This window comes from Janthinobacterium sp. BJB304 (assembly GCF_002735765.1).
GTDB lineage: Bacteria > Pseudomonadota > Gammaproteobacteria > Burkholderiales > Burkholderiaceae_D > Janthinobacterium.
The window spans coordinates 1-103,693 of sequence record NZ_PDZN01000024.1; the positions used below are offsets into that span (position 1 = coordinate 1).

Annotated in this window: 89 protein-coding genes and 1 rRNA gene; 62 read left to right on the plus strand and 28 right to left on the minus strand. The window is 62.8% G+C overall.

All coding sequences use genetic code 11. The features are described 5' to 3' along the window. Positions 1 to 112, plus strand: a 5S ribosomal RNA gene (rrf, locus tag CSQ95_RS23660). Between the two features lie 230 nt (positions 113 to 342). Here rrf and CSQ95_RS23665 read toward each other — a convergent pair. Beyond that, on the minus strand, positions 343 to 915 hold the full coding sequence (locus CSQ95_RS23665) for an acyloxyacyl hydrolase (protein WP_227742064.1): 573 nt from the start codon (positions 913 to 915) through the stop codon (positions 343 to 345). 106 nt (positions 916 to 1,021) lie between these two features. Between CSQ95_RS23665 and CSQ95_RS23670 the strand changes: the two genes are divergently transcribed. Continuing rightward, positions 1,022 to 1,906: an NAD(P)-dependent oxidoreductase gene (locus tag CSQ95_RS23670; protein ID WP_257218199.1), complete on the plus strand. Its 885-nt coding sequence runs from the start codon at positions 1,022 to 1,024 to the stop codon at positions 1,904 to 1,906. 1 nt (position 1,907) lies between these two features. Here the strand turns inward: CSQ95_RS23670 and CSQ95_RS23675 are convergent, their stop codons facing one another. Continuing rightward, on the minus strand, positions 1,908 to 3,101 hold the full coding sequence (locus CSQ95_RS23675; protein WP_099411282.1) for a M20 aminoacylase family protein: 1,194 nt from the start codon (positions 3,099 to 3,101) through the stop codon (positions 1,908 to 1,910). Between the two features lie 206 nt (positions 3,102 to 3,307). Here CSQ95_RS23675 and CSQ95_RS23680 point away from each other — a divergent pair, with 206 nt between their 5' ends. The 4 genes from CSQ95_RS23680 (at position 3,308) to CSQ95_RS23695 (ending at position 10,130) form a co-directional block, all read left to right on the plus strand. After that, positions 3,308 to 5,383 carry a molybdopterin-dependent oxidoreductase gene (locus CSQ95_RS23680; protein WP_099411283.1) on the plus strand — a complete coding sequence of 692 codons (2,076 nt, stop codon included), beginning with the start codon at positions 3,308 to 3,310 and terminating at the stop codon, positions 5,381 to 5,383. A 1-nt stretch (position 5,384) separates the two neighbouring features. Further along, the gene (locus CSQ95_RS23685; RefSeq protein WP_099411284.1) at positions 5,385 to 6,434 is read left to right on the plus strand and encodes an aminopeptidase; all 1,050 of its coding nucleotides are present in this window, start codon (positions 5,385 to 5,387) and stop codon (positions 6,432 to 6,434) included. A gap of 276 nt (positions 6,435 to 6,710) precedes the next feature. Further along, a complete protein-coding gene (locus CSQ95_RS23690; protein ID WP_099411285.1) occupies positions 6,711 to 8,393 on the plus strand; it encodes a long-chain fatty acid--CoA ligase in 1,683 nt (560 codons plus the stop codon). 54 nt (positions 8,394 to 8,447) lie between these two features. Next, entirely contained in the window at positions 8,448 to 10,130 is a 1,683-nt protein-coding gene (locus tag CSQ95_RS23695; protein WP_070311537.1) for a long-chain-fatty-acid--CoA ligase, read from the plus strand. Here the strand turns inward: CSQ95_RS23695 and CSQ95_RS23700 are convergent. Beyond that, the gene (locus tag CSQ95_RS23700) at positions 10,127 to 11,299 is read right to left on the minus strand and encodes an acyltransferase family protein (protein ID WP_099411286.1); all 1,173 of its coding nucleotides are present in this window, start codon (positions 11,297 to 11,299) and stop codon (positions 10,127 to 10,129) included. The genes CSQ95_RS23695 and CSQ95_RS23700 overlap by 4 nt on opposite strands. Positions 11,300 to 11,454: 155 nt before the next feature. Here CSQ95_RS23700 and CSQ95_RS23705 point away from each other — a divergent pair, with 155 nt between their 5' ends. Then, positions 11,455 to 12,321, plus strand: a complete 867-nt coding sequence (locus CSQ95_RS23705; RefSeq protein WP_099411287.1) for a LytTR family DNA-binding domain-containing protein — start codon at positions 11,455 to 11,457, stop codon at positions 12,319 to 12,321. On the opposite strand, the gene CSQ95_RS23710 is transcribed toward CSQ95_RS23705, so the two are convergent. Next, a complete protein-coding gene (locus tag CSQ95_RS23710) occupies positions 12,318 to 13,910 on the minus strand; it encodes an alkaline phosphatase (RefSeq protein ID WP_099411288.1) in 1,593 nt (530 codons plus the stop codon). The genes CSQ95_RS23705 and CSQ95_RS23710 overlap by 4 nt on opposite strands. 21 nt (positions 13,911 to 13,931) lie before the next feature. Further along, the gene (locus tag CSQ95_RS23715) at positions 13,932 to 14,297 is read right to left on the minus strand and encodes an acyl-CoA thioesterase (RefSeq protein ID WP_226939493.1); all 366 of its coding nucleotides are present in this window, start codon (positions 14,295 to 14,297) and stop codon (positions 13,932 to 13,934) included. Positions 14,298 to 14,433: 136 nt separating this feature from the next. Here CSQ95_RS23715 and CSQ95_RS23720 point away from each other — a divergent pair, with 136 nt between their 5' ends. From CSQ95_RS23720 to CSQ95_RS23770, 12 genes are all read left to right on the plus strand, one after another. Continuing rightward, the gene (locus CSQ95_RS23720; protein WP_099411324.1) at positions 14,434 to 16,284 is read left to right on the plus strand and encodes an ABC transporter ATP-binding protein/permease; all 1,851 of its coding nucleotides are present in this window, start codon (positions 14,434 to 14,436) and stop codon (positions 16,282 to 16,284) included. 195 nt (positions 16,285 to 16,479) lie between these two features. Continuing rightward, entirely contained in the window at positions 16,480 to 17,436 is a 957-nt protein-coding gene (locus CSQ95_RS23725) for an amino acid ABC transporter substrate-binding protein (RefSeq protein WP_070220709.1), read from the plus strand. 98 nt (positions 17,437 to 17,534) lie between these two features. Then, a complete protein-coding gene (locus CSQ95_RS23730) occupies positions 17,535 to 18,284 on the plus strand; it encodes an amino acid ABC transporter permease (protein ID WP_099411325.1) in 750 nt (249 codons plus the stop codon). 1 nt (position 18,285) lies between these two features. Next, positions 18,286 to 18,978 carry an amino acid ABC transporter permease gene (locus CSQ95_RS23735; RefSeq protein ID WP_070220707.1) on the plus strand — a complete coding sequence of 231 codons (693 nt, stop codon included), beginning with the start codon at positions 18,286 to 18,288 and terminating at the stop codon, positions 18,976 to 18,978. Between the two features lie 19 nt (positions 18,979 to 18,997). Further along, entirely contained in the window at positions 18,998 to 19,723 is a 726-nt protein-coding gene (locus CSQ95_RS23740) for an amino acid ABC transporter ATP-binding protein (RefSeq protein ID WP_070220705.1), read from the plus strand. A 28-nt stretch (positions 19,724 to 19,751) separates the two neighbouring features. Then, entirely contained in the window at positions 19,752 to 21,209 is a 1,458-nt protein-coding gene (locus CSQ95_RS23745; protein WP_099411289.1) for an amidohydrolase family protein, read from the plus strand. 149 nt (positions 21,210 to 21,358) lie between these two features. Continuing rightward, complete coding sequence (gene pyrC, locus CSQ95_RS23750) at positions 21,359 to 22,411, plus strand: dihydroorotase (protein ID WP_099411290.1); 1,053 nt, start codon at positions 21,359 to 21,361, stop codon at positions 22,409 to 22,411. 6 nt (positions 22,412 to 22,417) lie between these two features. Further along, a complete protein-coding gene (locus CSQ95_RS23755; RefSeq protein WP_099411291.1) occupies positions 22,418 to 23,233 on the plus strand; it encodes a DUF3025 domain-containing protein in 816 nt (271 codons plus the stop codon). Positions 23,234 to 23,236: 3 nt separating this feature from the next. After that, positions 23,237 to 24,241, plus strand: a complete 1,005-nt coding sequence (locus CSQ95_RS23760) for a Gfo/Idh/MocA family protein (protein ID WP_099411292.1) — start codon at positions 23,237 to 23,239, stop codon at positions 24,239 to 24,241. Continuing rightward, positions 24,238 to 25,452, plus strand: coding sequence for an MFS transporter (locus tag CSQ95_RS23765; RefSeq protein ID WP_099411293.1), 1,215 nt, complete (start codon positions 24,238 to 24,240; stop codon positions 25,450 to 25,452). The genes CSQ95_RS23760 and CSQ95_RS23765 overlap by 4 nt, the downstream gene beginning before the upstream one ends. Continuing rightward, positions 25,452 to 25,577 (plus strand): hypothetical protein, encoded by a 126-nt coding sequence (locus tag CSQ95_RS30160; RefSeq protein WP_256267217.1) that lies wholly within the window; start codon positions 25,452 to 25,454, stop codon positions 25,575 to 25,577. The genes CSQ95_RS23765 and CSQ95_RS30160 overlap by 1 nt, the downstream gene beginning before the upstream one ends. A gap of 166 nt (positions 25,578 to 25,743) precedes the next feature. After that, positions 25,744 to 26,235 carry a transposase gene (locus CSQ95_RS23770; RefSeq protein ID WP_099411294.1) on the plus strand — a complete coding sequence of 164 codons (492 nt, stop codon included), beginning with the start codon at positions 25,744 to 25,746 and terminating at the stop codon, positions 26,233 to 26,235. Between the two features lie 109 nt (positions 26,236 to 26,344). Here the strand turns inward: CSQ95_RS23770 and recG are convergent, their stop codons facing one another. Then, positions 26,345 to 28,447 (minus strand): ATP-dependent DNA helicase RecG, encoded by a 2,103-nt coding sequence (recG, locus tag CSQ95_RS23775; protein WP_099411295.1) that lies wholly within the window; start codon positions 28,445 to 28,447, stop codon positions 26,345 to 26,347. Positions 28,448 to 28,624: 177 nt separating this feature from the next. On the opposite strand from recG, the gene queA reads away from it, so the two are divergent. From queA to CSQ95_RS29745, 9 genes are all read left to right on the plus strand, one after another. Then, positions 28,625 to 29,680 (plus strand): tRNA preQ1(34) S-adenosylmethionine ribosyltransferase-isomerase QueA, encoded by a 1,056-nt coding sequence (gene queA, locus CSQ95_RS23780; RefSeq protein WP_070220691.1) that lies wholly within the window; start codon positions 28,625 to 28,627, stop codon positions 29,678 to 29,680. A 2-nt stretch (positions 29,681 to 29,682) separates the two neighbouring features. Next, positions 29,683 to 30,822, plus strand: coding sequence for a tRNA guanosine(34) transglycosylase Tgt (gene tgt / locus CSQ95_RS23785; protein WP_034745502.1), 1,140 nt, complete (start codon positions 29,683 to 29,685; stop codon positions 30,820 to 30,822). A 196-nt stretch (positions 30,823 to 31,018) separates the two neighbouring features. Further along, positions 31,019 to 31,351, plus strand: a complete 333-nt coding sequence (gene yajC / locus CSQ95_RS23790; protein ID WP_046684538.1) for a preprotein translocase subunit YajC — start codon at positions 31,019 to 31,021, stop codon at positions 31,349 to 31,351. A gap of 96 nt (positions 31,352 to 31,447) precedes the next feature. Continuing rightward, the gene (secD, locus tag CSQ95_RS23795; protein ID WP_070290808.1) at positions 31,448 to 33,313 is read left to right on the plus strand and encodes a protein translocase subunit SecD; all 1,866 of its coding nucleotides are present in this window, start codon (positions 31,448 to 31,450) and stop codon (positions 33,311 to 33,313) included. 90 nt (positions 33,314 to 33,403) lie between these two features. Then, positions 33,404 to 34,426, plus strand: coding sequence for a protein translocase subunit SecF (secF, locus tag CSQ95_RS23800; RefSeq protein WP_070311526.1), 1,023 nt, complete (start codon positions 33,404 to 33,406; stop codon positions 34,424 to 34,426). A gap of 73 nt (positions 34,427 to 34,499) precedes the next feature. Then, on the plus strand, positions 34,500 to 35,249 hold the full coding sequence (locus tag CSQ95_RS23805) for a hypothetical protein (protein ID WP_143450059.1): 750 nt from the start codon (positions 34,500 to 34,502) through the stop codon (positions 35,247 to 35,249). Then, positions 35,246 to 35,947, plus strand: a complete 702-nt coding sequence (locus CSQ95_RS23810; RefSeq protein WP_180279145.1) for a YafY family protein — start codon at positions 35,246 to 35,248, stop codon at positions 35,945 to 35,947. The genes CSQ95_RS23805 and CSQ95_RS23810 overlap by 4 nt, the downstream gene beginning before the upstream one ends. A gap of 90 nt (positions 35,948 to 36,037) precedes the next feature. Further along, complete coding sequence (locus CSQ95_RS23815; protein ID WP_099411297.1) at positions 36,038 to 36,664, plus strand: glutathione S-transferase family protein; 627 nt, start codon at positions 36,038 to 36,040, stop codon at positions 36,662 to 36,664. 216 nt (positions 36,665 to 36,880) lie between these two features. After that, a complete protein-coding gene (locus tag CSQ95_RS29745; RefSeq protein ID WP_162995790.1) occupies positions 36,881 to 37,045 on the plus strand; it encodes a hypothetical protein in 165 nt (54 codons plus the stop codon). Here CSQ95_RS29745 and CSQ95_RS23820 read toward each other — a convergent pair. The 3 genes from CSQ95_RS23820 to CSQ95_RS23830 all read right to left on the minus strand — a co-directional run bounded on the left by CSQ95_RS23820 (position 37,042) and on the right by CSQ95_RS23830 (position 38,926). Continuing rightward, the gene (locus tag CSQ95_RS23820; protein ID WP_070220681.1) at positions 37,042 to 37,890 is read right to left on the minus strand and encodes an HDOD domain-containing protein; all 849 of its coding nucleotides are present in this window, start codon (positions 37,888 to 37,890) and stop codon (positions 37,042 to 37,044) included. The two genes, CSQ95_RS29745 and CSQ95_RS23820, sit on opposite strands and share 4 nt — an antisense overlap. A 271-nt stretch (positions 37,891 to 38,161) precedes the next feature. Beyond that, on the minus strand, positions 38,162 to 38,446 hold the full coding sequence (locus CSQ95_RS23825; protein WP_070290811.1) for a hypothetical protein: 285 nt from the start codon (positions 38,444 to 38,446) through the stop codon (positions 38,162 to 38,164). A gap of 45 nt (positions 38,447 to 38,491) precedes the next feature. Next, positions 38,492 to 38,926: a MarR family winged helix-turn-helix transcriptional regulator gene (locus tag CSQ95_RS23830; protein WP_070220677.1), complete on the minus strand. Its 435-nt coding sequence runs from the start codon at positions 38,924 to 38,926 to the stop codon at positions 38,492 to 38,494. 129 nt (positions 38,927 to 39,055) lie between these two features. Between CSQ95_RS23830 and CSQ95_RS23835 the strand changes: the two genes are divergently transcribed. The 10 genes from CSQ95_RS23835 to CSQ95_RS23880 all read left to right on the plus strand — a co-directional run bounded on the left by CSQ95_RS23835 (position 39,056) and on the right by CSQ95_RS23880 (position 54,046). Further along, the gene (locus CSQ95_RS23835) at positions 39,056 to 40,000 is read left to right on the plus strand and encodes a GlxA family transcriptional regulator (RefSeq protein ID WP_099411298.1); all 945 of its coding nucleotides are present in this window, start codon (positions 39,056 to 39,058) and stop codon (positions 39,998 to 40,000) included. A 141-nt stretch (positions 40,001 to 40,141) separates the two neighbouring features. Continuing rightward, the gene (gene astC / locus CSQ95_RS23840; RefSeq protein ID WP_070220673.1) at positions 40,142 to 41,383 is read left to right on the plus strand and encodes an acetylornithine/succinylornithine family transaminase; all 1,242 of its coding nucleotides are present in this window, start codon (positions 40,142 to 40,144) and stop codon (positions 41,381 to 41,383) included. A 95-nt stretch (positions 41,384 to 41,478) separates the two neighbouring features. After that, positions 41,479 to 42,510 (plus strand): arginine N-succinyltransferase, encoded by a 1,032-nt coding sequence (locus CSQ95_RS23845; RefSeq protein WP_070220671.1) that lies wholly within the window; start codon positions 41,479 to 41,481, stop codon positions 42,508 to 42,510. A 13-nt stretch (positions 42,511 to 42,523) separates the two neighbouring features. Further along, positions 42,524 to 43,576 carry an arginine N-succinyltransferase gene (gene astA / locus CSQ95_RS23850; protein ID WP_099411299.1) on the plus strand — a complete coding sequence of 351 codons (1,053 nt, stop codon included), beginning with the start codon at positions 42,524 to 42,526 and terminating at the stop codon, positions 43,574 to 43,576. Continuing rightward, on the plus strand, positions 43,569 to 45,050 hold the full coding sequence (gene astD, locus CSQ95_RS23855; RefSeq protein WP_099411300.1) for a succinylglutamate-semialdehyde dehydrogenase: 1,482 nt from the start codon (positions 43,569 to 43,571) through the stop codon (positions 45,048 to 45,050). Before astA ends, astD begins: the two co-directional genes overlap by 8 nt. Before the next feature lie 9 nt (positions 45,051 to 45,059). Then, a complete protein-coding gene (astB, locus tag CSQ95_RS23860) occupies positions 45,060 to 46,400 on the plus strand; it encodes an N-succinylarginine dihydrolase (RefSeq protein WP_099411301.1) in 1,341 nt (446 codons plus the stop codon). 154 nt (positions 46,401 to 46,554) lie between these two features. Beyond that, positions 46,555 to 51,282 carry an NAD-glutamate dehydrogenase domain-containing protein gene (locus CSQ95_RS23865; protein WP_099411302.1) on the plus strand — a complete coding sequence of 1,576 codons (4,728 nt, stop codon included), beginning with the start codon at positions 46,555 to 46,557 and terminating at the stop codon, positions 51,280 to 51,282. Then, positions 51,282 to 52,313, plus strand: a complete 1,032-nt coding sequence (locus CSQ95_RS23870; protein WP_099411303.1) for a succinylglutamate desuccinylase — start codon at positions 51,282 to 51,284, stop codon at positions 52,311 to 52,313. Before CSQ95_RS23865 ends, CSQ95_RS23870 begins: the two co-directional genes overlap by 1 nt. A gap of 145 nt (positions 52,314 to 52,458) precedes the next feature. Continuing rightward, entirely contained in the window at positions 52,459 to 53,427 is a 969-nt protein-coding gene (locus CSQ95_RS23875) for a DUF2167 domain-containing protein (RefSeq protein ID WP_099411327.1), read from the plus strand. A gap of 109 nt (positions 53,428 to 53,536) precedes the next feature. Further along, complete coding sequence (locus CSQ95_RS23880) at positions 53,537 to 54,046, plus strand: DUF1993 family protein (RefSeq protein ID WP_046684523.1); 510 nt, start codon at positions 53,537 to 53,539, stop codon at positions 54,044 to 54,046. Between the two features lie 6 nt (positions 54,047 to 54,052). On the opposite strand, the gene CSQ95_RS23885 is transcribed toward CSQ95_RS23880, so the two are convergent. Next, on the minus strand, positions 54,053 to 54,598 hold the full coding sequence (locus tag CSQ95_RS23885) for a glycine zipper 2TM domain-containing protein (RefSeq protein ID WP_099411304.1): 546 nt from the start codon (positions 54,596 to 54,598) through the stop codon (positions 54,053 to 54,055). Between the two features lie 161 nt (positions 54,599 to 54,759). Between CSQ95_RS23885 and CSQ95_RS23890 the strand changes: the two genes are divergently transcribed. The 6 genes from CSQ95_RS23890 (at position 54,760) to CSQ95_RS23915 (ending at position 63,822) form a co-directional block, all read left to right on the plus strand. Then, positions 54,760 to 55,872, plus strand: a complete 1,113-nt coding sequence (locus tag CSQ95_RS23890) for an NADH:flavin oxidoreductase/NADH oxidase (RefSeq protein ID WP_099411305.1) — start codon at positions 54,760 to 54,762, stop codon at positions 55,870 to 55,872. A gap of 154 nt (positions 55,873 to 56,026) precedes the next feature. Next, positions 56,027 to 57,610, plus strand: coding sequence for an ATP-binding cassette domain-containing protein (locus tag CSQ95_RS23895; RefSeq protein ID WP_099411306.1), 1,584 nt, complete (start codon positions 56,027 to 56,029; stop codon positions 57,608 to 57,610). Between the two features lie 254 nt (positions 57,611 to 57,864). Next, positions 57,865 to 58,323 (plus strand): RidA family protein, encoded by a 459-nt coding sequence (locus CSQ95_RS23900; RefSeq protein WP_099411307.1) that lies wholly within the window; start codon positions 57,865 to 57,867, stop codon positions 58,321 to 58,323. Between the two features lie 129 nt (positions 58,324 to 58,452). Beyond that, positions 58,453 to 59,883 carry an amino acid permease gene (locus CSQ95_RS23905; protein WP_070220650.1) on the plus strand — a complete coding sequence of 477 codons (1,431 nt, stop codon included), beginning with the start codon at positions 58,453 to 58,455 and terminating at the stop codon, positions 59,881 to 59,883. A gap of 449 nt (positions 59,884 to 60,332) precedes the next feature. Then, complete coding sequence (locus CSQ95_RS23910; protein WP_099411308.1) at positions 60,333 to 61,805, plus strand: amino acid permease; 1,473 nt, start codon at positions 60,333 to 60,335, stop codon at positions 61,803 to 61,805. 67 nt (positions 61,806 to 61,872) lie between these two features. Further along, on the plus strand, positions 61,873 to 63,822 hold the full coding sequence (locus CSQ95_RS23915; protein ID WP_257218197.1) for a S9 family peptidase: 1,950 nt from the start codon (positions 61,873 to 61,875) through the stop codon (positions 63,820 to 63,822). A 127-nt stretch (positions 63,823 to 63,949) separates the two neighbouring features. Here CSQ95_RS23915 and CSQ95_RS23920 read toward each other — a convergent pair whose 3' ends face one another. Continuing rightward, positions 63,950 to 66,103 (minus strand): FUSC family membrane protein, encoded by a 2,154-nt coding sequence (locus CSQ95_RS23920; protein ID WP_099411309.1) that lies wholly within the window; start codon positions 66,101 to 66,103, stop codon positions 63,950 to 63,952. A 90-nt stretch (positions 66,104 to 66,193) separates the two neighbouring features. Beyond that, entirely contained in the window at positions 66,194 to 67,882 is a 1,689-nt protein-coding gene (locus CSQ95_RS23925; RefSeq protein ID WP_099411310.1) for a M14 family zinc carboxypeptidase, read from the minus strand. Between the two features lie 149 nt (positions 67,883 to 68,031). Between CSQ95_RS23925 and CSQ95_RS23930 the strand changes: the two genes are divergently transcribed. Further along, positions 68,032 to 68,601 (plus strand): hypothetical protein, encoded by a 570-nt coding sequence (locus CSQ95_RS23930; protein WP_099411311.1) that lies wholly within the window; start codon positions 68,032 to 68,034, stop codon positions 68,599 to 68,601. Positions 68,602 to 68,681: 80 nt separating this feature from the next. On the opposite strand, the gene CSQ95_RS23935 is transcribed toward CSQ95_RS23930, so the two are convergent. From CSQ95_RS23935 to purB, 6 genes are all read right to left on the minus strand, one after another. Next, positions 68,682 to 70,835 carry a S46 family peptidase gene (locus CSQ95_RS23935; protein WP_099411312.1) on the minus strand — a complete coding sequence of 718 codons (2,154 nt, stop codon included), beginning with the start codon at positions 70,833 to 70,835 and terminating at the stop codon, positions 68,682 to 68,684. Between the two features lie 306 nt (positions 70,836 to 71,141). Beyond that, positions 71,142 to 71,411 (minus strand): GlsB/YeaQ/YmgE family stress response membrane protein, encoded by a 270-nt coding sequence (locus CSQ95_RS23940; protein WP_034778894.1) that lies wholly within the window; start codon positions 71,409 to 71,411, stop codon positions 71,142 to 71,144. A gap of 164 nt (positions 71,412 to 71,575) precedes the next feature. Next, positions 71,576 to 72,151 carry a YceI family protein gene (locus CSQ95_RS23945; protein ID WP_099411313.1) on the minus strand — a complete coding sequence of 192 codons (576 nt, stop codon included), beginning with the start codon at positions 72,149 to 72,151 and terminating at the stop codon, positions 71,576 to 71,578. Between the two features lie 139 nt (positions 72,152 to 72,290). Next, complete coding sequence (locus CSQ95_RS23950; RefSeq protein WP_070290826.1) at positions 72,291 to 72,845, minus strand: YceI family protein; 555 nt, start codon at positions 72,843 to 72,845, stop codon at positions 72,291 to 72,293. A 44-nt stretch (positions 72,846 to 72,889) separates the two neighbouring features. Beyond that, positions 72,890 to 73,414 carry a cytochrome b gene (locus CSQ95_RS23955; protein WP_070220633.1) on the minus strand — a complete coding sequence of 175 codons (525 nt, stop codon included), beginning with the start codon at positions 73,412 to 73,414 and terminating at the stop codon, positions 72,890 to 72,892. A 185-nt stretch (positions 73,415 to 73,599) separates the two neighbouring features. Continuing rightward, positions 73,600 to 74,979 (minus strand): adenylosuccinate lyase, encoded by a 1,380-nt coding sequence (gene purB / locus CSQ95_RS23960; protein ID WP_070220631.1) that lies wholly within the window; start codon positions 74,977 to 74,979, stop codon positions 73,600 to 73,602. A 277-nt stretch (positions 74,980 to 75,256) separates the two neighbouring features. Here purB and CSQ95_RS23965 point away from each other — a divergent pair, with 277 nt between their 5' ends. From CSQ95_RS23965 to CSQ95_RS23985, 5 genes are all read left to right on the plus strand, one after another. Continuing rightward, positions 75,257 to 75,871: a glutathione S-transferase N-terminal domain-containing protein gene (locus tag CSQ95_RS23965; protein ID WP_070220623.1), complete on the plus strand. Its 615-nt coding sequence runs from the start codon at positions 75,257 to 75,259 to the stop codon at positions 75,869 to 75,871. 7 nt (positions 75,872 to 75,878) lie between these two features. Further along, the gene (locus tag CSQ95_RS23970; protein ID WP_070311506.1) at positions 75,879 to 76,907 is read left to right on the plus strand and encodes a LacI family DNA-binding transcriptional regulator; all 1,029 of its coding nucleotides are present in this window, start codon (positions 75,879 to 75,881) and stop codon (positions 76,905 to 76,907) included. A gap of 309 nt (positions 76,908 to 77,216) precedes the next feature. After that, complete coding sequence (locus tag CSQ95_RS23975) at positions 77,217 to 79,511, plus strand: TonB-dependent siderophore receptor (protein WP_099411314.1); 2,295 nt, start codon at positions 77,217 to 77,219, stop codon at positions 79,509 to 79,511. 15 nt (positions 79,512 to 79,526) lie between these two features. Beyond that, positions 79,527 to 81,401: an alpha-amylase family glycosyl hydrolase gene (locus CSQ95_RS23980; RefSeq protein ID WP_257218198.1), complete on the plus strand. Its 1,875-nt coding sequence runs from the start codon at positions 79,527 to 79,529 to the stop codon at positions 81,399 to 81,401. Beyond that, positions 81,398 to 82,726, plus strand: coding sequence for an MFS transporter (locus tag CSQ95_RS23985; protein WP_070311504.1), 1,329 nt, complete (start codon positions 81,398 to 81,400; stop codon positions 82,724 to 82,726). Before CSQ95_RS23980 ends, CSQ95_RS23985 begins: the two co-directional genes overlap by 4 nt. Before the next feature lie 55 nt (positions 82,727 to 82,781). Here CSQ95_RS23985 and bfr read toward each other — a convergent pair whose 3' ends face one another. Then, positions 82,782 to 83,258, minus strand: coding sequence for a bacterioferritin (bfr, locus tag CSQ95_RS23990; protein WP_034745609.1), 477 nt, complete (start codon positions 83,256 to 83,258; stop codon positions 82,782 to 82,784). A 422-nt stretch (positions 83,259 to 83,680) separates the two neighbouring features. Between bfr and CSQ95_RS23995 the strand changes: the two genes are divergently transcribed. Next, a complete protein-coding gene (locus CSQ95_RS23995; protein ID WP_099411315.1) occupies positions 83,681 to 84,361 on the plus strand; it encodes a Fe2+-dependent dioxygenase in 681 nt (226 codons plus the stop codon). Positions 84,362 to 84,581: 220 nt separating this feature from the next. Here the strand turns inward: CSQ95_RS23995 and CSQ95_RS24000 are convergent, their stop codons facing one another. Continuing rightward, the gene (locus tag CSQ95_RS24000; protein WP_070220769.1) at positions 84,582 to 85,283 is read right to left on the minus strand and encodes an energy transducer TonB; all 702 of its coding nucleotides are present in this window, start codon (positions 85,281 to 85,283) and stop codon (positions 84,582 to 84,584) included. A gap of 17 nt (positions 85,284 to 85,300) precedes the next feature. Then, entirely contained in the window at positions 85,301 to 85,516 is a 216-nt protein-coding gene (locus CSQ95_RS24005) for a bacterioferritin-associated ferredoxin (protein ID WP_034745611.1), read from the minus strand. Positions 85,517 to 85,921: 405 nt separating this feature from the next. On the opposite strand from CSQ95_RS24005, the gene CSQ95_RS24010 reads away from it, so the two are divergent. The 4 genes from CSQ95_RS24010 (at position 85,922) to CSQ95_RS29750 (ending at position 88,626) form a co-directional block, all read left to right on the plus strand. Continuing rightward, positions 85,922 to 86,206 carry a FeoA family protein gene (locus CSQ95_RS24010; protein ID WP_070220616.1) on the plus strand — a complete coding sequence of 95 codons (285 nt, stop codon included), beginning with the start codon at positions 85,922 to 85,924 and terminating at the stop codon, positions 86,204 to 86,206. A gap of 2 nt (positions 86,207 to 86,208) precedes the next feature. Further along, a complete protein-coding gene (locus tag CSQ95_RS24015; protein ID WP_099411316.1) occupies positions 86,209 to 88,110 on the plus strand; it encodes a ferrous iron transporter B in 1,902 nt (633 codons plus the stop codon). Positions 88,111 to 88,118: 8 nt separating this feature from the next. After that, complete coding sequence (locus CSQ95_RS24020) at positions 88,119 to 88,400, plus strand: hypothetical protein (protein WP_070220612.1); 282 nt, start codon at positions 88,119 to 88,121, stop codon at positions 88,398 to 88,400. A 64-nt stretch (positions 88,401 to 88,464) separates the two neighbouring features. After that, complete coding sequence (locus tag CSQ95_RS29750; RefSeq protein WP_180279146.1) at positions 88,465 to 88,626, plus strand: hypothetical protein; 162 nt, start codon at positions 88,465 to 88,467, stop codon at positions 88,624 to 88,626. A gap of 35 nt (positions 88,627 to 88,661) precedes the next feature. Here the strand turns inward: CSQ95_RS29750 and CSQ95_RS24025 are convergent, their stop codons facing one another. Next, positions 88,662 to 89,582, minus strand: coding sequence for an AraC family transcriptional regulator (locus tag CSQ95_RS24025; protein ID WP_099411317.1), 921 nt, complete (start codon positions 89,580 to 89,582; stop codon positions 88,662 to 88,664). 128 nt (positions 89,583 to 89,710) lie between these two features. On the opposite strand from CSQ95_RS24025, the gene CSQ95_RS24030 reads away from it, so the two are divergent. Beyond that, positions 89,711 to 90,700 carry an oxidoreductase gene (locus CSQ95_RS24030; RefSeq protein ID WP_099411318.1) on the plus strand — a complete coding sequence of 330 codons (990 nt, stop codon included), beginning with the start codon at positions 89,711 to 89,713 and terminating at the stop codon, positions 90,698 to 90,700. Positions 90,701 to 90,746: 46 nt separating this feature from the next. On the opposite strand, the gene nagZ is transcribed toward CSQ95_RS24030, so the two are convergent. From nagZ to CSQ95_RS24050, 4 genes are all read right to left on the minus strand, one after another. After that, positions 90,747 to 92,288 (minus strand): beta-N-acetylhexosaminidase, encoded by a 1,542-nt coding sequence (gene nagZ / locus CSQ95_RS24035; protein ID WP_099411319.1) that lies wholly within the window; start codon positions 92,286 to 92,288, stop codon positions 90,747 to 90,749. A 181-nt stretch (positions 92,289 to 92,469) separates the two neighbouring features. Next, positions 92,470 to 94,080, minus strand: a complete 1,611-nt coding sequence (locus CSQ95_RS24040; RefSeq protein WP_070311502.1) for an FMN-binding glutamate synthase family protein — start codon at positions 94,078 to 94,080, stop codon at positions 92,470 to 92,472. A gap of 104 nt (positions 94,081 to 94,184) precedes the next feature. Then, a complete protein-coding gene (locus CSQ95_RS24045; protein ID WP_070311501.1) occupies positions 94,185 to 95,198 on the minus strand; it encodes a M48 family metallopeptidase in 1,014 nt (337 codons plus the stop codon). A gap of 1 nt (position 95,199) precedes the next feature. Continuing rightward, positions 95,200 to 96,252 (minus strand): YjgN family protein, encoded by a 1,053-nt coding sequence (locus CSQ95_RS24050; RefSeq protein WP_070311500.1) that lies wholly within the window; start codon positions 96,250 to 96,252, stop codon positions 95,200 to 95,202. Positions 96,253 to 96,419: 167 nt separating this feature from the next. On the opposite strand from CSQ95_RS24050, the gene CSQ95_RS24055 reads away from it, so the two are divergent. The 3 genes from CSQ95_RS24055 (at position 96,420) to CSQ95_RS24065 (ending at position 98,532) form a co-directional block, all read left to right on the plus strand. Beyond that, positions 96,420 to 97,091, plus strand: coding sequence for a glutathione S-transferase (locus tag CSQ95_RS24055; protein WP_099411330.1), 672 nt, complete (start codon positions 96,420 to 96,422; stop codon positions 97,089 to 97,091). 216 nt (positions 97,092 to 97,307) lie between these two features. Beyond that, a complete protein-coding gene (locus CSQ95_RS24060; protein ID WP_070220600.1) occupies positions 97,308 to 98,081 on the plus strand; it encodes a 5'-3' exonuclease in 774 nt (257 codons plus the stop codon). A gap of 40 nt (positions 98,082 to 98,121) precedes the next feature. Beyond that, the gene (locus CSQ95_RS24065; RefSeq protein ID WP_070220767.1) at positions 98,122 to 98,532 is read left to right on the plus strand and encodes a response regulator; all 411 of its coding nucleotides are present in this window, start codon (positions 98,122 to 98,124) and stop codon (positions 98,530 to 98,532) included. On the opposite strand, the gene mnmA is transcribed toward CSQ95_RS24065, so the two are convergent. Further along, on the minus strand, positions 98,529 to 99,650 hold the full coding sequence (gene mnmA / locus CSQ95_RS24070; protein ID WP_099411320.1) for a tRNA 2-thiouridine(34) synthase MnmA: 1,122 nt from the start codon (positions 99,648 to 99,650) through the stop codon (positions 98,529 to 98,531). The genes CSQ95_RS24065 and mnmA overlap by 4 nt on opposite strands. Before the next feature lie 42 nt (positions 99,651 to 99,692). After that, positions 99,693 to 100,172, minus strand: coding sequence for an NUDIX hydrolase (locus CSQ95_RS24075; RefSeq protein ID WP_010401817.1), 480 nt, complete (start codon positions 100,170 to 100,172; stop codon positions 99,693 to 99,695). Between the two features lie 411 nt (positions 100,173 to 100,583). Between CSQ95_RS24075 and CSQ95_RS24080 the strand changes: the two genes are divergently transcribed. The 3 genes from CSQ95_RS24080 to CSQ95_RS24090 are packed head-to-tail and all read left to right on the plus strand — an operon-like array spanning position 100,584 to position 103,498. After that, complete coding sequence (locus tag CSQ95_RS24080) at positions 100,584 to 101,696, plus strand: Re/Si-specific NAD(P)(+) transhydrogenase subunit alpha (protein ID WP_099411321.1); 1,113 nt, start codon at positions 100,584 to 100,586, stop codon at positions 101,694 to 101,696. A 24-nt stretch (positions 101,697 to 101,720) separates the two neighbouring features. After that, entirely contained in the window at positions 101,721 to 102,035 is a 315-nt protein-coding gene (locus CSQ95_RS24085; RefSeq protein WP_034745644.1) for an NAD(P) transhydrogenase subunit alpha, read from the plus strand. A gap of 8 nt (positions 102,036 to 102,043) precedes the next feature. Continuing rightward, on the plus strand, positions 102,044 to 103,498 hold the full coding sequence (locus CSQ95_RS24090; RefSeq protein ID WP_099411322.1) for an NAD(P)(+) transhydrogenase (Re/Si-specific) subunit beta: 1,455 nt from the start codon (positions 102,044 to 102,046) through the stop codon (positions 103,496 to 103,498). The last annotated feature ends 195 nt before the right edge of the window (positions 103,499 to 103,693 follow it).

Below are 103,693 nucleotides of genomic sequence, written 5' to 3' on the forward strand. Positions count from 1 at the left end.
CTGATGACCATAGCAAGTTGGTCCCACCCCTTCCCATCCCGAACAGGACCGTGAAACAACTTTGCGCCGATGATAGTGCTGCAACCAGTGTGAAAGTAGGTTATCGTCAGGCTTGTTATTCGCAGTAAGAGAAAAACCCGTCAAGCAATTGGCGGGTTTTTTTTCGTCTGGTGGTTTTAGCGTTAGCCCCAAGCGAAGGCTGGGGTCAGACCCCCATCGGCGATAGTACAAGCCCCTGAGTTTGCGGCATGGAGGGTCTGACCCCGGCTGTTCATCAGCTGCCAATGCAACAGACGAAAAAAAGGCAGCGCTGCGCGCTGCCTTTGTCATTTATCAAACCAATTAAAAGTGATAAGCGACTTTGACGTTCATGTAATTGACGCCGCTGTTCGGTTTCTTGTAGCCGCCGTTCGAGAAATGCTGGATTTTCGCAGCGACTTCCCATTTGTTATTGAAGACATACCCGATGCCGATATGGTCGCCGAACTGGAAGTGGGTCGACAGGCGGTTATCGTCGTTATCGTACAGCTTGGACAGCATGTGCACGCCAATGCCGCCTTCCGCGTAGAAGCCCAGCTTATTCGTGTTTTCAAAGCGGAAGACAGGGGTAAAGCCCAGGTCCCACAGTTTTTGATGCTGGCCAGGAACGTTGCGATAGCTCTTGCCATCCCAACCGCCGATGCTGGCATCCCAGTAACCGCTCAGCTGCGTGCCATTCGATACAAACCAGGCCTTATCCCAGTTCGAGGTCACGCCAGCACGCAACATCTGTACTTTGACGCCCTTGGCATATTCGCCGTAGACGGAGTCGATCAGTTTGTCGTCGGCGGCAAAGCCGGCGTTGGCCGCCATCAGCGCGGTGACGGCGGCGATGGATTTGAGGAGATTCTTCTTGAAGAACATAGAGGCTTTCATCGTAAAATTGGCCGTTAGGCTTGTCTTGTTTGTACAGGCACCTTGCTTTGCATGCCGCTCTCGCCACTTGTTGATCTCAGGGGTTCAATTGACATTCTCTACAAAAATCGCATTTCTTGGTATCGGTCTGATGGGGGATCCGATGGTCCGGTGCCTGCTACGCGCTGGATATTCTGTCACAATTTGGAATCGCACGCACAGCAAGGCCGAAGTCCTGCGTGCGGCAGGGGCGCAGCCGGCCGTTTCCGTGGCTGAGGCGGTCAATGGCGCGGACGTGGTCATCTCGATGCTGGAAGCCGGTCCCATCGTGGCGCAGGTGCTGCAAGAAGCGCTGCCGGCCCTGGCAACTGGCGCGATCTGGATCGACATGAGTTCCACCAGACAATCAGAAGCCCAGCAATTCCATACCACTCTGCACGCCGCTGGCCATGGCTTCATCGATGCGCCCGTGTCGGGCGGCGTCGGCGGAGCGCAGGCGGGTACCCTGGCCATCATGGCCGGCGCCAGTGCCAGCGATTACGCGCGGGTTGAATCGATTCTGGCGGCCATGGGGCGCCCGACTCTGGTGGGGCCGGCCGGCAGCGGCCAGGTTGCCAAGCTGTGCAATCAGCTGATCGTCGGCGCGACATTGACTATCGTGGCGGAAGCCTTGCTGCTGGCCCAGGCGGCCGGCGCCGATGCGAGCGCCGTACGCGCCGCTATTCGTGGCGGTTTTGCCGAGAGCAAGATTTTGGAGGTGCATGGCCAGCGCATGCTGGAGCGCAACTTTGTTGCCGGTGGCCAGGTGAAGAGCCAGATCAAGGATATGCATAACATCCTCGCGGCGGCCGAGGCGGCCCACGTCACCTTGCCGGTGACGCAACTGGTGACGCAGCGCTATGAAACCCTCGCCACCAGCCACCCGACGGCAGACCATGCGGCGGCCTTGCTGGCCCTGGAAGCGTTGAATCCGGGCCAGCGTTTGGGCACTGGTCAGGATAAGCTGAGCTGAATCAAGCGACGGGCAGGCTCGCTTCGGCCAGCTTGACCCAGAAACTGGCGCCGATCGGCAGCAGATTGTCGTTGAAGTCGTAGCTGCCGTTGTGCAAGACGCACGGGCCCAGGCCGTGGCCGCCATCGCGGTGCTCGCCATCGCCATTGCCGATAAAGATGTAACAGCCGGCCTTTTCCTGCAGGAAAAACGCGAAATCTTCCGCGCCCATCGTCGGTTCGACATTCGCGTTGACCTTGTCCGCGCCCACCACGCTTTTCATCACGTCGACGGCAAACGCCGTTTCCTTCGCATGGTTGACCAGCGGCGGATAGTTGCGCTTGAAGTGGAAATCGACTTCCGCGCCAAATGCGGCGGCCGTGTGCACGGCGATGTCGCGCATGCGCTCTTCGATCAGGTCCAGCACGGGCGTGGTAAAGGTGCGCACGGTGCCGACCAGGCTCGCGTCATCGGGAATCACGTTGGTGGCGCTGCCCGCATGGATTTGCGTGATCGACAGCACGGCCGTGTCGAGCGGACTCTTGTTGCGCGTGATGACGGTTTGCCAGCTCTGGGCGATTTGCACGGCCACCATCACGGGGTCGATGCCCTTGTGGGGCTGGGCCGCATGCGCACCCTTGCCTTTGACGGTGACGTGGAATTCATTGCTCGACGCCATCATCGGGCCTTCTACCACGCTCAGGGTGCCCGTTTCCGCGCCTGGCCAGTTGTGCATGCCGTAGATGGCATCCATGGGAAAGCGGGTAAACAAGCCGTCTGCTATCATTTCGCGCGCGCCGGCACCGCCTTCTTCCGCCGGCTGGAAGACGAGGTAGACGGTGCCGTCGAAGTTGCGGTGTTGCGCCAGGTAATGGGCCGCCCCCAGCAGCATGGCCGTGTGGCCGTCGTGGCCGCAGGCGTGCATCTTGCCCGGGTGGCGCGAGGCATGCTCGAAGGTATTCATTTCCTGCATGGGCAAGGCATCCATATCGGCGCGCAGGCCGATGGCGCGTGTCGAGGTACCATTTTTGATGATGCCGACCACGCCAGTGCGGCCTAGGCCGCGCACCACGGGAATGCCCCATTCCGTCAGTTTGGCGGCGACCACGTCCGAGGTGCGCTGTTCTTCGTAGCACAGCTCGGGGTGCGCATGCAGGTCGCGGCGGATACCTTGCAGTTCGGATTGAAACGCCAAGATCGGATCAACTAGTTTCATGGGACTCTCCTGTGGATGCTGGCACGCAGCAATGTATGGCGCGCCGGACCGCGCTTGTTTGATCAAAAACAGACGCGGCTAATAATGCATTGTAGCCCTTGTTTGCGGGGTAAATCCAGCGCACGGACCAGCTTGCCCTGACGCCAACAGCAAGCGCGCGGAATGGTTTACAGTATCGCCTTCCCCCAACGTTTTTGGATTACCCGATGACCACCACCCAAGTGCGCGCCGCCTGCCCGCTCGATTGCCCCGATACCTGCGCCTTGCTGGTCACCGTGACCGATGGGGTGGCCACCGCCGTCAAGGGCGATCCCGACCACCCGACCACGGCTGGCGTGCTGTGCACCAAGGTGTCGCGCTTCACGGAGCGCACCTACCATGCGGACCGGCTGCTGCATCCGCTGCGCCGCGTGGGCAAGAAGGGCGAGGGCAAGTTCGAGCGCATCAGCTGGGAAGAAGCATTGCAGACCATCGCCGCCCGCCTGAAACCGATCGCCGCGCGCGATCCGCAGGCGATCTTGCCGTACAGCTACTGCGGCACCATGGGCCTGGTGCAGGGCGAATCGATGTCTTCGCGCTTCTTCAACCAGCTGGGCGCTTCCCTGCTGGACCGCACCATCTGCGCGTCGGCCGGCGCCACGGGCTACCGCTACACGGTGGGCGCCAGCATCGGCACGGACCTGGAGCAGTTCCAGAACGCGAAATTGATCATCATCTGGGGCGGCAATCCCATCGCCTCGAACCTGCACTTCTGGATGCGCGCGCAAGAGGCCAAGCGCAACGGCGCCACCCTGATCGCCATCGACCCTTACCGTTCGCTGACGGCAGAAAAATGCCATCAGCATATCGCCTTGCTGCCGGGCACCGATGCGGCCCTGGCGCTGGGTTTGATGCATGTCTTGATTGTGGAAGATTTGCTCGATCATGACTACATCGAACGCTACACTGTGGGCTACGCTGCCTTGAAACAGCGCGCTTTGGCGTGGCCGCCTGAACGCGCGGCCGAGGTGTGCGGCATCACGGCCACGGAAGTGGTGGAACTGGCGCGCCTGTACGGCCACGCTTGCCGTTCCGGCGAGGGCGCCGCCATCCGTGCCAACTATGGCGTGCAGCGCGTGCATGGCGGTGGCATGGCCGTGCGCAATATCGCCTGCCTGCCGGCTCTGACGGGCGCCTGGCGCCATCCGGCCGGCGGCATGCAGCTGTCGAGCTCGGGTTCCTTCCCCGTCAACCGCAAGGCCTTGCAGCGCCCCGACTTATTGAAAGGCACGCCGCGCACCATCAACATGAGCACCATCGGCGACGATTTATTGAAAGAAAGTTCCGCCGAGTTCGGCCCGCAAGTCGAGGCAGTGATCGTTTACAACTCGAATCCCCTGGCCGTGGCGCCCGATTCCTCGAAAGTGGCGCAGGGTTTTGCCCGCGAGGATTTGTTTACGGTCGTGCTCGAGCACTTCCAGACCGATACCGTCGATTACGCCGACATCGTGCTGCCCGCCACCACGCAGCTGGAACACGTCGATGCGCATTCCACCTACGGCCATTTGTACATGATGGCGAACAATGCGGCCGTGGCGCCGCTGGGCGAAGCGAAGGCGAATACGGAAATCTTCCGCCTGCTGGCGCGACACATGGGCTTTGATGATCCATGTTTCCAGGAATGCGACGATGCGCTGGCGGCCAAGGCCTTCGATGCGACGGATGCCCGTGCCGTGCATTTCGACTGGGAATCGCTGAAACGCACGGGCTGGCAAAAGCTGGCCATGCCCGAGGCGCCCTTTGCCGAGGGTGGTTTCCCCACGCCATCGGGCAAGTGCGAGTTGTATTCCAGCGCCATGGCGCAGGCGGGACTCGATCCCTTGCCCACGTATATCGCACCGCACGAATCGCCAGCCAGCAATCCCGCGCTGGCGGCGCGTTTCCCGCTGGCCATGATTTCGCCGCCGGCGCGCAACTTCCTCAACTCCACTTTTGTGAACGTGAAAAGCCTGCGCGCGGCCGAGGGCGAGCCGCACCTTGACATCCACCCGGACGACTGTACCGCGCGAGGCATCGCGGCCGGCGACATGGTGCGCATCTTCAATGACCGCGGCAGCTTTGTCGCCAAGGCCAGGGTCACGGACAAGGCGAGGAAAGGCCTGGTGGTGGGTTTGTCCGTGTGGTGGAAGAAACTCGCCAGCGACGGCAAGAACGCCAATGAAGTGACCAGCCAGCGCCTGACGGACATGGGCCGCGCGCCCACCTTTTATGACACGCTGGTCGAAGTGGAAAAGGTTGCCTGACATGGCGCGCTGGCCGGCCCGGCTGCTTGTCGGCATGCTGTGCCTGCCGCTGGGCGGCTGCACGCAGCTGCGCTACTACACGCAGGCGGCGCAGGGACAATATGCGCTGTGGTCCGGCGCGCGCCCCATAGGTGACTGGCTCGATGACCCGGCCACCGAACCGCGCCTGAAAGTGCGCCTGGCCAAGGCGCAGCAGATCCGCCGCTTTGCCGTCAGCGAACTGGATTTGCCGGACAATGGCAGCTACAAGAATTACGCGGCCCTGCGGCGCCCATTCGTGCTGTGGAACGTGGTGGCCACGCCGGAACTGTCGCTGCAGCCGCTGCAATGGTGTTTTCCCATCGCCGGCTGCGTGAGTTACCGCGGCTATTACAGCAAGGATGAGGCGCTCGCGTATGCCGACGAGCTGCGCGCCCAGCATTACGACGTGCAGGTGGGCGGCGTGCCCGCGTATTCCACCCTGGGCTGGTTCGACGATCCCCTGCTGTCGACCTTTATCAACTACAACGATGCGGAACTGGCGCGCCTGATTTTCCATGAACTGGCGCACCAGGTGGTGTACGTGCCCGGCGATTCGGCCTTCAACGAATCGTTTGCCAGCGCCGTGGAAGAGGCGGGCGTGCAGCGCTGGCTGGCGCGCGAGGGCAATGACGCGATGCGCGCGGCCTACGCTCAGTACGCGGCGCGGCGCCAGGATTTTCTGGCCTTGCTGCTGACATACCGGGGGAAGCTGGACGCCGTGTATGCGAGCGACGCCAGCGATGCGGACAAGCGCGCGCGCAAGGCGCAGGTGTTTGCAGCATTGCAAGACGCGTATCAGGTGCTCAAGCAAAACTGGGGCGGTTTTGCCGGTTACGACCGCTGGTTCGAGCAGCCCTTGAGCAATGCGCACCTGGCATCGGTGTCTACCTACAATGAATTTTTGCCTGCCTTTAAAAAATTGCTGGAAGAAAAAAAGAACTTTCGTGCTTTTTATGCTGCAGTGCACACAATGGCCCAGATCAAGAAGCCTGAGCGCAGGCATGCGCTGGAACAATTGTCCAGCCCCTGACCCGTAAAGATTGTCCAGTACGCCGAGGCAAGCGATTCGGTAACAGCGTATTTATCATGCTGCAACGCAGCATAAAAAGGCCTTAGAGTTGCTGCTCGAATACTGTTGAAAGCGCTTGCATGGAAGCGCGGCGCCCGATAGCATCGCATTAGTAGCATAGAGCAATTGCTCGTCAGAATGCTCAAACTGACTGCAGGACGACAGAATCCGCAGCGATGATCCGCGTCGGCAAGATGCGCCGGCTCCCCCACGATTATTCGAGACAAGAGGCACAGGATGGAAAAAATTTGGCTGAAGTCGTATCCTCCCGGCGTCCCCGCCGACATCGATCCTGATCAATATCGTTCGCTGGTGCATTTGCTGGAAGAAGCGTTTCAAAAATATGCGGATCGCAATGCCTATGTCTGCATGGACAAATTTCTCACCTATGCCGAACTCGATACCTATTCGCGCCAGCTGGGGGCCTTTCTGCAAAGCCGTGGGCTGAAGAAGGGGGCCAGGGTGGCCCTGATGATGCCGAACGTGCTCCAGTATCCGGTCGCGATCGCGGCCGTGCTGCGCGCCGGCTACACGGTGGTCAACGTCAACCCTTTATATACGCCGCGCGAACTTGAGCACCAGCTCAACGATTCGGGCAGCGAAGCGATCATCGTGCTGGAAAATTTTGCCCATACGGTCGAGCAAGTATTGAGCAAGACGGCCGTCAAGCACATCGTCGTCGCCAGCATGGGCGAAATGCTCGGCGGCTTGAAGGGCATGATCGTCAATTTTGTCGTGCGCAACGTCAAGAAGATGGTGCCCGCGTATTCCTTGCCGAACGCCATGCGTTTCAAGCAGGCGCTGGCGCTGGGCAGCCGCATGAAGCTCACGCCCGTCGAGCTGAGCATCAACGATCCCGCTTTCCTGCAATATACGGGCGGCACGACGGGCGTGTCGAAAGGCGCGACCTTGAGCCACCGCAATGTGATCGCCAATGTGCTGCAAAGCGAAGCGTGGTCGGGCGCGGCGCTCGACCAGAACAGCAAGGAACAGATGATCGTCGTCTGCGCCCTGCCGCTGTACCATATCTTTGCCCTGACGGCTTGCGCCATGTGGGGCACGCGCGTGGGCGCCCTGAATATCCTGATCCCGAATCCGCGCGATATCCCGGGCCTGATCAAGGAACTGGGAAAATACAAGTTCAACCTGCTGCCTGCGGTCAATACGCTGTATAACGCGCTGGTCAACCATCCCGATTTTGCCAAGCTCGATTTCTCGGGCTTGAAGATCGCCAATGGCGGCGGCATGGCGGTGCAGCAAGCCGTCAACGACAAGTGGCTGCAGGTGACGGGCGTGTCCATCATCGAAGGCTATGGCTTGTCGGAAACCTCGCCTGTCGCTACCTGCAACCGCGCTGACAGCACGGCGTTCTCCGGCACCATCGGCTTGCCGATTCCGTCGACCGATATCGCCATCCTCGACGATGACGGCAAGGAAGTGCCGCTGGGCCAGACGGGCGAGATCGCCATCCGTGGCCCGCAAGTGATGAGCGGCTACTGGAACCGTCCCGATGAAACGGCCAAGGTCATGACACCGGACGGCTATTTTAAATCGGGCGACGTGGGCATCATGGACGAGCGCGGCTACGTGAAGATCGTGGACCGCAAGAAAGACATGATTCTCGTCTCCGGCTTCAATGTGTATCCGAACGAAGTCGAAGCCGTCATCGCGGCCCATCCGGGCGTGCTCGAATGCGCGTGCGTGGGCGTGCCCGATGAACACTCGGGCGAAGCCGTGAAAGTATTTGTCGTGCGCAAGGACCCGAACCTGACCCAGGCCGTGCTGGCCGCGTATTGCAAGGAGCAGTTCACGGGCTACAAGCGGCCGAAATACATCGAATTCCGCGATGAACTGCCGAAGACCAACGTCGGCAAGATTTTGCGTCGCGCCTTGCGCGATGAATCGAAGATAGCAGCATAAACAGTGTGGATGCGCCAGGAGGCGCATCCCTTTTACAGATAAAGATGAGGCGAGATGGACAAGATTTGGTTGAAGTCGTACCCGGACAGCGTGCCCGCAGAGATTGATTGCACGCAATACCGTTCCGTCACGCATTTGCTGGAAGAGTCGTTCCAGAAATATGCGGACCGCAATGCCTTCGTGTGCATGGATAAATTCCTGACCTACCGCGAGCTCGACCAGTTGTCACTGCAGATGGGCGCCTGGCTGCAAAGCAAGGGGCTGCAACGGGGCGCGCGCGTGGCGATCATGCTGCCGAACGTGCTGCAATATCCGGTCGCCATGGCGGCGATCCTGCGCGCCGGCTACACGGTGGTGAACGTCAATCCGCTGTACACGCCGCGCGAACTGCAGCACCAGCTGGTCGATTCGGGCAGCGAAGCGATCATCGTGCTGGAAAACTTCGCCACGACGGTCGAACAGGTGTTGCCGCATACCCAAGTCAAGCACGTGATCGTGGCCACCATGGGCGACTTGCTGGGCGGCTTGAAGGGCACCATCGTCAACTTCGTCGTGCGCAAGATCAAGAAAATGGTGCCTGCGTTCTCCTTGCCGAACGCCATCAGTTTCAACAAGATGCTGGCCGAGGGTGCACGCTTGAGCCTGACGCCGGTGCAGCAGGGGCATGACGATATCGTCTTCCTGCAATACACGGGCGGCACGACGGGCGTCTCAAAAGGCGCGATGCTGTTGCACCGTAACGTGATTGCCAACGTACTGCAAAACGAGGCGTGGATGGCGCCCGTGATGACGCCTGAAATGCGCGCCACTTCGATGGGATTCATGTGCGCCTTGCCCCTGTATCACATCTACTCGCTGACGGTCAGCGCCCTGATGGGCATGCGCCTGGGTGGCATGTGCGTGCTGATTCCCAACCCGCGCGACATCCCTGGTTTCGTCAAGGAATTGAGCAAGCACAAGATCGTCGTCTTCCCGGCCGTCAATACCTTGTACAACGCGCTGCTGAACAATGCGGACTTCGCCAAGCTCGATTTCTCCAGCTACAAAGTGTGCAACGGCGGCGGCATGGCCTTGCAACGCAACGTGGCCGAACGCTGGCTGAAACTGACGGGCTGCCCGCTGATCGAAGGCTATGGCATGTCGGAAACATCACCCGTGGTGACGGGCAACCGCGTCGATATCACGGAATTCACGGGCACCATCGGCTTGCCTTTCCCGTCGACGGAAGTGGCGATTCTGAATGATGACGGCGTGGAAGTGCCGCTGGGTGAGCCGGGCGAAATCGCCGTGCGCGGCCCGCAAGTGATGGCGGGATATTGGCAGCGTCCGGACGAGACGGCCAAGTCGATGACGGCCGACGGCTACTTCAAGACGGGCGACGTGGGCGTCATGGACGAGCGCGGCTATGTAAAAATCGTAGACCGCAAGAAAGACATGATCATCGTCTCCGGCTTCAATGTGTATCCGAACGAGGTGGAAGACGTGGTCGCGTCCTGTCCGGGCGTGCTCGAATGCGCATGCATCGGCGTGCCGGACGCCAACGCGGGCGAAGCCGTGAAAGTGTTTGTCGTGCGCAAGGACCCGAACCTGACGGTGGAGCAGATCCGCGAGCATTGCAAACATGAATTGACGGCTTACAAGAAACCGAAATACATCGAGTTCCGCGATGAATTGCCGAAGACGAATGTCGGCAAGATCTTGCGCCGTCAATTGCGCGACGAAAAGAAAGTAGCTTAATTCGCCGCCAAGGCCGTGTCCGCCGCTACGGCTTGCCGTGGCCTGGCGGGCAGGCCGAAGCAGGGGCGCAGCCAGTGCACTTTGCTGATCAGCAGCGACGTCCCCAACCAGCAAGTCGCCACCGTGCCAGCCAGTATCAGCAGCGGTTCCAGCACGGGACTCAGCTTCAGCGGCACCAGCCAGTAAGCCAGCAGGATAATCGCGCTCTGGTGCAGTAGGTACCAGGGAAACACAGCCTGGCGCGCCCACGGCAGCCAGGCAAAAGGTTTATTCAGCAAGGTGTGCGACCAGCCCAGGATGGCGCAGATGGCCAGCCACATGTATAGATTACGCATGGGCCAGGAGCCGAACGAGGCCCAGGTCAGCAGGTTTTCCGAATATATCTGGTCGAAAAACATATACACGGCAAACGCGCCCAGGCCCAGCCACAGCGTATGCCAGCGCAAGCGCGCCAGTTCCGCCCACAATCCCTTGTCATTGCCCAGCCACCAGCCATACAGGAACAGCGTGAAATACATGGCGTGCGCATACCAGTCGCGCACCAGCGCATGGGTTTCCGGATAGCGCATTTTGAGGAAGACCATTGCCGCCAAGGGTGGCAGGGCAGGCAGGACCAGCAGACGCCAGCCGTGCAAGCGCTGGAACCGGGGGCGCAGCGCCGTCAGCAGCGGCTGCAGCGCCACCAGTACGATGATGTACAGCAGCAAGTACACGAGATACCACAGGTGGTTCCAGGTAAAGCCATATTGCCAGCCATCGAAGGCGCCTGCCGGCCAGGCATGGCCGCCAAAGTAATGCAGCAGGAACTGCCCATATCCAGGCTCGACCAGGCCCTTGCTGACCCCTTCGCAATACGGCTGGATGGGAATGATGACGGCCATGCCGAACAGCAGCGGCAGCAGCAGCCGCTTGGTCCTGCGCCACAGGAAGGCGCCGCGCGAGGCCTGCGTCATCATGGCGCACGAGACGCCGGAGATGAGGAAGACGATTTCCATGCGCCAGCGGTTGAGGAAGATCAGCGGCATGTTCAAGGCATCGGTGGCGTAGCTGCTGTGCATGTGAAAGTGCCATCCATCCATGTACAGCAGGGCAGTGTGATAGACAATCAGCAGGCTGAAGACGAGAAAGCGCAAGGCGTCGATATCGTGACGGCGGGAGGCTATGGTCATGATCGTGGGCGAGTGGTGAAGGAAACCACAGCATAGGCAGCGACGGGGCAGCGTGCCAGCGAAATGGGACCAGCGGACGGCTGGCTGGGACGAATGGATCGCCTGGGACGGGTGTGGGACCTTACAATCATGTAACTCATTCAAGCCCCCAAACCATGCACATCGCTTCCACTGACCTGTTGCAACGTTATCAACGCTGGCGCCGCGTGGCCGAGCCGGGATTCTGGATCGTGCTGTATCTGCTGCAGGCCAGCGTCAACAGCTGGCTGGTCTGGCTGGACCTGCAGCGCGCCGGCGTCAATACGCCATTCTGGGAAGTGGCCGTGTGGGAGTGGAGCAGCAATCTGGTGCTGCTGGCGCTGGTGCCCGTGGTCGTGCTGGCGGGACAGTACCGGCCGCTGCAGCTGGTGTTCCAGCGCCAGAACCTGCGCTGGCACCTGGCCGCGTCGGTCGCCTACAGCCTGGTGCATGTGGCGGCCATGGTGGCCTTGCGCAAGCTGGCGTACTGGAGCGCCGGCAGCGCTTACGATTTCGGTCATTGGTGGCGCGAGTTGCCGTATGAATACCTGAAAGATGTGCGTGCTTACTTCCTCGTCCTGCTGGCCGTGGGCTTTTACCAGTTGCTGCTGATGCGCTGGCAAGGCGAGGCGACCTTGCTGGGCGAGCCCGATGAAGGGCCCGCCGTGGAACCGGTGCAGCAGCCGGAGCGGTTTCTGGTGCGCAAGCTGGGCAAGGATTTTCTGTTGCCGGCTCTTGAGATCGAATGGATACAGGCTTGGGGCAACTATGTGAACCTGCATGTGCGCGGGCACGATTATCCGCTGCGTTCGACCATGGCCGCCATCGAGCGCCGCCTGGACGGCAAGCGCTTTGTGCGCGTGCACCGCAGCTATATCGTCAACCTCGATTTCGTGCAGACCATCATACCGCTGGAATCGGGCGACGCGCGCGCCGTGCTGTCCACGGGCGGCGAAGTGCCCGTCAGCCGGCGTTACCGCGACGCCTTGAAAAGCGTAGCTTAGCTGCGTTGCAGGCCCGCCTTGCCGTCCTGCACGGTGAAGCTGGCCAGTGTCGCGATGCCGGATGTGCTGTCGCGTACATTTTCCAGGCCCTGGAACAGAGCCGTGCTTTTTTCTGGCGTGATCTCCAGCAACATATAGCCGCGCTTGTCGCTGCGTCCGTAGCGGATGTGCGGGTTCATCGCCACGTACTGGTCGGTGCGCGCCTGCGGGCGGGAACTCGACGTGATCGAGGTGCCGCAAAACTCGGTCGCCAGCACGGGATTATCCTTGCCGGTGGGCCGCATGGCGTTGCGGCTCAGTTCCGTCGCATAAAAGGTGTGCACGTCGCCCGACAACACCAGCGGATTGCTGGCCTTGCTGCTGCGCAATGCGTCGAGCAGATGCTGGCGCGCCATGGGATAGCCGTCCCAGCCATCGGTCCAGACGCGCTCTTCGCCGGGCCGCACGATGGGTACCTGACTCGATTGCGCCATCAGGGTTTGCTGAGCCAGGATATTCCAGCGCGCCGGGGAATCATCGAGACCGGCTTGCAGCCAGCGCTGCTGTTCCTCGCCCAGCATGGTGCGGTCGGGCTTGAGCAAGTCGGGACAGTTGCGCGTGGTGACGGAATTGGAGCCGCCACGGCCCGGTTTGGCGCAGGCGTGGTAGGCGCGGTATTGCCGGTCGTCCAGCACGTGGAAGCGCGCCAACCGGCCCCAGTCGTAGCGCTGGTAGATGCGCATGTCGACAAAGCCGCGCCGCCCCAGCGGCAGCAGGCGCAGCGGCATGTGCTCATAAAACGCCTGGTAGGCGGCCGCGCGGCGCTGCAGGAAGGTGGGCGTGAGCAACTCGTCGCGGTCGTTGCCGTAGTCGTTGGCCACTTCATGGTCGTCCCAGGTGACGATCCACGGCGCGGCCAGGTGCGCGCCCTGCAAGTCGCGGTCGCTCTTGTATTGCGCGTAGCGGGCGCGGTACTCGTCCAAGGTAAAACTTTCGTGCGTGCGCACGGCCCGGCTCGGGTGCTGCAGCTGGTACGGCCCCCACTCATAAATGTAATCGCCGAGGAAGGCCACCAGGTCGGGCGCCGCCGCCGCGATGTGCCGGTGCGCCGCATACGCGCCGAATTCCCAGTGCTGGCATGAGGCGACGGCCAGTTTCAGCGAGGCAGGCATGGAGCCGGGCTCGGGCGCCGTGCGCGTGCGGCCCACGGGGCTGACGGCGTCACCCAGCATGAAGCGGTACCAGTACCAGCGTCCGGGCGCCAGACCGCCCGCGTCGACGTGCACGCTGTGCGCGAGGGCGGGCGTGGCGGTCGCTTGCCCCTTGGCGGCGATGCGCCGGAAAGCCTCGTCTTCGGCCACTTCCCAGCGCACGTTCAGGGCGATGGCGGGCGTGGCGGCTGCGTGCAGCGGGTCGTAGCAGATGCGGGTCCACAGCACGACGGCGTCGGGCAAGGGCGAGCCGGAAGCGACGCCGAGCGCAAACGGATAGCCGGTGCCATTGAGGCGCGTGGCGGCGCTGGCGCTGGAACCGGACAGCACGCTGCCGGTCGCGGCCAGTGCCGTGATGCGCGCAGCGCTCAGCAAGAAGATGCGGCGCTGGCTATCCATGGTGTGGAATGATTACGACAATCAAGACGCCAATAAGGTCTCGATGGGCGGCACCTTGCGCGGCTTGCGGTCGGAGTCCGTCGCCACGTAGATCAGGGTTGCTTCCGTGACTTTCACGATGCAGGCCTGCAGGCGGTTGCGCTCGGCATACACCTCGACATTGACGGTGATCGACGTATTGCCCACCTTGACGATGTCGGCGTAGAAGGACAGCAGATCGCCGACGAAGACGGGGTTTTTGAAGACAAAGGAATTGACGGCGATGGTGGCGACACGGCCGTTGGCGCGCCGCGTGGCCGGCAGGGAGCCGGCGATATCGACTTGCGCCATGATCCAGCCGCCGAACACGTCGCCGTACACATTGGCGTCGGACGGCGCGGGCATCATGCGCAGTTCGGGCATTTTTCCGGCGGGCAGGCCGGAGGCGAGGCAGTTGTCGGGACGGTCTGGGGAGGTGCTCATCTTTTATTCTCATGAAAGGCTACAATTGCTGCGATTGAACCATAAAAAGCCGACCTTCGCCATGCGCCGTTCCCAGACTCCCCCTCCGCCCCGCTCGCCAGCTTCCGCCAGCCACAGCGATTTCGCCACCATCAAGACCTTGCTGCCCTACCTGTGGGTCTACAAATGGCGAGTATTGCTGGCGCTGCTATGCCTGGTGGGCGCCAAGCTCGCCAACGTGGGCGTGCCCCTGATCCTGAAAAAACTCGTCGATGCCATGACGATCACGGCCGCGCATCCGCAAGCGCTGCTGGTGCTGCCCGTGGGCTTGCTGGTGGCGTACGGCTTGCTGCGCCTGTCAACCACCTTGTTTACGGAATTGCGCGAATTTCTGTTCGCCCGGGTCACGCAGCGCGCCGTGCGCACCATCGCCCTGCAAGTGTTCCGCCACCTGCATGCGCTGTCCCTGCGTTTCCATTTGAACCGCCAGACGGGCGGCATGACGCGCGATATCGAACGGGGTACGCGCAGCGTCGGCTCGCTCATTTCCTACACCCTGTTCAACATCCTGCCGACCCTGGTGGAAATCACCCTCGTGCTCGGCTATCTGATCTTGCATTACGATATCTGGTTCACCGTGATCACGGCGGTGGCGCTCGTGTCGTACATCGCGTTCACCGTCTTGGTGACGAACTGGCGCACGCATTTCCGTCGCACCATGAACGACCTCGACTCGAAGGCGAATACCAAGGCCATCGATTCGTTGATCAACTATGAAACCGTAAAATATTTCGGCAACGAGGATTACGAAGCGAAGCGCTATGACGAAGGCTTGCAGCGCTACGAATCGGCCGCCGTGAAATCGCAGACCTCGCTATCCCTGCTGAACACAGGCCAGTCCTTGATCATCGCCACGGCCGTCACCTTGATTTTGTGGCGCGCCACCGTGGGCGTGATCGCCGGCACGATGACCCTGGGCGACCTGGTGCTGGTGAATGCCTTCATGATCCAGCTGTACATTCCCCTCAATTTCCTCGGCGTCATTTACCGCGAAATCAAGCAAAGCCTGGCCGACATGGAGCGATTGTTTTCCCTGCTGAACGAGAACCGCGAAATCGCCGATACGCCGGACGCCAAACCGCTCGTCACGCGGGGTGCGGCCGTGCGTTTCGAGCACGTGAATTTCAGCTATGAAGCCAAGCGGCAAATCCTGTTCGACGTGGATTTCCAGATCCCCGCCGGCACGACGACGGCCGTGGTGGGCCACAGCGGCTCGGGCAAGTCGACCTTGTCGCGTTTGCTGTTCCGCTTCTATGAAGTCGATGGCGGCGGCATCACCATCGATGGCCAGGACTTGCGCAATATCACGCAGGATTCCCTGCGCGCGGCCATCGGCATCGTGCCGCAGGATACGGTGCTGTTCAACGACACCATCGAATACAACATCGCCTACGGCAAGCCGGGCGCCAGCAAGGAAGCCATCGTGGCGGCAGCCAAAGCCGCATCGATCCATGATTTTATTGAAAGCTTGCCAGATGGTTACAGCTCCATGGTGGGCGAGCGGGGCTTAAAACTGTCGGGCGGCGAAAAGCAGCGCGTGGCGATTGCCCGCACCTTGCTGAAAGACCCGGCCATTCTGATCTTCGATGAAGCCACTTCGGCACTCGACTCCAAGGCCGAACAGGCGATCCAGTCGCAGCTGAAGGAGATTGCCAAAAACCGCACCACTTTGGTCATTGCGCACCGTCTGTCGACGGTGGCCGACGCCCAGCAAATCCTCGTGCTCGACCATGGCCGCATCGTCGAGCGGGGCACGCATCCGCAATTGCTGGCGCTTGACGGCCTGTATGCGCAGATGTGGCAACGCCAGCAGGCGAATAGGGACGATGAGGCGGAAGAGGACGAGTTGGCGGGGTTGGCGCCAGCAAAATAAATCGGGAATGGGAAATCAGTAGGAAAAATGCTACAGCCGCGCCGATTCAGGCGCGCGTATAGCGCCTATTTGAGGGCAATCGCAGAAAACGGCTGGTCCGGCGCTGAAAATGAAATAAAATTAATTCCATTGGTGGCGTCTGCACCACAGTTGTTTCGTTCGGAATCGATTCCGTTTGTCCGCCCAGGAGAATTTATGAAATTGACCAAAATCATCGCCACGCTGCTCAGCGTCGGTGTCATCAGCAGCATGTCGCCAGTCCAGGCTCAGGAATTGACCGGCACCTTGGCCAAGATCAAGAAAGCCGGTTCCGTCACCCTCGGCGTGCGCGACGGCTCCGTGCCCTTCTCCTATCTCGATGACAAGCAGCAATACCAGGGTTATTCGATCGACCTGTGCATGAAAGTCGTCACGGCCCTGCAGAAACACCTGGGCATGAGCGAACTGAAAGTGGTGATGAGCCCCGTCACTTCGGCCAACCGCATCCCGCTGATGGCCAACGGCACCATCGACCTCGAATGCGGCTCGACGACGAACAATCTGGAGCGCCAGCAGCAGGTGGCGTTCGCCCCCACCATGTTCGTCATCGGCAACCGCGTGCTGTCGAAAAAATCCTCGAACATCAAGACCCTGGAAGACTTGCGCGGCAAGACCCTGGTCGCCACGGCCGGCACGTCGACCATCAAGCAGATGACGATTTTGAACAAGGAAAAGAACCTGGGCATGACGATTGCCGTCGGCAAGGATCATCCCGAGTCGTTCCTGATGCTGGAAACGGGCCGCGCGGTGGCCGAAGCCAACGACGACATCTTGCTGGCGTCGCAGGTGGCCAACTCGAAGAACCCGAACGACTACGAAATCACCAAGGAAGCGCTGTCCGTCGAACCGTACGGCATCATGCTGCGCAAGGGCGATCCGGCCTTCAAGAAAGTGGTCGACGATGCGCTGATCCGCTTGTACAAGAGCGACGACATCAACCGCATTTATGCGAAATGGTTTACCTCGCCTATCCCGCCGAAAAACATCAACCTGAAATTCCCGATGCCGCCGCAACTGAAGGCCGTGTTTGCCAATCCGACCGACTCCGGTGACCCGGCCGCTTATGCGGCCGTACCCGAAGCGCAGAAAACTTCGGACAAACGGAAAAAGTAAAGATTGCGTAACAAACCGGGAGGCGCAAGCCTCCCGATTTATTTGCGGGACGGGTGGCCGGCTGGCCGCTGTCCTCGGGCTGCATGCGAAGGATGATCATGAATTACAACTGGAATTGGCGCATTTTCTGGGAGATTTCTCCCGATGGCGTGGGCACGTATATGGACACCTTGTGGTCCGGCCTGGTCTGGACCCTGGCCACGGCCGGTGCGGCATGGATCATGGCATTGATATTGGGCCTGGTGGTCGGCACCATTCGCACCCTGCCGAATAAATGGCTGGTGGGCGTAGCCAATGCCTACGTTGAATTGTTCCGCAACGTGCCGCTGCTGGTGCAGATGTTCCTCTGGTATTTCGTCATGCCGGAATTGCTGCCGCCCGACCTGGGCGCCTGGGTCAAGTCGCTGCCGAATGCACCATTCGTCACGGCCGTGCTGTGCCTGGGATTTTTTACTTCGTCGCGCGTGGCCGTGCAGGTGACGACGGGCATCGAGGCGCTGCCGCGCGGGCAGAAACTGGCCGGCACGGCGCTGGGCCTGACCCTGCCGCAAACCTACCGCTTCATTTTGCTGCCGATGGCCGCGCGCGTCATCCTGCCGCCGCTGACCAGCGAATTTTTGAACATCATCAAGAACAGTTCCGTGGCGCTGACCATCGGCCTGATCGAGCTGACGGCCAGCGCGCGCGCCATCCAGGAGTTTTCCTTCCAGGTGTTCGAGGCGTTTTCGGCCGCCACCATCATCTACATCGTCGTCAACCTGCTGGTCGTGGTGCTGATGCACCTGATCGAGAAAAAGGTCGCCATCCCCGGCTTCATCGTCGCCGGCGCCAAGACGGGAGGACACTGATATGTTCGGTAATTTCGATTTCGATGTCATCTCTCGCTCGTGGGTCTATCTGTTCCAGACCGGCATGGTGTTTACCCTGAAACTGACGGCGCTGGCCATGGTGGGCGGCATCGTGCTGGGCACCTTGCTGGCGCTGATGCGCTTGTCCAGCAACCGCATCATCTCTGGCGTGGCGTCGAGCTACGTCAACCTGATACGCTCGATCCCGCTGGTGCTGGTGATCTTCTGGTTCTACTTCCTGGTGCCGTATATCGCCGCCTGGATCATCGGCGCCAACGAGCCCGTGAAAGTGGGCGCGTTTTCTTCCGCGCTGATCACCTTCATCATGTTCGAAGCGGCCTACTATTGCGAGATCATGCGCAGCGGCATACAGTCGATTCCCCGCGGCCAGGTGTGGGCGGGACAGGCGCTGGGCATGAACTACCGGCAAACCATGGGCAGCATCGTGCTGCCGCAAGCGTTCCGCAACATGATCCCCGTGCTGCTGACGCAAACCATCGTGCTGTTCCAGGACGTGTCGCTCGTGTACGTGCTGTCGATTCCCGATTTCGTCGGCGCCGCCTCGAAAATCGCGCAGCGCGACGGCCGCCTGGTGGAAATGTACGTGTTTGTCGCCGTCGTGTATTTCGTGCTGTGCTATGCCTTGTCGTTCCTGGTAAAACGCCTGCAGAAACGCGTCGCCATCATTCGCTAACCGTAAAAGAAAGAACAAGATGATTGAACTCAATAACGTCAGCAAATGGTATGGCCAGTTCCAGGTACTGACCGACTGCACCACCAACGTCGCCAAGGGTGACGTGATGGTCATTTGCGGCCCGTCGGGCTCCGGCAAGTCGACCCTGATCAAGACCGTCAACGGCCTGGAACCGATCCAGCAGGGGCGGATCATCGTCGACGGCATCACCGTCAACGATCCGAAAACGAATTTGTCGAAACTGCGCGCGCGCATCGGCATGGTGTTCCAGAATTTCGAGCTGTTCCCGCATCTGTCGATCCGCGAAAACCTCACCATCGGCCAGATCAAGGTGCTGGGCCGCAGCGCCGACGAAGCCAATGCCAAGGGCTTGAAATACCTGGACCGCGTGGGCCTGCTGTCGCAGCAGGACAAGTTCCCCGGCCAGCTGTCGGGCGGCCAGCAGCAGCGCGTGGCCATCGCCCGCGCACTGTCGATGGACCCGATCGCCATGCTGTTTGACGAGCCGACATCGGCGCTCGATCCGGAGATGATCAACGAAGTGCTCGACGTGATGGTGGGCCTGGCGCAGGAAGGCATGACGATGATGGTTGTCACGCACGAAATGGGTTTTGCCCGGCGCGTGGCGAACCGCATCGTCTTCATGGACCAGGGCAAGATCATCGAGGATTGCAGCAAGGATGACTTCTTCAACACGACGCGCTCGGACCGCGCGCGCGATTTCCTCGCCAAGATCATCCATTAATTTTCCATCACCTTGAAGTTGAGTACGCATGCCTGACATGAAACACATCGCCGGCGCCATGCTGGCGCTGGGCTTGCTGGCCCATGCCCACGCGGCCGACAAGATCGCCGTCGACATCGCCCTGCGCGACGCCACCCTGATCGACGTTGCCGCCGGTAGCAGCGTCAACGGCAAGACCGTGCTGCTCAAGGGCGACAGCATCGTCGCCGTCGTCGATGACGCGCAGCTGCGCAGCTACGCGCCGAAGCGGACCATCCGCCTGCCCGGCAAATATCTGATGCCGGGTCTGTGGGACACGCACGTGCATTTCGGCGGCGGCCCGGAACTGATCGACGAGAACAAGCAGCTGCTGCCTTTGTACCTGGCACACGGCATCACCACGGTGCGCGACTGTTCGGGCGACTTGCCCGACACGGTGCTGGCATGGCGCCGGCAGATCAACGCGGGCCAGCTGGAAGGTCCGACGATCTTTACCTCTGGCGCCAAGCTCGAAGGCCTCAAGCCGCTGTGGAAGGGCACCATTGAAGTGGGCACGCCGCAGGAAGTGACGCGCGCGCTGGACGGCCTGCAGGCGCAGCAAGTGGACTTCGTGAAGATCACGGAAAACACCCTCAAGCCGGAGCTGTACCTGGAAGCCTTGCGCCAGGCGCGCGAACGGGGCATGCGCACTTCGGGCCATATCCCCGTGCAGCTCACGTTGGAGCAGATGGCCGATGCGGGCCTGGGCACGATCGAACATCAATCCTACCTGCTGCGCGCCACCACGCCGCGCGAACAGGAGCTGACGGATAAGGTGGCCGCCGGCACGATGACGGGCAAGGAGGCCATGCGCGAAAGCCTGCAAAGCTACGACGAGCCGACGGCGCGCAAGGCCTTCAGCTACCTGGCCGCGCGCGGCACGGCCATCGTGCCGACCCTGTGGGGTTCGCGCGTAACGGCGTATCTGGACCGCGAAGACCACACGCACGATCCTGCCCTGCAGTACATCGGCAAGGGCTTGCGCGCCACCTACGACTGGCGCGTGCAGCGCGCCGCCAAGGATGGCCCGGATGCGATCGCCCAGCGCCACGCGCAGTTCGAGCAATCGGCCAAGCTGCTGCCCATTTTGCAGCAGCAGGGCGTGAGCATCATCGCCGGCACCGATGCGGGCTTCTTGAATTCCTTCGACTATCCGGGCCAGGCCCTGCACGATGAAATCGGCCTGTATGTGCAGTACGGCCTGACGCCGCAGCAAGCCTTGCAGTCGGCCGTCATCAACGGTCCCCGCTTCCTGGGCAAGCTGGAGCGCTACGGCAGCGTGGCGGCCGGCAAGGCGGCCGACCTGCTGGTGCTCGACGCGAACCCGCTGCAGGACATCGGCGCCACGCGCCAGATCCGCCTGGTGGTCAGCCGTGGCCAGGTATACGACCGCGTCAAGCTGGACCAGATGCTGGCCGAGATCCGCGCCTGGGTGGCGAAGCAGGAGACTGCATCGGCCAAGTCCTGATGCTCTTCATTCTTTTAGTTAAAACGGCCGGGTGATACCGGCCGTTTTGCCGTTTCCCCGCCAGCATGCGCGGGCTCTCCCTGCCGGCGGGACGGTCCTGCGGCTGGTAAAATGGCGCTATCCGCAATGACCGCCTGAGAGCAGCCGCCATGTCCACACTCGATCACACCCCAGATTCCATCACCATCACCCGTCCAGACGACTGGCATTTGCACCTGCGCGACGGCGCCGTCATGGCCAGCGTGCTGCCGCACAGCGCGCGCCAGTTCGGCCGCGCCATCGTCATGCCGAACCTCAAACCCCCGGTTACCACCACGGCCGATGCCAGCGCCTACCGCGAGCGCATCCTGGCCGCCGTGCCGGAAGGCGTGAACTTCGATCCGCTGATGGTGCTGTACCTGACGAACAACACCTCGCCCGACGAAATCCGCCGCGCGCAGGACAGCGGCATCGTGCAAGCCGTGAAACTGTATCCGGCCGGCGCCACCACGAATTCCGACCTGGGCGTGACGGATTTGAAGAATTGCTACAAGGTGCTCGAAGTGATGCAGGAAGTGGGCATGCCCTTCCTCGTGCACGGCGAAGTGACGGATCCGGAAATCGACATTTTCGACCGCGAAGCCGTCTTCATCGAGCGCGTGATGCGCCCGCTGCGCAGCGCCTTCCCGGCACTGTCCGTCGTGTTCGAACACATCACCACCAAGGATGCGGCGCAGTACGTGGCCGAAGCGGAAGGCCCGATCGCCGCCACCATCACCGCGCACCATCTGCTGTACAACCGCAACGAGATTTTCAAGGGCGGCATCCGCCCCCATTACTACTGCCTGCCCATCCTCAAGCGCGAAGAGCACCGTTTGGCGCTGATGACGGCCGCCGCCAGCGGCGACGAGCGCTTCTTCCTCGGCACCGATTCGGCGCCGCACGCGCAAGGCGCCAAGGAAATGGCTTGCGGCTGCGCCGGTTGCTACACGGCCCTGCACGCGATGGAAATGTATGCGGAAGCGTTCGAACGGGCCGGCGCGCTCGACAAGCTGGAAGCGTTCTCCAGCTTCCACGGCCCGGCCTTCTACGGCGTGCCGCGCAACACGGACACCATCACCCTGCGTCGCGAAAGCTGGACCTTGCCGGCCTCGCTGCCGCTGGGCGATAGCCATGTGATTCCGCTTAACGCGGGCGAACAGATCAACTGGAAAATGGTCTAAGCGTTCATGCTGTCATCGATAGACTGGACCCGCCCCTGGTTTGCCACGGTGCTGCCGGCGCGACGGCAGCTGGACCTGCAGCGCGACACGGTGATCGCGGCGCTGAACGGACGGGCACGGGCGCTGGACTTGCGCAATCCGTCCGGCTTGCCGCTGGCCTTCGTGCCGCAAGCGGACCTGCCCGAAGGCGTGGCCTACGAGGAGTTCATCGGCGCCACGGGCGGCGTGCCCACGCGTGACAATCTGCACGACTTTTTCAATGCGCTCGTGTGGCTCACTTTCCCGCGCATCAAGCGGCAGTTGAATGCGCTGCAGGCGGCGCAGATCGCCCTGTCCGGCGTGGGAAAATCGCGCGGTCCCGCGCGCGACGGCGCGACGATTTTCGATGAAAATTCCGCCTTGCTGGTGCTGCGCGACAGCGATGCCGGACGCGCGCTCGAAACGGCACTGCGCGGACATGACTGGCGCAGCGCATTTATCGCGCAGCGCGCGAAGTTTGGCGCGGGCGGCGACGCCGAAGTCTGGCTGTTCGGCCACGCGCTGATGGAAAAACTGGTGGCGCCGCGCAAGGCCATTACGGCGCACACGCGCGTGATCTTTGCCGGCGACGCCTATTTCACGCTGGACGATGTCGCACGCCGCGCCTGGCTCGACGAGCGGGTGGCGCAAGACCTGGCGCAGCAAGGCCTCACGACGGCCGACTTCACGCCGCTGCCGGTGCTTGGTTTGCCTGGCTGGTGCGAAGGCCAGGACGACGATTTTTACAATGACGCGGCGGTGTTCCGCCCGAAGCGCAAGGCAGCAGGCGCAGAAAGAGAGTAGAGCATGGAGCATACCGTCCGCTGGGGCATCCTCGGCACCGGCAAGATCGCCCGCGCGATGGCCAATGGCTTGCGCGACGCGCCTGGAGCGCAGCTGGCGGCCGTCGCCTCGCGCAGCGTCGCCGGCGCGCAAGCCTTCGGCGCCGAATTCGGCATCGAACGCTGCCACGGCTCCTACCAGGCGCTGGCGGACGATCCTGGCGTGGACGTGATTTACATCGCCACGCCGCACACCCTGCATGCGGAAAATGCCCTGATGTGCCTCGCCGCCGGCAAGCACGTCGTGTGCGAAAAGCCGTTCACGATGAACGCGCGCGAGGCGCAGGCCGTGGTCGATATGGCGCGCGAGAAAAAGCTGTTTTTGATGGAAGCCATGTGGAGCCGTTTCCTGCCCGCCGTGCAGGAAGCCAAACGCATCGTCGCCAGCGGCGAAATCGGCGTGCTGCGGCAGGTGCAGGCCGATATTGGCTTCGTCGCCCATTTCCCGCCCGAGCACCGCATCTTCAATCCCGAACTCGGCGGCGGCGCGCTGCTCGACGTGGGCATCTATCCGCTGTCGATGGCGGCCTTCTTCCTCGGCCCGGTATCGCAGGTGCAGGCGCTGGCCGAGATGGGCGCCACCGGTGTCGACGAACAGGTGGTGTTTTCCTTGCTGCACGCGGGCGGCGGCACCTCGTCCTGCGCCTGCAGCCTGCGCGCGCAGACGCCGACGGAAATGACGATTTCCGGCAGCCTGGGCCGCATCCGCGTGCCCAGCCGTTTTTACAAGCCCGACCACCTGATCGTCGAAGCGATGGATGGCGCACGCCGCGTCGTCGCCGCACCGCACCTGGGCAATGGCTACGCGCACGAGGCCATCGAAGCGATGCGCTGCATCCGCGCCGGCCTGCTGGAAAGCCCCGTCATGCCGCACGCCGACAGCGTGGCGCTGATGCACAACCTCGACACCATGCGCGGCCAGATCGGCCTCGTCTACCAAGCCGACCAGGCGAGAACAGGAACCCCATGACATCGCCCGCATCGCGTCCCAGCCTGAAAACCGTCCTCATCGCCAGCGGCGTCGTGCTGACCCTGGCGATGGGTGTGCGCCACGGCCTGGGCTTCTGGATGCAGCCGATCTCGCAAGCGAACGGCTGGACGCGCGAAACGTATTCGCTGGCGCTGGCCATGCAAAACCTGATGTGGGGCGTCTTCGGTCCGTTCGCCGGCATGGCGGCCGACCGTTTCGGCACCATGCGCGTCGTCATCGTCGGCGCCATCAGCTACATGGCCGGCCTCGTGTGGATGGCGCTCGTGACGCAGCCCACCCTGTTCATCGTCGGTTCCGGCATCTTCATCGGCCTGGCGCTGGCCTGCACGGCCTTTGGCGCCATCAGCGGCATCATCGGCCGCAGCGCGCCGCCCGAGCAGCGCTCGTGGGCCTTCGGCATTTCGTCGGCGGCCGGCTCGTTCGGCCAGTTCCTGATGATGCCGGTCGAGCAGCAGCTGATCTCCGCCGTGGGCTGGCAAAACGCCTTTTATGTGCTGGCCGCGCTGGTGCTGCTGGCCATGATCCCGATGGCGTTCTACCTGCGCGAGCCGCCCGTCTCGCACGCCAGCGGCCCGCAGCAAAGCATCGGTGCCGCCTTCAGCGAAGCCATCGCCAGCCGTTCGTTCTGGCTGCTGCTGGCCGGCTATTTTGTCTGCGGTTTCCAGTTGGTCTTCATCGGCGTGCACTTGCCGGCCTACCTGAAGGACCAGGGCCTGATGAACCCGAACATCGCCGTCACGGCGCTGGCCCTGATCGGCCTGTTCAACATCGTCGGCTCCTACTACGCGGGCAAACTCGGTGGCAAGATCGCCAAGCGCTACCTGCTGTCTGCCATCTACGTGACGCGTGCCGTGGTCATCACCGTGTTCCTGCTGGCGCCATTGTCGGCATGGTCCGTGTACCTGTTCGCCGCCGGCATGGGCGTGCTGTGGCTGTCGACCGTGCCGCTGACGAACGGCATCATCGCCGGCATCTTCGGCGTCAAGCATTTGTCGATGCTGGCCGGGATGGTGTTCTTCTCGCACCAGGTGGGCAGTTTCCTCGGCGCGTGGCTGGGCGGCTACCTGTACGAGCACCAGGGCAGTTACCACATCGTGTGGATGATCACCATTGGCCTTGGTCTGCTGGCCGCGCTGATCAACCTGCCCATCGACGAGCGCGCCGTCAAGCGCGTGGCGGTGGCCGCGTAATGGCCAGCTGGCGCACATGGCTATGGCGCCTGGCCGGCGCTGCGCTGCTGGGTCTCGTCTTCCTGGCCTATCTGCGCCCCGACTTCATGCTCGACCTGGCGAACCGCTTCTGGATGTGCATGTAGGCTGCGCGGGCGCAAGGCCGATTGCGAAAAGCGGGATTACGCTGGAAGTCGGATTACACTGAAAGTCGGATTACGCTACGCTAATCCGACCTACCCGACCTATTGCGGTGTCTTTTCGCGTAGGTCGGATTAGGCCGCAGGCCGTAATCCGACAACACCCGAAACCATGCGATATCGACGCGCATTCCAGCCTGGCGGCAGCTTTTTCTTCACAGTGGTGACGGCACACCGCCGGCCCGTCTTTACTTCGGAAATTGCCGTGGCTTTGCTCAGGGACGCTTTCCGCGCCGTGCGCCAGAAGCGGCCATTCGCTATCGACGCCATCGTCATCTTGCCCGATCACTTGCATTGCATCTGGACTTTGCCTGAAGACGATGCCGACTTCATGACGCGCTGGCGATTGATCAAGACGTGGTTCAGCAAGCATGCAGGATTGAAAGACGTTTGGCAGCATCGCTACTGGGAGCATGTGCTGCGCGACGAGCGCGACTTTATAAAGCATGTCGATTACATCCATTACAACCCCGTCAAGCATGGCTTGGCGAGTAAAGTCATCGATTGGCCGTATTCGAGTTTTCACCGGTATGTAAAGCACGGCTTGTGTGCAGAGGATTGGGGCGGGGATGTCGTAGACATGACAGGTGTTGGGCGGGAGTGACATTAGTCAACAATGTTGTCGGATTACGCTACGCTAATCCGACCTACCGTTTGCGTCATGAGTAGGTCGGATTAGCGCAAAGCGCGTAATCCGACATGCAATGTAAGACCTACACCTTCAAAAATTCCTCTTTCCCACCCAGCCAGCGCGCCAGGTGCGCTTCCACGGTGGCGGCGGCCGCCGCGGTGGTGGCGTGCAGCAGGTCGTGCGCCACGTCGCGGGCCTGGTCGACCAGCCATTGGTCCGTTTCCAGGTCGGCGAAGCGCAGCATGGCCTGGCCGGACTGGCGCGCGCCGAGGAATTCCCCGGGACCGCGGATTTCCAGGTCGCGGCGGGCAATTTCAAAACCGTCCGTCGTTTCGCGCATGGTCATCAAACGCTGGCGCGCCACGCCGCCCAGCGGTCCCTGGTACAGCAGCAGGCAGACGCTGGCCGCCGAGCCGCGGCCCACGCGGCCGCGCAGCTGGTGCAGCTGCGACAGGCCGAAGCGCTCGGCGTGCTCGATCACCATCAGCGAGGCGTTCGGCACGTCGACGCCCACCTCGATGACGGTGGTGGCCACCAGCACGTGGATATGGCCGGCGATGAAAGCGTCCATCACTTCCTGTTTTTCCGCCGGTTTCAGGCGGCCGTGCACGAGGCCCACCTGCAGCGCGGGCAAGGCATCGGCCAGCATCATGTAGGTATCGGTGGCCGTCTGCAGCTGCAGCGCTTCCGATTCCTCGATCAGCGGGCAGACCCAGTACACCTGCCGGCCTTCCAGCGCGGCCGCATACACGCGGGCGATGACTTCGTCGCGCCGGTTCTGGTCGATGGCGCGCGTGACGATGGGGCTGCGGCCGGGCGGCAGCTCGTCGATCACGGACACTTCCAGGTCGGCGTAATACGTCATGGCCAGGGTGCGCGGGATCGGCGTGGCCGACATCATCAGCTGATGCGGCACGGCCGCGCTGTCGCCCTTGTTGCGCAGGGTCAGGCGCTGGCCCACGCCGAAGCGGTGCTGCTCGTCGACGATCACCAGGCCCAGTTTGGCAAACAGCACGTTATCCTGGATCAGCGCATGCGTGCCGATCACCAGCTGCGCTTCGCCCGATTCGATCAGGGCCAGCGCCGCCGTCTTTTCCTTTTTCTTCAGGCTGCCCGTCAGCCACGCCACCTTCACGCCCAGCGGCTCCATCCAGGCGGCGATCTTGCGGAAGTGCTGCTCGGCCAGAATCTCCGTGGGCGCCATCAGCGCGGCCTGGTAGCCGCTGTCGATCGCCTGCGTGGCCGATAATGCCGCCACCACGGTCTTGCCGCTGCCGACGTCGCCTTGCAGCAAGCGCTGCATCGGATACGGCTGGCGCAGGTCGGCGCGGATTTCCTCGAGCACGCGCGCCTGCGCGCCCGTCAGCTTGAAGGGCAGGGTGGCGCCGAAGGCGTTCGACAAGGTGCCGACGATGGGCAGGGACGCCGCGCCTTTCGAGCGGCGCGCGCGCTGGGCGCGTTTCAGCGACAGCTGCTGCGCCAGCAGTTCATCGAACTTCATGCGCACCCAGGCCGGGTGCGAGCGGTCCATCAGCGCGCTTTCATCGATGTCCTGCGGCGGATAGTGCAGCAGGTGCACGGCGGCGCGGAACGGCGACAGCTGCATCTCGCGCAGCAGATGATCGGGCAAGGTGTCCTGCCAGTCGATGCGGCGCATGGCGTCCGCGATCTCGCGGCGCAGCACGTGCTGCGACAGGCCTTCACCGGACGGATACACGGGCGTGAGCGCCGTGGGCAGCGGCGCGCCTTCGTTGACCACCTTGTACGTCGGGTGCACCATCTCGGCGCCGAAAAAGCCGTGCTTGAGCTCGGCGCGCGCGCGCACCCGCGTGCCTTCGGCCAGCTGCTTGACCTGGCTGCCGTAGAAATTCATGAAGCGCAGCAGCAAATTGCCCGTTTCGTCGGCGATTGTCACGAGCAATTGCTTGCGCGGCTTGAAATTGACTTCGCACTTGGTGACGATGCCTTCCACTTGCCACGACTCGCCGCCGCGCAGGCAGGCGTCGCGGATGGTGTAGACCTTGGTTTCGTCCTCGTAGCGCATCGGCAGGTGCAGCACCAGGTCCATATCCGTGCGCAAGCCCAGTTTGGCCAGCCGGCTTTCCGTGCTGACCACTTTTTTGGCGGCTTTCGGCTTGGCGGCAGGCTTGGCTGTGGGAGGAAGATCGGGCTTGGGTTCGGACATATCGGAGATTTTTGTGCCGCTAGCGTAAAATAGAGGGTTGTCCGGCACACCCTGTGCGTACCGCAGTCGTAGTTGTTGCGGCGGATTATTGTAATGCCTGTATAGGCGCACAGTATAGTGCCAGATGTTCCATTGCGCACTCCTAATCATTTTTGACGTATTTTTGAAGCAAAACGCATGTATTCGCTTTCCGATTTCGATTTTAATTTGCCGCAAGAAAACATTGCGCAAACTCCGTTGGCCGAGCGCAGCGCCTCGCGCCTGTTGCATCTGGACGGCGAGACCGTGGTCGACCGCCAGTTCGCCGACATCGTAGGACAGCTAGCCGCGGGCGATCTGCTGGTGATGAACGATACGCGCGTGCTCAAGGCGCGCTTTTTTGGCGTCAAGGAAAGCGGCGGCAAGATCGAGGCGCTGGTCGAGCGCGTGCTCGATGACCGCACCGTGCTGGCCCAGGTGCGCGCGTCGAAGTCGCCGCCGCCTGGCTGCCGCATCCGCCTGGCCGACGCCTTTGACGTGACGGTCGGCCAGCGCGCCGGCGAATTCTTTACCCTGCACTTCGAGGCCGACGTGTTCGAGCTGATCGAGGCGCATGGCCGTTTGCCGCTGCCGCCCTACATCGAGCACGATGCGGACGAATTCGATGAAACGCGCTACCAGACGGTCTTCAACAAGGTGCCGGGCGCTGTCGCCGCGCCGACGGCGGGCCTGCATTTCGACCAGGCCCTGCTCGACCAACTGAAGGCCAAGGGCGTCAACTTTGCCTATGTGACCCTGCACGTGGGCGCCGGCACCTTCCAGCCCGTGCGCACGGAAGTGCTGGCCGAACACAAGATGCATACCGAGTGGTACACCATGCCGCAGGAAACCGTCGACGCCGTGCGCGCCGCGCAGCAGGCCGGGCGCGACGTGGTCGCCGTCGGCACGACCAGCCTGCGCGCGCTGGAATCGGCCTCGCAAAGCGGCCAGCTGGTGGCGGGCAGCGCCGATACGGCCCTGTTCATCACGCCCGGCTATGCTTTCAAGACGGTAACGCGCCTGATCACCAACTTCCATTTGCCGAAGTCGACCCTGCTGATGCTGGTGTCGGCCTTTGCCGGCTATGAGCCGATCCGCAACGCCTACGCGCATGCGATCGCGCAGAACTACCGTTTCTTCAGCTATGGCGATGCGATGCTGCTCACCACGCAATCGCGCGCCGCACTGAACCTTGATACTCCCGTGAAAGACTGACCATGCTGGAATTTACATTACTCAAGACCGACACGAGCGGCCTGACCAAGGCACGCCGCGGCACGTTGAAACTCAACCATGGTGTCGTGCAGACGCCGATCTTCATGCCAGTGGGCACTTACGGCTCGGTGAAAGCCATGTCGCCGCTGGAACTCAACGAGATCGACGCGCAGATCATCCTGGGCAACACTTTTCATCTGTGGTTGCGTCCAGGTAACACCGTCATGGAAAAATTCGGCGGCTTGCACGGTTTCATGGGCTGGAACAAGCCGATCCTGACGGATTCGGGCGGATTCCAGGTGTTTTCGCTGGGCGCCATGCGCAAGATCACGGAAGAGGGCGTGCATTTCAATTCGCCCATCAACGGCGATAAGCTGTTCCTGTCGCCGGAAGTGTCGATGCAGGTGCAGCGCGTCTTGAATTCCGACATCGTCATGCAGTTCGACGAATGCACGCCGTACGAAATTCAGGGCCGCCCGGCCACGATCGAGGAAGCGGCCAAGTCCATGCGCATGTCCTTGCGCTGGGCGCAGCGCTCGAAGGATGAGTTCCACCGCGGCGAAAACCCGAATGCGCTGTTCGGCATCGTGCAGGGCGGCATGTTCGAAATGCTGCGCGACGAGTCGTTGGCCAAGCTCGAAGAGATCGACTTCCCCGGCATCGCCATCGGAGGCCTGTCCGTCGGCGAACCGAAGGAAGACATGATGCGCATGCTGGCCCACGTGGGTCCGCGCCTGCCGGCCAACAAGCCCCATTACCTGATGGGCGTGGGCACGCCGGAAGACCTGGTGGCGGGCGTGTCGAACGGCATCGACATGTTCGACTGCGTCATGCCGACGCGTAACGCCCGCAATGGCTGGCTGTTCACCCGTTTTGGCGACATCAAGATCAAGAATGCCAAGTACAAGGAAGACCAGGCGCCGCTGGACGAAACCTGCAGCTGCTACGCTTGCCGCAACTTCTCGCGCGCCTACCTGCACCATCTGCACCGCTCCAAGGAAATCCTCGGCGCGCGCCTCAATACCATCCACAACCTGCATTACTACCTGGACCTGATGCGCCAGATGCGTGAAGCGCTCGATGAAGACCGTTTCCACGCGTTTACGCTGCAATTCCACGCGGAACGCGCACGCGGAACTTAAGAAAACCTTAGCTTGCGCTCTGGCGGCAGCATGGCCGGAAGTTTTGTGTATTGGTGCTTGGACGGGGGCGAGAAAGCATTGCATAATGCCTTTTTAGCCCCATTTGAAGCTGCCATGCCTGCAATTGGGGGCTTGGCGGATTGCCAATGCTAGAATACAGCGCTATTTTTTCAAACTGATTAGAACTGGAGTCACCGTGTTTTTCATTTCCAACGCTTATGCGCAAGCCCCAACCGAAGCCCTGGGCCTCGGCGGCAACCTGACCAGCTTCCTGCCGCTGGTATTGATGTTCGTGGTCATGTATTTCCTGATGATCCGTCCACAGCAAAAACGCGCCAAAGAACAACGGGCGATGATGGACGCGCTGGCCAAGGGTGACGAAGTCGTCACCGCCGGCGGCATGCTGGGCCGTGTTGTCAAGGTAGTGGACGCTTACGTCACCATCGAAGTGGCGACCGGCACCGAAATCACGGTGCAAAAGAGCTCCATTACCACCTTGCTGCCTAAAGGCACCCTGAAGGCGCTGTAATTCCTCGCTGTCATTGCCCCGGCAATGATTGAACGGGGCGGCTATCGGCCGCCCCTCGCGACGCCTCCGACGCTCAACACTGAACGCTGAATCAATATGAATCGCTATCCTGCCTGGAAATACATCATCATCGTCGTCGCCTTATTGCTGGGCGCACTTTATACGGCACCCAATTATTTCGGTGAGTCACCGGCGCTGCAAGTAACCAGCGGCAAGTCGACCGTCAAGGTGACGGGCGAGCTGATGACGCAAGTCGAGCAAATATTGACGAAAGAGAACGTCAAGTCGGAAGGTGTCACCATGGATGGCGCCGGCAACCTCGCCTCCGTGCGCGTGCGTTTCGCCGATCCCGATACCCAGTTCAAGGCGAAACTGGTGCTGGAAAAGGACCTCAATCCCGATGCCAGCGACCCCGCGTACATCGTGACGGTCAACCTGCAAGCCAATACCCCGATGTGGATGCAAAAATTGCATGCCTTGCCCATGTTCCTGGGCCTGGACTTGCGCGGCGGCGTGCACTTCCTGATGCAGGTCGATGCAAAAGCAGTATTGAACAAGAAAGTCCAGGGCGTCCAGTCCGCCGCGCGTAGCGTGTTGCGCGACAAAAATATCCGCCATGCGGGCATCGAGCGCGTGGGCGACAGCGTGCAGATCAACTTCCGCGACGCGGAAACGCGCTTGAAGGCAAAAAATGTGCTGTCCGACCAGATGTCGGAACTGGCGTTCGCCGATGCGGGCGAAGGCAGCGATTTGAAATTGAACATCACCCTGAAGCCGGCCGCCCTGAAAGCGACCATCGACGAAGGCGTAAAACAGAATATCTCCACCCTGTCCAAGCGCGTCAACGAGCTGGGCGTGGCCGAGCCGCTGATCCAGCAGCAAGGTCCCGACCGCATCGTGGTGCAATTGCCTGGCGTGCAGGACGTGGCCCGCGCGAAAGCCATCATCGGCCGCACGGCGACGCTGGAAGTGCGCCTCGTCGATGAAAGCATCGTGCCTGGCACCGAACTGTCGAGCGCCATCCCGTTCAACTCGGAATTGTTCACCGTCGGCAAGGGCGTCCCTGTCGTGCTGGCGAAAGACGTGATCCTGACGGGCGACTATATCTCCAGCGCCACGGCCAGCTTCGACCAGAACCAGCAAGCGGCCGTGTCGATCGACCTGAACGGCGACGGCGGACGCAAGATGCGCGAAGCGACACGCGAACGCGTGGGCAAGCGCATGGCCATCGTGCTGTTTGAAAAGGGCAAGCCGGAAGTGCTGTCGGTGGCGACCATCCAGCAGGAACTCGGTTCGCGCTTCCAGATCACGGGCATGGGCGGCGCGGAAAACGCGAATGAACTGGCGCTGCTGCTGCGCTCGGGCGCCCTGTCCGCACCGATGACCGTCATCGAAGAACGCACGATCGGACCGCAGCTGGGCGCGGAAAACATCGCCAAGGGCTTCCACTCGACCTTGTACGGTTTCATCGCCATCGCCATCTTCATGATCGCCTACTACATGCTGTTCGGCGCCTTCAGCGTGCTGGCCCTGGCCACCAACCTGCTGTTGCTGGTCGGCTTGCTGTCGATGATCCAGGTGACCTTGACCTTGCCAGGTATCGCCGCTATCGCGCTGGCGCTGGGCATGGCGATTGACGCCAACGTGCTGATCAATGAACGTATCCGTGAAGAGCTGCGCGCCGGCAATACGCCGCAAGCGGCGATCGCCGCCGGCTTCGACCGTGCCTGGGCCACGATTCTGGACTCGAACGTGACCACCCTGATCGTCGGCCTGGCACTGCTGGCCTTCGGCAGCGGTCCCGTGCGTGGCTTCGCTGTCGTGCATTGCCTGGGCATCCTGACCTCGATGTTCTCCTCCGTGTTCGTGTCGCGCGGCGTGGTCAACCTCTGGTATGGCCGCAAGAAAAAGCTGACGACCTTGTCGATCGGCACGGTGTGGGTGCCGGGCACCAGCAAATAAGCGACGGCCCCGACTCACCCAATAGCGACAACAGCGATCGCGTCCGGTGGCACAGCCGCCGGACGCACAGAATAGAACTCAGAGGATTTCATGGAATTTTTCCGGATTAAAAAAGATATTCCCTTCATGCGCCATGCGTTGATTTTCAACGTGATTTCGGCCGTGACCTTCCTTGCCGCCGTCTTCTTCCTGGTGCACAAGGGCTTGCACCTGTCCGTCGAATTCAAGGGCGGCACGCTGATGGAGGTGAAATACCCGAAGGCGGCCAATCTTGAAGGCATACGCGGCACCCTGATCGCCATGGGCTATGAAGAGCCGGGCGTGACCAGCTTCGATACGGCGCGCGACGTGATGATCCGCCTGCCGGTGGAAAATGGCGTCAGCGCCGCGAACACCTCGCAGCGCGTGTTCGAATCGCTGTGCAAGGCCGAGCAAGGCACGACCAAGGCCATCGACACCGTCACCGCCAAGGGCGAACATGTGCTCAAGAGCGCCTGTATGGACGCTGCCGGCAGCGAAGCGGTCGTCTTGCAGAAGGTTGAATTCGTCGGCCCGCAAGTGGGCGAGGAACTGGCGCAGAACGGCTTGAACGCGCTGGTGGTGGTGATTATCGGCGTGATGATCTACCTGGCCATCCGCTTCGAATGGAAATACGCTGTCTCGGCCATTATCGCCAACTTGCATGACGTGGTGATCATCCTGGGCTTCTTCGCCTTCTTCGAATGGGAATTCTCGCTGACGGTGCTGGCGGCCATCCTGGCGGTGCTCGGCTATTCCGTCAACGAATCGGTGGTGATCTTTGACCGTATCCGCGAAAACTTCCGCAAGCAGCGCAAGGCTTCCGTGCATGAAGTGATCGACAACGCGATCACCAGCACCATTTCGCGTACCATCATCACCCACGGTTCGACCCAGATGATGGTGCTGTCGATGCTGGTCTTCGGCGGCCAGACCCTGCACCACTTCGCACTGGCGCTGACCATCGGTATCTGCTTCGGTATTTATTCGTCCGTGTTCGTCGCTGCCTCGATCGCCATGTGGCTGGGCGTCAAGCGCGAAGACTTGATCAAGCCGATCAAGGAAAAAGACGAAACTGACGGCGCCGTGGTGTAAGCGCAGGTTTTTTGCAGGTCGAATGAGGAACGATCACCGTTTGCGGTGGTCGTTTTTTTTATGGTGGATGACAATGAAGCGTTTGATAGTGATGGGCATCATGGCAGGCATCGGCACCTTGGCCAGTGCCGCGCAATTGAGCCGCGCGGATAGCGGCGCCATCGCCCTGCGCGGCCCGATTGCCGAGGGCGACGTGGACAAGCTGCGGCTGCTGGCCGTGCCGGGGACGACGCTGTTGCGCGTCAATAGCGACGCAGGCGAGCCGCGGTCGGCCATGCAGCTGGGACGCCTGGTGCGCCAGCTACGGCTCGATATTGCCATCGACACGGTGTGCGCGGGCAGCTGCGCCCTGTATGTCTTCCCGGCAGCTTACCGCAAGCACATTCCCGCAGACGCCGTGCTGGCGCTGCAGGAATCGGCTTTCCTGCGTGCGCAGGTGGAGCAGGAGCAGATGCGACGCACCCTGGTTGACGCGGGCGTGGCGGCTGAGGACATCGGCAGTGAAACGGCGGCACTGGCGGCCCGATTGGCCGACACGGCGGCGCAGGAAGCGGCGTTTGCCGCGGAGCTGGAGATTGCGCCCGCCTTTTACCGCGATTTTCCGCAAGTGGCGGCGCAGGCCGAGAGCGTGCGCCGGCGTTTTCCCGACCAGGAGGCCGCCGTCCACTGGTGGCCGGCCGCCGCCCGCCTGCAGCGCTGCTACGGCATCGCCGGCGTGGACGAGGGCGCGCGCGCGGTTCGCCTGGCGCCCGACGGTTATCTGTACGTGCCGGCCCTGTCGGCCCTCGTCATGGGCGACCAGGCCTTGCAGGACTGTCCATGAGCCGCAGCGGCCGCTTGTTCCTGCTGATGGACGCCATGCGCGCCAGGCGCGCTCCCGTCACGGCGGCCCAGCTGGCGCAGCAGCTCGGTGTTTCCGAGCGCACGATCTACCGCGATATCCAGACCCTGGCCGAACTGGGCGCGCCCTTGCAGGGCGAGGCGGGCATCGGCTACGTGCTGCGCCGCGGCGCCTTCCTGCCGCCGCTGATGTTCGGTGCCGATGAGCTGGAAGCGCTGGTGCTGGGCGCGCGCTGGGTGCGCCGGCAGGGCGATGCGGGCCTGGCGCAGGCGGCCAGCAATGCCCTGGCCAAGATCGCGGCCGCCTCGCCGCGCGATTTGCGCGACAGCATGGCCGAGACCAGCCTGTGGGTGCCGCTGGGCCGCCCCGCCGATGGCGCGCAGCCGGCCGACCGCTACGTGCAGCCCGTGCGCGAGGCGATCCGCTACGAACAGAAACTCACGCTTGCCTATCAGGATGAGCACGGCAGCGCCACCTCGCGCACGGTGTGGCCCTTCGCGCTGGCCTTTTTCGAGGGCAAGCGCCTGCTGGCCGCCTGGTGCGAGCTGCGCGGCGATTACCGGCATTTCCGCATCGACCGCATCGCCAGCGTGCAGCAGCATGAGGAGCGCTATCCCACGCGCCGCCATGCGCTGCTCGATGCCTGGCGCAAGGAGCATGAGATTGATCCTGAAAGCTAGCGCCCCGGAATCCTGCGATGCGCTCCTGACAAAAACTGTCAGTGCCCGGCCCTACGATGGTGGCTTCTTCACTCACCGGAGCCATCCATCATGCGCCTGTATCACCACCCCATGTCCTCGAATGCCCGCCGTGCCTTGATGACGGCGATCCACCTCGGCCTGCCGCTGGAGCTGGCCGAAGTCGACCTGATGAATGCGGACGACCGCCGCCGCCTGGCCGAACTGAACCCCAACGGCAAGGTGCCCGTGCTGGCCGACGGCGCTTTCCTGCTGTGGGAATCGTGCGCCATCATGCAATACCTGGCCGAGCAGGTGCCGGGCCAGACGCTTTATCCGCAGGCGCCGCAAGCGCGCGCCGACGTCAACCGCTGGCTGTTCTGGGCCGCGCAGCACTTCGCGCCCGCCATCAGCGTGCTGGCCTGGGAGCGCGCCTGGAAAGGCATGACGGGCAATGGTCCGGCGGACCCGCTGGAAGAGGCGCGCGGCGAGCGCGACCTGCATGAGTGCGCCGTCGTGCTGGACGCGCATCTGGCGGCGCGCAATTGGCTCATCGGAGACGATGTGACCCTGGCCGATTTCGCCGTGGCCGCGCCCCTGATGTACAGCGAGGCCGTGCGGCTGCCGCTGGCGCAGTACCGGCATATCGAGGCGTGGTTCGCCCGCGTGCGGCAGCTGCGCGCCTGGCAGGAAACGGAGGTGGAACTGGTGCCGGGATAATGTGGGCGCTAAGTGTGTCAACGCACGGAGCCGGCGCGGCGTACCGCATAAGATAGGGCTGTCTCTTTCAGGACATCCCTAGCTTTGGACTTTACCCGCTTTCGAGCGGGTTTTTTTTCGCTTTCGAGCGAATTGTTGTCCGGAGGGGGAAAGTGGGCTTGATAAATGGATCATCGCCGCACAGATGGGGCGCATCCCACTTCCAGCAGGTACGCCATGTTCATGCCACGCCATCCGAAACCCCTGTTGAGTACCAAGGCGGTTGCCACGCAGGTCGTCCAGCAGAAGCAGGGGACGCAGCCCATGGACAAGCATGTGCTGATCGTCGAGACGGTCAAGCCGGCGGCACCGCCGCCAGCGGGCAAGAAGCCTGCAGGCTAGTGCACGAGCACCTTCAGCAGCGACTGCACTTCATCGTCCGATTCTTCCATGATGCTCGACAAGGTCGCATCGTCGCCGATCAGGCAATCGATGCTGCGCGCGGCGCGCGCTGCCCGTACGGCAATGGCGGCCGGGCTTTCATTGAGGGGCGACGAGACGGGCGCCAGATCATTTGCCAGCAGCAGGGTGTCGCCCAGCGATTCGGGCGGGATGGCGCGCAAGCCCTCCCACAGCGCATCGATGGCGCCCCGCACCGCTTCCGGCACCTTCAGTTTGGCCAGGACGCCGTGGCCGATGGCTTGTTCGCCATGTTCGACCCAGTCCTCGGGTTCGCCATCGAGGATGCCGGGGAATTCGGCAGCACGCGACAGCAGATAAAACCCGCCCACTTCATGCATGATGCCGGCAAACAGGGCCGTATCGGGATCGACCCTGGTGACGCGGCGGGCCAGCACCTGCGACAGGGCTGCCACATGGGCCGTATGTTCCCATAGCTGGTTGGCCTTCGCCTGCAGCGCGGGATCGGTGATGGTGCTGCCCAGCTGGCGCACGATCAGCGATGCCACCACCGACTGCAAGGTACGCACGCCGAGCCGCTGCACGGCGTTGCGCACGCTGGTGATTTCATTGCCGGAACGGTTGAACGCCGCCGAATTGGCAATGGCCACCGTGCGCGCGGCCAGCAGCGGGTCTGCCTGCACCAGCTTGGCGGCGGCCTCGATATGGCAGTCGGGATCGGACAGCGCCTCTTGCAGCTTGAGCGAAGCGTCCACATTGGCAGGAAAGGTCAGCTCGCCACGAGCGGCTTGTGCGGCGATGCTTTTAAAGGCGTCGAGTCTGTTCATTGAAAAAATTATACTCGCAATATTTCCGTACGGAACTTTTTAACCATGATCTTTTCGCAAACAGCTTAGCAAAAGGCAAGCAAAGCCCCGTAAACGCAAAATGGGCACGCGTACAGTCGACGCGTGCCCATTTTGAACGACGAAATTCCGAACGCTTAACAAAACCATTGCGAGCGGATGGGATTTGTGGCTAAGAAGCGCAACCGTACTTTAGTACGGTGAGCATCGCAGGCCGCAAAGCGCACCGCGCAGCAGGTTTTGTTACGCGTTGTTAGAGAGATTCGCTGAAGATCGCGTCGCAGCCTTCCACCAGCTCGTCGCTGTCTTCCAGTTCATCGGTCAAGCCCAGGTCGAACAGTTCTTCGACGGCATTCATGAAGCTGTTGTGCTTGGTGGCGCCGATCAGGCGGTAGATTTCGCCGTCTTCGTTGCGCACGCCGATGATCAGTTTTTCCTGGCGCACCAGTTCCGGCGTGCTGGCGTTGAGCAGCAGGTTGCCGATGATGTGTTTATCGAAATGTGCGGGCTTTTTGCCTTCGAGCAGTGTGGTTTTCAACTTGGTTTCCTTTGTCTTGTTTGAATGTCTGTGCTTGGTGAATGGTCAGCCGTGGCCGTTGGCGATGGCGTGCTTCAAGCCCGCCAGGGTAGTTTCCAACTGCATGAAATCGTCTTCGGTATAGCCGTCGAACAGCTGTTGGCCCTGCTTGGTCAGCTTGGGGAACACGTCATGGAACACCTGTTCGCCCTCGCAGCTCAGGCGCACATAATAGGAACGCTTGTCGCGTGGACAACGTTCGCGTATCACCAGCCCCTTTTGTTCCAGCCGGTCCACCACGCCCGTCAAAGTCCCCTTGGTAATCAGGGTTTTCTGGCCCAGTTCCTTGTAGGACATGCCGCAGGTGTTGCCGAGCGTGGCAATGATGTCGAATTGCGCATGCGTCAAGCCGTACTGGCGCACGAAGTCGCTAGAAAACCGCTCGAAGCCTTGCATGCATTCGGCCAGCAGCCGGATACTTTTTAAATATCGTTCACCCATGGCAGTGATTATATCCTTCCGCTCCGCTTTTTTCCGCCGCGTCAGGATCGCCCTTGCATGAGGGGCTCGATGGGGCGGAAGTCCGGTATCATGTGGGCAACTCAGCCCTTGCCCCGATCCCGCCCGCCGATGTCCTTCGCTAATCTTTCCCGTATCGGCCTCGACAAACCGTTGCGTTTGCTGCTGGTGCATGCCGGCGATGCCGAGTCGATCACGTGGGCCGGCCTGGTGCAGCCGCTGCGCCTGTGCGCGCGGGCGCTGGGGCCGCAGGCGTTCCAGCTGGACGTGCGCACGCCGGAACAGGTGGCCGCGCAGGGCGGCCACTGGCATATCGCGCTGCTGGTGGCCGATGAAACGCAGGCGCCGCTGCGCAACGAGCTGTGCCGGGCCGTAATCGAGCGCTGCCGCTCGGCGCCGTTCTGGGGCGGCGTGGGGGCGGCCGTGCTGTGGCTGGCCGACGCGGGCGTCATGGATGGCGTGCGCATCGCCTTGCCGTGGGCCTTGTATGCCGATGCGGAAGCGAAGGCGGAACGGGCCATCCTGACGCCGCATTTGTTCGACATCGACGGCCCGCACATCACCTGCTGCGGCGGCGCGGCCAGCATCGACTTTTCGCTGACCCTGATCGAAACCATCTTTGGCGCCGACGTCCAGGCGCTCGTCAAGGAAGCCTTGTGCGTGGACAAGGTGCGCGGCAAGGAGGAACGCCAGCGCGTGGCCCTGCAGGCGCGCTTCGGCGTGTTGCAGCCGAAACTGTCCGAAGCGGTGACCTTGATGGAAGCCAATATCGAGGAGCCGCTGTCGACCGACGACATCGCCAGCCTGGTGGGCCTGTCGCGGCGCCAGCTGGAGCGGCTGTTCAAGCAATACCTGGGCAGCCTGCCGTCGCGCTACTACCTGGAACTGCGCCTGCAGCGCTCACGACAACTGTTGCTTGATACGCATTATTCCATCGTGCAAGTAGGCCTGATGTGCGGCTTTTCCTCCGGCTCGCACTTTTCCACGGCGTTCGGCACCCTGTTTGGCAATACGCCCCGTGAGGAACGGCAGCGCAAGCTGATGCCGCCGGCCTGACGCCTGACGCATTGAGCTGTGATGAATTGTGAAAATCCTTGTCGCAGATTCAAAAGAGTTTTAGCATCCCGCTTTTTATAATGCAGTACACACGTAGCTGTCGTAGCTGCGGAGTACCTAACATATTGATGGGGAAATGCTATGAATGCCAAGCTTGATTCGACCGTAACGGCTCGTCCAGTCACCCGGGAAACCTTTGACCAGGTCCTCGTTCCTACCTACGCTCCTGCAGCCATGGTGCCCGTGCGCGGTTCCGGACTGGATCTGTGGGACCAGTCAGGCAAGCATTACCTCGATTTCACCTCCGGCATCGCCGTCAACAGCCTGGGCCACTGCCATCCGGCCCTGGTCGACGTGCTGACCAAGCAAATCAATAATTTGTGGCATTTGGGCAACGGCTATACGAACGAGCCTGTGCTGCGCCTGGCGCTGGCCCTGACGGAAGCGACCTTCGCCGACCGCGCCTTCTTCTGCAACTCGGGCGCGGAAGCCAACGAAGCGGCCCTGAAGCTGGCGCGCAAGTACGCGCACACCAAGTTCGGCGCGCACAAGTCGCGCATCATCTCGTGCTTCAGCTCTTTCCACGGCCGCACCCTGTTTACGGTGTCCGTCGGCGGCCAGGCCAAGTACACGGAAGGATTCGAGCCGCTGCCGCCGTCGATCGACCACATCGCCTACAACGACATCGAAGCGGCGCGCGCCGCCATCGGCGATGACGTGTGCGCCGTGATCGTCGAGCCGGTACAAGGCGAAGGCGGCGTGGTGCCTGGCAATCCGGAATTCCTCAAGGAGCTGCGCGCCCTGTGCGACAAGACCGGCGCCCTCTTGATTTTCGACGAAGTCCAGAGCGGCATGGGCCGCACTGGCGCGTTGTTCGCCTACATGGGCTACGGCGTCACGCCGGACATCCTGACTGCCGCCAAGGCGCTGGGCAACGGCTACCCGATCGGTGCCATGCTGACCACGAATGAACTGGCGCAAACGCTGGCCGTCGGCACCCACGGCACCACCTATGGCGGCAATCCGCTGGCCGCCACCGTGGCCCTGACCGTGCTCGACACGATCAACACGCCAGCGTTCCTGGCGCGCGTGAAAGAAGCGAGCGTCAACACCATCGCCATGCTGCAAGGCTTGATTACGGATTACCCGCAAGTGTTCTCCATCGTGCGCGGCAGCGGTTTGCTGCTGGGCCTGGTAGTCAGCGATGCCTTCAAGGGCCGCGCGAAAGACATCCAGAAAGCGGCCGAAGCGCAAGGCTTGATGGTGCTGATCGCCGGCATGGACGTGGTGCGCCTGGCACCGGCCCTGATCGTCTCGGACGAGCAGATTGCCGAAGCGGGCCGCTTGCTGCGCGCCGCCATCGACGGCATGCTGAAAGCCTGAGGCTAGCCTCGCTCCCTGTTTGATCACCGGCCCGCCGCTTTGCTGCGGGCCGGCTTGGTTCTGCCCCCAGCATCGTCAGCATTGAAGGAGTACCCATGTATGTTGTCCGTCCGGTAGAAATTGCGGATATTGCAGCCCTCGAAGCGCTGGCCGCGGTAACCATGCCGGGTGTCCATACCCTGCCGAAGACGCGCGAGAAAATCGCCGCCTCCGTCGAGCGCTCCATTGCCTCGTTTGCCGCCCATGTCGACATCCCCAGCGAAGAGTCGTACCTCTTCGTGCTTGAATCCCTGCTCGACAAGAGCATTGCCGGCACGGCCGCCATCTTCGCCTCGGCCGGCTCGAACGGCACTTATTTTTCCTTTCGCAACGACGTCATCCAGCAAGTCTCGCGCGACCTGAACATCAGCCACAGCGTGCATGCGCTGACCCTGTGTTCCGAGTTGACGGCGTACTCGCAGCTGTCCGGCTTCTTTGTGCGCAATATGGAGCAGGCGGGCCTGGAAGCGGCCCTGCTGTCGCGCGCGCGGCTGCTGTTCGCCGTGCTGGCGCCGCACCGCTTCGGTGACCGCTTCTTCGTGCCGCTGGCCGGCATCACCGACGCCAACGGCCAGTCGCCGTTCTGGGATGCGCTGGGCCGCAAGTTCTTCCAGATGGATTTCCTCGATGCCGAAAAAGTCATCGGCGGTGCACGCAACCGCACCCTGATCGTCGAACTGATGCCGCACTACCCCGTGTACGTGCCGCTGCTGCCCGGCGACGCGCAGGCGGCCATGGGCCAGATCCACCCGAGCGGCGAACTGGCGTTCAATCTGCTGACGGAAGAAGGCTTTGAAGCCGACGATTACATCGACATCTTCGATGGCGGCCCGATCCTGCAGGCGCACAAGCATGCGCTGCGCTCGTTTACGGGCTCGCTCACGCGCCGCGTCGTCGCAGGCGTCACGCCCAGCCGCACGGGCCTGAAAGTCAATTACGCGGTCGCTTCCGGCGCCGAGCGCAATTTCCGCGCCGTGACCTTTGCCTGCGATGCGCTCGAAGCGCAGGACAGCATCGGCTTGCCGGCCGACCTGCTCGAGGCGCTGGCCGTGGCCGAAGGCGACAGCGTCATTTGCGTGCGTATCTAAGGGAGTTAATTTTATGCTAGTAGTACGCGCCATCAACGCCAATGACCTCGATGCCCTGTATGGCCTGGCTAGCCAGGTCGGCACGGGCATGACCACCCTCAAGCCGGACATGAAAATGCTGGGCGACCGTCTGGCGATTGCCTGCGCCTCGTTCGCCGAAACCATCGCGCCCGAAAAGCGCGACTACATGTTTGTCATGGAGGATACGGACACGGGCCGCCTGGCCGGCGTATGCGCCATCAAGGGCGCCGTGGGCCTGGACGAACCGTTCTATAACTACCGCATCGGCACCCTGGTCCATTCCAGCCGCGAACTCGATGTGTTTACGCGCATGGAAACCTTGTACCTGTCGAACGACCTGACGGGCAGCACGGAACTGTGCTCGCTGTTCCTGCACCCCGATTACCGCAGCGGCAACAACGGCAAGCTGCTGTCGAAAAGCCGGTTTCTGTTCATCGCCCAGTTCCCGCACCTGTTTACGGAAAAGCTGATCGCCGAAATGCGCGGCTACCAGGCGCCGGACGGCAGCTCGCCGTTCTACGAAGGCCTGGGCCGCCACTTCTTCAAGATGGATTTCCACCACGTCGACGATCTGACGAGCCTCGGTAAAAAATCCTTCATCGCCGAACTGATGCCGCGCCAGCCCATGTACGTGGCCTACCTGCCCGACGAGGCGCAGGAAGTCATCGGCAAGGTGCATCTGAGCACGGCGCCCGCGCGCCGCCTGCTGGAACAGGAAGGCTTGCACTTCGAAGGCTATGTCGACATCTTCGACGCCGGTCCCGTGCTGCAGGCGCGCGTGTCCGAACTGCGCGCCATGCGCGACAGCATGCCGGCCGTGCTCGACGCCGAAGCTGCGCCTGAAGCGTGCGGCGACGCCGCCCAGGCCGAGCCTTACCTGGTGTCGAACACCGACCTGAAAGATTTCCGCATGATCGTCACCAGCGCCAACCCGCACAGCGGCAAGATCGCGCTGGACGACGATGAACTGCATCTGCTGCGCTGCCGCAACGGCGACACCGTGCGCACCTTGTCACTCAACCCGAGGAAGCATCCCCATGTCTAATGTGAATACCACGCAATCGAACTTCATCAACGGCGCCTGGCTGCCGGGCACGGGCCGCGAACTCGTTACCATCGATCCGTCGAACGGCAAGCAGACCTGGGCCAGCCTGGAAACGACGCCAACACAGGTCGAAGAGGCTTGCCAGGCCGCCCGCGCCGCCTTCGAAGCATGGGCCGATACGCCCGTCGAAGAGCGCATCGCCATCTGCGTACGCTTCCGCGAGCTGCTCAAGGAACATGCGGAAGCGCTGGCGCTCTTGATTTCGGAAGAAGTGGGCAAACCGTTGTGGGAGTCGCGCACGGAAGTGGCCACCATGGCCAACAAGATCGATATCTCGGTGCAGTCGTACCACGCGCGCACGGGCATCACGCAAAGCAGGATCGCCGACGGCGACGCCGTGCTGCGCCACCGCCCGCATGGCGTGTTCGGCGTCTTCGGGCCGTATAACTTCCCGGGCCACCTGCCGAACGGCCACATCGTGCCGGCCCTGATCGCCGGGAACACCATCGTCTTCAAGCCCAGCGAATATGCGCCGCGCACGGCCATCAAAACCGTGCAGCTATGGCAGCAGGCAGGCTTGCCGGACGGCGTCGTCAACCTCGTCAATGGCGGACGCGACACAGGCGTGGCGCTGGGCGCGAATGCCCACCTCGACGGCGTGCTGTTTACGGGTTCCTGCCAGACGGGCATCAGCCTGCACCGCCAGTTCGGCGGCCAGCCGGGCAAGATGCTGGCGCTGGAAATGGGCGGCAACAACGCCCTCGTCGTATGGGACGTGAAGGACGTGGACGCCGCCGTGCACCACGCGATCTTCTCCGCCTTTGTCTCCGCCGGCCAGCGCTGCACCTGCGCGCGCCGCCTGGTGGTGCAGGATAACGCCGCCGGCGCCGCCTTCGTCGTGCGCCTGGTGGAAGTGGCGGCGAAACTGGGCATCGGCGCGTCCGATGCGCAGCCGCAGCCATTCATGGGACCCGTTGTCTCGAGTGCCGTGGCCGCGCGCCTGGTGCAGGCGCAGGCGGACATGGTGGCCAAGGGCGGCACGGCCCTGCTGCAGATGCGCCAGTTGAATCCCGAGGCGGGTTTTGTCACGGCCGGCATCGTCGACGTTACCAACGCTGTCGGCATCCCCGACGAGGAATGGTTCGGCCCGCTGCTGCAGGTGATCCGCGTGGCCGATTTCGATGCTGCCCTGAAGGTTGCCAACGCCACCGAATTCGGCCTGGCCGCGGCGCTCTTGTCCGACGATGCGGCCCTGTGGCAAACCTTCCAGGTGCGCGCGCGCGCCGGCATCATCAACTGGAACCGTCCCACCACGGGCGCGGCCAGCACGGCGCCGTTCGGCGGCATCGGCAAGTCGGGCAACCACCGTCCGAGCGCCTATTACGCGGCCGATTACTGCGCCTACCCGGTCGCTTCGATCGAGAACAGCGTATTGGAACTGCCGGCCAAGCTGTCGCCCGGCCTGAATTTTTAAGGAACTCCCATGCACAGCACGCGCGAATACAATTTTGACGGCCTGGTCGGGCCATCGCATAACTATGCCGGACTGTCGTTCGGCAACGTGGCCTCGTTCAGCAATGTGAAAAGCGCTTCGAATCCGAAGCAGGCCGCCTTGCAGGGCCTGGCCAAGATGCGCGCCCTGGCCGCGCGCGGCTTTGCGCAAGCCTTGCTGCCGCCGCAGGACCGGCCGAATTTCCGCCTGCTGCGCGCTATCGGTTTCACGGGGACGGACGCCGAGGTGCTGGCGCGCGCCTACCAGGAGTCGCCCGTCATCCTGGCCTGCGCGTACTCCGCCTCGCCCATGTGGACGGCGAATGCCGCCACGGTCAGCCCATCGGTGGACACACAGGATGGCCGCGTGCATTTTACGGCCGCCAATCTGAATAACAAGCTGCACCGCGCCTTCGAGCACGCGCAGTCGGCGCGCAGCCTGCGCGCCATTTTCAGCGACGAGCAGCACTTCGCCGTGCACGACGCGCTGCCGTCGACGCCCGCCTTCGGCGACGAGGGCGCGGCCAACCACACGCGTTTGGGCGCGAACCACGGCGCGCCGTCCGTTGAATTGTTCGTGTATGGTCGCGTGGAGTTCGATCCTTCCGCGCCGTCGCCGAAACGCTATCCGGCACGCCAGACCCTGGAAGCGTCGCAAGCCGTGGCGCGATTGCACGGCCTGGACGCGAGGCGCACCGTGTACGTGCAGCAGAATCCGGAAGTGATCGACCAGGGCGTGTTCCATAACGATGTCATCGCCGTGGGCAATGGCAATGTGCTGTTCTATCACGAGCAGGCGTTTGCCGATGAAGGGGAAAGCCTGTCGCAGCTGCGCCGCGCCGTCGCCAGCACCGGGGCGGAACTGCAAGCCTTGCGGGTGGACACGGGCCAGGTGCCGATCGCGGACGCCGTCAGCAGCTATCTGTTCAACAGCCAGCTGCTGACGAAAGAGGGCGGCAAGATGGCGCTGGTGATCCCGCAGGAATGCCAGGAAAACCGCGCCGTGTCGCGCTACCTGGAAGGCCTGGTGGCCAGCGGTGGACCGATTGATGAACTGATCCATTTCGACTTGCGCCAGAGCATGCGCAACGGCGGCGGGCCCGCCTGCCTGCGTTTGCGCGTGGCCCTGACGCAAACCGAGGCGCGCGCCATGCACCAGGGCGTGATCATGACGGAAACGCTGTACCATCGGCTGGTGCAGTGGGTGGAAAAGCACTACCGCGACCATCTGGAGCCGGGCGACCTGGCCGACCCGCAGCTGGCGCTGGAAGTGCATGCGGCGCTTGAAGAATTGACGATCATCCTCAACTTACCTGGATTGTACGACTTGTAGGCGATAGAAAAACACACAGAAAAAATCCGAGACAGACTATCCGTAGCACAGACAGAATTGGACGGGCGACCCCCGTCTCTTGACACCGCTGCCGCCCAGCCACAAGCCCGAACGACAGCGTTGGACATTCACATTACCGTAATGGAGATGCAAGATGAATCACACGCCACAAGATTTGCGTACACAAACGCTGGAGCTGATTAACGCGGCTGGCAATGCGGGCAAGGCGGCAGCGCCTGTCGTGCAGCTGGTGCAGGCATGGCTCGACTCGCTCGACGCCGAAGACCTGGCCGACATCGCGCCCGACAGCCTGGCGCCCGTGCTGGTCGACGGCTTCACGCAAGCGGCCAAGCGCACCGGCAGCGGCTGCCAAATCGCCACCCTGCGTTATGCGGATGGCCGTGGCGGCATGGCGAGCGCCTTGCTGATCCTGAACGAAGACATGCCCTACCTGGTCGACTCCATCGTCATGGCCATGCGCCGCCAGCACCTGGCCGTGCGCGGCGTGATGAATACCGTGCTGCCCGTGCGCCGCGCTCTTGATGGCAGCGTCGAAGCGGTGCGCCAGCCGGGCGATCCGCTCGAATCGTATGTGCTGGTGCTGCTCGACGAAGAGCTGGCGCCGCAAGCCCTGGCCGCGCTGGTCGCCGCCCTGGAGACGGTCGCGCGTGACGCTGCCGTCGTGCGCCGCGATGCCGCCGCCATGAGCGAGCGCCTGGCCGCCGTCGCCACGGCCGCAGCGCAGCATGGCGAAGAGGGCGCGGAAGTGGCCGCCTTCCTGGAATGGGCGCGCAGCGGCGGCTTTGAAGTGTTCGGCTACGCCTACTACCGCGTCAAGCCGGGCGTGCGCGAACTCGAACGCGACATCCCGAGCCGTGTCGGCGTGCTGCAGGATACGGCGCACCCCGTGTACGGCACCTGCCTGGCGAATATCCCGGGCGACTTCGACACCCTGGCCAAGCGCGACTCGGCGCTGTCCATCGTCAAGGCCGACGTGGCGGGCACTTTGCACCGCGACCAGCAGCTCGACTTCATCGGCGTGCGCGACATGGATGCGCAAGGCGCGATCCTGGGCGAGCATTGCTTCGTCGGCCTGTTCACCCGCGCCGGCAATTCCACCCCGCTGGCGGCGCTGCCGTTTGCGCGCGGCCGCGTGGCCAAGGTACTGAGCCTGGCCGGCGTGCGCCAGCAAGGCTTCCGTGCCGAGAAATTCCGCGAAATCCTCGAATCCCTGCCGCGCACGGAAGCGCTGGAAGCGGACCTCGACTGGCTGGCGCAAGTGTGCGGTTCCGTCGTTTCGCTGTACAAGCAGCCGCGCACCAAGGTCTTCGCGCGCCGCGACGTGTACGCGCGCCACCTGAACGTGCTGGTCTACCTGCCGCGCGAGCGCTACAGCGCCAGCGTCGCATCGAGCCTGGCAAAAGCCCTGCAAGCCAGTTCCGGCGCCACGCACGTGAGCACGCAAACCCTGGTGGCCGACGGCCCCCTGGCGCGCGTCTACCTGATCGCCCACGCCGCGCGCTACCCGCTGGACCTGGAAACGGATATCGAACAGCCGCTCCTGGGCGTGCTCGATGGCTGGCATAACGGCTTTGCCGCCGTGGCCGACGCCGTGCCCGACGTGGCCCTGCGCGCCAGCCTGCGCAAACTCTGCGCCACCTTGCCGCTCGACTACGTGGCCGCCACCGCGCCGGCCGTCGCCTTCCGCGACCTCGACACCATCCTGCGCAATACCGATCCGGCGCATGTGGCGGTGCGCATCGAGACGGGCTTTGTGACCACGATTCGCCTGTACTCGGCCAACAAGGTGCCGCCGCTGTCGACCATTTTGCCGGCCCTGCACAATGCGGGCGTGGCCATCGACCGCGAACAGGCGTATTCGGTTTCGCTGTCCGACGGCACGCGCTATTTCATCACCAGCCTGACGGTCGATGCCGCCAGCGCGGCGAAACTGGCGCAGCCATCCGTCGTCGCCGTGGCGCAGGAACTGTTTGCCGCCCTGTTCAACGACACGGCCGAAGATGGCCGCCTGAATGGCCTCGTCATCGAAGGCGGCTTGTCGACGCGCGAAGTGCAGCTGGTGCGCGCCTACACCAGCTACTGGCGCCAGACGGGCAGCCGCTTCTCGGTGCGCTACATCGCCGAGAGCCTGCGCAAGCAGCCAGCCCTGGTCAAAGCCCTGGTCGAAGCCTTCCTGCAGCGCTTCGATCCTTCGCTGTCCGACGCGCAGCACGCGGCCGCCCTGGAGGCAATCGCCGCCATCAAGGCGGGCCTGCCTTCCGTGAACCATGCCGATACCGAGGAAATCCTTGGCGCGCTGGCCGACCTGATGGCGGCCACCCTGCGCACCAGCTACTTCCAGAACAATCAACAAGGCGACAAGATCATCTTCAAGTTCGACACCAGCAGCCTGGCGCTGGTGCCGGAACCGCGTCCTTACCGCGAGATCTTTGTGTTCTCGCGCCGCTTCGAAGGCGTGCACCTGCGCGGCGGCCCTGTCGCCCGCGGCGGCTTGCGCTGGTCCGACCGCATGGAAGACTACCGCACCGAAGTATTGGGCCTCGTCAAGGCGCAGATGGTCAAGAACGCCGTCATCGTGCCGGCCGGCGCGAAGGGCGGTTTTGTCTGCAAGATGATGCCGAAGGACGCCGTGCGCGAAACCATCGCGGCCGAAGGCGAAGCCGTCTACCGCCTGTTCATTTCCAGCCTGCTGGAAGTGACGGACAACCGTTCGCTGGGCAATATCGTCCCGCCAGTCGATACCGTCTGCTTCGACGACGCCGACCCGTACCTGGTGGTCGCTGCCGACAAGGGCACGGCCACGTTCTCGGACATTGCCAACGGCATCGCCGTGCAGCGCGGTTTCTGGCTCGGCGACGCGTTCGCCTCGGGCGGCTCGAACGGCTACGACCACAAGAAACTGGGCATCACGGCCAAGGGCGCATTCGAAGCCGTGAAGCGCCACTTCTATGAAATGGACCACGACCTGAACACCACCCCGATCACCATGGTCGGCGTGGGCGACATGTCGGGCGACGTGTTCGGCAACGGCGTATTGTTGTCGCGCCAGCTGAAACTGGTGGCCGCATTCGACCACCGTCATATCTTCCTCGACCCGACACCGGACGTCGCCGTCTCGTTCGAGGAACGCGCGCGCCTGTTCGCCTTGCCGCGCTCGTCGTGGGACGACTACAACAAGGACTTGATATCAAATGGCGGCGGCGTGTATCCGCGTTCCGCCCGCACGATCGAGCTGTCGCCGCAGATCCGCGCCGCGCTCGATATCACGGAGACCTCGCTGGCACCGGAAGAACTGATGCACCGCATCCTGAAATCCCCGGTGGACCTGTTCTACAACGGCGGCATCGGCACCTACATCAAGGCTTCGACCGAGACGCACGCACAGGTGAAGGACCGCGCGAATGACCATATCCGCGTCAATGGCAATGAGCTGCGTGTCAAGGTCGTGGCCGAAGGCGGCAACCTCGGTGCGACGCAAGCGGGCCGCATCGAGTTCGCGCTGGCGGGCGGACGCATCTTCACCGATGCGATCGACAATTCGGCCGGCGTCGATTGCTCGGACCATGAAGTGAACGTGAAAATCTGGCTGGACGTGGAAGTCAATGCGGGCAAGCTGACGGAAGCGGAACGCAACCGCGAGCTGTATGCGATGACGGACGACGTCGAGCGCCTGGTCTTGCGCGACAACACGCAGCAGACGCATTTGCTGGTGCGCGAATTGCAGGCGCAAGGCGAAAGCGCCGTGCAGGATGGCTATGCCGCCCTGATCGCCAGCCTGGAAGAAGAAGGCGCCCTGTCGCGCGAACTCGAGCAACTGCCGTCGGTGGCCGAACTGGCGCGTCGCAAGGCAGATGGCCGGGGCTTGACCACGCCGGAACTGGCGGTGGTGATCGCCAACGTGAAGAACCGCTTCAAGCGCATCCTGTCCGCCCTGCCGCTGACGGACGAAACGTGGGCCGAGCCGGTGCTCAAACCCTACTTCCCATCGTTGCTGGTGGCAACCCGTTCGGCGCTCGACCACCCGCTGGCCAACGCCATCCTGGCGACCGTGCTGGCCAATGAAGTGATCAACCGCTGCGGCCCGCTGATGATCCGCAACCTGGCGGCCGAACACGGCGTGGACGAGTCGGCCGTGATCCTGGCCTGGGGCCAGGCCTGGGTGGCGCTGAACCTGGCGCCCGTGTTCGACGCGCTCGATGCGGACGCCTTGACGGTGCCGCGCGACGTGTCGATCAAGGTCGATGCGCAAACGCGCGTGCTGCAGCAAACGATGATCGCCGGCGTGCTGTCCGTGCCGGCCGAGCAATTGCGCGGCGCGGGACTGGCCGAACTCACGCGTTTGTTTGGCGCGGAATCGAAGCGCGAGCTGCTGAAAGCCGTCGGCATCAAGTCGGAAGCGGCGCTGGTGCCGGGCTTGACGCCGGCCTTCGTGCAAGCGTGGGATGCGGTCGATGCGCTGGAAGTCGTTGCCGGCTTCCTGTTCCCGGCCCTGTCCGTGCCGCGTCCTGCCTCAATGGACCTGGCGGCGTTCCTGCAAGTGGGCCTGGCGCTGCGCAGCCAGGCGGGCATCGATACCCTGGAGCGTGGCCTGAAGCTGGCCGCGCAAGGCAAGTCGCAGGAACAGTTGCGCAACTACGCGCAGCAAGCCCTGCGCCGCACGCAACAGCGTCTGCTGACGCAGGTGCTGGCGCGCGCCGAGCAAGGCAATGCGGGCCAGGCCGTCGATGCGGTGACGGGCGCGCTGGGCCTGTCGGCCTATGTGGCGGCGACGGAACTGGAGCAAGCCATGCTGGACGTGTGGACCTTGTCGGAAGCTGTGAATAAAATCACGGCGAAAACCCCAGCGGAAGCGGCGGTGTAATGACGCAAGAAGCAACGCAAGTAGTAACCCAGGTAGTACAGGGCGCTGGCGGCTTGCCGCCAGCCGTGCAGGCGCTGGCGCAGGCCGATTTCAGCGGCGTGGCGCAGCTGTTCGCCAACGCCGGTTTCACGGTGGCCTTGCCGGCGCCCGGCATGCTGCAAGTGGTCAAGCCGCAAGCCGATAAGGGCCGCCCCAGCGTGGCCGTTTCTGTCGGCGTGCATGGCGACGAGACGGGACCGATCGAAGTGCTGGCGCATCTGCTCGACGCGCTGTCGCGCGATGCGTCGCAGCTGGCCGTCGACCTGCTCGTCTGCGTGGGCAATGTCGACGCGATCCGGGCCGGCAAGCGTTTCATCGACGCCGACCTCAATCGCATGTTCCGCCCCGTGCGGGGCAGCTTGGCGCAAGCGGCGGAAAGCGCGCGCGCCGATGAAATGATCGCCGCGACCAAAGCGTTCTTTGACGCGGCCGGTTCCGTGCGCTGGCACCTGGATTTGCACACGGCCATCCGGCCTTCCGTGTACCCCACGTTTGCCATCGTGCCGGACCTGGTGGCCGACGAGGCCAAGGCGCAGCTGATCGATTGGCTGGGCCAGGCGGCCATCGGCGCCATCATCATGAACCCGCAGTCGGCCGGCACCTACAGTTATTATTCGGCCGAGCATTGCGGCGCGGCCGCCAGCACTGTGGAACTGGGCCGCGTGGGTACCCTGGGGCAGAACGATTTATCGCTGTTCGACGATGTGTCGCGGGCGCTGGACGGCCTGTTGCGCGGCTTGCCCGCGCAGCCCGTCAAGGCGCAACCGCATGTGTTCAAGGTGGCGCAGGAAATCATCAAGCACAGCGAGGAATTCCGCATGGCCTTCGATCGCGGCACGCAGAATTTCACCTCCCTGCCGCAGCACGCCGTGATCGCCAGCGATGGCGACCACGTCTACACGGTGCAGCACGCGGAAGAGCTGGTGGTGTTCCCGAACCCCGATGTGCGGGTGGGCTTGCGCGCCGGTTTGATGGTGGTGCGCGTGGCGTGATTGTCCAGCGATGATCCAGTATCAGGCGCCAGCCGGGGAAGCCCGCCTGGCGCTTTTTTCATAAAAAATGCCGCACAGAAATAATTATCCATTAGGCAATTGATTGGTTTAAAATATTTACCCTTTGCAATTTTTTGGACCGATCATGTTGAAACGCCTGCTGACAGCCTTGCTGTGCCTGACCCTCTCCGGCCTCACGGCTGCCGCCCCTGCCGATGAGAAGGCCGCCGCACCGGAAATGACGGCCGAGCAATTCCTCGCCCAGTTGCACCTGCAGCGCGGCAAGATCACCTTGCCGGGCGGCATCGCCACCCTGGATTTGCCCGCCAACTTCCGTTACCTGTCGCCGACGGACGCCGAGCGCGTGCTGGTCGATGCCTGGGGTAATCCGCCGGGCATGGAATCGCTGGGCATGATCGTGCCTGCCAAGACCAGCGTGCTCGAGCGCGATAGCTGGGGCGTGATCGTCACGTATGAAAAGGAAGGGCACATCAAGGATGACGATGCGGACAGCATCAAATACGACGAATTGCTCAAGGATATGCAGGCGTCCGTGCTGGAAAATAATGCGGAGCGCAAGAAGCAGGGTTATCCCGGCATCCATTTGATGGGCTGGGCGGAAAAACCCAGCTATGCCAAGGATACGCACAAGCTGTACTGGGCCAAGGATTTGATGGTCGATGGCGGCGAACACTCGCTGAACTACAACGTGCGCGTGCTGGGGCGCGAAGGCGTACTGAACTTGAATGCGATTGCCAGCATGCAGCAGATCGAGGCGATCAAGAAAGAGATGCAGCAAGTGACGGCGTTCACGGAATTTACCGACGGTAACCGCTACACGGATTTCGACAGCAAGACGGACAAGGTGGCCGAATACGGCCTGGCGGCGCTGGTGGCCGGTGGCGTGGCCAGCAAGCTGGGCCTGTTCGGCAAACTGCTGGCGCTGCTGCTGGCCTTCAAGAAAGTGCTGATCCTGGCCGTGGTCGGCTCCGGTGCGGCCATCGTCAAGTTTTTCGGCGGCAAGCGCAAGGACAAGCCGCAGCCAGAACTGCAACCGGAACCAGCCGAACAGCCCGCTCATGCGCCGGATGGCAAGGTGAATCTGGAAAAGTAGGATGAACCGCGCCGCTCCGTGCGCTGACGCACAGGAGTGGCATTGTGCGCGCTGCCGGAAGACAGCGCCTCGGGTACACTGACTCATCGTTCACTATCAGGAGTTCCCCATGTCCGTGTCCATGTATCAGGCAACCATCCCCGTCTTCATCCGCGGCTTGCGGGTCGTCTCGGCCCTGCTGGAAAAAGCGCAAGCGCATGTCGAGGAAGATGGCATCGTGCCCGAGATTTTGCTGGGTGCGCAGCTGGCGCCCGACATGCTGGACTTGACGGCGCAGGTGCAGCGCGCCAGCGATACGTCGAAGATGTCGGTCGAGCGCCTGAGCGGCGTGCCGGCGCCGAAGTTCGAGGATAATGAAGCGTCGTTCGAGCAGTTACAGGAACGCATCGCCAACACCATCGCTTATATCGACAGCGTCAATGCGGGCCAGATGGCGGGCAGCGCGCAGAAGGAAGTCGTGCTGAACTGGACAGACGAGGGGACAAAATTCTCGGGCGACGATTACCTGCTCAGCTTTGCCTTGCCGAATTTCTATTTCCACGTCTCCATGGTCCACGCCATCCTGCGCAACAATGGCGTGGCCGTGGGCAAGCTCGATTATCTTGGCCCGTACGACTGAGACTGATTATTGCTGCGGTTGCTGCTGAACCTGGTTTTGCACCGCATTGCCAAGCATGCCGCCGCCGATCACGCCGGCCACCGTCGCCAGCGCCTTGCCGCGGCCGCCACCGACCTGATTGCCGATCAAGCCGCCGATGACGGCGCCCGTGCCGATGCCCACGTAGTTCGGTTGTGCCGGCGCCGGCGCAGGCTGCTGCTGGCGGACCGGTTCGCGGTAGGCCGTCTCGCGGTAGCCATCGTTGTTGTCACGGTAGGCAGGACGCGCCTGGGCCACTTGCGTATGGTGCACGACGCGCTTGTGCACGACGGGTGCCGGCGCCGGAGCGGGGGCGGCTTGTGCCACCACGGGAGCGGCCACGGGCGCTGCCAAGGCTGCCGCGTTCGCCGGCGTCATGGCGGCCACGTCGGCAGGTACGGCAGGTACATTCGCCCGCGAATTGGGCAGGATGCCGGCGATGGACGCCGCGCCCACCAGGCACAGGACCGTCACGGAAATGGCGGCGCCGGCCATCAAGGGGTGGATGCGGCTGGCGGTAGTCGTCGTGTTCATGTGTTCTCCTGGAGTGGTATTGCGGGTGTTGTTGATGTGTCCAGGTTAGCGGCCCCGCCTGCCCAAGGCTAGCCCTTGCGCTGTATCAAACGTAAGCAGGTGTAAGCCGCACTTTCCAAAGCACAGTAGAATCGGTGCTTCCCCTTTTCCGAAAGTCCGCCATGAGCCAGCTATTCACGCCGTTTGCATTGGGGCCGCTGCACGTGGCCAACCGCATCGCCATCGCGCCCATGTGCCAGTACTCGGCCGACAACGGCAATGCCACCGACTGGCACATGATCCACCTGGGCCATTTGGCCCTGTCCGGTGCGGGCTTGCTGATGACGGAAGCGACGGCCGTCTCGCCCGAGGGACGTATCTCGGCCGACGACCTGGGCCTGTGGTCGGACGCGAATCAAACGGCGCTGGCCAAGGTGGTGCAGGCGATCCGCCGCCACGCGCCGATTCCGCTGGTGGTGCAGCTGGGCCATGCGGGACGCAAGGCGTCGAGCCGTGCGCCGTGGCAGGGCGGCACCTGCGTGCATCTGGCCGACGGCGGCTGGCAAACGGTGGCGCCTTCGGCCATCGCCCACGCGCCGGGCGAAACCGTGCCGCTCGCCCTGGACGAGATGGGTTTGCTGCAAATCAAGGGCGCCTTTGTCGCCGCTGCCCAGCGCGTGCATGCGCTCGGTATTGAGGGCATCGAACTGCATGCGGCGCATGGCTATCTGCTGCACCAATTCCTGTCGCCCCTGTCCAACCAGCGCAGCGATGCGTATGGTGGCAGCCTGGACAATCGCATGCGCTTTCCGCTGGAAGTCTATGAAGCCGTGCGCGCCGCCGTGCCCGCCAGCATGGCCGTGGGCGTGCGCCTTTCCGCCACCGACTGGGTCGAGGGTGACTGGGAAATCGAACAAAGCGTGCGTTTCGCGCAGGAACTCAAGCAGCGCGGTGCCGACTTCATCCACGTCTCCAGCGGCGGCATTTCGCCGCAGCAACAGATTCCCGTGGGACCCGGCTACCAGGTGGCGTTTGCCGAACGCATCAAGCGCGACAGCGGCTTGCCCACCATCAGTGTGGGTTTGATTACGGAAGCGCAGCAGGCGGAAGACATCGTTGCCAACGGTCAGTCCGACATGGTGGCGCTGGCGCGCGCCATCCTGTTCGATCCCCGCTGGCCCTGGCATGCGGCGGCCCAGCTGGGCGCGCAAGTGTCGGCGCCGCCGCAGTACTGGCGTTCGCAGCCGCGCGAATACAAGAACCTGTTCGGCGACACGACCCTGGGCCAGCGCTAACGTGTCTCGTCTGCTACACTGACGCTTCTTCATCCATTTCTCCAGGACGCTTCGACATGCGCCATTGATACTGCCGTGCTGTGCACGGCCTTGCCCATCCCGCCAGCGCGCCATTGCGCCGCGCGGATTCGCCAGCCTTGCTCAAGGAGTATCCATGTCCGCATTACTGCAACTCGACCGTCTTTCCTTTGTGCTGCCCGATGGCCGCGCCTTGTTTTCCGATTTGCAATTTTCTTTTGCCCCGCAACGTATCGGCCTCGTCGGCGATAACGGCGTGGGCAAGAGCGTGCTCGCGCGCCTGCTGGCAGGCCGGGCGCAGCCGTCTTCTGGCGCCGTGCGCTGTGACGGCAGCGTGCATTACGTGGCGCAGGAGCTCGATCCGGAGCGCTATCGCACGGTGGCGGCGCTGGCCGGCATGGACGACTTGCTGGCCGCGCTGGCGCGCATCGCCGCCGGCAGCATCGACGAGGCCGACTATGCACTGGTGGGCGAACGCTGGGATGCCCAGGCCCGATTGCGCCAGGCGCTCGATGCGCTCGATTTGCGCCATGTCGATGCCGATACATCAACGGCCAGCCTGAGCGGCGGCGAACGCCAGCGCATCGCGCTGCAGGGCGCCTGGCTGTCGCAGGCGGACTGGCTGGTGCTCGATGAACCGAGCAACCACCTTGACACGCGGCAGCGCGCCCGCCTGGTGGCGCAGATGGCGCGCTGGCCGGGCGGCTTGCTGCTGATCAGCCATGACCGCGGCTTGCTCGAGCACGTCGATGCAATCGCCGAGCTGTCGCCGCAGGGCTTGCGCAGCTATGGCGGCAATTACGCGCTATATGCGCAGCAGCGCGCGCTGGAACAGGCCGGTTTTACTGCGGCCCTGCAGGCGGAAAAGGCTGGTGCCCGACGCGAACAGCGTGAAGCGCAACAGCACGCCGAGCGCCAGCAGCGCCGAGTCGGACGCGGCGAGAGGGAAGGGCGCGAAGGCAACCAGAGCAAGCTGCTGCTCGACGCGAAAAAGGAGAAAAGCCAGGATAGCCAGGGCAAGCTGCGCGTGCGAGCGCAAGAGGCGCAGCAGGCGCGCCAGCAGCGCGTGATGGATGCCAGCGCCCGCTGTGCGCCCGAGGCCGAACGGCTGCTGCTGGCGCCCGAGAGCGCCGTGCCGAACGGCAAGCTGATCCTGGAGCTGCGCGAGCTGGTCTTGCCGCATGGCCAGGCGCAGCCTGTGAACCTGGTCTTGAGCGGGCCGCGCCGCCTGGCCGTGACGGGCGACAATGGCAGCGGCAAGTCGACCCTGCTGCGCGTGATCGCCGGACAACTGGCGCCCGCCAGCGGCGAGCCGCGCTGCCATGCGCAGGTGGCCTGGCTGGACCAGCATGCTGGGCTGCAAGACGGCGAGTGCAGCGCCGTGCAACGCTTGCAGGCACGCAACAGTATCTTGCCGGAAGGCGAGCTGCGCACGCGGCTGGCGCTGCTGGGCATTGCCGGCGCGCGCGCCACCATGCCCAGCCGTTTGCTCAGCGGCGGCGAGCGCATGAAGGTGGCGCTGGCGGCCGAGCTGTATGCGCAGGCGCCGCCGCAACTGCTGCTGCTCGACGAACCGGACAATCATCTGGACCTGGCCAGCCTGCAGGCGCTGGAGCAGATGCTGCTGCAATACCAGGGGGCGTTACTTGTGGTTTCGCACGACCAGGCATTTTTGGAGGCGATAAACCTTGACCCCGAGGGCTTGACATTGCACAAGTGATAATTTAATGAAAAAAGTCACGCTCGATGCCTGTAGAGCATGCTTCATGAACCGATGCTGAATTTTGTTTGATTGTCGGTATAATCCACTGAATAACCGGGCCTATTTGTGAACTAAAACTGCTGGTTCACCAATATGATGACGTTTAATCTGGCACTGTTGTCGGTCACTACCGCGCTGCCAGGGCGTCATCCTGCGTGCCCTGCCGTGCATGAATTTTGGTTTCGCTTATATTGTTTTCTTGGAGAAATAGCATGTCGTTTTACGAAAAAATCAAAGCCCTCAACATTGAATTGCCAGTCGTCGCCGCCCCAGCTGCCGCCTACGTGATGCATGCCCGCACAGGCAACACCGTCTTCCTGTCCGGCCACCTGGCCAAGAAGGATGGCAAGGTCTGGGTTGGCCAACTGGGCAAGGACGTCACCACGGAAGAAGGCAAGATCGCTGCGCGCGGCATCGCCATCGAACTGATCGCCACCCTGCAAGATGCATGCGGCGGCGACTTGAACAAGGTCAAGCGCATCGTCAAGGTCATGAGCCTGGTCAATTCCACCGCCGACTTCACGGAACAGCACCTGGTGACCAATGGCGCCTCGGAACTGTTCGTCGAAGTCTTCGGCGACAGCGGCAAGCACGCCCGCTCCGCCTTTGGCGTGGCGCAAATCCCGCTGGGTGCTTGCGTCGAGATCGAGCTGATCGCCGAACTGGCCTGACGCAGTAGCCTGAACACATGAGCATGCCGGCGATTGCCGCCGGCTAGCCCTTTCCTCCTTTCCAGCAAGAGCGGAACCGCCATTGGGGTGGAGGGATCGGTGTATTCAAGAAAAAAACGGAGACACGTAATGAAAACGAGTGAACAAGGCTTGCACCGCGGCCTGGGCGAGCGGCAAATCCGCCTGATGGCGCTGGGCGCCGCGATTGGCGTGGGCCTGTTTTTGGGTTCCGGCAACGCCATTAAGATGGCCGGTCCCGGCATCATGCTGTCGTACATCATCGGTGGCGCGGTCATCTTCATGATCATGCGCGCACTGGGCGAAATGGCCGTGCACAACCCGGTTGCCGGTTCCTTCAGCCGCTATGCCCAGGATTACCTGGGCCCCCTGCAAGGCTATCTGACGGGCTGGAACTACTGGTTCCTGTGGCTGGTCACGTGTGTCGCGGAAATTACCGCCGTCGCCATCTACATGGGCATCTGGTTCCCCGACGTGCCGCGCTGGATCTGGGCCCTGGCGGCCCTCGGTTCCATGGGGGCGATCAACCTGCTGGCCGTGAAAGCCTACGGCGAGTTCGAATTCTGGTTCGCCCTGATCAAGGTCGTCACCATCATCCTGATGATTGTCGGCGGCACGGGCATGATTGTCTTCGGTCTCGGCAACGGCGGTGTGGCCATCGGCATCTCGAACCTGTGGACGCATGGCGGCTTCTTCCCGAATGGCGCGCAGGGCGTATTGATGTCCTTGCAGATGGTGATGTTTGCCTACCTGGGCGTGGAAATGATCGGCCTGACGGCCGGCGAAGCGGCGAACCCGAAGAAATCGATTCCCGACGCCATCAATTCCGTGTTCTGGCGCATCCTGATTTTCTATGTCGGCGCGCTGTTCGTCATCCTGTCGATCTACCCATGGAATGAAATCGGCACCACCGGCAGTCCCTTCGTCATGACGTTCGAACGCCTGGGCATCAAAACGGCCGCCGGCATCATCAACTTCGTCGTGCTGACGGCAGCCTTGTCGTCGTGCAATGGCGGTATCTTCAGCACGGGCCGCATGCTGTACAACCTGGCGCTGCAAGGCCAGGCCCCGAAGGCGTTTGCGGAAACGACGGCCAGCGGCGTGCCGCGCCGCGCCATCCTCGTATCCGTCGTGGCGCTGTTGCTGGGCGTGCTGCTGAACTACATGGTGCCGGAGAAAGTGTTTATCTGGGTCACTTCGATCTCCACCTTCGGCGCCGTCTGGACCTGGGGCGTGATCCTGGTCACGCAGATTCAGTTCCGCAAGACCTTGACGCCGCTGGAAATCAAGAATCTGGCCTTCCGCATGCCGTTCGCGCCGTATGGTTCCTGGATTTCGCTGGCTTTCCTGGCGCTGGTGATCGGCCTGATGGCGTATTTCCCCGATACCCGGATCGCCCTGATGGTGGGACCGGCCTGGCTGATCCTGCTGACGGTGCTGTACTACGCGCTGGGCCTGGCGCCCAAGGACAAGCGCGATGACGTGCCGCAAGGCTACGAAGCGGGTTGGCCAGCGGCCGATGCGCCACACATCAAGAAGTAAGCCAGCGTCGTTGATCTGAGCCAGAAGCGCGCCCCTGCCCCCGCAGCGGCGCGCTTTTTATTTCATATTGACAATTCCAGGCCCCGCTAGCGTCCAAGCGCGTTTCGCGGCGCACGCCTGGCGTTGTTTCCTTACATCAAAGTTCTGTTTAGCTGAGCCGGTGAAAGCCCTATAATCGCTTAGTTTTGAAAATGGACGCGATCTTTCCGGTTTTTTGCCAGGTAAGTAATCGCCAAGAAATTATTGTGAATTTATAGCAAACAGAAGTGGATGTGATGCAAGGCGCCCGGCGCGACGCAGTGCGAGCACTGCTAGCGATGGGTAACGCAGCAGCGCGCCACTTATGGAAGCTAGAAAACACAAGAATTTATTGGGGGTTACTCAAGGCCGGAGCGCTATTTGTTTTTACCCGTCGTACGAAAATACGTATGCCTCATAAAGGATGTCTAGTGAGCCAAACCCTGGTCCAGAAACTCTGCCGCACCAAGCCGATCGATACCACGGTCGAATATGGTGAAGGCCTCAGCAGCAGCGGCTTGAGCCGGTCCATCGGCCTGTTTTCCCTCACCATGATCGGCGTCGGCGCCACCATCGGCACGGGCATCTTCTTTACCATGGTCGAGGCCGTGCCCAAGGCGGGCCCCTCGGTCGTCCTGTCTTTCCTGATCGCCGCCATCACGGCTGGCTTGACGGCCTTGTGCTATGCGGAATTGTCGTTCCGCATCCCCGCCTCCGGCTCCTCGTATTCGTTTGCCTACGCCACCGTGGGTGAGTTTCTTGCCTTCATCATGGCCGCCTGTCTGCTGCTCGAATACGGCTTGGCGGGCAGTGCCGTGGCCATCGGCTGGTCGTCCTACCTGAATAACTTCCTGGAAAACGCGTTTGGCTGGCATATTCCCGAGATGCTGCGCACGCCGATGATCGTTTCCGGTCCGCATGGCATGGAGTTTCACTCTGGCCACATCAACCTGCCGCCCATCTTTTTGATCTGCATGTGCGGTTTCTTGCTGCTGCGCGGCGCCAAGGAATCGGCGCTGATGAACGCCATCATGGTCATCATCAAGCTGTCTATCCTGGTGTTCTTCATTGCCATTGCCTTTTCCGGTTTTAATGCAGACAACTTCGTACCGTTCTTTAATACCGACAATAGCAAGGGCTTTGCCGGCATGACGGGCGTCACCGCTGCTGCCGGCACCGTCTTCTTCTCCTTCATCGGCCTCGATACGGTAGCGACGGCGGGCGATGAAGTGAAAGATCCCAAGCGCAATGTGCCACGCGGCATCCTGTATGGCTTGCTGATCGTTACCGTGTTTTATTTGCTGGTGGCCGTGGCCGCCCTCGGTGCGCAACAGGCGAAATTGTTCGAAGGCCAGGAAGCGGGCCTGGCGGTGATCCTGCAAAACGTGACGGGCAAGACCTGGCCCGCGCTGGTGCTGTCAGCCGGCGCCGTCATTTCCGTCTTCAGCGTGACTCTGGTGACGATCTACGGCCAGACGCGCATCCTGTTTGCCGTCAGCCGCGACGGTCTGATCCCGAAATCGTTCCAGAAGATCCACCCGCGCACCCTGGTACCGGTCAGCAATACCATCATCGTCTGCCTGGTGGTGGCTCTGGTGGCCGGTTCCGTCGATGCGACCTATTTGTGGGACATGGTCAGCATCGGCACCCTGACGGCGTTCATGGTGGTTTCGATCGCCGTGCCCGTACTGCGCCACAAGCAGGGCGCCAACCGCATCGAAGGCTTCAGCGTGCCGTTCGGGCCGTACGTGATTCCGGGCCTGAGCGTACTGGCTTGCCTGTACATCATGCGCGATTTGCCGCATACGACGTTTGTCGTGTTCAGCGTGTGGATGGCGGTCACGGTGGCCATCTATTTCCTGTACAGCATGCGGCATTCGCACCTGGGCAAGAAGACCCGCTAATGCAGCCTGTTCCATCCAAAACCGCCGCGCTTGCCGGCGGTTTTTTTTATTTCTAACCGGAATTTACATGATGAAAATAACTGATCTGGCCGCCTGCGGCTTGCTGGCAAGCAGCTTTCTGGGAACCATGGCGCAAGCCGCGCCTGCCAGCGGGCCGGCATTGCGCGATTACCGCGCCGTGGCCCTGTCGGCCAATGGCCAGCGCATCGCCGCCATCGAGTCGAGCAAGGTGGGTGAACAGCCGCAGCGTCCGCATGCGGCCATCGTCGTGCGCGACGCCGCCAACGGCGCCATCGTGCAGCAATTCGACCCGTGCGCCGTATGTTCCTATGACAAGCCCAGCTGGTCGCCCGATGGCCGGCAACTGGCCTTTGTCGGCTACGATGCCAAGGCGGGCACGGCGCAGCTGTACCTGGCCACGATGACGCAGGCACAGGCGCGCGTGTTGACGAGTATCAAAGGTGTGGCCAGCACGGCGCGCTGGTCGCCGGACGGCAAGCAACTGGCGCTGCTGGCCACGGTGGGCGCGCGCAAGCTGGCCGGCGCCGTGGAGGCGGGCGCGCGGCAGGTGGGCGAGGTGGGCAGCGAAGATGATGCCCAGCGCATCGCCGTCGTGCCGGCCAGCGGCGGCGAACCGCGCCTGCTGTCACCCGCCGACACCTATGTGTATGAATACAACTGGACGCCCGATGGCCGCGGCTTTGTTGCCACCAGCGCGCAGGGCAATGGCGACAGCAACTGGTGGGTTGCCAAACTCAGCCATATTGACGGGGACACGGGCGCCCTGCGCGTGATCGCGTCACCGGCCATGCAGCTGAACCTGCCGTCCGTCTCGCCGGATGGCAAGACGGTGGCCTTCATTGGCGGCCTGATGAGCGATTTCGGCTCCATCGGCGGCGATATTTATACCGTGCCGCTGGCCGGCGGCACGCCGCGCAATCTCACGCCCGATTACCGCGGCACCTTCAATGGCGTCGTCTGGCGCGGCGCCGGCTTGCTGGCGACGGCCCTGATCGATTCGCAGCTGGCGCTGGTGCCTGTCGATGCGCAAACGGGGCCGGCCCAGCCCGTGCTGCTCGGTGAGATCAGCAGCGGCGGCAGCGATGGCCGTCTGTCCTTCAGCGCCGATGGTTTGCAGGCCGCTGCCGCGCAGGAAGACTTTACCCATGCCAGCTACCTGGTGGCGGGGCCGGTGGGCCAGCTGAAAAAGATCACGCGCGACAATGACGGCTTTGCGCCGCAGTTGACGGTGCAGAACGTGGGCTGGAACAACGAGCAATACAAGGTGCAAGGCTGGCTGCTGGGGCCGTTGAAGACGGACGCAGGCAAGCGCTACCCGATGATCGTCAACGTGCATGGCGGGCCCGGCGCGGCCGCCTCGCCCCGTTACGTGGCGGCGAGCACCCTGATCCACGAATTGACGCAAAAAGGCTATTTCGTCTTCCTGCCCAATCCGCGCGGCAGCTTTGGCCAGGGCCAGGCTTTTACACGCGCCAACATGGCCGACTTTGGCGGCGGCGACTGGCGCGACATCCTGGCCGGCATCGACGCCGTGGAAAAAGTGGCGCCCGTCGACGGCCAGCGCCTGGGCCTGATCGGCCATTCGTATGGCGGCTTCATGACCATGTGGGGCGTCACGCACAGCGACCGCTTCAAGGCGGCTGTGGCGGGCGCGGGCGTGTCGAACTGGATCAGCTATTACGGCCAGAACGGCATCAACCAGTGGATGATCCCGTTCTTTGGCGCCTCCGCCTATGACAACCCGGCCGTGTATCGCAAGGCTTCGCCCATCGAATCGATCAAGGCGGCGAAGACGCCGACCTTGATTTACGTGGGCGAGCGCGACGTGGAAACGCCGGCCGCCCAGTCGCTGGAATTCTGGCACGGCTTGCGGGCCATGGGCGTGCCGTCCAGCCTGTTCATCTACGACGGCGAAGGCCATTCCTTCCGCAAGCCCGAGCACCAGCGCGACTTGCAGAAACGTACTATCGGCTGGTTTGAACGGTATTTGAAGTAGTGATCAGTGGCCTGCCAAGGCAGGCCAGCCTGGATAAAGCAGCTGACAACATGTTCAGGGCTAGGCGCCGTGCCGAAGGCAGTACGAATGTACGGCGAGGCGCGGCAACAACGCCATGGACTTTTTGTCAGGTGCGCGGCGAGACGATATGCACGATCGCCGCGCTATGCACCACGATCTTGTCCGCATCCGCCTGCAACAGGCGAATACGGCGCTGCACCAGCGGCCAGCCCGACCAGGCCACGTCGCTGACGGGCGGCGCGGCAGGGGCGGCCAGCGGCGCGCTGATGGCGGCCTTGTCATCGAGCTGCTCCAGCGCGCGCGACAGGGTCAGACACACTTGCATGTGGCTATGGCTGAGCAAGGCGTTGACGGGCGTGACGGGCAGCTGGCTGGCGTGGCGCCCCAGGATAGAGCGCAGGGCCGCCACGTGGGCCACCAATAAGTAATTTTGCACGATGAACAGGTTGATGTCTTCCACGGCCCGCTGCTTGCTGGCCGGTTCATCGAGCATGCGCACCAGCGCCGAGCTGAGCGCGGCCAGGCTGTCCATCAAGCGCTTGCGTTCGATGCGGTAGGCGAAATCATCGAAGCATTTTCCCTGCAGCAGCGCGAAGCTGGCTTGCATATAGCTGAGGTTCACATTCAGTACCTGGCGCACGAGGCGCGGCAGGCTCTGGTATTCCCAGTTGGCCAGCACAAAGCTGAACACGGTGGCCACCGCCGCGCCGATCAGGGTGTCGATCAGGCGCTCGCTGACGAGGTTCGGGTTGCTGGGCGCCACCAGGTGCATTTGCAGCAAGATCATCAGGCTCACGGCAATCGCCGTGTAGCGGTAACGCAGATAGATGAAGGTGGGCGTGGCCACGATGGAGAGGAATAAAATGGCCATCAGCACGATATTGCTGTGCACGAAGCGGATCACGATGGCCGTGATGATGCAGCCGATGATGGTGCCGATGATGCGGTCGGCGCGGCGCTGGCGCGTCATGCTGAAGGTGGGGCGCAGAATGATGACGATGGTCAAGACGATCCAGTAGCTGTGGGCCGCATACGGCAGCCAGTGGCCTACAGCCAACCCCACCGAGATGGCCATCGACACGCGCAGGGCGAAGCGGAACACGGGCGAATCCAGGCGCAGATTCGCCAGCAGGGTCTTCAGTTCGTATTTCTGCTGCGACAAGAACGGTGCCATGTCCGCGCCGCTCCAGAACGGCACGTCGGCATAGACTTTTTGCGTGGCCAGGTGCAGCTCGGCGATCATTTTCAAAATGGCGCGGATCTTGTTGCGCTGCGCGCGCAGGGTCGCCAGCGCTTCCTGCGCGTTGTCTCCCTTCGCCTGCAGGCGGACGATCTCTGCTTCGATATCGGCCCATTCCTTGTCATAGCTGATCTGCGCATACGAGGCGCGCTTGCGCGTGACGGCATACGCCACGGCTTCGATGTCGCGCGCCGCCTTGTAGGCCAGGTCATGCAAGGATTTCAAGACATCGGAGTCGGCCAGGTGCTGGCGCAGCAGCGCGTAATCCGTGTGCGTGGAGAGGATCAGTTCATACAAATCGAGCATGCACACGTGCACCTGCACGACGATAGCATCCTTGCTGTTTTTGTGGCTGCGCAAGATCAAGTCGCGTGACGCCTGCTGGCGGTCGGCCAAAATGCTTTGATGGCGCACCAGCTTGTTGAACTGTTCCGTCATATTAAAACGCGTGTCGTAGAAATCGGCCTTGATGTCGATGTAGGCGGCCAGTTCGAACAGGGCTTCGGCCAGCACTTGCTGTTTGATACGGTGGCGCAAGACCCAGGCGATGGCCATGGCGTAGGCCAGATAGATGAGGCCACCGAGCATGAACAGGCCCGCATGGTGAAACGATTGCTGCCACGTCATCTGGTGCTCCATCGACATGGTCATGATGAACAGGGCGGCCAGTTGCAAGGGCATGGATTTCTTGCCGTACACCACCATCATGCTGGCAAGAAAGCTGACCAGCACGAGCACCGTCATCAGCAGCCATTGCACGGGCCCGCACAGGCTGATCAGGAGCGTCACGGCGCTGCACAGCAGCACGGAAGCCAGCATCTCGTTGAACTTGTGGCGCAGCGGGCTGGGCATGTCCATCAGGGTCGTGCACAGGGCGCCGATGCACACTGTCATGGCGGTGGCGCTGTCGCTGATTTCCAGGGTCAGCAAGGTCAGGCCGACCAGGCCGATGGCCACGCGCAAGCCCAGGTAAAAATAATGGCTGTAGATAAAGGTGCGCAGGTTCAGTGCGTAGTGCATGGGATTACCTTGTGGGCAGGGCACAGAAAGAGGCGCCGCACCGGGGTCTCCGATGCGGCGCCAGGATGTTGCATTCGCTACAGCCTTGATTTACATCAGGGCAATGACAGGATAGCGCCGCCATTCAGGCTCGGCAAAGCGCTGGCAGTGTTCAAAAATGAAGTCGAGCACGGCTTCCTGATTGCTCAGCAAGGCCGGATTCGCTGCCTTCCACTCGGCAAATTTAGCGGCCAGCGCAGGCTCATCGCGCAGCAGTTCCGACGCCATGTCTTCGAACACGTAATCGGAAAACGCTTCTTTCTTCTCCAGCACGCTGTTGAAGAAACCCCAGCGGAAGAAGCTGTCGTGCGCCTGCGGTTCCAGCGTTTCCACAGCGTAGCGGGCGTTGTCCTGGTCCAGGCTGATCACATAGTCGCCCGCCTGCACGGTGAATTGGCCCGTTCGCGCTTCCAGTTCCACTGTGTCGTGGAACATGTGGCCTTCGTAGGCGGTGGCGCGCGTGCCGACGTTGGCGATGTGGTAGTAGCGCGCCGTTAGCGTCTGTTCGGTGGTGATTCGGCTCATTTCGACGCCGTTCCAGCGCAGCCGTTCGATGACTTCGCGCCACGCTTGCGGCACGATATAGGCTTTTGGCGCGGCCACGGTGACGTCCGCATCGAAGCGGTTGTAGTAGGTGATATCGCGTTCCCACGGCTGCGAGCGGTCGTACGACAGGCGCTGGTAGTTGCCCAGCAGACTCGGCGTGTATTGCGCTGCATAGCCCTTGAAGGGGAAGGTCGACGGCTGCGCTTCATTCATGGCCCAGTGGATGGGCCATGCGGCTTGCGTGCGGCCCGCCGCCTTCGCTTGCGCGCGCAATTGCCTGATCTGTTCACCATGTTTGACCGTGAACGCCATGGTGATGTCGAGCAGGGCGCGCATGGATGCGTAGCGGTCGGCAAACGGTTTCAGCATGTGCGTTTCCGGCATGAAACCGATGACGTGATGCAAGGCCGCAAAACCCGTCGAGAAACGGGGCACTTCGAGGAATTCGGCGATGCCGTGGTCGGGACTGTCCTTGACGGGATTCACGTACGGGCACGTGGGCCAGCCGGCGCTTTCCATTGCCGCAAAGATATGCGGCAGCATGGTGTCTTGCAGGAAGGGGCCGAGGCCATTGCCCAGCTTATCCGTCTGCGTGTGGATCAGGGTCATCGTGTACGGGTAGTCGGCGCCGTTCGACGTGTGCGTGTCGACCATCACGTCCGGGTCCCAGCTGGCCAGCAGGCGGTTGAACACTTGCGCGTTCAGGCTGTCGCACTTGATGAAATCGCGGTTCAAGTCCAGGTGGCGGCTATTGCCGCGGAAACCGAATTGCTCCGGGCCATCCTGGTTTACGCGCGACGTGTTGGCGCGGTTCAGGCTGCCATCGACGTTGTAGATCGGAATGAACAGCAGCACGGTGCTGCCCAGCGCCGCCAGGCGTTCCGGCTGCGTGCAGAGGTCGCGCACGATGGCCATGCAGGCGTCGATGCCTTCCGGTTCGCCCGGGTGGATGCCGTTATTGTTGAAGAACACGGTGCGGCCCGCGCGCTTGATCTGTTCGCGGTCGAATACGCCGTCCGCGCTGATGACGCCAGCATGGATGGGCACGCCCGAATCGGACAGGCCGATCTGTTCGAAGTGCAGCACTTGCGGGTAGCGTGCGGCGAGATCTTGATAGAAGGTGATGCATTCCAGCCAGGTCGTGGTCTGGTTGTGGTTACCGAGTTCGTAGGTCGTGCGCAAGTCTGGTGGCATAGCGGTCTGAGTCTGGGAGGGGGAAGGCGCGCTGGGTAAGTACGCCCGCTAGGGGCCAATTGTAGCACCGGCGTTGGCGCCTTGAGGCGCGGCAGATGGACCGGGCCGAACTTGTGTTATGAATACGTTTCACGCGCAAGGGAGGCGGCATGGGCAAGGCAGTGATGGCAGCGCTGGTGTGGTGGGCTTGCCTGGCGGCACAGGCGGCGCCGTTGCGCTTGCCGGCGAGCAAGGAACCGGTGGCGCAGGGCGGCTCCGTGACGGCCGCCGCACAGGGCGCGCTGATACGCTACCGGGGCTGGCTGCTGGCCGTCGATGGCGCCGTATCGGAGGAGCGGCCCGATGTCTTGCTGACGTCGGCGGAGGCGGGGCAGGCGCCGCAGCTGCGGGTCGGCGCGACGCAGCGTGTCTTGCCCGTATGGTCGGCTTGCGAGCTCGTCAAGGGCAGCACGCGCCTGCGCATCACGGCGCTGCCGGGGCCGGATGAGGTGGCCGCGCTGCTGCTGGACTTTGGCGACGGCGATTACCGCATCGTCATTCCCGCCACGGGCATCGCCCGGCAAGCCTATCCGCTGCTGGCGCAGCGCTTTCCCGGCGCCGACCTGGCCTTGCTGCTGCAGGAGGGCCGGAGGGTCATGTTGCCGCTGGGAAGCGGCAGCACGCACGTGTTTGGCGAGGAGCAAGCCGTGCCTTACCGCTTTAGCAAAGTAAAACGCTAGGCAAAAAAAGCCACTCCCGCAGGAGTGGCTCAGGGAACAACCGCCCGTTGCCGGGCTTATTAGTTGTTGTTATCCGCGAATTACTCGGCGCCCATTTCTTTCAGCAGGTTGTCTGCGTGGTCGATGTGTTTCATGTTCCACAGCATGTAGCGCAGGTCGACCTGGATCGAACGGGTGTTGGCCTTGTTGTAGTCCCAATCGGAAATGATCGAGTCCAAGGTGCCGTCGAATGCCAGGCCGATGAATTCGCCTTTCGCGTTCAGGGCAGCCGAACCGGAGTTGCCGCCGGTGATGTCCAGGGTGGCCAGATAGTCGACCGGCACGGTTTTCAGCTTCGGATCGACAAATTTGCCGAAGTCCTTGGCCTTGATCGCGGCCAATTGTTTCGCTGGCGCATTGAACTCGCCTTCGCCCGTGGCTTTGGCGGCGACGCCATTGACGGTGGTGAAAGCGGTCCAGGTGGTGCCGTCGGCGCCATGGTCACGGCCGGCAACACGGCCGAACGTCACGCGCAGGGTGCTGTTGGCGTCAGGATAGACGGCTTGGCCCTTGCTCTTCATGAAGGCGATTTTTGCTTTCATGTAGTTGGCGTAGGCTTGCTGGATCTTGCCGGCCAGTTCTTCGTCTTCCGCTTCGTTTTTCAGCGAATCCGGGTACATGGCGACGGCGGCCTGGATGAAGCTGTCCTTGCTGGCCTGGAATTCGGCTGGCGTGCGTTTCAACCATGCCGCGCGTTCTTCCTTGTCGGCCAGCTTGCTGCCGGCATACAGTTTGTCCAGGGCGGCGGCCAGGTCGGCTTGCGACATGCCGTCCTTGATGCCGATGGCGGCGTCGAAGCTGGCACGGCGTTGTGCGGCTGGTTGCGCGGCGTACTTGGTCAGGCTGTTCAGTACCAGAGCCTTGTCGACTTTTTCATCGTAGGTGCGCTCGACCGACGTGATGCTCGACGACAGACGTGGCAAATCGCGCGTCTGGTAGCCGGACTTGCGTTCCGTATCGGCCTTGGTGCCTTCGTTCGACAAACGGTACAGGCTGCGTGCCGTGCTCAGCAGGCGTGGCTGCGCATAGCTGAGGAAGAAATCGCGCTTGGTGTCGGCATCGCGCTCGGCGATCAGCTTTTCCACTTGCTCGATGTCGCCGGCAAATTCCGCCTTGCGGGCAGGATTGGCGTTGACCCAGGTTTTCAGGGCTTCGTGTTCCGTCGTCTTGCGCGCCAGGAAGTCGCTGCCCGCGTAGGAATCGAGCATGCCTTGGCGGTTCTTGTAGTAATTGTTCACGCCAGCAACCTGGCCCGCGTATTTCAGCGCAACGTCCTTGTTATCCTTGGTTTCGCGCGCGATGATGGCCAGGGTTTCGCCCGACGCTTTCACGAAGGCCGGGTAGTTCCAGTCAAACGTGAACGCCACTTCCGATGGCAGGCGGTGACGGTTGGTGCGGCCCGGGTAGCCCAGCGCCATGACGAAATCGCCTTCTTTCAAGCCATCCTTGGCCAGTTTCAGCACGTGTTTTGGCTGGTACGGCACGTTGTCCTTGCTGAAGTCGGCAGCTTTGCCGTCTTTGCTGACATAGGCGCGGTAGAAACCGTAGTCGCCCGTGTGGCGCGGCCACATCCAGTTGTCGGTGTCGCCGCCGAACTTGCCGACGCCCGCTGGTGGCGCGTGCACCAGGCGCACGTCGCGGATTTCCAGTTGCTTGATCAGGTAGAACTCGAGGCCGCCGTAGTAGCTCGACACGGTGCAGCGGAAACCCGCTTCTTTTTCGCATTCGGCGACCAGTTTCTTCTGGTTTTTCTCGATCGCGTCGATGCGCGCCTTGCCTTGCAACTTGGCCACGTCGGCGCTGATGATCTTGTCGCTGACATTGGTCACGGCCGAGGTGACGAAGATGCGGCTGCCTGGGGCCGCCGGCAATTCTTCAGCGAACGTCTTGGCCAGGAAACCGTTGGCCAGCAAATCGCGCTCCTTGGTCGAATTGACCGCCACGCTGTTGTAGACGCAATGGTGGTTGGTGGCAACCAGGCCTTGCGGCGAGACGAACGACGCCGAGCAGCCGCCCAGGCTGACGATGGCGCCCATCGGGAATTCGGTCAGTTTGGTCAGGGTGGCCGGATCGAGTTTCAATCCGGCGGCTTTCAGTTCCTTGGCTACTTGTGGCAGCTGTTGGGGCATCCACATGCCTTCGTCGGCGTGTGCGAAGTTGCTCAGGATGGCGAGCGCGATGAGAGATTTTTTCATTCGAGTTCTGTTCTTTTACATTGTAGGGAAGTCGGAATCAGCGGCGTACCCGCTGATTATGCAGCGGGCGACATAGAGTATCCGTATCGGACTCGCACTAGTCAATCACATTTTCCGGGCAGCATATTCGGAAATGCTTGCCTGAATGATATGTTTTGCGCTGGCAGAGGGGCTGGAAGCGGCTGGCAACCCGCATTTTCTCGTGCGGCGGTTGTGGTATTTGTCCATACGTGTCCTGGCGGCAATGAAAAATGGCCGGGCGCTTGCGCGGCCCGGCCACTTGCTGATGCGTAGCTGTTTGCCTGCTTAGCGTATTTTGCCGCGGCGTAAAAGATTGACGATGCCCAGCAGGATGACGGCGCCGAGGAACGAAACGAGCAGCGAAGCCAGACTGAAATTGTCGCTATTGATGGTGCCCGTGCCGAACAGGGGCGCCAGCAGCCAGCCGCCCAGGAAGGCGCCAACGATGCCGACGACGATATTGAGGAAGATGCCCTGTTGTGCATTGGTTTTCATGACCATGCTGGCCAGCCAGCCGATGACGCCGCCAATAACGATCCAGATAATGAAATTCATGTGGTCCTCCGCGGTGGATAAGTGGGTGTGTCATGTCAGAACAACATCATGCCAATCGATAGTGATGCCGCACGATAGAAAAGTCCAGCGGATTCGCGTCGTGCATGCAAAAGCCCGCCTGGCTGCGGGCAGCGAGGCGGGCTTGTCATGCGGAAAGACGGTGTTTAATCGGCCTTGATCGCTTCGACCTGGATGGCCAGCTTGACCTCCGGCGAGAACGCCGGCATGCCGTAGTTCAGGCCAAAGTCGCTGCGCTTGAATTCCGCCGTGGCGTCGGCGCCGCACACTTCGCGCTTGTAGCGCGGGTGCATGATGCACTTGAACTTGCTCACATTCAGCTTGACGGGCTTGGTCACGCCCAGCAAGGTCAGTTCGCCATCGACTTCCACCAGCTGCTCGCCGTTGAACTTGAGCGAGGTACTTTTGTAGGTGATTTGCGGAAATTTCTCGACGTTGAACATGTCCGCTTTTTTCGCGTGCGTGTTCATGGCGTCGAGGCCGAAATCGATCGAATCGGCATCGATGACCAGGTCCAGGCTGCCCGTCTTGGCGGCGCGGTCCAGGGCGACCGTCCCCTTGGTCTTGTTGAACTTGCCGCGCCACACCGACATGCCCATGTGATCGGCTTCAAAGCTGGGGAAGGTGTGCGTCGGGTCGAGGTTGTAGGTGTCGGTAGCGGCCATGGCCGAACCCGCGCCGGCAGCTGCCAGCACGGCGATCATCAAGTGCGAAAATTTCATGCAGATCCTAAAGTTGAACAGGTTGTGGGGTTGTTTTTGGTAACGCCTGAAAAACGTTCAGGACAAGGCGCCTTGCCGAAGGCAGTACGAATACTACGACGAGGCAAGAGCAACGCAGTCATGGACGTTTTCTCAGGTGTTACTGAGCGGCGACGTGGAATTTGATCGTGACCTCGTCGGCAACCATGCTCGTGTCTTTCCACTCGCCTTCGCCGATGTTGTAGGTCAGGCGCTTGATCGGCAGGGCGCCGTCAAACGCGTATTTGCCGCCGTCGGCTTTTACCGCCAGGGGGAAGGTCACGTCGGTGGTCTTGCCTTTGATGCTCAGCTTGCCGGTGACCGTCAGCTTGCCCGCGCCGGCGGCCTTGATGCTGCTCGAGACAAAGGTGGCTTTCGGGAACTGGGCCGAGTTGAACCATTCTTTCTTCGCCACTTCCTTGTTGTACTCGGGGTCGCCGATATCGATGCTGGCGGTCTCGATTTCCACCGACGCTTTCGAGGCATCCGGCGTGGCCGGGTTGTAATCGATGGCGATATTGAATTTCTTGAACTTCGCTTCCACGGGCACGTTCATTTGCTTGAACACGGCCGACACGCTGGTCTTGGCGGGATCGACTTTCAGCAGGGTGGCGGCGGTGGCGGCCACGGACAGGCCCAGCAGGGAAGCGAGGACGATGCGTTGGGTGGTTTTCATCTTGTTTTTTTCCTGTAGTTTCAGTGAGCAAGGGGACGTCGATGTCAGGGCAGCATGCGCTTGAGGACGCCATCACGGTCGATGAACTGGTGCTTCAGCGCCGCCAGCACATGGGCGGCCACGGCGGCTGCCATCGTCATGTTCAGAACATAATGAATCTCTTTTAAAAGCGGCTTAAGTTCCGGATTCGGCGCCATGAGGACGGGCAGCTGGAACAGGCCCAGGTAGACCACCGGCACGCCGGCGGCCAGGGTGTACAGGTAGCCGGAGATGGGCACGGCGAAGATCAGGATGTACAGCAGCACGTGCATGGCGTCGGCCGCCTTCTTTTGCCAGGCAACCATGCTGGCCGGGTGCGGCGGCGGCACGTTGGCCTTGCGCCACAGCAGGCGGATGGCGGCGATGGCCAGCACGGTCACGCCCAGCCATTTGTGCCAGGAGAAATATTTGAGCTTGGTGGGCGTCAGGCCGGGAATATCCGTCATGACCAGGCCCATGACGAAGGCGCTGATGATCAGCAAGGCGGTCAGCCAGTGCAGGATGATGGCGGTGGTGGTGTAGCGTTGCATCGATGGCTTTCTTGAATGTAGTACGTATTAGGACTAATTCGGCCTAATATACCAAAGAAAATCAAATTGCGCTGCGTGCTGGAGATTCTACAAGAAAGATTGCCGGAAAAACCGCGGGGCGGGCAGCATTTGTGTGCTGGCCGCCCCGCAGGAGTGGGATCGGACGATCCCCATGTGAAAACTGCTTAGATGGCTTTGGCCAATTGCGCCGCGATACCGATGTAGTTGCCCGGCGTCATGGTCAGCAGCACGTCCTTGGCATCCTGCGGAATGGCCAGGCCATTGACGAAGGTTTGCAGCGCTTCTTTCGAGATGCCCTTGCCGCGCGTCAGCTCTTTCAGCTGCTCGTACGGGTTTTCGATGCCGTAGCGGCGCATCACGGTTTGTACGGGTTCGGCCAGCACTTCCCAGGTCGCGTCTAGGTCTTGCGCCAGGCGCGCGTGGTTCACTTCCAGCTTGTTCAGGCCGCGCAGGCAGCTGTCATACGCCAGCAAGGTGTAGCCGAGGCCCACGCCGATGTTGCGCAGCACGGTCGAATCCGTCAAATCGCGCTGCATGCGCGAGACGGGCAGTTTTTCCGACAGGTGCTTGAGCACGGCGTTGGCCAGGCCCAGGTTGCCTTCCGAGTTTTCGAAGTCGATCGGGTTGACCTTGTGCGGCATCGTCGACGAACCGATTTCGCCCGCTTTCAGTTTCTGCTTGAAGTAGCCCAGCGAGACGTACGTCCAGATGTCGCGGTTCAGGTCCAGCAGGATCGTGTTGGCGCGCGCGAAGGCGTCGAACAGTTCGGCCATGTAGTCGTGCGGCTCGATCTGGATCGTGTATGGGTTGAAGACCAGGCCCAGGCGCTGTTCGATGACGGCCTGCGAGAATGCGGGCCAGTCGAAGCCGGGATAGGCCGACAGGTGGGCGTTGTAGTTGCCGACGGCGCCATTCATCTTGCCGAGGATTTCCACTTGCGCGATGCGTTTCACGGCGCGCTGCAGGCGGGCCACGACGTTGGCGAATTCCTTGCCCAGGGTGGTCGGGCTGGCCGTCTGGCCGTGCGTGCGCGACAGCATCGGCACATCGGCGTTATCGTGCGCGATCTGCGTCAGCTTGGCCACCAGGCCGTTCAATGCCGGCAGCATCACGCCGTCGCGCGCGGCCTTGAGCATCATGCCGTGCGAGGTGTTGTTGATGTCTTCCGAGGTGCAGGCGAAATGGATGAATTCCGACGCCGCCACCAGTTCCGGCACGTCCGCCACTTGTTCCTTCAGCCAGTACTCGACGGCCTTGACGTCATGGTTGGTGACCGCCTCGATGGCCTTGATGCGGGCCGCGTCGGCTTCCGAGAAATCGGCCGCCATCTTGTCGAGCAGGGCGCTCGCTTCGGCCGAGAACGGCTTGATTTCGGCGAAACCGGCTTGCGACAGCGCTTGCAGCCAGGAGATTTCCACTTTCACGCGGTGGTGCATGAAACCGGCCTCGGACAGGATCGGGCGCAGCAGATCGGTCTTGCTGGCGTAGCGGCCATCGAGCGGAGACAGGGCCGACAGCGTGGAATACGGAGTAGTAGAAGTCATGAGAGCGGACGCAAGTTAAAGAAACGGTTGGCGTGTGGCGCGCGGGGAGGGCAGGGCTATTGCAATACAGCAACACTGACGGCGCCACAGTAAAGGACGATTTTACCACCGCTGGCCGCTGGCCAGCCGTCCATCGGGCGCCGGCGCACCGCAATTTGGCTGAATCCGGCCCCGATGCGGCATGCCTGCCACACCATCGAGACGGCTGGGCGCGTGCTGCCAAACACCGCTGCCGCCGATGCTATACTGCTTGCTGATCCTTCACCTTAAAGTAGCTATGAAACTGATCGGTTCTCTCGCCAGCCCGTATGTCCGCAAAGCCCGTATCGTGCTGGCGGAAAAAAAGCTCGACTATGTCTTCGAGCTGGAAAACGTGTGGGTGCCGGAAACCCGCATCGCCCAGGCCAATCCCCTGGGCAAGGTGCCCTGCCTGGTGATGGAGGATGGCAGCACCTTGATCGACTCGAAAGTCATCGTCGAATACCTCGACACGCTCACGCCCGTGTGCAAGCTGCTGCCGGCCGGCGGCAATGGCCGCGAACGGGCCGATATCAAGAACTGGGAAGCGCTGGCCGACGGCATCCTCGACGCGGGTGTGCTGGTGCGCCTGGAGCGCACGCAGCGCCCGCCCGAGCAGCAAAGCGCGGCCTGGATCGCGCGCCAGCTGGACAAAGTCACGCTGGGCCTGGCGGCGCTCGAGGCGCGCCTGGGCGAGAGCGCGTATTGCGCCGGCAAGAACTACACCCTGGCCGACGTGGCCGTGGGCTGTACCCTGGGCTGGCTCAGCTTCCGCTTCCCGGAAATCGACTGGCGCGCGGATCACCCGGCGCTGGCGCGCCTGTTCGACAAACTGTCCGAGCGCCCATCGTTCAAGGACACCGCGCCGCAGTGAGCGCACGATGACCGGTTCCGACTCGAAGGCGCAGCAACGCCTGCAGATGGCCGATATCGCACGCCTGGCCGGCGTGTCCACGTCGACCGTGTCGCGCGCACTGAGCGGCAGTTCGCTGGTCAATGAAGAGACGCGCGCGCGCGTCATCGCCCTGGCCCGTTCGCTCAAGTATTCCATCAATATCGGCGCGCAAAACCTGCGCCTGAAACAGAACCGCACGGTGGGCGTGGTGGTGCCGTATGACGCCGCCACGCGCCAGCACCTGTCCGATCCTTTTTTCCTCAGCATGCTGGGCAGCCTGGCCGATGCGCTGACGGAGCAGGGCTTTGATATGCTCATTTCACGCGTCGATGCCGAAACGCTCGACGCGGCGGCCCAGTCCTTCGATAGCGGCCGCGTGATCGGCATCATCCTGATCGGCCAGTGGCGCCACCATGAACAGCTGAACCAGCTGGCCGCGCGCCAGGTGCCCATCGTCGTGTGGGGCGCGCAATTGCCGCAGCAGCTATATTGCACCGTCGGCGGCGATAACGTCGCCGGCGGCAGACTGGCCACGGAACACTTGCTGGCGGCGGGGCGCCGGCGCATCGCCTTCTTTGGCGACGCCAAGCTGCCCGAAGTGGCGCAGCGCCACCAAGGCTATACGCAGGCGCTGGCCGCGCAAGGGCTGGCGCCCGACCCGCAACTGTACGTGGCCGGCTCCTTCCTGCCGCAGGGCGGCGCGACGGACGTGCAGGAACTGCTGGACCGCCAGTTGCCGTTCGACGCCATCTTTGCCTGCAGCGACTTGCTGGCCATGAGCGCCATCAACGCCCTGCGCGCGCGCGGCGTGGCCGTACCGGAACAGGTGGCCGTGGTCGGCTACGACGATATCGAACTGGCCGCGTATTTCCATCCGCCGCTGACCACCGTGCGCCAGCCGATCCGCACCGCCGGGCGCGCGCTGGTGGCTTCGCTGCTGGCGCTGGTCGACGGCGCGCCTGCGCCATCCCGCCAATTGCCAACTGAGCTGATCGTACGCGCCTCGGGCCGCTGAAGCGTGCCGCAAGTGATTGCAACCGATTGCAATAATTTCTAATTTCCTCTTTTATTTTCATGCTGCGCCGCAGCATGAAAAACGCTGGATTCACGTCCGATCCTGCGTTATTCCCTCTGTGTCGCCCGTAGTTTTCTCTTAAAAACAACAACATTCCCATGTTGCAGCGCTAGATTGCAATCGATTGCAATAAATTCTTATTCGTTGAATAATGACGTACCGGCCCAGGCAGCGCGCCACGGCATGCGGCAGCCAGGACTCATAACAAGCCGATACCTCGACGTATCGGCATACAACACTGGAGACAAGATGAAGACACGTACTGCTCAACGCGGCGGCATGGCCGCAGCCGTCGCCCTGGCCATGCTGCAACTGGGCGCCGCCCAGGCGCAATCGGCAAGCGACATCGCCAGCGCCGCCCCTGCCGATGGCCTGAACCTGGAACGCATCGTGGTCACGGGCACCACCGGCGGCACGTCCAAAATGAAATCGAGCAATTCCGTCAGCAGCATGGAACTCGACACCATCCTGCACAATGCACCGACCAGCGCCGCCGAAGTCCTGCGCTCGGTGCCGGGCTTGCGGGCCGAATCCTCGGGCGGCGAAGGCAATGCCAACATCACCGTGCGCGGCCTGCCCATTTCCGCCGGCGGCGCGCGCTATGTGCAGATCCAGGAAGACGGCTTGCCCGTGCTGCAGTTCGGCGACTTCAACTTCACCACGCCCGACAGCTTCGTCAAGATCGATTCCACGCTCGACCACCTGGAAGTGGTGCGCGGCGGTTCGGCCTCCACCCTGGCCACCAATTCGCCGGGCGGTATCATCAATTTCATCAGCAAGAACGGCAAGGAGAAGGGCGGCAGCGTGGCCCTCAGCCGCGGCCTGGGCTACGACCAGACGAGGGTCGACTTCGACTACGGCGCACCGGTGTCGGAGCGCACGCGCTTCTTCATCGGCGGCTCCTGGCGTACGGGCGAAGGCATCCGCCACAGTGGCGTCAACAGCGAAAAGGGCGGCCAGATCCGCGGCAATGTCACGCATGAATTCGACAGCGGCTTCGTGCGCCTGTCGTTCAAGCACCTCGACGACCAGTCGCCCACGGCCTTGCCGGTGCCGGTCAGCGTGCGCGATGGCCGCATCGGGGAAATCGCCGGCATCGACCCGCGCAAGGCCAGCTTCTATTCGCCGTACTGGGTGCCCGACATGGGGCTGAACAAGGATAACCAGCGCGTGGCCACCCGCGTCAACGACGGCTTGCACGTCAAAAGCGATACCGTGGGCCTGGAGGCATCGTTCAAGCTGGGGCAGGGCTGGAGCGTGAGCGAAAACTTCCGCTACGCCGACAATTCGGGGCGCTTCATCGGCGTGTTCCCGTCGAATAACGGCAGCGACGGCAGCTATGTGTTTGCCAGCGGCCCGAATCGGGGCAAGCCTTATATCGGCCGCGCGTTTTCCGCCGTGGTGTTCAATACCTCGATCGACGACGCCAGCAATACTCTGAGCGACACCAAGCTGGCCAAGACGTTTGTGCTCGACAGCGGCAAGCTGACCACCACGGCCGGCCTGTACCTGTCGCAGCAAAAGCTGGGCCTGACCTGGAACTTCAATGAATACCTGATGCAGGCCACGGGCGACCAGCCGGCGCTGCTGCAAACGGCCAGCAGCACACCCGGCTACATCGGCCCGGCCTTCGGCGCCTGCTGTTCGCGCGCCGTCGACATGGAGTACCGCACGACCTCGCCCTACCTGAATCTGGCCTGGGAAAGCGGCGCGCTGAACCTCGACGGCGGCCTGCGGCGCGACCGCCAGCATGCCAGCGGCACGGCCAATATCGCCACCAGCGCGCAAGCCTATCTGCCGTCGACGGTGCAGCAGGTCGACTACACCCTGGGCCACACGTCGTACTCGCTGGGCGCGAACTACAAGCTGCAAGCCAGCCTGGCCGTGTTTGCCCGCGTCAGCGAAGGCGTGGCTTTCAATGCCGACCGCATCCTGTTCGGCACGCCGTTGGATGGCAGCGTGCCGGTGGCCATCAACACCGTGCGCCAGCTCGAAGGCGGCGTGAAATGGCGCCAGGGTCCCCTGAGCACCTTCGTCACCGTGTTCCAGGCCAAGACGAAGGAAAGCAACTACGAGGCGACTACCCAGCTGCGCACGGCCAACAGTTATGAAGCGAAGGGCGTGGAACTGGAAGCGGCCTACAGCGCCGGCGATTTCCGCATCAATGGCGGCCTGACGTTCACGGATGCCGAGATCACGGGCACGGCGGCGGCCGACGTGGCGCTGATCGGCAATACGCCGCGGCGCCAGGCGCGCGTCGTGTACCAGATCGCGCCCACCTATGAATGGGGAGCCGCCACCCTGGGCGCGAGCCTGGTCGGCACGGGCAAGTCATGGGGCGACGATGCGCACACGATCACCTTGCCCGCCTACCAGGTGCTCAACGCCTTCGTCAATTACCAGCTCACGCCGCAAATGCAGGTGGCGCTGACGGCGAACAACCTGCTCAACAAGATCGGCTATACGGAAGTCGAGGGCGATGGCCATGCGGCCCGCTCGATCACGGGGCGCGCCATCAAGGTCAGCCTGAAATACGCATTTTAAGCAAGGATAGGATTCATGATGTCGATACGCAGCCCCCTGGCGCGCCTGCTCGCGCCGCTCCCCACGCACTTGCGCGCCGATGCGGCGCGCCGCTATGCGCGTCAGGAGGCGGTCTTGCTCGACCGCCTGGGCAGCCTGTATGGCCAGCGGCCTGATTTCCTGCCCTGGCTGGGCGACCTGATGGAAAGCGTGGGGCGGCTGTATGCGGCGCGCGCGCCGGCGCTGCTGCGCCAGGATGCGCAGCGCGAAGAACAGCCGGACTGGTTTGCCAGCCAGTCCATGCTGGGCTACAGCGCCTACGTGCAGCGCTTCGGCGGCAATCTGCAGGGCGTGGCGGCGCGCATTGCCCATCTGCGCGAACTGGGCGTGACCTATCTGCACCTGCTGCCGTTCTTGCGTGCGCGGGCCGGCGAAAGCGATGGTGGTTTTGCCGTCGCCAGCTTCGAGGAAGTCGATCCCGCCCTGGGCAGCAATGCCGACTTGCTGGCGCTGACGGCGCAGCTGCGCGCGGCCGGCATCAGCCTGTGTTCGGACCTGATCCTCAATCATGTGGCCGACGACCATGCGTGGGCGCTGGGTGCCAAGGCGGGCGACCCGCTGCTGTGCGATTTTTTCCACACCTATCCCGACCGCGTGCAGCCGGACCGCTACGAGCGTACCGTGGGCCAGGTCTTTCCGCAGGCGGCGCCCGGTAATTTCACGTTCGTGCCGGAGCTGCAGCGCTGGGTCTGGACCACGTTCTATCCCTACCAGTGGGATTTGAACTACGCCAATCCAGCCGTCTTCGCGGCCATGGCCGGCGCCATGCTGGGCCTGGCCAACAAGGGCATCGAAGTGTTCCGCCTCGATTCGACGGCCTTCCTGTGGAAGCGCGACGGCACGGACTGCATGAATCAGCCCGAAGCCCACAGCCTGCTGCAAGCCCTGCGGGCGATTGCCGCCATCGTCGCACCGGGTGTGCTGCTCAAGGCCGAAGCCATCGTGCCCACGCCCAAGCTGCCCGCCTACTTTGGCAGCAATGCGGCGCCCGAGTGCCATATCGCCTATCACAGCAGCCTGATGGCCGCCGGCTGGGGCGCGCTGGCGGAGGAGAGCACGGACTTGCTGCAGCAGGTGATCGCCGCCACGCCGCCGCTGCCGCCGGCCGCAAGCTGGCTCAGTTATGTGCGCTGCCACGACGACATCGGCTGGAACGTGCTGCTCAATGAGGCGGGCGCGAACGGGCCGGCGCGCCTGGCGCGCATCGCGCAGTTCTTTGCCGGCGCCACCGGCAGCTATGCGCGCGGCGCCGCCTTCCAGAGCAGCAGCGCCGACAAGGCGCATGGCAGCAACGGCATGGCCGCCTCGCTGGCCGGCCTGGAAAGCGCCGTCACGGTGCAGGAGCAGGAATACGCGTTGCGGCGCCTGCTGCTGCTGCATGGCCTGGCATTGAGCTTTGGCGCCTTGCCCGTGCTGTATATGGGCGATGAACTGGGCATGACCAACGATCGCAGCTACACGCAGCGGGCCGACCGGGCGATGGACAGCCGCTGGCTGCAGCGTCCCGCGTTCGACGACAGCCTGCTGGCATGGCGCCACGATGGCGTGAGCGCCAGCGGCCGGCTGTACCTGGCGCTGCGCCAGCTGATCGACGTACGCGGGCGCTTGCCGGCCCTGGCCGCCGCCGCGCCGCGCAGCGTGCTGTGCGCCGACACGCCGGCCGTGCTGGCGCTGCTGCGCGGCGACGGATTTCTCAACCTGAGCAACTTCAGCGGGGCCAGCCAGCGTTTCACTTTGCCCGCGGGCGAATGGCGCAACAGCCTCGATGGCAGCGTGCTGGCCGGCACGGTAGGCCTGCAGCCATGGCATATGCTGTGGCTGGAGCGGGAGCAAGATCGGGAGCCAGCATGAGCGACGCCAGCGCGCACCGTCCGCATCTGTCGTTCTGGCAGATCGTCAACATGAACGTCGGATTTTTCGGCATCCAGTTCAGTTTTGGGCTGCAGCAAAGCAGCATGAGCCCCATCTATAAATACCTGGGCGCCGATGAGGCGAGCCTGCCGTACCTGTGGCTGGCCGGACCCATGACGGGGCTGCTCGTGCAACCGCTGATCGGCGCGATGAGCGACCGCACGGTGACGCGCTGGGGACGCCGCACGCCCTATTTTCTGATCGGCGCCATCCTGTGCAGCCTGGGCCTGCTGGCCATGCCGTTCAGTCCCACCCTGTGGATGGCCGCCAGCCTGCTGTGGATACTCGATGCGGCCAACAATGTGACGATGGAGCCGTACCGCGCCTTTGTCAGCGACAAGCTCGACAAGAAGCAGCATTCGCTGGGTTTTCTCACGCAAAGCGCGTTTACGGGGCTGGGGCAAACGCTGGCCTATCTGACGCCGTCGCTGCTGGTCATGCTGGGCATGAACAAGGATGCCGTCAATGGCAGCCATATTCCGCACATCGTCATCGCCGCCTTCCTGATCGGCGCCGTGTTCTCGCTCGCCTCGGTGCTGTGGACCCTGAAGACGACGCCGGAAAATCCGCTTACGGCGGCCGAACTGGCGGCCATCCGCAGCCGCCCGCCGGGCTGGCGCCACACGCTGGCCGATATCGGCGCGGCCCTGCGCGACATGCCGCCGACGATGAAGCAGCTGGCCCTCGTCAATCTGTTCCAGTGGTACGCCATGTTCTGCTACTGGCAGTACATTGCCCTGTCGCTGTCGGCGACCCTGTTTCACACGACGGACCCCGCGTCGCAAGGCTTTCGCGACGCGGGCCTGCTGAACGGGCAGGTGGGCGCCTTCTACAATTTCGTGGCCTTTGTCGCCGCCTTTGCGCTGGTGCCGTTCACGCGCCGCTTCGGCCCCAAGCGCATGCACAGCCTGTGCCTGTGCGCGGCCGGCGTGGGCATGCTGAGCATCCCGCTGATCCACAGTCCGGCGCTGCTGTTGCTGCCCATGCTGGGCGTGGGCCTGGCCTGGGCCAGCATCATGGGCAATCCCTACATCATGCTGGCCGGCTGCATTCCGCCCGAGCGTACGGGCGTCTACATGGGCATTTTTAATATGTTCATCGTCATTCCGATGATCATCCAGATATTCACCTTGCCCCTGTATTACCGCAGCTGGCTGGGCGGCAATCCGGAGAACGTCATCCGGCTGGCCGGCGCCCTGCTGCTGTGCGCGGCGGTGGCGGTGCTGTTCGTCAAGCTTCGCCCGCCGCAGGCCACAAAGACTTGAGGACGGACGTAAAAAAACCGGCTCTGCCGGTTTTTTTATCTGCCTCGAAGAGCAATTACTCCTCAATCGCCATCTGACTTTGCAGGTAATTCTGGATGCCGACCTTGGCGATCAGGTCGATCTGCGTTTCGAGCCAGTCGATATGCTCTTCCGTGTCTTCCAGGATCATCAGGAACAGGTCGCGCGAGACGTAGTCGCCCGCTTTTTCGCTGATGGCGATGCCTTCCTTGACGGTGGCGTGCGCGGCGCGTTCCAGCTTCAGGTCGCATTCCAGCATTTCCGGCGTGTTCTCGCCGATCAGCAGCTTGTGCAGCGCTTGCAGGTTCGGCAGGCCGTCGAGCATCAGGATGCGGTCGATCAGCTTGTCGGCGTGTTTCATTTCGCCGATCGATTCTTCGTATTCCTTCTTGCCCAGCTTTTCCAGGCCCCAGTGCTTGTACATGCGCGCATGCAGGAAGTACTGGTTGATGGCCGACAGTTCGTTGGTGAGCTGTGCATTGAGCATGCGGATGACTTCTTTATCGCCCTTCATGGCATTTCCTTTGTTCTGTGTCGCGTTCGATGATGAAACCGCAGGCTGCTGGCGTTCACGGCCGGGTGGCGCAGGGCTGCCTGGTGGCGCGCAGGTTGCGGGTTTCGCTATGCCCGCATGATAGCGCAAAATATGGGCGGTTTTCGGTGCTAAACGGCATTTTTCCGTCTTTTTAACGTAAATATCGTGCGAATAAAACCCATTCTCAAGTGGATTGCCCACTTGCGCCGTTTTTTATTTGTTAAGGAAAATGAAGGCCATTCTCATTCGCGTTTCTGGCCCGTTTTTGGCGCCGCCGGATCGCGTGCCTGACCGCGCTGAACAGGCGGGAAATGTTGGGCCATTCTTGCTTTTGTGGCTTCTTGGCCGCTGCCGGCGATGCGATAATCAGGCAGCGATATTTACTGAAAAAGGATAGCAAGATGATGCTGCATATACCCGGCGTGCTGACGCCGGAACAGGTGACGCAGTTTCGCCAGCGCCTGGCGCAGACGGACTGGGTCGACGGGCGCGCCAGCGTCGGGGCGCAAGGCGCGCAAGTCAAGCGCAACCGCCAGCTGGCAGAGGGGTCGCCGCTGGCGCTGGAGCTGGGCGAGATCGTCAGCCGCGCGCTGACGGCCAATCCCCTGTTCTTTGCCGCCGTGCTGCCGCTGCGCATCCTGCCGCCCTTCTTCAACAGCTATGCGGGTGGCGAGCACTATGGTCTGCACATCGATGGCGCCATCCGCACGCCGAAAAACGGCATGCAGTCGATGCGAGCCGACGTCTCGTCGACCGTGTTCCTGAGCGAGCCGGACGAGTACGAGGGCGGCGAGCTGGTGGTGGTCGATGCGTATGGCACGCATGAAGTGAAACTGCCGGCCGGCGACGTGATCGTGTATCCGTCGAGCAGCGTGCATCAGGTGCTGCCCGTCACCAGCGGCGAGCGCATCTGCTCTTTCCTGTGGACGCAAAGCATGGTGCGCGAGGACTGGAAGCGCAGCATGCTGTTCGAGCTCGATCAGAACATCCAGAGCGTGCGCGCAGAACACGGCGATTCGCCGGCCACCGTGGGACTGACGGGGCATTATCATAATCTGCTGCGCATGTGGGCGGAGATATAAGGCTGGGGTCAGACCCCCGGTGAAGTTGGCGCTGAACCTTGCGTTGGCGGTGTTGAGGGTCTGACCCCATAGCGGGCAAAAAAAAGTCTGCCTGGCCCGGGGATGTAGGCTGGCAGACTGAAACAAGCAAATCGCTTGACTAAAAACGGGCGCAAAAAAGCAAGCAGGGCACAGGGTGCGGTGCTTGCGGGCTGGCAGCGGCCCAAGGGCCGCCGGAAGGCTAGCTCAGCTGGAAGGTCAGCGGTACTAAAACGTACACGGGTACGGGTTTGCCGTTTTCGATCATCGGCTTGAACAGCGCGCGCTGCGCGGCCTGGCGGCCTGCTTCATCGAGGTTCGTGTAGCCGGTCGATTTCTGGATCAGGATTTGCTCGGGCAAGCCCTTTTCATTGATCAGGATGCGCAGCACCACGGTGCCGCTTTCGCCCAGGCGGCGCGACAGATTCGGATAGATCAGCTGCGGCGCCTTGATGTATTCGACGCTGCTGACGGTGCGCGGCGTCGCTGGCGCCGGTGGCGTCGGCGACGGTGCGGCTGGCGCCGTCGGCGCGGCGGTGGCGACGGGCGCCGCTTCGGCGCGCGTCGGCTGCGGCGGCGTGATCGTCGGTTCGCTCGGTGCCACGGCGATCAGCGGCAGCGGCGGGATCACGGCGCGCGGCACGGGCGCACTCAGTTCCACGGTTTTCGGCACGGACGGCGCCGGCGGTTTCGGTGGCGCCGGCGGGGCGATGATGCTGATGGTCGTGATGGTCGGCATGGCCGCCGTGACGACGCGGCTCAGCAGGCCGCTCTGGATGGCGTAAAAGCCGGCGATATGCAGGACGACGATGGCCATCAGCGGCGCGAATTTGTTGCGCTTCTTGTCGAAGTCGGCAAATTGCTGCACGGCCTGCACCGTTACGGGCGGGGGCATCATCGTCATGGCGTTCATCGCTTTCTTTAGTTTGTCAGTACAGCTCGCATCAATACGGTTTCTTGCAGCGCCACGGTGGCGTTCAGGTGATCGTTCAGCACTTCCCGCGCGCAGGTGTGGCATTTGCCGCAGCAGGTGGCCACGCCCAGGTCGCGGCGCAGTTCGGCCATGCTGGACAGGCCAAGATCGACGGCTTGACGGATTTCACGATCAGATATGTTGTTGCAGACACATACAATCATTGATACACCTTCTGGCTGGAGGATGAACAGACACTAGTGCTTGAAAGCATTGTTGCTAGTGTTTTAATGAGAATCATTATCATTACGTTTCATTGTCGCGCAAAGTGCAGGACAATGCAAGCGATTTTGATCAAGTGTGCGGCAGTTGGCGGCCTGGCGCGGCAGCTTGATCTGCGCTTTGCGCGCATGGCGCAGCCCTTGGCAGGGGCGGCTCTCCGGGCTAAATAAAAACAATTCGCATTCATGTTTATAATGCTGGTATTGTCTCGGACGGTCGCCGTCTGGACACATTGAAAGGCCGCTTGTCGGTAATGCGCAACAGTTGCGTTTTACCTCACAACATCAGGGCTTGCGCCAGGCGCAGCAGTCTGTCCCCGGTGTTCTTAATTTGAACGGAATTTGCTCATGACTCTAGTTCCACCCCTGATGACGCTCGACGCGCTGGCAGTCGGCCAGAGCGGCACGGTGTTGCATATCACGCCCAACGCGGCAGGACAGACGGAAGACGGCGTCGACCTCGTCCGCCGGTTGATGGAGCTGGGATTCGTTCCCGGCGAACGAATCCGCATGCTCAAGCGCGGTATTCCCGGCGGCGATCCGCTGGCCATCAAGGTCGGCAATGCCACGTTCGCACTGCGCCGCTTCGAAGCGGCGCTGATCACGATTCAACCGCTGCTTCAACCGGAATAAATATGGGTGCCGTAGAAACTATCGTGGAAGCGGGCGCGCACAAGCCGCCGCACCAGCCACAAATCGCCTTGCTGGGCAATCCGAACTGCGGCAAGACGGCCCTGTTCAACCGTTTGACGGGCGCGCGCCAGAAAGTGGCGAACTACGCCGGCGTGACCATCGAGCGCAAGGAAGGCCATTTCACGTCGCCAAGCGGCAAGCCCGTGCGCGTGCTCGATCTGCCGGGCGCCTACAGCTTGTCGGCCACCACGCCAGACGAAGCCATCACGCGCGACGTGGTGGGGGGGCTGCGCCGCGGCGATCCACGACCGGACGCCATCATCTGCGTCGTCGATGCCACCAATTTGCGCCTGAATTTGCGCCTGGTGCTGGAAGTCAAGCGCCTGGGCCTGCCCATGCTGCTGGCGCTGAACATGACAGACGTGGCGCGCAAGCGCGGCATGCTCATCGACACGGCCAGGCTGTCGCAGGAACTGGGCATGCCCGTGGTGGAAACCGTCGCGGTGCAGCACGATGGCGAAAAAGCCTTGTTGGATGCCATCGACGCCATGCTGCCGCTGCCTGCGGTGGAGGCGAAACCGCTGGCGGCCATCGACGCCGTCAGCGTCGAAGAAACGCAGCGCGAAGTGCGCCGCATCCTGGCCGCCGTCAGCAACGACACGCGCGACAGCGGCAACCTGACGGAAAAGATCGACGACGTGGTGCTGCATCCCGTCTTCGGCCCCATCATCCTGGCCGTGCTGATGTTCCTGATCTTTCAGGCCGTGTTTGCCTGGGCTGCCACGCCGATGGAAATGATCACCGATGGCGTGGGCCACCTGGGTGCCTTGCTGACGGCGAACATGCCCGACGGCCACCTGAAAAGCCTGCTGGTCGAAGGCATCATCGGCGGCGTCGGCAGCGTGCTGGTGTTCCTGCCGCAAATCCTGATCCTGTTCTTCTTTATCCTGAGTCTGGAAGACTGCGGCTACCTGCCGCGCGCGGCCTTCCTGCTGGACCGCCTGATGGGCGGCGTGGGACTGTCGGGCCGCGCCTTCATTCCGCTGCTGTCGAGCTTTGCCTGCGCCATTCCCGGCGTGATGGCGGCGCGCACCATCCAGAATCCGCGCGACCGCCTCGTTACCATCATGATCGCGCCGCTGATGACGTGCTCGGCGCGCCTGCCCGTGTATGCGCTGATCATCGCCGCCTTCATTCCCCAGCGCGAGGTATGGGGCTATCTGAGCCTGCAAGGCCTGGTGCTGTTCGTTCTGTACTTCGCCGGCATCATCTCGGCCATGGCCGTGGCCTGGGTCATGAAGCGCAGCATGGGCGTGCGCGGCAACCAGCCGCTGCTGCTGGAACTGCCGGCCTACCACTGGCCGCATCTGCGCAACCTGGCCGTCAGCCTGTGGGAGCGCGCGAAGATCTTCCTCACGCGTGTCGGTACCATCATCCTGAGCCTGATGATCATTCTGTGGTTCCTCAGCACCTTCCCCGGCGCGCCGGACAACGCGATCCACCCGCCCATCTATTACAGCCTGGCCGGTATCCTGGGCCGCGGTCTGGAAGTGATCTTCGCGCCCATCGGTTTTAATTGGCAGATCTGCATCGCGCTGGTGCCGGGCATGGCGGCGCGCGAAGTGGCCGTCGGTGCCCTGGGCACCGTGTATGCGCTGTCGCAAACGGGCGACGCGCTGGCGTCCACCCTGGAACCGCTGATCGCCCATTCGTGGTCGATGGCCACTGCATTGTCATTGCTGGCCTGGTATGTGTTCGCGCCGCAGTGCCTGTCGACCCTCTCCGTGGTGAAACGCGAAACGGGCGGCTGGCGCTATCCGCTGCTGATGGCCGGCTATATGTTCGCCCTCGCGTATGCCGCCTCGTTCATCACGTACCGCGTCGCCCTGTTGCTGGGCGCTTAGGAGAAACCATGTGGCAAACCCTCATCGTCGCCCTGATCGTCGCAGCTGCGCTGCTGCATTTTTCGACCAAGTACCTGCCGGCGGGCGTGCGCCGCGCCATCGTGCGCGGCCTGGTGCGCTGCGGCCTTGATGAGGCGAAGATGTCGACCTTCTTCAAGGTGGCGCCGGGCTGCGGCAGCGGCTGCGGTTCCTGCGGCTCCTGCGACAGTCCGCCGCCACCGTCCGCCACGCCGCCGGCCGACGGCAGCAGCAAGCGCGTGATCCTGATGCAGGTGCAGCGCCAGGATTGATGTACGTCTGGTCACGGGCGCGCCCGTGGGCTACACTGGGCTTTCCGCATGGCAAGGAGTGGCAATGGCGATACTGTTGATCTTCATGTTTTTGTTTGCGATCGCCACCTGGCTGCTGGCCAGCCGGCGCGGCCGCCACGGGGGACTCTGGTTCGGCATCGGCCTGTTCCTCGGGCCGTTTGCCTTGCTGGCGGTGGCAGCCTTGCCGCCCGTGCCGGCGCGCTGACCTTGTACTATTAAAACCCGCAAGCGCGGGTTTTTTTACGCCTGCTCGCCCGCGTGGCGCAGCCGGTACTGGCGCGGCGAGCAGGCCATGACGCGCTTGAAGGCGTGGCTGAAGGCGCTGTCGGAATCGTAGCCCAGTGCCTGTGCGATCAAGGTAATGGGTGCGCTGCCGCCCTTCAGGCGCCGCGTGGCCAGGCGTATGCGCCAGCGCAGCAGGTAGTCGAGCGGCGTCACGCCCACGCGCTTCTTGAAGTGCAGGGCAAAGGCGGAGCGCGACTGCCCCGCGACGGCGGCCAGCTGCGACAAGGTCCAGCGCCGCGCCGGTTCCGCGTGCATGGCCTCGATGGCGGCGCGCAGCCGTGGATCGGCCAGCGCAAACAGCCAGCCCACCGGGTGCGAGGCCTGCGCTTCAAGATACTGGCGCAGCATTTGCAACAGCATCATGTGACCAAGGTGGCGCGTCATCAGCGCCGCGCCGGGCGCCGTCGCCTGCAGTTCCTGTGCCAGCCTTTGCAAGGCCCAGTGCAGCACGCTGGCCTGGTCCGTATCGCCACGCACGTGCAGCAGCGGCGGCAGGCAGTCGAGCAGGATGGCCGCTTCGTCGCCAAAGTGGAAGCGTCCGCCGATGAGGAAGAAATCGTGCTGCGGCGTGCCGTGGCGGGCCACGCCCTGCTGCGCGTGCCGGTACACTTCCAGCGCTGGCGCGGCCGGCAAGCCGGGCGTGCTGGCCAAGGTGAACGCGCGTCCCGGCGCCAGCAGGAAGCAGTCACCCGTCTGCAGCGGCATGGGAGCGTCGATACCCGCGACCGTCAGCCAGCAAGCGCCTTCGATCACGGCGTTGAACTTGATGCCGTCCGGCGGCGGAAAGTCGATGGCCCACTCGCCGCCCGCCTTCAGGCCGGCAAAGTAGGAGCTGCGCGTATCAAACAGCGAGAGTACATCGGAGAGCAAATCCATGGTGGCGGCAATTCTGGACGATGGCGATAGTATTGAAGATTTTACGCCATTCACCGTCCAGAACGGCTCGCGCAAAATACGCATGTTGCCAGCCATCCCGCGCTGGCCACCCACATGCAGAGGCAGACATGAGATACGGCGATCACAGGCAAATTCCCCTTCATTCCGGCTTCGGCGCGGCCACGACCGCCAGCGAGGTGCTGACCGGCCGCGATCTGTCCGGCGTGCAGGCCATCGTCACGGGCGGCGCGTCGGGCCTGGGGCTGGAAACGGTGCGCGTACTGGCCGGCGCCGGCGCCAGGGTGCTGGTGCCGGCGCGCGACCAGTATCAGGCGCAAGCTGCCCTGGCCGGCATGGCCGGCGTGGAGGTCGCGGCGCTCGACCTGCTCGATCCGCAATCGATCGACGCCTTTGCCGCCGCCTTTCTTGCCACCGGCCGTGCCTTGCACGTGCTGGTCAACGGCGCCGGCATCATGGCCACGCCCTTGCTGCGCGATGCGCGTGGCTACGAGGCGCAGTTCGCGACGAATCACCTGGGGCATTTCCAGCTGACGGCGCTCCTGTGGCCCGCCCTGCGGCAGGCGCAGGGTGCGCGCGTGGTGTGCGTGTCGTCGCTGGGACACCGGCAGGCGGGCGTCGACCTGGATGACCCGCATTTCCTGCGCCAGCCGTACGATAAATGGCGCGCGTATGCGCAGTCGAAAAGCGCCAATGCCTTGTTTGCCGTGGAGCTGGATCGGCGCTCTGCGGCGCACGGCGTGCGCGCCTTCTCGCTGCATCCGGGCGCCATCCTGACGCCGCTGGTGCGCCATCTGGACCGCGACGACTTGCGCCGGGTCGGGGCGCTCGATGACGAGGGCCAGGTGAATCCGCCGCCGCAATCGGGTTTCAAGAGTGTGGCGCAGGGCGCCGCCACCGCCGTCTGGTGCGCCACCAGCGCGCAGCTCGAGGGTCTGGGCGGCGTGTATTGCGAGGATTGCGATATCGCTACCCTGGCGGCGGACGACAGCACGGGGCCGGGCGTGCGGCGCTGGGCGGCCGACCCCGCGCAGGCACGCCGGCTATGGGCGCTCAGCGAGCAGATGACGGGCGTGCGCTTCGATTGCGACGCGGCATAAAAAAATGCCGGGCAATACCCGGCATGTGCGCGAGGGCGGCGTGGATTTACGCCTTGCCGGCCAGCTTGTCGACGACCGGCACCAGCGCGGCCGGGCGACAGCCGAAGGCGGCCAGGCGGCCTTGCGCGTGGGGCGCCAGGTCCAGGTCGTAGGGCAAACGGCCCGCCACCAGCCACAGTTTATCGTGCGGCAGGGCTTCGACCAGGCGGCGCTGGCCGTCGACGAACATGGCGTTATACGTTTGCAGCACGATCTGCCGCGCGCCTTGCGCAAAGGCGATGGCTTCGTTGACCTCGTCGTCCAGTGCTTCGGCCGACAAGGCATATTCGCTCACGTCCAGACCCGCTTCGAGCAGGGCCGGCAGCATCGAGCTGCGCGCTTCCTTGTTGCGGCCCAGCGCCACTTCGTCGATCTCGCTGCGCGAGCGCACTTCCACCGTCAGCAGGGTCACGGGCAGGCTGGCTTCGAGCGGGCGGTAGTCGCCCTGCACGCGCAGCGCCGCCTTTTGCAGCAGCTGCGACAGGGCCATGGCGGCCGGCTGCATCAGCGCCGGCGGGGCGACAGGACGTTCGCGCCAGTCGCGCACGGCGCGGTTGCGCTTGAGTTCCGCCACGCGCGCGCAAGCCGCGTCGATGCGGGAGATCGCAATGTCGCCGCGCTCCACGGCGGCGATGACGGCCTCGATGGCCGCCGTCTGCTGCGCTTCGCGGTGCGAGATGAGGACGATGTCGGCGCCCGCCTGCAAAGTGGCGATGGCGCCCTGGGGGATGCCGATGCCGTCGGCGATGGCCGCCATTTCCAGGCAATCGGTGATGACCACGCCCTTGTATTGCATTTCACCGCGCAGCAGGTCCGTCAGCACGCCCTTCGACAGGGTGGCGGGTACGCTGGTGTCGGCCTCGAAGGCGGGGAAGACCACGTGCGCCGTCATGATGGCGTCCACGCCGCCGGCAATGGCCGCGCGGAACGGCGCCAGTTCCACGGCGCGCAGGCGTTCCTTGTCGTGCGGGACCAGCGCCATGGCGTAATGCGTGTCGATGGCCGTGTCGCCGTGGCCGGGGAAGTGCTTGGCGGTGACGGCCACGCCGCTGGCGCGCTGGCCGCGCATGGCGGCCATGCCGTAGTCGATGACGGTGGCGGCATCCTCGCCATACGCGCGCACGCCGATGACGGGGTTGTTGCGGTTGTTGTTCACGTCCAGCACGGGCGCGAGCAGCATATTGATGCCCACCTGGCGCATCTCATCGCCGCTGATCTGGTTCATGCGTTCGCAGTCTTCGATGGAGCCGGCCGCCTGGAAGGCCATCGCCGCGGGAATCGGCGTGACGCCCTGCTCGATGCGCATCACCATGCCGCCTTCCTGATCGATGGAGATCAAGAGCGGGATGTCGGACACTTCCGCGTTGATCTCCTGCAGTTCGCGGCACAGGGCCGACACTTGCGCGGGCGTGTGCACGTTGCGGCGGAACAGGATCACGCCGCCTACCTTCTTTTCGCGTATCAAGGCCTTGATATGCTCGTCCGCCTGCAGGGCGTCGAAGCCCACCATGAACAACTGTCCTATTTTCTCGCGCAAACCCTGCTCCATGCTGCAACTCCTCCGGTATTGATTGTGACGACGGCATACGTATTCTGGCACCGTGGTGGCGCATCGTGGCGGTCACCGGAAAAGCTGCCTTGGTTTTGTACTTGTTTTGGTATTGTATTGGATTTGGGTTTTTGCGCAAGTGGTTATTAAGTGGTATTGCCCCACTAGCGCAAACACCGTATCAATCGAGGCGCTGGAACGAGGCCGATTGCGCCTTGGGCCAGTACAGGCCGAACACGGGCGGCAGCTGCGGCAGCTGGCTCGGGTCGAGCAGCTGGCCCGCTTCCAGGAAGGGCAGCAGGGCCGACGCCAGTTTCACCTGGTTCGGCGAGATGCGCCGCACCAGGTGGTGCGGACGCAGTTCCTGCGGATGCGCCAGGCCGGCGGCGGCGATCAGTTCGGCCAGCGCCTTCATGGTGTTCTGATGGAAGTGCGCCACGCGGGCGATCTTGTCGGGCACCACCAGCGCGCGCTGGCGCTGCGGGTCTTGCGTGGCCACGCCCGTAGGGCAGCGGTCCGTGTGGCAGCTTTGCGACTGGATGCAGCCCAGCGCGAACATGAAGCCGCGCGCCGAATTGCACCAGTCGGCGCCCAGCGCCAGCAAGCGGGCGATGTCGAAGGCCGTGATGATCTTGCCCGAGCAGCCGATCTTGATCTTCGCGCGCAGGTTGGCGCCCACGAGGGTGTTATGCACGAGTACCAGCGCTTCCTGCAGCGGCGTGCCCACGTGGTCCGTAAATTCCAGGGGTGCCGCGCCCGTGCCCCCTTCGCTGCCGTCGACGACGATGAAGTCGGGCGTGATGCCCGTTTCCAGCATGGCTTTCACGATGGCGAAGAATTCCCACGGATGGCCGATGGCCAGCTTGAAGCCCGTCGGTTTGCCGCCCGAGAGCGTGCGCAGGCGGTCGATAAAGTGCAGCATTTCCAGTGGCGTGGAAAAGGCGCTGTGCGCCGCCGGCGAGACGCAATCCTCGCCCACCATCACGCCGCGCGTGGTGGCGATCTCGATCGTCACTTTCGGGCCGGGCAGCACGCCGCCGTGGCCCGGCTTGGCGCCCTGCGACATTTTCAGCTCGATCATCTTGACCTGCTCCGAGCTGGCGTTGGCGATGAAGCGCTCTTCCGAAAACGTGCCGTCCTGGTTGCGGCAGCCGAAGTAGCCGGAACCGATTTCCCACACCAGGTCGCCGCCGTTTTCGCGGTGGTAGGGGCTGATGCTGCCTTCGCCCGTGTCGTGCATGAAGCCGCCGCTGCGCGCGCCGCCGTTCAGGGCCAGGATGGCGTTGGCCGACAGGGCGCCAAAGCTCATCGCCGAAATATTGAAGACGCTGGCCGAATACGGCTTGGCGCGCTGGCAGTCAGGGTGGTTGCCGATCTCGATGCGGAAGTCGTGGCCCGTGACCTTGGCGGGGGCGATGGAGTGGTTGATCCATTCGTAGCCTGCTTCATACACGTCGAGCTGGGTGCCGAACGGGCGCTTGTCCGTCTGCTCCTTGGCGCGCTGGTAGACGATGCTGCGCTGGCTGCGCGAAAACGGCGTCGCCTCGCTGTCGCTTTCCAGGAAATACTGGCGGATTTCGGGGCGGATGCTCTCAAAAAAGAAGCGGAAATGCGCAAGGATGGGGTAGTTGCGGCGCAGGGCGCGCTTCGTTTGCAGCAGATCGCTGATGCCGACCAGGGTCAGCGCACCGGCCAGCACGGGCAGCCAGTAGTGATCGTAGTAAAACAGGGACAGGACAAAGATGGCTGCCGTCGCAATGAAGGTCAGGTAGCGAAATGGTACTAGGTGCATGGGCACTCCGGGAAAGTCAGACTGATATTGCTGAGTCTACCTTCGATTCGCGGAACGTGCTGGAGGGAAAGAACGCGGCGCCCATAGGACGCCGCGCACGGTACTTAGCGTTGTGCGGCGCGGATGCGCTCGATGCGTTCGGCGCTGGCCGGGTGGCTCGACAGGTAGGGCGTGCCTTCGTCCAGCTTGCCCAGGGCGACAAACACCTGCGCCAGGTGTTCCAGGGGAATACCGTTCTGGCGCAGCATGGCAATCGCGTAGTCGTCCGCCTCGCGCTCGACATCGCGCGAATACTTCAAGTCCAGCAGCAGCGGCGGCAAGGTCGCCACCACGGTCGAGACGTCGCCGAACAGCAGCGCCGCGCCGGCGCCCACGGCCGAGGTCTGGATCAGGCGGCGCGTCAGGTGGCGCTGCTGCAAATGGCCCAGTTCATGCGCCAGCACGCCCATGATGGCGTCGTCGTCCGGCATCAGCTCCACCATTTCATCGGTCAGCACGATGTCGCCGGACGGCAGGGCGAACGCGTTCGGACCGATCTTGCTTTTGCGGAAAACGATGCGGTGCGCGGGCGCACTGTCGCCGGGCGTGGCCAGGCGCGCGAAACGGGCGCGCAAGGCTTGCTGGCGCGCGCCATCGAGCTTGCTTGCCTCAAACACGTGGCCGTCGAGGAAATCGAGCACGCCCTGGCCCAGCTGGCGCTCGACGGACTGGGGAATCGCATACGCGACGCCCTTCGCCACCACGGGCAGCAGGTACTGATAGCTGAGCCACAGGGCCAGTACGGTGGCGACCGTGGCCAGCAGGGCGCCGCGCCAGCTTTGCTGCAGCCGCACGACCCAGCCGTCGCGGTGGCCCGTCTCATGCAGCACGTCGTTGAAGGCCGCCTGGTCGGCGATCTCCAGGTAGGCGCCGTCGGGAAAGCTGACCTTGCGCACGGCGTGGCTGCTGCGTTCGGACACGTGCAGCTCGCCCAGCGGGCAGCTGCGCTCGATGTCGCCGGCCAGCACGGCCATGCCATCGCGCACGCTGAGCGTGACGTGGTACAGGCGCGAGGTCTGGCCGTCGAAATAGCGCGCGGGCACGGGGACCGCGCCCGGCGCGTGGTGATCGAGCGTCATGCTACAGCGACAGGTCGAAGTCCAGCAGATCGACCATGCCTTCGCCCGTGGCAGAGACTTGCTCGCCGGTGGCGGCGACAAAGGCGTCCAGGCTGCCGTGCACCAGCATCGACGTCGCTTCCAGGCGGTACTTCAGCCAGCGCACCTGGGCGAATGGCGAAAACAGGCCCAGGGTGACGACGATACCGAGCAGGTTGGTCAGCATGACGAACGTGGTGCGGCCCCAGGTCAGCTGCGACTGGAACTGGTGCTGCTGCAGGCGCGTATGGTTCCAGATCAGGTTCTGGATCATGGTCAGGAACAGCGGCAGCACGATAAAGGCCCACGCATACAGGGCCGCCACGGCGCCGAAGATGCTGCCGGCCTTGGTGACATCGTTGGCATCGGTGGCAAAGGTGGCGAAGACGCTGGCGAAGACGACAAAGATCAGGACCAGGAAACCGGCCAGCAGCAGGGCGAAGAACAGCAGATAGGTCTTGTAGAAGCTGCCAACCGAGGCGTCAAAGCTGAAATTGCTGCTGCCGAAGCGGCTCTGTGTGTGCTGGAAGCGCTTCAGGCGCTGGTGCAGGAACGGCGTCATCAGGCCAGCCGTGAAGGTGTTCAGGATGGGCAGCCACAGGAAGTATTTGTAGGCTTCGCTGGCGCTGCCGTCGAAGCCGAAGCGGATGCCGCGGTAGCTGGTGTTGTAGAGCTTGAACTGCAGGCTTTTCCAGACCAGCCATGGCAGCACGGCCATCATCAGCACGAGCATGATCAGGCCGACGATGGGCGAGATCTGGAAGGCGATGTTGTAGCCGCCGATCAATACCACTGCCGCGATGCGGCCCTTCAGGATGGCGACGGCATTGCCGTGGTATTCAAAGCTGCTGCCAGCGAGGTGGGTGCTGGAATAGAAATAGCGGTTGCGGCGCACCTTGGCCCAGGCGGAATAAATGCCCAGGGTGACAATGCTCAGCAGCAGGTTGACGATCCAGATACGGAAGTATTCGCTGCCGGTGGCGCTGAAGGTAATGGCTTCACGCTTTGGCGTGGTGTTGTTGGTATCGAAATCCACAGGGGAGTTTCCTTACTTATTGGAAACAAAACAAGATAAGGGAAGATTGAAAAGTTATCAATTGAAAATAGTGTTTGTCGCAATTATTTTTTGGTGCGCGGCCCCTGCCGCCGCGATTTTCCCGTCCCGGCTATACTGGAACTCAACCATTGCCAACGGAAATCGCCATGATCGTCGTCCACCATCTGAACAATTCGCGCTCGCAGCGCGTGCTCTGGCTGCTCGAGGAGCTGGGCCTCGACTACGAGGTCAAACGCTACCAGCGCGACCCGAAAACCATGCTGGCGCCCGCTTCGCTGAAGGCCGTGCATCCGCTGGGCAAGTCGCCCGTGATCACGGACGGCGCCAATACCATCGCCGAATCGGGCGCCATCATCGAGTATCTGGTCGAGCGCTACGGCAATGGCCGTCTGATACCGGCGGCGGGCACGCCCGAGAAGCTGCGCTGGACCTACTGGCTGCATTTCGCGGAAGGCTCGGCCATGCCGCCGCTGCTGATGAAGCTGGTGTTCGACAAGGTCGAATCGTCGCCGATGCCGTTTTTCGTCAAACCGATCGCGCGCGGCATCGCCAGCAAGGTCAAGAGCAGCTTCATCCTGCCCAATATCAACAGCCAGCTGGCCTACATGGAAGCGGAACTCGAGAAAAGCAAATGGTTTGCCGGCAATGAATTCACGGCGGCCGACATCCAGATGAGCTTTCCGCTGGAAGCGGCGGCCATGCGCGGCGGGCTCGACGAGCGCCTGCCGAAGCTGACGGCATTCCTGCAGCGCATCCATGCACGGCCGGCCTATCAGCGCGCGCTTGAAAAAGGCGGACCGTACGATTTCGCCAAATGAGAATGCCTAACCAAACCTACTGCGCGTCGCGACTTGCGGCCTGCGATGCTCACCGTACTTGAGTACGGTTGCGCTTCTTAGCCACAATTCACTTCCGCTCGCTACGGTTTTGTTAGGCGTTGTTACGCCGCGTAAAACCTGCCAAGCGGAATTCGCGGGGAATAGTGCTTGCGCCATACGGTAAAATGATCGATTCAACCAGTATCCACTTACCGCATGGCCAGACTCCTCGCTATCGACGGCTTGAATATCGTACGCCGCGTCTACGAAGCCAGTCCTGAACCCGATTCCGACCTGAAGGCGGAGATCGCGCTGCGCCATGCGCTGTCGTCGTTTCGCACCCTCATCAACGACCATGAGCCGACGCACATCCTGCCGGCCTTCGACTTTGGCGGCCCGACCTGGCGCCACGCCCTGTATGCCGGCTATCGTGAAGGGCGCCAGCCGATGCCGCAAGTGCTGCGCGACGCCTTGCCCGGCTTTTACGCCACCCTGGCCAGCTTCGGCATGCACGTGGTCAGCATCCCCGAGGTCGAGGCCGACGACGTGATCGGCACGGCCGTCATGCGCTGGCTGCACGAGGGGCGCGGCGCGGCCGTCATCGCCACCACCGACAAGGATTTGCACGGTCTGATCGCCCACGGCGCGCTCGTGTGGGACCATTTCAAGGGCGTCTGGCACGACCACGCCTGGGTCGAGAAAAAGTTCGGCGTGCCGCCGGAACTGCTGCCCGACCTGCTGGCGCTGATGGGCGATGTCACCGACAGCATTCCCGGCGTGTCGAAGATCGGCCTGAAGACGGGCGCGAAACTGTTGCGCGCTTACGGCAATATCGACGCCGTGATGGCCGGCGCGGGCATTTTGCCCGGCGCGCTCGGTGAAAGCCTGCGAAAAGAGCGGGAAATACTGTATCTTTCAAGAAAGTTGGTCGAACTCAAGACCGACGTGACCTTAGGCGTGACCTGGAACAAGCTGGCGTGGGAAAAGTAGAGCGCCAGGCAAGAACAATCAAGCAAGGAAAGTAATCATGATGTTAAAGACAGTCCTGATCGATAGCAGCGCCGTGGCGCGCGGCCTGCTGAACACGGTCCTGACCGATGGCGGCTACGATGTCTGCGGGCAGACGCATACGAGCGCGCTGGGCTTGGCGCTGCTGGTCAAGCACCATCCGCATTTCGTCTGCATCGCGCGCGAGCAGGTGGAAGATGGGACGAATATTGTACAAACCATCCGCGCCCAGTATCCGAAGACGCTCATTTTCATGGTCTCGGGCGGCATCGACGCCGCCTCGCTGCAGGCGGCCCACGCGATGGGCGTGTCGGGCTTCATCGTGAAACCGTTCATGGCCGACACGGTCCTGAAAACCGTGCGCAATACCGTCATTGCGATGGTGCGCAAGCAGCAGGCCTTGGCCGCCGCTGCGCAAGGCAACAACTCCTAGACGCCGGCCATGCCCGTCGCGCTGGCGATGATGCCGCCACCGAGGCACACATCGCCGTCGTACAGCACGGCCGACTGGCCCGGCGTGACGGCCCATTGCGCCTGGTCGAAGGCCAGGCCGAAGTGTTCATTTCCCTCCGGCAGCAGCTGGCAAGCCACGTCGGCCTGGCGGTAGCGCGTCTTGGCGGACAGGGCGCCTGCCTGCGGCGCCGTGCCGGCGACCCAGCTGGCCTGATCGGCCGTCAACGATGGCGACAGCAGCCACGGGTGGTCGTGGCCCTGTACCACCCACAGGGTGTTGTTGACGATATCCTTGCGCGCCACATACCAGGCGTCGCTGCTGCCGTCCGCGTTCTGGTACGACTTCACGCCGCCGATGCCGATGCCCTTGCGCTGGCCCAGGGTATAGAAACTCAGTCCCACGTGTTCGCCCACGGTCTTGCCGTCGGCCGTCTTCATCGGGCCCGGCTTGTACGACAGGTAGCGGTTCAAGAATTCGCGGAACGGGCGTTCGCCAATAAAGCAGATGCCTGTGGAATCCTTCTTCTGCGCGTTCGGCAAGGCCAGTTTCTCGGCGATCTGGCGCACTTGCGTCTTCGGGATTTCACCGAGTGGAAACAAGGTCTTGGACAACTGCGCCTGGTTCAGGCGGTGCAGGAAATAGCTTTGATCCTTGCTGGCGTCGACGGCCTTGAGCAGTTCATAACGGCCCGCATCGGTCGGCGCCTGGCGCACGCGCGCATAGTGGCCGGTGGCGATCAGGTCGGCGCCCAGGGTCATGGCGTGGTCAAGAAATGCCTTGAATTTGATTTCGGCGTTGCACAGCACGTCCGGGTTCGGCGTGCGGCCGGCCTGGTACTCGCGCAAGAAATCGGCGAACACGCGGTCCTTGTATTCGGAGGCGAAATTGACGGCTTCGATATCGACGCCGATGACGTCGGCCACGCTGGCCGCGTCGATCCAGTCCTGGCGCGTGGAGCAGTATTCCGAATCGTCGTCATCTTCCCAGTTTTTCATGAACAGGCCGATGACTTCATAGCCTTGTTCCTTCAGCATCCATGCCGCGACCGAGGAATCGACCCCGCCTGACATGCCGATCACGACTTTCTTCTTGCTCATCTTGCTTTCCAGTGTACTTTAATAATATGGCAATGCGTATTGCTATGCGCTATTGAAAACGGACGCATGCGTGTGCAGCAGGGCCAGCGGCGCGCGCCGGCCAGCCAGGTATTCGTCCACGCACTGCAGCACCAGCGGACTGCGGTGGCGTTCCTGGCACGCCGCCAGCTCGTCGCGCGTCATCCACAGGGTGCGAATGATGCCTTCGTCCAGCGGGCGGTCGTGTTCGGCGCCGGCCGTGCCGCAAAAGGTGAAGCGCAGATAGGTCACGTCCTCGCCCGTGCGCAGTGACTGGTAGCGCGACATGTACATGCCGACCAGTGCCGTGGGGATGAAATCGTAGGCCGCTTCTTCCAGCGTTTCGCGGATCACCGCCTGTTCCAGCGACTCGAACGGGTCGAGGTGGCCGGCTGGCTGGTTGAGCTTGATGCCTTCGCTGGTCTCTTCTTCAATCAGTAAAAACAGGCCATCGCGCTCGACGATGGCGGCCACGGTGACAGAGGGTTTCCAGATTCTCGGCATGATTCCATCCTTGAAAGAGCCGACATTTTATCTTGTTCTGCGCGCGCGGTTTGAAGCCGGCCTTTTGTTGCGCGGACATATTGATAAATGACAACGTTTTAGCAAATAGCGGTGGGAGGTACTTACGTCTTTCCCGGGGAGCGCACTAGCATGGGGGCTTAGTTGGCAAGATGGCAGGAAGCGCCCGCTAATATAGGCTTTCCCTGTGGTCAAAACAAGCGCGCACGCTTGCTCGACTGTGGTGAGATTGACACACCTTTCCCACAATATGGGCGCCGCGCCGCATGGTGAAACAAATCATGGATGCGGATGAAATTAGTGTCGTACGACTAAAAGTTGCTGGTTCACAAACGTTTAACGCGCTGCTTTCCGTGTTAGATTCTAGTCAGTTTATCAATTAGCGGAGGCATCATGAGGATAGGCATACCGGCCGAAACACGGCCTGGTGAAACCCGGGTGGCAGCCACGCCCGAGACAGTCAAGAAGCTGGCAGCCAAGCATCAAGTCGTCGTGCAGTCGGGCGCGGGCCTGCAAGCCTCGATTCCCGACGACGCGTATGCCGCCGCCGGCGCGCAGATCGGTACCGCCCAGGAAGCCTATGGCTGCGCCATCGTGCTCAAGGTGCGCGCACCGGACGCCGGCGAACGGGCCCTGATGGCCAGCGGCACGGTGCTGATCGGCATGTTGAACCCGTTTGACGCCGACAATATCGCCGCCATGGCGACGGCGGGCCTGTCCGCCTTCGCCCTGGAAGCCGTGCCGCGCATCACGCGCGCGCAGTCGATGGACGTGCTGTCGTCGCAGGCGAACATCGCCGGCTACAAGGCCGTGCTGGTGGCGGCGAATACCTACCAGCGCTTCATGCCCATGCTGATGACGGCGGCCGGCACCGTCAAGGCGGCCCGCGTGCTGATCATGGGCGTGGGCGTGGCCGGCTTGCAGGCGATCGCCACGGCCAAGCGCCTCGGTGCCGTCATCGAGGCGTCCGACGTGCGCCCGCCCGTCAAGGAACAAGTTGAATCGCTGGGCGCCAAATTCCTCGACGTGCCTTTCCTTACGGATGAAGAAAAAGAGATTGCCAAGGGTTCGGGCGGCTATGCGCGCGCCATGCCGGCCGACTGGATGCGCCGCCAGGCCGAACTCGTACACGAACGGGCGAAACTGGCCGATATCATCATCACTACCGCGCTGATCCCCGGCCGCGCCGCGCCCGTGCTCATTTCCGAAGAGACGGTGAAGGCCATGAAACCGGGCTCCGTGATCGTCGACCTGGCCGTCGAGCAGGGCGGCAACTGCCCGCTGTCCGAACTGGGCAAGACGGTCGTCAAGCACGGCGTCTACATCGTGGGCGAGCCGAATCTGGCGACCTTGGTGGCGGCCGACGCCTCGGCCCTGTATGCGCGCAACGTGCTGGACTTTTTAAAGCTCATCATCGACAAGGACGATCAATTGCTGATCGACCGCGAGGATGAAATCATCAAGGCCAGCCTGGTTTGCGCGGGCAATGACATCCTCAGAAAATAACGCGGTGCCGGAGAGAACAACATCATGGAAATCAGTCACACCATCACCAACCTGATCATCTTCGTGCTGGCCATTTATGTCGGCTACCACGTCGTCTGGACCGTCACGCCGGCGTTGCATACGCCGCTGATGGCCGTCACCAACGCCATTTCCGCCATCATCATCGTCGGCGCCATGCTGGCGGCCGGCCTGACCGATGGCCCGCTGGCGCAAGTGGCCGGCACGCTGGCCGTGGCGCTGGCCGCCGTCAATGTGTTCGGCGGCTTCCTCGTCACGCAGCGCATGCTCGAGATGTTCCGTAAAAAAGAACCGAAGGCCAAGCAAGGAGCAAAAGAATGAGTCACGCCATGAGCTTCGTCACCATGAACCTGGTGACGATGATGTACCTGATCGCCTCGGTGTGCTTCATTCAGGCCCTGAAAGGCCTGTCGTCGCCATCGACGGCGCGCCGCGGCAATGCCTTCGGCATGAGCGGCATGGCCATTGCCGCCGTCACCACCGTGGCGCTGATCCTGAAACTGAAGGAACAGCAGACGGGCGGCATGGGCCTGACCCTCGTCGTCATCGGCATCGTCACGGGCGGTGCCATCGGCGCCTACCTGGCGAAAACCGTGGAAATGACGAAGATGCCGGAACTGGTGGCGGCCATGCACTCGCTGATCGGCCTGGCGGCCGTCTGCATCGCCGTGGCGGCCGTTTCGGAACCGTGGGCCTTCAATATCGCTGAGCGTGGCCAGGCGCTGCCCATCGGTAACCGCTTCGAACTGTTCATCGGCACCTTCGTCGGCGCCATCACGTTCTCCGGTTCCGTGATCGCCTTCGGCAAGCTGTCGGGCAAATACAAGTTCCGCCTGTTCCAGGGCGCGCCCGTCAGCTTCAAGGGCCAGCACATGCTCAACCTGGTGCTGGCGCTGGTGATGGTGGGACTGGGCCTGGCGTTCTGCTTCGCCGATGGCGTCGAGCCGGCCTGGACGCCGTTCGTCATCATGACCCTCATCGCCTTCGCCCTGGGCGTGCTGATCATCATCCCCATCGGCGGCGCCGACATGCCGGTGGTGGTGTCGATGCTCAACAGTTACTCGGGCTGGGCCGCGGCCGGCATCGGTTTTTCGCTGAATAACTCGATGCTGATCATCGCCGGCTCTTTGGTCGGTTCGTCCGGCGCGATCCTGTCGTACATCATGTGCAAGGCCATGAACCGCTCGTTCTTCAACGTCATCCTGGGCGGTTTCGGCGGCGATGCGCCGGCCGCAGGCGCAGCCGGCGCGCAGGAACAGCGCCCGGTCAAATCGGGTTCGGCCGACGACGCCGCCTTCATCATGAGCAATGCTGAAACCGTCATCATCGTGCCCGGCTACGGCCTGGCCGTGGCGCGCGCGCAGCACTCGTTGAAAGAACTGGTGGAAAAGCTCACGCACAAGGGCGTCACCGTCAAGTACGCGATCCACCCCGTGGCGGGGCGCATGCCGGGCCATATGAACGTGCTGCTGGCCGAGGCGGAAGTGCCGTACGACCAGGTCTTCGAGATGGAAGACATCAACGGCGAATTCGGCCAGACGGACGTGGTGCTGGTGCTGGGTGCGAACGACGTCGTCAACCCGGCGGCGAAGGACCCCAAATCGCCGATTGCCGGCATGCCGATCCTCGAAGCCTATAAGGCCAAGAGCATCATCGTCAACAAGCGCTCGATGGCGTCCGGCTATGCGGGCCTGGACAACGACCTGTTCTACCAGCCGAACACGATGATGGTGTTTGGCGACGCCAAGAAGGTGATCGAGGATATGCTCAAGGCAGTCGAATAAGCGGTATTTTTTGCCGTAGATACTGTTATCCCCGTCAAGCGGCGTGCAAGGCCGGATCAAATATTTTCCCCGACCTGAGCACGCCGAATGCCACGTGCACCAGCTTACGCATCATGGCGCCGATGATCAGCTTGGGCGCTTTGCCGGCGTCACGCAGGCGCTGACCGAAGCGCTTGCCCCAAGGCGTCTTATGCA

What these genes read in the sequence shown, in the direction of transcription:
- CSQ95_RS23995 (WP_099411315.1), top strand. Translation starts at nt 83,681, where the DNA reads ATGATGCTGCATATACCCGGCGTGCTGACGCCGGAACAGGTGACGCAG.
- CSQ95_RS23905 (WP_070220650.1), top strand. Translation starts at nt 58,453, where the DNA reads ATGAAAACGAGTGAACAAGGCTTGCACCGCGGCCTGGGCGAGCGGCAA.
- CSQ95_RS24000 (WP_070220769.1), bottom strand. Translation starts at nt 85,283, where the DNA reads ATGACGATGATGCCCCCGCCCGTAACGGTGCAGGCCGTGCAGCAATTT.
- CSQ95_RS23720 (WP_099411324.1), top strand. Translation starts at nt 14,434, where the DNA reads ATGCGCCGTTCCCAGACTCCCCCTCCGCCCCGCTCGCCAGCTTCCGCC.
- CSQ95_RS24090 (WP_099411322.1), top strand. Translation starts at nt 102,044, where the DNA reads ATGAGCTTCGTCACCATGAACCTGGTGACGATGATGTACCTGATCGCC.
- CSQ95_RS23705 (WP_099411287.1), top strand. Translation starts at nt 11,455, where the DNA reads ATGCACATCGCTTCCACTGACCTGTTGCAACGTTATCAACGCTGGCGC.
- pyrC (WP_099411290.1), top strand. Translation starts at nt 21,359, where the DNA reads ATGTCCACACTCGATCACACCCCAGATTCCATCACCATCACCCGTCCA.
- CSQ95_RS24005 (WP_034745611.1), bottom strand. Translation starts at nt 85,516, where the DNA reads ATGATTGTATGTGTCTGCAACAACATATCTGATCGTGAAATCCGTCAA.
- CSQ95_RS23845 (WP_070220671.1), top strand. Translation starts at nt 41,479, where the DNA reads ATGTATGTTGTCCGTCCGGTAGAAATTGCGGATATTGCAGCCCTCGAA.
- queA (WP_070220691.1), top strand. Translation starts at nt 28,625, where the DNA reads ATGTATTCGCTTTCCGATTTCGATTTTAATTTGCCGCAAGAAAACATT.
- bfr (WP_034745609.1), bottom strand. Translation starts at nt 83,258, where the DNA reads ATGAAGGGCGATAAAGAAGTCATCCGCATGCTCAATGCACAGCTCACC.
- CSQ95_RS23740 (WP_070220705.1), top strand. Translation starts at nt 18,998, where the DNA reads ATGATTGAACTCAATAACGTCAGCAAATGGTATGGCCAGTTCCAGGTA.
- nagZ (WP_099411319.1), bottom strand. Translation starts at nt 92,288, where the DNA reads ATGGAGCAGGGTTTGCGCGAGAAAATAGGACAGTTGTTCATGGTGGGC.
- CSQ95_RS24075 (WP_010401817.1), bottom strand. Translation starts at nt 100,172, where the DNA reads ATGCCGAGAATCTGGAAACCCTCTGTCACCGTGGCCGCCATCGTCGAG.
- secF (WP_070311526.1), top strand. Translation starts at nt 33,404, where the DNA reads ATGGAATTTTTCCGGATTAAAAAAGATATTCCCTTCATGCGCCATGCG.
- CSQ95_RS23745 (WP_099411289.1), top strand. Translation starts at nt 19,752, where the DNA reads ATGCCTGACATGAAACACATCGCCGGCGCCATGCTGGCGCTGGGCTTG.
- CSQ95_RS23760 (WP_099411292.1), top strand. Translation starts at nt 23,237, where the DNA reads ATGGAGCATACCGTCCGCTGGGGCATCCTCGGCACCGGCAAGATCGCC.
- CSQ95_RS23980 (WP_257218198.1), top strand. Translation starts at nt 79,527, where the DNA reads ATGATGTCGATACGCAGCCCCCTGGCGCGCCTGCTCGCGCCGCTCCCC.
- CSQ95_RS24060 (WP_070220600.1), top strand. Translation starts at nt 97,308, where the DNA reads ATGGCCAGACTCCTCGCTATCGACGGCTTGAATATCGTACGCCGCGTC.
- CSQ95_RS24040 (WP_070311502.1), bottom strand. Translation starts at nt 94,080, where the DNA reads ATGCACCTAGTACCATTTCGCTACCTGACCTTCATTGCGACGGCAGCC.
- CSQ95_RS23730 (WP_099411325.1), top strand. Translation starts at nt 17,535, where the DNA reads ATGAATTACAACTGGAATTGGCGCATTTTCTGGGAGATTTCTCCCGAT.
- CSQ95_RS24055 (WP_099411330.1), top strand. Translation starts at nt 96,420, where the DNA reads ATGATCGTCGTCCACCATCTGAACAATTCGCGCTCGCAGCGCGTGCTC.
- CSQ95_RS29745 (WP_162995790.1), top strand. Translation starts at nt 36,881, where the DNA reads ATGTTCATGCCACGCCATCCGAAACCCCTGTTGAGTACCAAGGCGGTT.
- CSQ95_RS23675 (WP_099411282.1), bottom strand. Translation starts at nt 3,101, where the DNA reads ATGAAACTAGTTGATCCGATCTTGGCGTTTCAATCCGAACTGCAAGGT.
- CSQ95_RS24025 (WP_099411317.1), bottom strand. Translation starts at nt 89,582, where the DNA reads ATGGATTTGCTCTCCGATGTACTCTCGCTGTTTGATACGCGCAGCTCC.
- CSQ95_RS23700 (WP_099411286.1), bottom strand. Translation starts at nt 11,299, where the DNA reads ATGACCATAGCCTCCCGCCGTCACGATATCGACGCCTTGCGCTTTCTC.
- CSQ95_RS23680 (WP_099411283.1), top strand. Translation starts at nt 3,308, where the DNA reads ATGACCACCACCCAAGTGCGCGCCGCCTGCCCGCTCGATTGCCCCGAT.
- CSQ95_RS23935 (WP_099411312.1), bottom strand. Translation starts at nt 70,835, where the DNA reads ATGAAAAAATCTCTCATCGCGCTCGCCATCCTGAGCAACTTCGCACAC.
- CSQ95_RS23925 (WP_099411310.1), bottom strand. Translation starts at nt 67,882, where the DNA reads ATGCCACCAGACTTGCGCACGACCTACGAACTCGGTAACCACAACCAG.
- astB (WP_099411301.1), top strand. Translation starts at nt 45,060, where the DNA reads ATGCACAGCACGCGCGAATACAATTTTGACGGCCTGGTCGGGCCATCG.
- CSQ95_RS29750 (WP_180279146.1), top strand. Translation starts at nt 88,465, where the DNA reads ATGGCGATACTGTTGATCTTCATGTTTTTGTTTGCGATCGCCACCTGG.
- CSQ95_RS23695 (WP_070311537.1), top strand. Translation starts at nt 8,448, where the DNA reads ATGGACAAGATTTGGTTGAAGTCGTACCCGGACAGCGTGCCCGCAGAG.
- astC (WP_070220673.1), top strand. Translation starts at nt 40,142, where the DNA reads ATGAATGCCAAGCTTGATTCGACCGTAACGGCTCGTCCAGTCACCCGG.
- CSQ95_RS23965 (WP_070220623.1), top strand. Translation starts at nt 75,257, where the DNA reads ATGAAACTGATCGGTTCTCTCGCCAGCCCGTATGTCCGCAAAGCCCGT.
- purB (WP_070220631.1), bottom strand. Translation starts at nt 74,979, where the DNA reads ATGACTTCTACTACTCCGTATTCCACGCTGTCGGCCCTGTCTCCGCTC.
- CSQ95_RS23955 (WP_070220633.1), bottom strand. Translation starts at nt 73,414, where the DNA reads ATGCAACGCTACACCACCACCGCCATCATCCTGCACTGGCTGACCGCC.
- CSQ95_RS23835 (WP_099411298.1), top strand. Translation starts at nt 39,056, where the DNA reads ATGTCCTTCGCTAATCTTTCCCGTATCGGCCTCGACAAACCGTTGCGT.
- CSQ95_RS23915 (WP_257218197.1), top strand. Translation starts at nt 61,873, where the DNA reads ATGATGAAAATAACTGATCTGGCCGCCTGCGGCTTGCTGGCAAGCAGC.
- CSQ95_RS23900 (WP_099411307.1), top strand. Translation starts at nt 57,865, where the DNA reads ATGTCGTTTTACGAAAAAATCAAAGCCCTCAACATTGAATTGCCAGTC.
- CSQ95_RS23945 (WP_099411313.1), bottom strand. Translation starts at nt 72,151, where the DNA reads ATGAAATTTTCGCACTTGATGATCGCCGTGCTGGCAGCTGCCGGCGCG.
- CSQ95_RS23950 (WP_070290826.1), bottom strand. Translation starts at nt 72,845, where the DNA reads ATGAAAACCACCCAACGCATCGTCCTCGCTTCCCTGCTGGGCCTGTCC.
- CSQ95_RS24045 (WP_070311501.1), bottom strand. Translation starts at nt 95,198, where the DNA reads ATGACGCTCGATCACCACGCGCCGGGCGCGGTCCCCGTGCCCGCGCGC.
- CSQ95_RS23975 (WP_099411314.1), top strand. Translation starts at nt 77,217, where the DNA reads ATGAAGACACGTACTGCTCAACGCGGCGGCATGGCCGCAGCCGTCGCC.
- CSQ95_RS23930 (WP_099411311.1), top strand. Translation starts at nt 68,032, where the DNA reads ATGGGCAAGGCAGTGATGGCAGCGCTGGTGTGGTGGGCTTGCCTGGCG.
- CSQ95_RS23725 (WP_070220709.1), top strand. Translation starts at nt 16,480, where the DNA reads ATGAAATTGACCAAAATCATCGCCACGCTGCTCAGCGTCGGTGTCATC.
- CSQ95_RS23690 (WP_099411285.1), top strand. Translation starts at nt 6,711, where the DNA reads ATGGAAAAAATTTGGCTGAAGTCGTATCCTCCCGGCGTCCCCGCCGAC.
- CSQ95_RS23755 (WP_099411291.1), top strand. Translation starts at nt 22,418, where the DNA reads ATGCTGTCATCGATAGACTGGACCCGCCCCTGGTTTGCCACGGTGCTG.
- secD (WP_070290808.1), top strand. Translation starts at nt 31,448, where the DNA reads ATGAATCGCTATCCTGCCTGGAAATACATCATCATCGTCGTCGCCTTA.
- CSQ95_RS23805 (WP_143450059.1), top strand. Translation starts at nt 34,500, where the DNA reads ATGAAGCGTTTGATAGTGATGGGCATCATGGCAGGCATCGGCACCTTG.
- CSQ95_RS23710 (WP_099411288.1), bottom strand. Translation starts at nt 13,910, where the DNA reads ATGGATAGCCAGCGCCGCATCTTCTTGCTGAGCGCTGCGCGCATCACG.
- CSQ95_RS23895 (WP_099411306.1), top strand. Translation starts at nt 56,027, where the DNA reads ATGTCCGCATTACTGCAACTCGACCGTCTTTCCTTTGTGCTGCCCGAT.
- CSQ95_RS24085 (WP_034745644.1), top strand. Translation starts at nt 101,721, where the DNA reads ATGGAAATCAGTCACACCATCACCAACCTGATCATCTTCGTGCTGGCC.
- CSQ95_RS23940 (WP_034778894.1), bottom strand. Translation starts at nt 71,411, where the DNA reads ATGAATTTCATTATCTGGATCGTTATTGGCGGCGTCATCGGCTGGCTG.
- CSQ95_RS23735 (WP_070220707.1), top strand. Translation starts at nt 18,286, where the DNA reads ATGTTCGGTAATTTCGATTTCGATGTCATCTCTCGCTCGTGGGTCTAT.
- tgt (WP_034745502.1), top strand. Translation starts at nt 29,683, where the DNA reads ATGCTGGAATTTACATTACTCAAGACCGACACGAGCGGCCTGACCAAG.
- recG (WP_099411295.1), bottom strand. Translation starts at nt 28,447, where the DNA reads ATGTCCGAACCCAAGCCCGATCTTCCTCCCACAGCCAAGCCTGCCGCC.
- CSQ95_RS23770 (WP_099411294.1), top strand. Translation starts at nt 25,744, where the DNA reads ATGCGATATCGACGCGCATTCCAGCCTGGCGGCAGCTTTTTCTTCACA.
- CSQ95_RS23765 (WP_099411293.1), top strand. Translation starts at nt 24,238, where the DNA reads ATGACATCGCCCGCATCGCGTCCCAGCCTGAAAACCGTCCTCATCGCC.
- astD (WP_099411300.1), top strand. Translation starts at nt 43,569, where the DNA reads ATGTCTAATGTGAATACCACGCAATCGAACTTCATCAACGGCGCCTGG.
- CSQ95_RS23815 (WP_099411297.1), top strand. Translation starts at nt 36,038, where the DNA reads ATGCGCCTGTATCACCACCCCATGTCCTCGAATGCCCGCCGTGCCTTG.
- CSQ95_RS23685 (WP_099411284.1), top strand. Translation starts at nt 5,385, where the DNA reads ATGGCGCGCTGGCCGGCCCGGCTGCTTGTCGGCATGCTGTGCCTGCCG.
- CSQ95_RS23880 (WP_046684523.1), top strand. Translation starts at nt 53,537, where the DNA reads ATGTCCGTGTCCATGTATCAGGCAACCATCCCCGTCTTCATCCGCGGC.
- CSQ95_RS23890 (WP_099411305.1), top strand. Translation starts at nt 54,760, where the DNA reads ATGAGCCAGCTATTCACGCCGTTTGCATTGGGGCCGCTGCACGTGGCC.
- CSQ95_RS23885 (WP_099411304.1), bottom strand. Translation starts at nt 54,598, where the DNA reads ATGAACACGACGACTACCGCCAGCCGCATCCACCCCTTGATGGCCGGC.
- CSQ95_RS23970 (WP_070311506.1), top strand. Translation starts at nt 75,879, where the DNA reads ATGACCGGTTCCGACTCGAAGGCGCAGCAACGCCTGCAGATGGCCGAT.
- mnmA (WP_099411320.1), bottom strand. Translation starts at nt 99,650, where the DNA reads ATGAGCAAGAAGAAAGTCGTGATCGGCATGTCAGGCGGGGTCGATTCC.
- CSQ95_RS24020 (WP_070220612.1), top strand. Translation starts at nt 88,119, where the DNA reads ATGTGGCAAACCCTCATCGTCGCCCTGATCGTCGCAGCTGCGCTGCTG.
- CSQ95_RS23870 (WP_099411303.1), top strand. Translation starts at nt 51,282, where the DNA reads ATGACGCAAGAAGCAACGCAAGTAGTAACCCAGGTAGTACAGGGCGCT.
- CSQ95_RS30160 (WP_256267217.1), top strand. Translation starts at nt 25,452, where the DNA reads ATGGCCAGCTGGCGCACATGGCTATGGCGCCTGGCCGGCGCTGCGCTG.
- astA (WP_099411299.1), top strand. Translation starts at nt 42,524, where the DNA reads ATGCTAGTAGTACGCGCCATCAACGCCAATGACCTCGATGCCCTGTAT.
- CSQ95_RS23665 (WP_227742064.1), bottom strand. Translation starts at nt 915, where the DNA reads ATGAAAGCCTCTATGTTCTTCAAGAAGAATCTCCTCAAATCCATCGCC.
- CSQ95_RS24015 (WP_099411316.1), top strand. Translation starts at nt 86,209, where the DNA reads ATGGGTGCCGTAGAAACTATCGTGGAAGCGGGCGCGCACAAGCCGCCG.
- CSQ95_RS23830 (WP_070220677.1), bottom strand. Translation starts at nt 38,926, where the DNA reads ATGGGTGAACGATATTTAAAAAGTATCCGGCTGCTGGCCGAATGCATG.
- CSQ95_RS23920 (WP_099411309.1), bottom strand. Translation starts at nt 66,103, where the DNA reads ATGCACTACGCACTGAACCTGCGCACCTTTATCTACAGCCATTATTTT.
- CSQ95_RS24030 (WP_099411318.1), top strand. Translation starts at nt 89,711, where the DNA reads ATGAGATACGGCGATCACAGGCAAATTCCCCTTCATTCCGGCTTCGGC.
- CSQ95_RS24010 (WP_070220616.1), top strand. Translation starts at nt 85,922, where the DNA reads ATGACTCTAGTTCCACCCCTGATGACGCTCGACGCGCTGGCAGTCGGC.
- CSQ95_RS24065 (WP_070220767.1), top strand. Translation starts at nt 98,122, where the DNA reads ATGTTAAAGACAGTCCTGATCGATAGCAGCGCCGTGGCGCGCGGCCTG.
- CSQ95_RS23865 (WP_099411302.1), top strand. Translation starts at nt 46,555, where the DNA reads ATGAATCACACGCCACAAGATTTGCGTACACAAACGCTGGAGCTGATT.
- CSQ95_RS23875 (WP_099411327.1), top strand. Translation starts at nt 52,459, where the DNA reads ATGTTGAAACGCCTGCTGACAGCCTTGCTGTGCCTGACCCTCTCCGGC.
- CSQ95_RS23985 (WP_070311504.1), top strand. Translation starts at nt 81,398, where the DNA reads ATGAGCGACGCCAGCGCGCACCGTCCGCATCTGTCGTTCTGGCAGATC.
- CSQ95_RS24080 (WP_099411321.1), top strand. Translation starts at nt 100,584, where the DNA reads ATGAGGATAGGCATACCGGCCGAAACACGGCCTGGTGAAACCCGGGTG.
- CSQ95_RS23715 (WP_226939493.1), bottom strand. Translation starts at nt 14,297, where the DNA reads ATGATGCCCGCGCCGTCCGACGCCAATGTGTACGGCGACGTGTTCGGC.
- CSQ95_RS23820 (WP_070220681.1), bottom strand. Translation starts at nt 37,890, where the DNA reads ATGAACAGACTCGACGCCTTTAAAAGCATCGCCGCACAAGCCGCTCGT.
- CSQ95_RS23810 (WP_180279145.1), top strand. Translation starts at nt 35,246, where the DNA reads ATGAGCCGCAGCGGCCGCTTGTTCCTGCTGATGGACGCCATGCGCGCC.